Source organism: Deferribacter abyssi, from assembly GCF_049472655.1.
Taxonomy (GTDB): Bacteria; Chrysiogenota; Deferribacteres; order Deferribacterales; family Deferribacteraceae; genus Deferribacter; species Deferribacter abyssi.
Genome location: NZ_JAQNCS010000007.1, coordinates 1 through 109,065, shown reverse-complemented (window position 1 = coordinate 109,065; position 109,065 = coordinate 1). Strand labels below are relative to the sequence as shown.

General features: G+C 31.3%; 97 protein-coding genes, 6 tRNA genes, 2 other RNA genes and 1 pseudogene. 61 read left to right on the top strand and 45 right to left on the bottom strand.

All coding sequences use genetic code 11. The annotated features are described in order from the left end of the window. A partial coding sequence (locus tag OWK30_RS05670) for a patatin-like phospholipase family protein (RefSeq protein WP_423324415.1) occupies positions 1 to 771 on the bottom strand: 771 nt, incomplete at its 3' end. Positions 772 to 861: 90 nt separating this feature from the next. Here OWK30_RS05670 and OWK30_RS05665 point away from each other — a divergent pair. The 7 genes from OWK30_RS05665 to OWK30_RS05635 all read left to right on the top strand — a co-directional run bounded on the left by OWK30_RS05665 (position 862) and on the right by OWK30_RS05635 (position 7,170). Next, on the top strand, positions 862 to 1,530 hold the full coding sequence (locus tag OWK30_RS05665) for a GntR family transcriptional regulator (RefSeq protein ID WP_423324413.1): 669 nt from the start codon (positions 862 to 864) through the stop codon (positions 1,528 to 1,530). Continuing rightward, entirely contained in the window at positions 1,520 to 2,194 is a 675-nt protein-coding gene (locus OWK30_RS05660) for a GntR family transcriptional regulator (RefSeq protein WP_423324411.1), read from the top strand. Before OWK30_RS05665 ends, OWK30_RS05660 begins: the two co-directional genes overlap by 11 nt. A 57-nt stretch (positions 2,195 to 2,251) precedes the next feature. Next, positions 2,252 to 2,497 (top strand): phosphoribosylformylglycinamidine synthase subunit PurS, encoded by a 246-nt coding sequence (purS, locus tag OWK30_RS05655; protein ID WP_423324409.1) that lies wholly within the window; start codon positions 2,252 to 2,254, stop codon positions 2,495 to 2,497. A gap of 1 nt (position 2,498) precedes the next feature. Further along, positions 2,499 to 3,194: a phosphoribosylformylglycinamidine synthase subunit PurQ gene (purQ, locus tag OWK30_RS05650; protein ID WP_423324407.1), complete on the top strand. Its 696-nt coding sequence runs from the start codon at positions 2,499 to 2,501 to the stop codon at positions 3,192 to 3,194. 2 nt (positions 3,195 to 3,196) lie between these two features. Beyond that, on the top strand, positions 3,197 to 5,422 hold the full coding sequence (gene purL, locus OWK30_RS05645; RefSeq protein WP_423324405.1) for a phosphoribosylformylglycinamidine synthase subunit PurL: 2,226 nt from the start codon (positions 3,197 to 3,199) through the stop codon (positions 5,420 to 5,422). Beyond that, entirely contained in the window at positions 5,419 to 6,804 is a 1,386-nt protein-coding gene (purF, locus tag OWK30_RS05640) for an amidophosphoribosyltransferase (RefSeq protein WP_423324419.1), read from the top strand. Before purL ends, purF begins: the two co-directional genes overlap by 4 nt. A gap of 147 nt (positions 6,805 to 6,951) precedes the next feature. After that, positions 6,952 to 7,170, top strand: a complete 219-nt coding sequence (locus tag OWK30_RS05635; protein WP_423324403.1) for a hypothetical protein — start codon at positions 6,952 to 6,954, stop codon at positions 7,168 to 7,170. Positions 7,171 to 7,204: 34 nt separating this feature from the next. Here the strand turns inward: OWK30_RS05635 and OWK30_RS05630 are convergent, their stop codons facing one another. Next, entirely contained in the window at positions 7,205 to 7,405 is a 201-nt protein-coding gene (locus tag OWK30_RS05630; protein WP_149267504.1) for a cold-shock protein, read from the bottom strand. Positions 7,406 to 8,135: 730 nt separating this feature from the next. Between OWK30_RS05630 and OWK30_RS05625 the strand changes: the two genes are divergently transcribed. Genes OWK30_RS05625 through OWK30_RS05610 form a run of 4 tightly spaced genes read left to right on the top strand, consistent with a single transcriptional unit; the run spans position 8,136 to position 12,050 of the window. Further along, positions 8,136 to 9,197 carry an extracellular solute-binding protein gene (locus tag OWK30_RS05625; protein ID WP_423324401.1) on the top strand — a complete coding sequence of 354 codons (1,062 nt, stop codon included), beginning with the start codon at positions 8,136 to 8,138 and terminating at the stop codon, positions 9,195 to 9,197. A 58-nt stretch (positions 9,198 to 9,255) separates the two neighbouring features. Further along, positions 9,256 to 10,338, top strand: coding sequence for an ABC transporter ATP-binding protein (locus OWK30_RS05620; RefSeq protein WP_423324399.1), 1,083 nt, complete (start codon positions 9,256 to 9,258; stop codon positions 10,336 to 10,338). 6 nt (positions 10,339 to 10,344) lie between these two features. Continuing rightward, the gene (locus OWK30_RS05615; protein WP_423324397.1) at positions 10,345 to 11,199 is read left to right on the top strand and encodes an ABC transporter permease; all 855 of its coding nucleotides are present in this window, start codon (positions 10,345 to 10,347) and stop codon (positions 11,197 to 11,199) included. Further along, positions 11,196 to 12,050, top strand: a complete 855-nt coding sequence (locus tag OWK30_RS05610; protein ID WP_423324396.1) for an ABC transporter permease — start codon at positions 11,196 to 11,198, stop codon at positions 12,048 to 12,050. The genes OWK30_RS05615 and OWK30_RS05610 overlap by 4 nt, the downstream gene beginning before the upstream one ends. Positions 12,051 to 12,195: 145 nt before the next feature. On the opposite strand, the gene OWK30_RS05605 is transcribed toward OWK30_RS05610, so the two are convergent. The 3 genes from OWK30_RS05605 to dinB form a co-directional block, all read right to left on the bottom strand. Then, entirely contained in the window at positions 12,196 to 12,933 is a 738-nt protein-coding gene (locus OWK30_RS05605) for a glycerophosphodiester phosphodiesterase (protein ID WP_423324394.1), read from the bottom strand. A 10-nt stretch (positions 12,934 to 12,943) separates the two neighbouring features. After that, positions 12,944 to 14,536 (bottom strand): glycerol-3-phosphate dehydrogenase/oxidase, encoded by a 1,593-nt coding sequence (locus tag OWK30_RS05600; RefSeq protein WP_423324392.1) that lies wholly within the window; start codon positions 14,534 to 14,536, stop codon positions 12,944 to 12,946. 113 nt (positions 14,537 to 14,649) lie between these two features. Continuing rightward, positions 14,650 to 15,852, bottom strand: a complete 1,203-nt coding sequence (dinB, locus tag OWK30_RS05595) for a DNA polymerase IV (protein ID WP_423324390.1) — start codon at positions 15,850 to 15,852, stop codon at positions 14,650 to 14,652. Between the two features lie 74 nt (positions 15,853 to 15,926). Between dinB and lexA the strand changes: the two genes are divergently transcribed. Continuing rightward, a complete protein-coding gene (gene lexA, locus OWK30_RS05590) occupies positions 15,927 to 16,523 on the top strand; it encodes a transcriptional repressor LexA (protein WP_423324388.1) in 597 nt (198 codons plus the stop codon). A 25-nt stretch (positions 16,524 to 16,548) separates the two neighbouring features. Here lexA and cydB read toward each other — a convergent pair whose 3' ends face one another. The 5 genes from cydB to leuB form a co-directional block, all read right to left on the bottom strand. Continuing rightward, complete coding sequence (gene cydB / locus OWK30_RS05585) at positions 16,549 to 17,577, bottom strand: cytochrome d ubiquinol oxidase subunit II (protein WP_423324386.1); 1,029 nt, start codon at positions 17,575 to 17,577, stop codon at positions 16,549 to 16,551. 9 nt (positions 17,578 to 17,586) lie between these two features. Then, complete coding sequence (locus tag OWK30_RS05580; RefSeq protein WP_423324384.1) at positions 17,587 to 18,942, bottom strand: cytochrome ubiquinol oxidase subunit I; 1,356 nt, start codon at positions 18,940 to 18,942, stop codon at positions 17,587 to 17,589. Positions 18,943 to 18,952: 10 nt separating this feature from the next. Continuing rightward, entirely contained in the window at positions 18,953 to 19,384 is a 432-nt protein-coding gene (locus OWK30_RS05575; protein ID WP_423324382.1) for an RrF2 family transcriptional regulator, read from the bottom strand. 204 nt (positions 19,385 to 19,588) lie between these two features. Continuing rightward, entirely contained in the window at positions 19,589 to 19,927 is a 339-nt protein-coding gene (locus OWK30_RS05570) for an ArsR/SmtB family transcription factor (RefSeq protein WP_423324380.1), read from the bottom strand. A gap of 243 nt (positions 19,928 to 20,170) precedes the next feature. After that, positions 20,171 to 21,247, bottom strand: coding sequence for a 3-isopropylmalate dehydrogenase (gene leuB, locus OWK30_RS05565; protein ID WP_423324378.1), 1,077 nt, complete (start codon positions 21,245 to 21,247; stop codon positions 20,171 to 20,173). Between the two features lie 332 nt (positions 21,248 to 21,579). On the opposite strand from leuB, the gene OWK30_RS05560 reads away from it, so the two are divergent. From OWK30_RS05560 to OWK30_RS05550, 3 genes are all read left to right on the top strand, one after another. After that, entirely contained in the window at positions 21,580 to 22,569 is a 990-nt protein-coding gene (locus tag OWK30_RS05560; protein ID WP_423324376.1) for a DctP family TRAP transporter solute-binding subunit, read from the top strand. Between the two features lie 77 nt (positions 22,570 to 22,646). Further along, entirely contained in the window at positions 22,647 to 23,090 is a 444-nt protein-coding gene (locus tag OWK30_RS05555) for a TRAP transporter small permease (RefSeq protein WP_423324374.1), read from the top strand. 1 nt (position 23,091) lies between these two features. Beyond that, positions 23,092 to 24,363, top strand: coding sequence for a TRAP transporter large permease (locus OWK30_RS05550; protein WP_423324372.1), 1,272 nt, complete (start codon positions 23,092 to 23,094; stop codon positions 24,361 to 24,363). A gap of 136 nt (positions 24,364 to 24,499) precedes the next feature. On the opposite strand, the gene OWK30_RS05545 is transcribed toward OWK30_RS05550, so the two are convergent. The 3 genes from OWK30_RS05545 to OWK30_RS05535 are packed head-to-tail and all read right to left on the bottom strand — an operon-like array spanning position 24,500 to position 28,555. Beyond that, on the bottom strand, positions 24,500 to 26,014 hold the full coding sequence (locus tag OWK30_RS05545) for a DUF445 family protein (protein WP_423324370.1): 1,515 nt from the start codon (positions 26,012 to 26,014) through the stop codon (positions 24,500 to 24,502). Further along, entirely contained in the window at positions 25,995 to 26,903 is a 909-nt protein-coding gene (locus OWK30_RS05540) for a Ppx/GppA phosphatase family protein (protein ID WP_423324368.1), read from the bottom strand. Before OWK30_RS05540 ends, OWK30_RS05545 begins: the two co-directional genes overlap by 20 nt. Further along, on the bottom strand, positions 26,900 to 28,555 hold the full coding sequence (locus OWK30_RS05535; RefSeq protein WP_423324366.1) for a Na/Pi cotransporter family protein: 1,656 nt from the start codon (positions 28,553 to 28,555) through the stop codon (positions 26,900 to 26,902). The genes OWK30_RS05540 and OWK30_RS05535 overlap by 4 nt, the downstream gene beginning before the upstream one ends. 142 nt (positions 28,556 to 28,697) lie before the next feature. Here OWK30_RS05535 and OWK30_RS05530 point away from each other — a divergent pair, with 142 nt between their 5' ends. From OWK30_RS05530 to OWK30_RS05480, 11 genes are all read left to right on the top strand, one after another. Next, positions 28,698 to 30,131 carry a thiolase family protein gene (locus OWK30_RS05530; protein ID WP_423324364.1) on the top strand — a complete coding sequence of 478 codons (1,434 nt, stop codon included), beginning with the start codon at positions 28,698 to 28,700 and terminating at the stop codon, positions 30,129 to 30,131. 290 nt (positions 30,132 to 30,421) lie between these two features. Next, positions 30,422 to 30,859, top strand: a complete 438-nt coding sequence (locus OWK30_RS05525; RefSeq protein WP_423324362.1) for an Hsp20/alpha crystallin family protein — start codon at positions 30,422 to 30,424, stop codon at positions 30,857 to 30,859. A 56-nt stretch (positions 30,860 to 30,915) separates the two neighbouring features. Then, positions 30,916 to 32,031: a molecular chaperone DnaJ gene (dnaJ, locus tag OWK30_RS05520; RefSeq protein WP_423324360.1), complete on the top strand. Its 1,116-nt coding sequence runs from the start codon at positions 30,916 to 30,918 to the stop codon at positions 32,029 to 32,031. An 11-nt stretch (positions 32,032 to 32,042) separates the two neighbouring features. Beyond that, on the top strand, positions 32,043 to 32,423 hold the full coding sequence (locus tag OWK30_RS05515; RefSeq protein WP_423324358.1) for a heat shock protein transcriptional repressor HspR: 381 nt from the start codon (positions 32,043 to 32,045) through the stop codon (positions 32,421 to 32,423). A 130-nt stretch (positions 32,424 to 32,553) separates the two neighbouring features. Further along, a complete protein-coding gene (gene clpB, locus OWK30_RS05510; RefSeq protein WP_423324356.1) occupies positions 32,554 to 35,157 on the top strand; it encodes an ATP-dependent chaperone ClpB in 2,604 nt (867 codons plus the stop codon). 135 nt (positions 35,158 to 35,292) lie between these two features. Continuing rightward, positions 35,293 to 36,177 (top strand): sigma-70 family RNA polymerase sigma factor, encoded by an 885-nt coding sequence (locus tag OWK30_RS05505; protein ID WP_423324354.1) that lies wholly within the window; start codon positions 35,293 to 35,295, stop codon positions 36,175 to 36,177. Positions 36,178 to 36,186: 9 nt separating this feature from the next. Then, entirely contained in the window at positions 36,187 to 36,495 is a 309-nt protein-coding gene (locus OWK30_RS05500) for a phasin family protein (protein WP_423324352.1), read from the top strand. Between the two features lie 3 nt (positions 36,496 to 36,498). Next, the gene (locus tag OWK30_RS05495; protein WP_423324417.1) at positions 36,499 to 37,080 is read left to right on the top strand and encodes an NUDIX hydrolase; all 582 of its coding nucleotides are present in this window, start codon (positions 36,499 to 36,501) and stop codon (positions 37,078 to 37,080) included. A gap of 181 nt (positions 37,081 to 37,261) precedes the next feature. Continuing rightward, complete coding sequence (locus tag OWK30_RS05490) at positions 37,262 to 41,950, top strand: NAD-glutamate dehydrogenase domain-containing protein (RefSeq protein ID WP_423324350.1); 4,689 nt, start codon at positions 37,262 to 37,264, stop codon at positions 41,948 to 41,950. 218 nt (positions 41,951 to 42,168) lie between these two features. After that, positions 42,169 to 43,932, top strand: coding sequence for an aldehyde ferredoxin oxidoreductase family protein (locus OWK30_RS05485; protein WP_423324348.1), 1,764 nt, complete (start codon positions 42,169 to 42,171; stop codon positions 43,930 to 43,932). A gap of 181 nt (positions 43,933 to 44,113) precedes the next feature. After that, positions 44,114 to 44,199, top strand: a tRNA-Leu gene (locus tag OWK30_RS05480). 251 nt (positions 44,200 to 44,450) lie between these two features. On the opposite strand, the pseudogene OWK30_RS05475 reads toward OWK30_RS05480, so the two are convergent. The 7 genes and pseudogenes from OWK30_RS05475 to OWK30_RS05445 form a co-directional block, all read right to left on the bottom strand. Continuing rightward, positions 44,451 to 47,642: pseudogene (locus tag OWK30_RS05475) on the bottom strand (type I restriction endonuclease subunit R). After that, entirely contained in the window at positions 47,635 to 48,237 is a 603-nt protein-coding gene (locus tag OWK30_RS05470; protein WP_423324346.1) for a transposase, read from the bottom strand. Before OWK30_RS05470 ends, OWK30_RS05475 begins: the two are co-directional and overlap by 8 nt. 177 nt (positions 48,238 to 48,414) lie before the next feature. After that, positions 48,415 to 49,533 (bottom strand): restriction endonuclease subunit S, encoded by a 1,119-nt coding sequence (locus OWK30_RS05465; protein ID WP_423324344.1) that lies wholly within the window; start codon positions 49,531 to 49,533, stop codon positions 48,415 to 48,417. Further along, positions 49,526 to 51,151: an RNA-binding domain-containing protein gene (locus OWK30_RS05460; protein WP_423324342.1), complete on the bottom strand. Its 1,626-nt coding sequence runs from the start codon at positions 51,149 to 51,151 to the stop codon at positions 49,526 to 49,528. Before OWK30_RS05460 ends, OWK30_RS05465 begins: the two co-directional genes overlap by 8 nt. A 49-nt stretch (positions 51,152 to 51,200) precedes the next feature. Further along, positions 51,201 to 52,304 (bottom strand): PDDEXK nuclease domain-containing protein, encoded by a 1,104-nt coding sequence (locus tag OWK30_RS05455; protein ID WP_423324340.1) that lies wholly within the window; start codon positions 52,302 to 52,304, stop codon positions 51,201 to 51,203. Beyond that, positions 52,304 to 53,302: a virulence RhuM family protein/type II toxin-antitoxin system death-on-curing family toxin gene (locus OWK30_RS05450; protein WP_423324338.1), complete on the bottom strand. Its 999-nt coding sequence runs from the start codon at positions 53,300 to 53,302 to the stop codon at positions 52,304 to 52,306. Before OWK30_RS05450 ends, OWK30_RS05455 begins: the two co-directional genes overlap by 1 nt. After that, complete coding sequence (locus OWK30_RS05445) at positions 53,295 to 54,830, bottom strand: type I restriction-modification system subunit M (protein ID WP_423324336.1); 1,536 nt, start codon at positions 54,828 to 54,830, stop codon at positions 53,295 to 53,297. Before OWK30_RS05445 ends, OWK30_RS05450 begins: the two co-directional genes overlap by 8 nt. A 316-nt stretch (positions 54,831 to 55,146) precedes the next feature. Between OWK30_RS05445 and OWK30_RS05440 the strand changes: the two genes are divergently transcribed. The 6 genes from OWK30_RS05440 to ssrA all read left to right on the top strand — a co-directional run bounded on the left by OWK30_RS05440 (position 55,147) and on the right by ssrA (position 56,384). Next, positions 55,147 to 55,222, top strand: a tRNA-Lys gene (locus OWK30_RS05440). Positions 55,223 to 55,226: 4 nt separating this feature from the next. Continuing rightward, positions 55,227 to 55,301: transfer RNA gene (locus OWK30_RS05435), tRNA-Glu, on the top strand. A gap of 8 nt (positions 55,302 to 55,309) precedes the next feature. After that, positions 55,310 to 55,382 (top strand) — tRNA-Val (locus tag OWK30_RS05430). Between the two features lie 8 nt (positions 55,383 to 55,390). Continuing rightward, positions 55,391 to 55,465 (top strand) — tRNA-Asp (locus tag OWK30_RS05425). 76 nt (positions 55,466 to 55,541) lie between these two features. Next, positions 55,542 to 55,997, top strand: a complete 456-nt coding sequence (smpB, locus tag OWK30_RS05420; protein ID WP_423324334.1) for an SsrA-binding protein SmpB — start codon at positions 55,542 to 55,544, stop codon at positions 55,995 to 55,997. A gap of 40 nt (positions 55,998 to 56,037) precedes the next feature. Continuing rightward, positions 56,038 to 56,384, top strand: a transfer-messenger RNA (tmRNA) gene (gene ssrA, locus OWK30_RS05415). 137 nt (positions 56,385 to 56,521) lie between these two features. Here the strand turns inward: ssrA and OWK30_RS05410 are convergent. The 8 genes from OWK30_RS05410 to OWK30_RS05375 form a co-directional block, all read right to left on the bottom strand. Further along, positions 56,522 to 56,893: a PepSY domain-containing protein gene (locus tag OWK30_RS05410; RefSeq protein WP_423324332.1), complete on the bottom strand. Its 372-nt coding sequence runs from the start codon at positions 56,891 to 56,893 to the stop codon at positions 56,522 to 56,524. A gap of 197 nt (positions 56,894 to 57,090) precedes the next feature. After that, complete coding sequence (locus tag OWK30_RS05405; RefSeq protein WP_423324330.1) at positions 57,091 to 58,638, bottom strand: fatty acid--CoA ligase; 1,548 nt, start codon at positions 58,636 to 58,638, stop codon at positions 57,091 to 57,093. Further along, positions 58,638 to 59,225: a Maf family protein gene (locus OWK30_RS05400; protein ID WP_423324328.1), complete on the bottom strand. Its 588-nt coding sequence runs from the start codon at positions 59,223 to 59,225 to the stop codon at positions 58,638 to 58,640. Before OWK30_RS05400 ends, OWK30_RS05405 begins: the two co-directional genes overlap by 1 nt. Positions 59,226 to 59,233: 8 nt before the next feature. Continuing rightward, positions 59,234 to 59,743, bottom strand: a complete 510-nt coding sequence (locus OWK30_RS05395) for a Gx transporter family protein (protein WP_423324326.1) — start codon at positions 59,741 to 59,743, stop codon at positions 59,234 to 59,236. Further along, positions 59,718 to 60,071: a NusG domain II-containing protein gene (locus tag OWK30_RS05390; RefSeq protein ID WP_423324325.1), complete on the bottom strand. Its 354-nt coding sequence runs from the start codon at positions 60,069 to 60,071 to the stop codon at positions 59,718 to 59,720. The genes OWK30_RS05395 and OWK30_RS05390 overlap by 26 nt, the downstream gene beginning before the upstream one ends. Next, positions 60,061 to 61,017, bottom strand: a complete 957-nt coding sequence (locus OWK30_RS05385; RefSeq protein ID WP_423324323.1) for an FAD:protein FMN transferase — start codon at positions 61,015 to 61,017, stop codon at positions 60,061 to 60,063. Before OWK30_RS05385 ends, OWK30_RS05390 begins: the two co-directional genes overlap by 11 nt. Further along, the gene (gene amrS, locus OWK30_RS05380; protein WP_423324321.1) at positions 60,978 to 61,961 is read right to left on the bottom strand and encodes an AmmeMemoRadiSam system radical SAM enzyme; all 984 of its coding nucleotides are present in this window, start codon (positions 61,959 to 61,961) and stop codon (positions 60,978 to 60,980) included. Before amrS ends, OWK30_RS05385 begins: the two co-directional genes overlap by 40 nt. Further along, positions 61,958 to 62,932 carry a polyprenyl synthetase family protein gene (locus OWK30_RS05375; protein ID WP_423324319.1) on the bottom strand — a complete coding sequence of 325 codons (975 nt, stop codon included), beginning with the start codon at positions 62,930 to 62,932 and terminating at the stop codon, positions 61,958 to 61,960. The genes amrS and OWK30_RS05375 overlap by 4 nt, the downstream gene beginning before the upstream one ends. Positions 62,933 to 63,075: 143 nt before the next feature. On the opposite strand from OWK30_RS05375, the gene OWK30_RS05370 reads away from it, so the two are divergent. The 4 genes from OWK30_RS05370 (at position 63,076) to OWK30_RS05355 (ending at position 65,120) form a co-directional block, all read left to right on the top strand. Continuing rightward, the gene (locus OWK30_RS05370) at positions 63,076 to 63,759 is read left to right on the top strand and encodes a hypothetical protein (protein WP_423324317.1); all 684 of its coding nucleotides are present in this window, start codon (positions 63,076 to 63,078) and stop codon (positions 63,757 to 63,759) included. 14 nt (positions 63,760 to 63,773) lie between these two features. After that, positions 63,774 to 64,160, top strand: coding sequence for a RidA family protein (locus OWK30_RS05365; RefSeq protein WP_423324315.1), 387 nt, complete (start codon positions 63,774 to 63,776; stop codon positions 64,158 to 64,160). After that, positions 64,157 to 65,011: an NAD(P)-dependent oxidoreductase gene (locus tag OWK30_RS05360; protein ID WP_423324313.1), complete on the top strand. Its 855-nt coding sequence runs from the start codon at positions 64,157 to 64,159 to the stop codon at positions 65,009 to 65,011. Before OWK30_RS05365 ends, OWK30_RS05360 begins: the two co-directional genes overlap by 4 nt. A 36-nt stretch (positions 65,012 to 65,047) precedes the next feature. Further along, positions 65,048 to 65,120: transfer RNA gene (locus OWK30_RS05355), tRNA-Gly, on the top strand. Positions 65,121 to 65,425: 305 nt separating this feature from the next. Here the strand turns inward: OWK30_RS05355 and OWK30_RS05350 are convergent. Together OWK30_RS05350 and acnA are read right to left on the bottom strand one after the other, a co-directional pair. Continuing rightward, the gene (locus tag OWK30_RS05350) at positions 65,426 to 65,974 is read right to left on the bottom strand and encodes a hydrolase (protein WP_423324311.1); all 549 of its coding nucleotides are present in this window, start codon (positions 65,972 to 65,974) and stop codon (positions 65,426 to 65,428) included. 12 nt (positions 65,975 to 65,986) lie between these two features. Continuing rightward, positions 65,987 to 68,632 carry an aconitate hydratase AcnA gene (gene acnA, locus OWK30_RS05345; protein WP_423324309.1) on the bottom strand — a complete coding sequence of 882 codons (2,646 nt, stop codon included), beginning with the start codon at positions 68,630 to 68,632 and terminating at the stop codon, positions 65,987 to 65,989. A 247-nt stretch (positions 68,633 to 68,879) separates the two neighbouring features. Between acnA and OWK30_RS05340 the strand changes: the two genes are divergently transcribed. Continuing rightward, a complete protein-coding gene (locus OWK30_RS05340) occupies positions 68,880 to 69,473 on the top strand; it encodes a helix-turn-helix domain-containing protein (protein WP_423324307.1) in 594 nt (197 codons plus the stop codon). 8 nt (positions 69,474 to 69,481) lie between these two features. Here OWK30_RS05340 and OWK30_RS05335 read toward each other — a convergent pair whose 3' ends face one another. Beyond that, positions 69,482 to 70,000 carry a gamma carbonic anhydrase family protein gene (locus OWK30_RS05335; protein WP_423324305.1) on the bottom strand — a complete coding sequence of 173 codons (519 nt, stop codon included), beginning with the start codon at positions 69,998 to 70,000 and terminating at the stop codon, positions 69,482 to 69,484. Continuing rightward, complete coding sequence (locus OWK30_RS05330) at positions 70,001 to 70,948, bottom strand: histidine kinase dimerization/phospho-acceptor domain-containing protein (protein ID WP_423324303.1); 948 nt, start codon at positions 70,946 to 70,948, stop codon at positions 70,001 to 70,003. It abuts the gene before it with no gap. Positions 70,949 to 71,026: 78 nt separating this feature from the next. On the opposite strand from OWK30_RS05330, the gene OWK30_RS05325 reads away from it, so the two are divergent. After that, positions 71,027 to 71,563, top strand: coding sequence for a helix-turn-helix domain-containing protein (locus OWK30_RS05325; RefSeq protein WP_423324301.1), 537 nt, complete (start codon positions 71,027 to 71,029; stop codon positions 71,561 to 71,563). Between the two features lie 83 nt (positions 71,564 to 71,646). Next, complete coding sequence (gene rpsT, locus OWK30_RS05320; RefSeq protein ID WP_423324299.1) at positions 71,647 to 71,922, top strand: 30S ribosomal protein S20; 276 nt, start codon at positions 71,647 to 71,649, stop codon at positions 71,920 to 71,922. A 125-nt stretch (positions 71,923 to 72,047) separates the two neighbouring features. Here rpsT and OWK30_RS05315 read toward each other — a convergent pair whose 3' ends face one another. Continuing rightward, positions 72,048 to 73,472, bottom strand: coding sequence for a phosphomannomutase/phosphoglucomutase (locus OWK30_RS05315; RefSeq protein WP_423324297.1), 1,425 nt, complete (start codon positions 73,470 to 73,472; stop codon positions 72,048 to 72,050). Positions 73,473 to 73,593: 121 nt separating this feature from the next. Between OWK30_RS05315 and OWK30_RS05310 the strand changes: the two genes are divergently transcribed. Together OWK30_RS05310 and OWK30_RS05305 are read left to right on the top strand one after the other, a co-directional pair. After that, entirely contained in the window at positions 73,594 to 74,421 is an 828-nt protein-coding gene (locus OWK30_RS05310) for an ATP-binding protein (RefSeq protein ID WP_423324295.1), read from the top strand. Then, the gene (locus OWK30_RS05305) at positions 74,421 to 75,230 is read left to right on the top strand and encodes an MBL fold metallo-hydrolase (protein WP_423324293.1); all 810 of its coding nucleotides are present in this window, start codon (positions 74,421 to 74,423) and stop codon (positions 75,228 to 75,230) included. Before OWK30_RS05310 ends, OWK30_RS05305 begins: the two co-directional genes overlap by 1 nt. A 234-nt stretch (positions 75,231 to 75,464) precedes the next feature. Here OWK30_RS05305 and OWK30_RS05300 read toward each other — a convergent pair whose 3' ends face one another. After that, on the bottom strand, positions 75,465 to 76,775 hold the full coding sequence (locus tag OWK30_RS05300; protein WP_423324291.1) for a citrate (Si)-synthase: 1,311 nt from the start codon (positions 76,773 to 76,775) through the stop codon (positions 75,465 to 75,467). 244 nt (positions 76,776 to 77,019) lie between these two features. Between OWK30_RS05300 and OWK30_RS05295 the strand changes: the two genes are divergently transcribed. Then, positions 77,020 to 77,862 carry an EamA family transporter gene (locus OWK30_RS05295; protein WP_423324289.1) on the top strand — a complete coding sequence of 281 codons (843 nt, stop codon included), beginning with the start codon at positions 77,020 to 77,022 and terminating at the stop codon, positions 77,860 to 77,862. 198 nt (positions 77,863 to 78,060) lie between these two features. Here OWK30_RS05295 and OWK30_RS05290 read toward each other — a convergent pair whose 3' ends face one another. Continuing rightward, positions 78,061 to 78,417 carry a hypothetical protein gene (locus OWK30_RS05290; RefSeq protein ID WP_423324287.1) on the bottom strand — a complete coding sequence of 119 codons (357 nt, stop codon included), beginning with the start codon at positions 78,415 to 78,417 and terminating at the stop codon, positions 78,061 to 78,063. Positions 78,418 to 78,452: 35 nt separating this feature from the next. On the opposite strand from OWK30_RS05290, the gene OWK30_RS05285 reads away from it, so the two are divergent. Together OWK30_RS05285 and rnpB are read left to right on the top strand one after the other, a co-directional pair. Beyond that, on the top strand, positions 78,453 to 79,127 hold the full coding sequence (locus tag OWK30_RS05285) for an endonuclease III domain-containing protein (protein ID WP_423324285.1): 675 nt from the start codon (positions 78,453 to 78,455) through the stop codon (positions 79,125 to 79,127). Next, positions 79,125 to 79,500, top strand: an RNA gene (gene rnpB / locus OWK30_RS05280) — RNase P RNA component class A. The genes OWK30_RS05285 and rnpB overlap by 3 nt, the downstream gene beginning before the upstream one ends. On the opposite strand, the gene OWK30_RS05275 is transcribed toward rnpB, so the two are convergent. Further along, positions 79,494 to 80,387, bottom strand: a complete 894-nt coding sequence (locus OWK30_RS05275; protein WP_423324283.1) for a lytic murein transglycosylase — start codon at positions 80,385 to 80,387, stop codon at positions 79,494 to 79,496. The two genes, rnpB and OWK30_RS05275, sit on opposite strands and share 7 nt — an antisense overlap. 77 nt (positions 80,388 to 80,464) lie before the next feature. Between OWK30_RS05275 and OWK30_RS05270 the strand changes: the two genes are divergently transcribed. Next, positions 80,465 to 80,593: a hypothetical protein gene (locus OWK30_RS05270; protein ID WP_423324281.1), complete on the top strand. Its 129-nt coding sequence runs from the start codon at positions 80,465 to 80,467 to the stop codon at positions 80,591 to 80,593. A 31-nt stretch (positions 80,594 to 80,624) separates the two neighbouring features. Beyond that, positions 80,625 to 81,113 carry a hypothetical protein gene (locus tag OWK30_RS05265; RefSeq protein WP_423324279.1) on the top strand — a complete coding sequence of 163 codons (489 nt, stop codon included), beginning with the start codon at positions 80,625 to 80,627 and terminating at the stop codon, positions 81,111 to 81,113. 14 nt (positions 81,114 to 81,127) lie between these two features. Here the strand turns inward: OWK30_RS05265 and OWK30_RS05260 are convergent, their stop codons facing one another. Then, a complete protein-coding gene (locus tag OWK30_RS05260; RefSeq protein ID WP_423324277.1) occupies positions 81,128 to 81,472 on the bottom strand; it encodes a cytochrome c3 family protein in 345 nt (114 codons plus the stop codon). Between the two features lie 168 nt (positions 81,473 to 81,640). Between OWK30_RS05260 and priA the strand changes: the two genes are divergently transcribed. Next, positions 81,641 to 83,593 carry a replication restart helicase PriA gene (priA, locus tag OWK30_RS05255; RefSeq protein ID WP_423324275.1) on the top strand — a complete coding sequence of 651 codons (1,953 nt, stop codon included), beginning with the start codon at positions 81,641 to 81,643 and terminating at the stop codon, positions 83,591 to 83,593. Positions 83,594 to 83,636: 43 nt separating this feature from the next. Here the strand turns inward: priA and OWK30_RS05250 are convergent, their stop codons facing one another. Both OWK30_RS05250 and OWK30_RS05245 read right to left on the bottom strand, forming a co-directional pair. Continuing rightward, a complete protein-coding gene (locus OWK30_RS05250) occupies positions 83,637 to 85,205 on the bottom strand; it encodes an acetyl-CoA hydrolase/transferase C-terminal domain-containing protein (RefSeq protein ID WP_423324273.1) in 1,569 nt (522 codons plus the stop codon). Between the two features lie 23 nt (positions 85,206 to 85,228). Next, positions 85,229 to 86,014, bottom strand: coding sequence for a nitrilase-related carbon-nitrogen hydrolase (locus tag OWK30_RS05245; RefSeq protein ID WP_423324271.1), 786 nt, complete (start codon positions 86,012 to 86,014; stop codon positions 85,229 to 85,231). 171 nt (positions 86,015 to 86,185) lie between these two features. On the opposite strand from OWK30_RS05245, the gene OWK30_RS05240 reads away from it, so the two are divergent. Both OWK30_RS05240 and OWK30_RS05235 read left to right on the top strand, forming a co-directional pair. Continuing rightward, positions 86,186 to 86,719, top strand: a complete 534-nt coding sequence (locus OWK30_RS05240; protein WP_423324269.1) for a macro domain-containing protein — start codon at positions 86,186 to 86,188, stop codon at positions 86,717 to 86,719. 2 nt (positions 86,720 to 86,721) lie between these two features. Continuing rightward, positions 86,722 to 87,996, top strand: coding sequence for a sodium:solute symporter family protein (locus OWK30_RS05235; RefSeq protein ID WP_423324267.1), 1,275 nt, complete (start codon positions 86,722 to 86,724; stop codon positions 87,994 to 87,996). A gap of 99 nt (positions 87,997 to 88,095) precedes the next feature. Here the strand turns inward: OWK30_RS05235 and OWK30_RS05230 are convergent, their stop codons facing one another. Then, entirely contained in the window at positions 88,096 to 88,755 is a 660-nt protein-coding gene (locus tag OWK30_RS05230; RefSeq protein ID WP_423324265.1) for a Crp/Fnr family transcriptional regulator, read from the bottom strand. Between the two features lie 123 nt (positions 88,756 to 88,878). Between OWK30_RS05230 and OWK30_RS05225 the strand changes: the two genes are divergently transcribed. From OWK30_RS05225 to cysK, 3 genes are read left to right on the top strand one after another with little or no spacing between them, the layout of a single operon-like run. Next, entirely contained in the window at positions 88,879 to 89,301 is a 423-nt protein-coding gene (locus OWK30_RS05225; RefSeq protein WP_423324263.1) for an RrF2 family transcriptional regulator, read from the top strand. 13 nt (positions 89,302 to 89,314) lie between these two features. After that, a complete protein-coding gene (locus tag OWK30_RS05220) occupies positions 89,315 to 90,601 on the top strand; it encodes an O-acetylhomoserine aminocarboxypropyltransferase/cysteine synthase family protein (protein WP_423324261.1) in 1,287 nt (428 codons plus the stop codon). Between the two features lie 13 nt (positions 90,602 to 90,614). Beyond that, a complete protein-coding gene (gene cysK, locus OWK30_RS05215) occupies positions 90,615 to 91,562 on the top strand; it encodes a cysteine synthase A (RefSeq protein ID WP_423324259.1) in 948 nt (315 codons plus the stop codon). A 112-nt stretch (positions 91,563 to 91,674) separates the two neighbouring features. Here the strand turns inward: cysK and OWK30_RS05210 are convergent, their stop codons facing one another. The 5 genes from OWK30_RS05210 to fusA form a co-directional block, all read right to left on the bottom strand. After that, entirely contained in the window at positions 91,675 to 92,469 is a 795-nt protein-coding gene (locus tag OWK30_RS05210; protein ID WP_423324257.1) for an ABC transporter ATP-binding protein, read from the bottom strand. Next, positions 92,466 to 93,359, bottom strand: a complete 894-nt coding sequence (locus OWK30_RS05205; protein WP_423324255.1) for an ABC transporter permease — start codon at positions 93,357 to 93,359, stop codon at positions 92,466 to 92,468. Before OWK30_RS05205 ends, OWK30_RS05210 begins: the two co-directional genes overlap by 4 nt. Before the next feature lie 3 nt (positions 93,360 to 93,362). Then, complete coding sequence (locus OWK30_RS05200; protein WP_423324253.1) at positions 93,363 to 94,322, bottom strand: ABC transporter substrate-binding protein; 960 nt, start codon at positions 94,320 to 94,322, stop codon at positions 93,363 to 93,365. 238 nt (positions 94,323 to 94,560) lie between these two features. Beyond that, positions 94,561 to 95,415 carry a hypothetical protein gene (locus OWK30_RS05195; protein ID WP_423324252.1) on the bottom strand — a complete coding sequence of 285 codons (855 nt, stop codon included), beginning with the start codon at positions 95,413 to 95,415 and terminating at the stop codon, positions 94,561 to 94,563. Positions 95,416 to 95,422: 7 nt separating this feature from the next. After that, a complete protein-coding gene (fusA, locus tag OWK30_RS05190; protein ID WP_423324250.1) occupies positions 95,423 to 97,507 on the bottom strand; it encodes an elongation factor G in 2,085 nt (694 codons plus the stop codon). Between the two features lie 179 nt (positions 97,508 to 97,686). Between fusA and hflK the strand changes: the two genes are divergently transcribed. The 9 genes from hflK to OWK30_RS05145 all read left to right on the top strand — a co-directional run bounded on the left by hflK (position 97,687) and on the right by OWK30_RS05145 (position 108,852). After that, on the top strand, positions 97,687 to 98,670 hold the full coding sequence (gene hflK / locus OWK30_RS05185) for an FtsH protease activity modulator HflK (RefSeq protein ID WP_423324248.1): 984 nt from the start codon (positions 97,687 to 97,689) through the stop codon (positions 98,668 to 98,670). Next, complete coding sequence (hflC, locus tag OWK30_RS05180) at positions 98,667 to 99,521, top strand: protease modulator HflC (protein ID WP_423324247.1); 855 nt, start codon at positions 98,667 to 98,669, stop codon at positions 99,519 to 99,521. The genes hflK and hflC overlap by 4 nt, the downstream gene beginning before the upstream one ends. A gap of 217 nt (positions 99,522 to 99,738) precedes the next feature. Continuing rightward, entirely contained in the window at positions 99,739 to 101,085 is a 1,347-nt protein-coding gene (trkA, locus tag OWK30_RS05175) for a Trk system potassium transporter TrkA (protein WP_423324245.1), read from the top strand. 1 nt (position 101,086) lies between these two features. Further along, the gene (locus tag OWK30_RS05170) at positions 101,087 to 102,538 is read left to right on the top strand and encodes a TrkH family potassium uptake protein (RefSeq protein ID WP_423324244.1); all 1,452 of its coding nucleotides are present in this window, start codon (positions 101,087 to 101,089) and stop codon (positions 102,536 to 102,538) included. After that, complete coding sequence (gene hypF, locus OWK30_RS05165; protein ID WP_423324243.1) at positions 102,535 to 104,817, top strand: carbamoyltransferase HypF; 2,283 nt, start codon at positions 102,535 to 102,537, stop codon at positions 104,815 to 104,817. The genes OWK30_RS05170 and hypF overlap by 4 nt, the downstream gene beginning before the upstream one ends. Before the next feature lie 52 nt (positions 104,818 to 104,869). Beyond that, on the top strand, positions 104,870 to 105,757 hold the full coding sequence (locus OWK30_RS05160; RefSeq protein ID WP_423324241.1) for an ATP-binding cassette domain-containing protein: 888 nt from the start codon (positions 104,870 to 104,872) through the stop codon (positions 105,755 to 105,757). Position 105,758: 1 nt separating this feature from the next. After that, the gene (locus OWK30_RS05155; RefSeq protein WP_423324240.1) at positions 105,759 to 106,463 is read left to right on the top strand and encodes an ABC transporter permease subunit; all 705 of its coding nucleotides are present in this window, start codon (positions 105,759 to 105,761) and stop codon (positions 106,461 to 106,463) included. 11 nt (positions 106,464 to 106,474) lie between these two features. Further along, positions 106,475 to 108,001 carry a GldG family protein gene (locus tag OWK30_RS05150; RefSeq protein WP_423324238.1) on the top strand — a complete coding sequence of 509 codons (1,527 nt, stop codon included), beginning with the start codon at positions 106,475 to 106,477 and terminating at the stop codon, positions 107,999 to 108,001. Then, the gene (locus OWK30_RS05145; RefSeq protein ID WP_423324237.1) at positions 107,998 to 108,852 is read left to right on the top strand and encodes a DUF4340 domain-containing protein; all 855 of its coding nucleotides are present in this window, start codon (positions 107,998 to 108,000) and stop codon (positions 108,850 to 108,852) included. The genes OWK30_RS05150 and OWK30_RS05145 overlap by 4 nt, the downstream gene beginning before the upstream one ends. Positions 108,853 to 109,065: the final 213 nt, after the last annotated feature.

Below are 109,065 nucleotides of genomic sequence, written 5' to 3'. Positions count from 1 at the left end.
AATAGTTTTAGATGCGAAGTCATAACCAATACTTATAATTTCTTCAGCAAGATGGTAGTCAAACATTCCTATATGATCAAGGGGTGGTGTTAATAAAATATTTGGTTTATATTTTGATAAAATATATTTTGTTTGATTATAATTCATTATAGTAAAAGACCTATAAAGAGTTGAAATTATATTCGGTATTTTATCATATATGGTCTCTTTTATTTTTCCATTTAAATCAACAGCACAGATCTTTTTGAATCCTTTTTTATATAGTACATTTATAGGGAGGGGATTGGAAACACCACCATCTACTAATATTTGTCCATTGATTCTATAAGGTGTAAAAATACCTGGTATAGAAATACTAGCTCTTACAGCTTTAATTAGGCTTCCCTTGTTGAAGACAACTGGTTTGCCTGATTCTAAATCTGTAGCAATTATATAAAGGGGTATATTTGCATCTTCAATATTAATATCTCCTAAGCTTTTCAAAAAGAAATCACAAATTTTGTCTCCATCCATTAGTCCTTTATTCGGAATGATGTTTATATTGAAGAGCGAAAATACTTTTGCTTTGTTTAAAGATAGGACAAATTCTTCGTATACTTTTAATTTATCAAAAGCAAAATATGAACCAATTATTGCGCCAATGCTTGAACCAGCTATTGCTTGAATTTTATAGCCACGTTCTATCAAACGCCTGATAACACCGATGTGAGCTAGACCTTTTGCAGATCCACTACCTAAAGATAAAGCTATACTCTTATTCCTAGTAAACATTGGAAAACTTATATCAGAAAAAATTATATTTGACTAGTTGAAAATTATATATTAAAATAAAATTGCATACTGTATACAATCGGGGTAAAATTGGAAGAGTTGTTGGAAACAAAACCATTAAGAGAAAAAATAGCTGATAAAATCAGGACTGATATTATAAAAGGTGTATATAAAGATGGTGACCGTTTAGTAGAACCAAAGTTAGCTGAAATGCTTGGTATAAGTAGAACACCTATTAGAGAAGCACTAAGACAGCTTGAAAGTGAAGGATTCGTTGAGATTATTCCAAGAAAAGGCGCTATTGTTAAAACAATGACCCTTGAAGATATAGATAATCTATATGTTATTAAAGCCAATCTGGAAGGTTTGGCTGCACGTCAAGCAGTAAAATATATTAAAGATAAAGATATTGATGAGATGTCAAAAATAAATCAAAGATTTTTTTATATTGCAAATAAAAGTAGTGATATTGTTGAAGAATATTTAAAGTACAATATTGATTTTCACAATATATTTATAAAATTATCTCATAATGAAAAACTTGTAGAAATTTTAGAAGGGCTTTCAAAAAACTTCCAAAGGATTAAGGGAATGCTAATTACTAAAACTGATAGAGCACTAAATGCATATGAAGAGCATAATGAAATAATAAAAGCATTTAAGTCTAGGAATGAAGAATTGGTAGAATTAAAAGTTAGATGGCATATTGAAAATAGTTGGAATTTTATTAAAGAAAGGATGACTAACTATGGCCATTAGAGATATTAGTATTGATAATGCTCCTTTGAGTGAGAAAATAGCAGAGACCATAAGAGATTATATATTAAAAGGTGTATTAAAACCAGGTGAGCGATTAACAGAGCCTAAACTTTCTGATATATTAGGTATTAGTAGGACTCCCATAAGGGAGGCTCTTAGAATATTAGAAATGGATGGTTTTGTTACTATAATTCCTCGTAGAGGGGCAGTGGTTACTGATGTTACGAACAAAGATGTAGATGAGATTTTTGTTTTAAAGATAAGATTAGAGTCATTAGCAGCAAAATTAGCTGTAGAGAATATGTTGGATGCTGATATTGATAAATTGAGGGATATTAATGCTAAACTTGAAAGATTCAATGATAATAAAAATGTTGCGGGCTTGATAAAAGCTAATAGTGAATTCCATGATTTTTTTATCAGGAAGTCTGAAAATCAAAGGTTAATAAAGTTTTTAGAAAGTTTGCAATCTCAATTTAAAAGAGCTACTGCTTATTCTTTTACAGAAGCAGGAAGGATTGTTAGTGTAATTGAGGAACATAAAGAAATAGTAGAAGCTTTTAAAAGACGAGATGTTAACCTCGTTGAAAAGCTAGTGGAAAGACACATTCAAAACGGGTGGAAGTTCATAAAATCTAAGGTTGCTAAGAAAAAAACTAGTTGATTTTTTCATAAAAATAATATTTAAATCCATAACTTCTATTTTTTGAGGGGGTGTTTCATGTCTAAAGTTAAAGTCTATGTAAATTTAAAAAGGACAGTTTTAGATCCAGAAGGGCAAACAATTTGTAGTTCTTTACGCAAACTTGGATATAAATTTGTTAAAAATGTAAGAGTGGGTAAAATGTTTGAGATTGAAATAGATGATAATGTCGAAGATGTAAATAAACAGATAGAAGAATTTTGTAAGAAACTTTTAGTGAATCCTATTATTGAGGATTTTTCTTATATAATAGAAGAGGATTGATATGAAAGTTGGAGTTGTTGTTTTTCCAGGTTCTAACTGTGATCACGATTGTTATTATGTATTAAAGCATGTTTGTGATATAGAAACCTATTTTATTTGGCATAAAGATAAAGAAGTTAATGGTTATGATTTAGTTGTATTACCTGGTGGCTTTTCTTATGGTGATTATCTTAGGTGTGGAGCAATTGCAAGTAAATCGCCTATTATGGATACAATAATAAATTTTGCTGAAAAAGGTGGATATGTCATTGGTATATGTAATGGTTTTCAGGTATTAACTGAAAGTGGTCTTTTACCGGGTGCACTATTAAAGAATAAAAGTCTTAAATTCATATGTAAAGATGTTTATTTGAGGGTTGAAAACAGTTTTACACCATTTACGAGTCTCTATTCTATAGGTGAAATTGTAAAAATTCCAATAGCTCATATGGAAGGAAATTATTATATAGACAAAGAAGGATTGATAGAACTGCAAGAAAATTCTCAGATTGTTTTCAGATATTGCGATGAGTTTGGAGAAATTAATGCAAAAAGTAATCCAAATGGTTCTGTTGAAAATATTGCTGGAATAGTCAATAAGAAAGGGAACGTCTTAGGAATGATGCCTCATCCTGAGAGAGTAGCCGAAGATATTTTTAGCAGTAAAGATGGTTTGTATCTTTTTAAAAGTATAATTGATTTTATTAAAGAGGGATAAATATGGGAATTTATGAAACTTTTAACTATCCTGAAGTGAGTATTAATATTGCAAAAGAGATGGGTCTTACTGAAGAGGAGTTTAATAAAGCTATTGAAATACTAGGTAGAATACCAAATTATATAGAACTTGGAATTTTTGCTGCAATGTGGAGTGAACATTGTAGCTATAAAAGTAGTCGCATTCATTTGAAAAGATTTCCAACTGATGCAGAATGGGTAGTTCAGGGGCCAGGTGAAAATGCAGGAATAATTGAAATTGATGGTGATTTATGTGCTTGTTTTAAAGTGGAGAGTCATAATCATCCTTCTTTTATTGAGCCTTATCAGGGTGCTGCTACAGGTGTCGGTGGTATTTTAAGAGATGTTTTTACCATGGGGGCTAGGCCGATTGTCTGTATGGATGGATTGAGATTTGGTGATATAAAAGATGAACAAAGCAGATATATTTTTGAAGGAGTTGTTTCTGGCATTGCTGGATATGGCAACTGTTTTGGAGTTCCTACAGTTGGTGGTGAAACCTTTTTCCATAACTCTTTTAAGTGTAATCCTTTGGTGAATGCATTTGCTCTAGGTATTGTTAAAAAAGATAGAATTTTTAAAGCTAAAGCAGAGGGGATTGGTAATCCTGTGATTTATGTTGGTGCAAAAACTGGTAGAGATGGTATACATGGGGCTACAATGGCCAGTGAAGAGTTTGGTGAAGATTCAGAAAAAAAGAGGCCAAATGTACAGATAGGAGATCCTTTTAAAGAAAAACTACTTCTAGAGGCTTGTCTTGAATTAATGAAAAATGATTTTATTGTTGGGATACAGGATATGGGTGCTGCTGGCCTTACAAGTTCTTCCTTTGAAATGGCATCTAAATCCGGTTCTGGAATTGAGCTTTATCTTGATAAAGTGCCATGTCGTGAAGAAGGGATGACCCCTTATGAAATAATGCTTTCTGAATCACAGGAGAGAATGCTGATTGTTGCTAAAAAAGGGTTTGAGAGTAAGGTGCTAGAAATATTTAACAAATGGGATCTTGATGCTGAAATTATAGGTAGAGTTACTGATGATGGATATGTTAGGTTGTTTTGGAAAAATGAACGGGTTGCAGAACTTCCTGCGAAACCTCTGGGTGATGAAGCACCTGTATATGATAGGCCTTATAAAGAGCCTTTATATTATAGAGAGCTAAAACATGATGATTTTGTTTTTGCTAATTTAGATCTTGATAAAACATTTGAAATGATGGTTTCTAATCCTAACATTGCTTCCAAAAGATGGATTTTTGAACAGTATGATTATATGGTAAGAACTAATACTGTTGTTTTACCTGGATCTGATGCAGCTGTTTTAAGACTAAAGGGATCAAAAAAGGGTATTGTTTTGTCTATGGATTGTAATAGTAGATACTGTTATTTAGATCCTTATAAAGGAGGCCAAATTGCAGTCATTGAAGCTGCTAGAAATGTGGCGATGAGTGGTGGACGTCCTCTTGCAATAACAGATTGCTTAAACTTTGGTAATCCAGAAAAACCTGAAGTAATGTGGCAGTTTGTAAAGGCAATTGAGGGGATGAGTTTTGCTTGTGAAAAACTAAATACTCCAGTTGTGAGTGGAAACGTGAGTTTTTACAATGAAACGGATGGTAAGGGGGTATATCCTACACCTACTGTGGTTATGGTCGGTGTCATTGACGATGTGGAAAAAAGAATTGAATCTCATTTTATTGGAGAAGGAAATTTAATATATTTAATTGGTGAAAACAATGGTGAAATAGGAGGGAGTGAATTTTTGTCATATTGTCTTGAAATGGATGAAGGTATTGTGCCTGAGCCAAAGATTGAGGAAAATATAAAACTTATAAAGTTTATGGTTGATGCTGTTGAAAATGATCTGATACTTAGTGCTCATGATGTTTCATTGGGTGGGCTTGTTATTGCTCTTTTTGAAATGTGTGTAAAAAATAAAATAGGCGCTCAAGTTAATTTTGATTATAAAATAAATGATTTTAGATATCTTTTTAGTGAAACGCAAGGGCTTGCTTTTGTAGAGGTTAATCCAGCTATAGAAGAAAGATTTCTTTTATATGCAAATAAATATGATTTGCGTACTGAAAGAGTTGGAGTTACTGGAGGAAAAGAATTTAAAGTGAAAAAGGGTAGAAGAGTTGTTCTTTTATATAATTTAGAAGATTTAATTTATCAGTATGAAAGGGAAATTGAAAGATGGATGAAATAGTTTTTGATAAATTTCATGAAGAATGTGGAATAGCTGGTGTTTTTGGTGATAAAGATGCTGCTAACTTAGTTTATCTTGCTCTTTATGCTCTTCAGCATAGAGGGCAGGAAGGTGCAGGAATTGCTTGTTCGGATAGAAAGAATTTGAGAGTGGAAAAGGGGCTTGGACTTGTTGCAGATATTTTTAAAAGAAATATTCTTGAGCGTTTAAAGGGTGATATTGCTATAGGACATAACAGATATTCAACGATGGGAGAGAATCATTTAAAAAATACACAGCCGATTGTGGCCGATATTAATCTTGGATCTGTTGCTTTAGTACACAACGGTAATATTGTAAATGCCGACGTTTTAAGAGATGATCTTGTTTCAGATGGTGCGATATTTACTTCAACTTCAGATAGTGAGATAATAATCCATCTTATGGCGAGGTCTAATGAGAAAAATATCATACATGCTATTTCAAAAAGTGTTCAAAAGTTAAAAGGAGCCTTTTCTTTAATTTTTATGACAGAAAATATGATGATTGGGTTAAGAGATCCTTTTGGTTTTCGGCCTTTGATCCTTGGGAGAATTCGTTCAAGTCATGCGTTGGTAAGTGAAACATGTGCCCTTGATTTGATAGATGGAGAATTTATTCGTGAAATAGAACCCGGAGAGATGATTATTATTACAGATGAAGGAATAGTTTCCTACTATCCATTTGAAAGGGTTGAAGCTCATCCATGTATTTTTGAATTTATTTATTTTGCAAGACCTGATAGTAGGATTTTTAATAGAGATGTTTATGAAGTTAGAAAGGCTTTTGGTAGGAAGCTTGCTGAAGAGAGTCCCGTTGATGCTGATATTGTTATTCCTGTGCCTGATTCAGGGATTGTAGCAACTCTTGGATATTCTGAATATAGTAAAATTCCTTATGAAATGGGATTAATAAGAAATCATTATGTAGGAAGAACTTTCATAGAACCATCTCAATCAATTAGACATTTTGGTGTAAAGCTTAAGCTAAATCCAGTAAAAAGCGTAATTGATGGCAAAAGAGTAGTTGTAGTAGATGATTCTATAGTTAGAGGGACTACTAGCAGAAAAATTGTAAAGATGCTGAAAGAAGCTGGAGCAAAGGAAGTGCATTTGAGAATATCCTCACCCCCTACAAAGTTTCCCTGCTTTTATGGAATTGATACTCCTACAAGAAGTGAGCTTATTGCTTCCACTCATACTATAGATGAAATAAGAAAATATATTACAGCAGATAGTTTAGCTTATTTAAGTTTGGAAGGAATGCTTGATTGCGTTGAAAATAACAATTTTTGTCATGCATGTTTTTGCGGGAAATATCCCACTTTACATAAGGATAGAAGTAATTATAATCTGAAAAAGTGAGGTATAACTATGGATGATAAGTTAATAATAAGATTGTTTGGTTCAAGTATGGAGTTTGTTTCTGGATGAAGTCCTTCTTATTTCCCCTCAGGTTGTGGGGTAGTTGATGATCCGTATTTTGAAATAGCAAAGTCTTTAGATGCAAAATTGACAAAGGAATTTGGTGTTGATAATGTAGATTTCAAATATGTTGATATTTCATCTCCTGAAGTTTTAGATTATATTGATGATGTCAACAATATTGTGGAAAACAGATTTCCTCTTCCTTACGTGTCAGTTAATAAAAAACCTGTTGTCTGGGGATTAGATGATCCTCAGGAAATATTTATGAAAATAACAGAGTTTGTTAAAAATTATGTAAAATAAAAAGCCGCTCTTTTGAGCGGCTTTTTATTGAAATTTAAAGGGAAACTACATTTATTGCAGCTAAGCCTTTTGGACTTTTTTCTACTTGGAATTTTACCCTTTCACCTTCAGACAATGACTTGAATCCGTCTTTTTGAATGGAAGTATGATGCACGAATACATCTTGTCCGCCATCTTCGGTTATAAAACCATAACCTTTTGAATCGTTAAACCACTTAACAGTACCTTCTCTCATAACTATACCTCATATTATTTTGTTTTGTTGTTTAATGCAGTGATGTTTAAAGATACAAATCTAATAAACCAAAACTGTAATAGAACAACAATGAATAATATACATTATTTGGGAAGTTACGCAAGCTTTATTTTTTCTGGCGCTACCCCATTTTTTTATTGTTAGTCTAACTTATGTTTATATTTCAAATAGTTATACATTATTGTTTGTAGAAAAACATTTTCTTCATTCTCACAAAACATCCGGTTTTGCTCCGAGGCAAGTTCTTCTAAAATCGCCGTTCATGGCGGTTTTATGGGTACTTGAACCCAGAAAATGTTTTTCCATAAACAATTTCAAGCAAGGTTGTACAAAAAATAAGGGGTGACTCCAATTATTTTTTTTATTATTATATTCGGGAAACCTTTTTGAGTTTGACTATGTATCAAGAAATTGCATTGAGTTGTTATGATGAATATATTATCTCATGGCAATTCATTAAGACAAAAAAAATATGTTAAACGATGGAGAATTTTTTAAAAGTAACTTAATCGTAAATAAGAATTATTCTTTAGTTATATATTTTTATTTTTTAAGTGGATATCTTTAATATATAATCAAAATAAATTATTTTTCTGTAAAAAAAATGTAAAAAGGAACCATATCTTAAAGTAATACTTGACTAAATTGGAATAGAAACGTAGAAAAAATATGGTTATTAAATCTGTTAAAACATCTTAAGGAGGATGTAATGAAAAGACAGTTGTTTTTAACTTTCATATTAGTTGTATTTTTTGTAACAAATGTTTTTGCCGGTGGCACTCTTAGATTGCTTACCTGGAAGGGGTATGCTCCAAAAAAACTTATTGATAAATTTGAAAAAGAAACGGGTATTAGGGTAGAAGTTACATATTCAAATAATGAAGAAATGATTGCAAAACTTAGAGCAACACGTGGTGGAGGGTTTGATCTTGCCCAACCAAGCCAAGATAGAATTTCATCTGTACAAGCCAAATACAAAATTTATAGACCTATGGATTACTCTAAAATTAAAACAGAACTTTTTATTCTTTCTATGTTAGAAGCAGTTAAGAAGAATACATTAGTGAAAGGTAAATCTTATGCTGTACCGTTTTGCTGGGGCACATCGGGATTAATTGTTAATAAGAAGTATGCACCAGATGCTAAAGATTACACAGATCTTTTAAATCCGAAATATAAAGGTAGAATAAGTTATAGATTAAAAAGACCGACATTAATAGGTTTAGCATTTTCACTTGGATATAATCCTTTTGAGCTTTACAGTAACCCTAAAGAATATAAAGCATTGATGGAAAAAATTGGACAAAAATTGATTGATACTAAAGATTTAGTGAAAAATTACTGGACAAATGGTGATTCACTACTTCAACTTCTTAGGTCAGAAGAAGTGTATGTGGCAATGGGATGGGATGGTGGAGGTTGGAAACTCCATAAAGAAAATCCAAATATCGATTTTGTAGCTCCAAAAAGTGGTGCATTGGGCTGGATAGATACTTTTGCGATTCCCGCTAAAGCAAAAAATATTGATGCTGCTTACAAGTGGATTAATTTTATGCTAAAACCTGAAAATGCTGCTTATTTCACTAACACAGAAGGTTATTTTACAGCGTCTAAAGATGCAGAAAAGTTCTTAAAACCAGATGTTAAGGATAATTTAAAAAGATCTTTTTCTAAAAAAGATATTGATAATATAAAATGGTATCCACCTGTACCTGCAAAAATAGAATCAATTGAAGCAAAGATTCTTGACAAAGTAAAATCTGCAAGATAACCAATATGAAAAAAGGGGGAATAACCCCTTTTTCTTATTCTTCATTATGAGGTTTTAAATGTTATTTGATCTTGATGTAAGGAATGTTGTTAAGAAATTTGGAGAATTTGTTGCGGTAAAGGGTGTTAGCTTTAAGGTAGAGCAAGGTAAGTTTTTTTCAATTTTAGGTCCTTCTGGATGTGGTAAAACTACTTTATTAAGAATGATTGCCGGATTTTTAGAGCCTACATCAGGTGAAATTTATATTAGAGGAAGTCTTGTTAATGGTTTATCCCCAAACAAAAGGCCAGTTAATCTTGTTTTTCAAAATCTTGCTTTGTTTCCAATGATGAATGTGGAAGAAAACATTGCCTTTGGTCTAAGGCGAAGAAAAGTTCCTAATGAGGAGATTAAGAGGAGAGTAAAGGATATATTAGAAAGAGTAGGTCTACCGGGCTTTGAAAAAAAATCAATTAGTCAATTATCAGGTGGTCAGAAGCAGAGAATTGCTATTGCTAGATGCTTAGTGTTGGAGCCTTCTGTTTTGCTCCTTGATGAACCGCTGGGTGCTCTTGATTTGAAATTGAGAGAACAGATGAAAGTAGAGCTTAAAAAGTTGCAAACTGAAGTGGGAACAACTTTTGTATATATTACTCATGACCAATCAGAAGCTCTAGTTATGTCAGATTATGTAGCTGTGATGAATGCTGGAAAGTTTGAGCAAGTTGATACTCCGCAAAATCTTTACAAATACCCTCAAACTGCTTTTGTGGCTCAGTTTGTGGGAGATAACAATGGATGGGATGCGGAAGTTGTTTCACAGGATAAAGGGATAGCTTTGATACAAACTGTAGAGGGGTATCAATTTTATGTGAAGACATTAAATCATTTAAGTAAAAAAGAGTGCATTTTTTTTGTAAGACCTGAAGCTTTTATTATTAATCCTGATCAAAAAATAGATAAAATAAATAGATTAAAAGTAAGAGTAAAGACTATTTTATTTGATGGTGCAAACAGTAGGTTATTAACAGTTGTTGAAAAAGTGGATAGAGAAATTATTGTAGCATTACCTCAAAATAAGCAATTTGATTATATTAAACCTGGTGATGTAATTGAGTTAGGATGGTTTTTTGAAAATTGCATAGCTTTTGAGAGAGAGTAACAGCATATGAAACATTCAAAATTGGGATTATACATCTTTTTAATTCCTGTGATTTTGTGGCTTTTTCTTTTAATTGTGATTCCACATATAGATTTGTTTATTATGTCTTTAAGGGCTGAAAATGATTTAGGTGAGCTTGTATGGAGTTTGCAAAATTATAAAAATTTTTTTACTGAGCCAGTTTATTGGGTTACCTTTGTAAGAACTGCTATCTATTCGATATTAGTAACTATAATTACTGCGATAATAGCATTACCAGTTTCGTTTTTTATAACAAAAGTTGTGAATTCGAGGTTTAGTAATTTTTTATCTATTTTACTTCTGATGCCTTTCTGGGTTAGCGAACTTGTTAGGGTTTATGGATGGATGATATTATTAAGAGAAAGTGGTGTGATAAATCATTTTTTGATTAAATTGGGCATTCTGAACAGACCAATTGAGTTTTTGTATAATGATATCTCTATGATTATGGTACTTGTTTATACATCAATGCTTTTTATGGTTGTGCCTCTCATTTCTGTAATGGAAAGTTTAGATGATCATTTAATAGAAGCAGCTTATGATCTTGGAGCATCAACTAAAGATATAGTTTTTAAAATAATAATACCACATGCCAAACCTGGGTTGACATCAGGTTCTATTGTAGTTTTTATGTTAACTCTTGGTAATTATCTTACACCCAATCTTATTGGTGGTAAAAATTCACTTTGGTTTACTGAGCAAATATATACACAATTTATAGCCAGCTTCAATTGGAATCAAGGTGCAGCTTTTGGGTTTTTATTATTAGTATTATCCTCATTGATCATTTGGATAGCTTTGAAAATTACAAGACAAAGTTTAGGTAAGGTGGTTCAATGATACGAACTTTGCCCCGCAGTAAAAAGTATAATATTAGCTTCAAAATTTATATTTTTCTTTTTTATATGTTTCTATTTGCTCCATTGGTAATAACTTGTATTCTGGCTTTTAATAATTCTGATTTTCCAAGTTTACCGTGGAAAGGGGTTACTCTAGATTGGTTTTTTGCTAATAATGAGCATAGAGTGGGGCTTTTTCATGATGTAAATAATCTGCGCAGTATTTGGATTAGTATTAAAACTGCTTTTATTGTATCTATTTTGTCACTTATAGTTGGCACCATGGGTGCGTTTTTGTTTGAACAAGAAGAGTTTAAGTTTAAACAAGCTTTATATTTTTTAACACTTGCACCCCTTGTAATCCCTGGGGTTATTTTGGGTATTTCAATTTTACTTGCTAGTAATTCTGTTGGTGCTTTTCTTGAGGAATATTTAAATATTGATATTCCATTATTTGCACCAGGTTTTTGGTTGGTGGTACTTGGACAATTTTCATTTATTACAACATTTGTAGTATTAGTTGTTTCTGCAAGATTGAAAAAATTTGATAGAACTTTAGAAGAAGCTGCATTAAATCTTGGTGCAAATAGATTTGAAGTTATATGGTATATTACCTTGAAATATCTCAAGCCTGCGTTGCTAGGAGCTGGGTCGGTAGCATTTTTAATGAGTTTTGAAAATTTTAACACTACATTGTTTTTGGTAGGTTCTGAACCAACTTTACCTATTAACCTTTATTTGCAGGTAAGGGATGGAAGTACACCTGTAATAAATGCAATATCATTTTTAATGATTGTGTTTACATCTACACTTGCTTTGATAAATCTATATTTTAGTAATAAAAGTAATTGAGAGTTATTTTAACAGTTTAGTGTTACTTTTCTAAAATGAAAAAAATTAATAAACTAAACGCTTAAAAAACTTACTAAAAGGCAATATACTCTTATTTTTATAGTAAAGAATATTACAATATTAAAAATTTCAGAAAACTGCCTTATCAATTTGCAATATGCTTTATAATCCAATCAGGTCTGTTAGTGGATAGTGAAGTTACTCCAAGATTCATTAGTTGCTTTGCTAAATGTGGATTATCCACTGTCCAGACATTCCAAAGCCATTTATTTTTTTTGATATCTTTTGCCATGCGAATGCAATGGGTTAGGTCTGCAAGGGTGGAAATGCCGTCTAAATTTGCTGCATCAATTTTTTTAAATACATTTTTATACATATTTTTTTCAATGGGTACGTTGTATCCATATTCCACTATCCACAATATCTTATAATCAGGTAATAATGCTTTTAGGTTTTTTATTAAATTATAGTTAAAACTTATAATAATAATTTGATTCTTTCTAAACTCATAACCTTTTATAAATTCGTAAAAAACTTCAGTAATCTCAACTCCAGATTTTATTTCAATATATAAATCTAGATAATCAGGAACTTTGTTTATTACACTTTCAAGTAGTGGGATCTTTTCTCCTTTGAATTTAGGGTCAAACCAACTACCGACATCTATTTTTTTTAAGGTTTCAAATTTACTGTTTTTAACTTTATAATTTCTAGTACCTGTACGACCGGTTGAATCGTCATGAATTATAACAATTTTTTTATCTTTTGTCATGTGAATATCCATTTCAAGTCCATCAACTCCAAAGGTCATAGCTAGATCAAAAGCTGTCATTGTATTTTCTGGAGCATAAAAGGAAGCTCCTCTATGGGCAATGATTTTCATATCTGTTACCTCATATTGCATTGTCTAATATTTTCAATGATTCTTCTCTTATATTGCTTTTTTTAACGTTATCCCAATTTAATTCTTTAGAAAAAACTTCAATAGTTGTATTCAGAGCTTTTTTAGCACTGTTTATGTCAGTTTCTGCAATAGAGGTTCTTCTTACTAGAAAATCAAGAGGTTTTCGTGCATATTCATTTCTGATAGTATAAATGATTTCAGCTAGTATTATGGGCTTGTTTTCCAGTAACTTGTCTCCGAAGTCTTCTGTTTGGGCAATATGTATAATTTCTTCTGCTTTTGTACCATAATTTTTAAGAAGATGATTCAAAACCTCTTTATCAAGATAATTTGATTTTAACAGATTACTTTTATATCTTTCATCAAAACCTTCACTCCCATAGTAAGTGATTTTTTCAGTTATACATTGATTTTTTTCTGATAACATGGACTTAGATATAATATAATTAAGAGTATCTTCTGCCATTTTTCTGAAGGTTGTCCATTTCCCACCAGTAATTGTTACAAGATTTGAATCAGAGATGGTTATGTAGTGATCTCTCACGATTGAGGCTGTATTGTTCATAGTAGAATCTTTTACTAAGGGCCTTAATCCTGACCATACGGATTTTATGTCATTTTTTGTTACTTTTACATCAAAATACCTATTTATATGTCTTATTAAATAATCAATCTCTTTTTCTTTTGCTTTGGGGTACTCGTCCACTTCAGCAGGTTCGTCTGTAGTACCGATTATGCAAGCATCTTCCCATGGAAGTATAAAAAGAACTCTTCCGTCATCAGTTTTTGGTATTAATAAACCTTCATTTTTTGGGGCATAGGATTTGTCTATTGCAATATGTATTCCTGATGAAACTTGCATTATTTCTTCGCATTGTGGATTATCAAGTTTTCTGATTGTGTCGGTGAAAGGACCTGTGGCGTTAATTACTACTTTTGCAAATACTTCTTTGTACACATTTTCTATTTTATCATAATATATTACACCTTTTATTTTACCATTTTTTTTGATAAATTCTTTAACTTCTGCATAATTTAATAATTTTGCACCGTATCTTTCAGCTGTTTTGGCAATAGTAATGTTCATTCGCATATCGTTAAATTGTCCATCATAATATTGGACACATCCTTTTAATCCATCTTTTTTTAAAGATGGAAATTCTCTTATTGCTTTATTTTTGCTGATTATTTTACTTCTTCCAAGAGTTCTTTTGCCAGATAAAAAATCATAAATTGTTAACCCTGTAAATATATAAGGGATTTCATACCACTTGTACAATGGAGTGAGTAATGCAATTTTATGACATAGATGGGGTGCATTTTGAATAAGCAAATATCTTTCTTTTAAGCTACTTTTAACGAGTCTATATTGTTCTTTATCAAGATGTTTTATTGCTGATTCTAAGTATCTTACACCACCATGTAGTAGTTTTGTACTTCTGCTACTTGTGCCAGATGCAAAGTCATTTTTTTCTAAAAGTAGTGTTTTGAACCCCCTGCTTGCAGCATCGAGGGCTATACCACAGCCTGTAGCACCACCTCCAATTATAATTATATCAAATTGATAATCTTCTATTCTCATGACATCTCCTTTTTAAGCCTTTATGCTTTAATTTAAAAAAAATCAAGAATTATTTTATTATACAGTTACACAATATGGATTATATCATTATTATTCAATACTTTATTAACTTTTTACTTTACATTTATGTTTCTTACACCTGTTGGTTTCCATGATGGAGATATAGTAAGAGAACCTGTTCTTTTGCATTTTAATACTGCAGCATAGGATATACTGAAATCTCCATATTTGCTGTTGATTTTATCTATTGCGTTGTAAATTTTTTCTTTTTTATTGCTTTCCATTATGGTAGTTAGGTGGACTGAGTTGTGTACTAAATTTGATATGGATATACCAATAAGTCGTATTCCTATAGATAAATCATATTCTCTTAGTAAAAGTTTTGCTATTTCAAAAATGTGATGAGTAGCACAAGTAAAAAAAGAAAGTGTATGTCTTTTGTTAAAGGTATTCATATGTGTATCTTTCAAGTAAATGGATATAGTTTTGCCTGATACTTGATTTTTTCTTGCTCTTGTAGATACCATTTCACAAAGTTGCAAAAGGTATGGGATAGCTTCTTTTTCAGAATATACATCATGTGGTAAGGTCATACTATGTCCTATAGATTTTATCGGTTCTTCTTCGAAGTTAATATCACTGATATAGTCTCCATGTGCCATAGCAAAAAGCTTATAACCGTTTTTCCCAAATATTTTTATTAAGTTTGTAAGTCCAAACTTTCTTAGATCTTTTGTAGTAAATATTCCCATGTTTGCGAATTTTTTTGAAAGTTTTCTACCTATCCCCCATATGTCGTGGAGTTGAAATTGATCTATGAAGTTTATGGTTTTCTCAGGTGAAATGTAAAGATAACCATCAGGTTTATTAACACTACTTGCCATTTTCGCGATGAGTTTATTTTTTCCTATTCCGATGGAGCATGTGATTCCAAAGTTTTTTCTTATATGACTTTTTATAAAGAATGCTATGTCTTTAAATGGCATATTTATTTGTGAGGCATTTAAGAATGCTTCATCTATCGAGTACATCTCTACATTATGTGTTATTGTGAGGAGAAAAGCATGAATCTGCTTTGAGATATAAATATATTTAGGGTTATTTCCCACAATAAAAGTTATGTGGGGGCACATTTTTTTTGCTTTGTATTTTGTCATACCTGTTTTTACACCGTATTTTCTTGCTTCATATGATGCTGTGGTTACTACTGTACGTTCTTTTGAACCTATTATAGCTATAGGTTTCCCTTTCAATTTTGGATTGGAAGCTTGTTCTACAGAAGCAAAAAAAGCATCCATATCTATGCAGAGTATCATTAAAACCTCTTGATTTCTTTAATTATAATGACATATTATATGCGAACAACTGTTTATATTCAAGAGGGAGTTTTATGCTAACAGATAAACAAGAAAAAATGTTAAAGTTTATCAAGGAATTCAGAGATAAAAATGGTTATATCCCCTCTGTAAGGGAGATATGTAAAGGGCTAAACTTATCATCCACCGCATCTGTAAAAAAAATGTTAGATAGATTAGAAGCTAAAGGTGTCATTAGAAAGAACCCACAGCAGGCAAGAAGTATAGAAATTTTAGACGATTTTTTTGATAATAAGGGACTGCCGGTGTTGGGTAAGGTGGTGGCTGGGTATCCAGTAATATCAGAAGAAAATATTATCGAGTATATAGATATTACAAAATTTAATAATAGAGAAAGATTTTTCTTTTTAAAGGTTTTTGGCGATAGTATGATAGAAAAGAGAATTTTTGAAGATGATTATATTTTAGTAGAGCTAACAAAAGAAATACTCAATGGTGAAATAGGTGTTTTCAGATTAAATGGTGAGGTAACGGTAAAAACTTATATTAATAAGGAAGAATATATTATATTGAGGTCAGAAAATCGATCATATGAAGATATAGTAGTTACAAATAATGACGATTTTGAAATTATTGGTAAAGTGGTTTATGTAATAAGATCACTTATATGAAAAAGAGGGCAATAACGCCCTCTATTTAATAAGCTTCAGTTTCAGGATCATTCAAATCTTCAGGTGTTACAGGATCTTTAAAAATTTTATAGGTCCATATCTGATAAAAAATTACAATTGGTATAAATATAATAACTACAATTGTCATTATTTTTAATGTATAAGTGCTGGATGATGAGTTAAATGCTGTTAGGCTGTATTTTGGATCAATATTAGAAGGGATAAGGTTTGGATATAGACCTATAATACCTGTGAAAATTACTGTGAAGATAGTAATACATGAAGCAAAAAATGCTTTAACTGGCGAATTTTTGATTAGTACAATTGTAGATAATAAGCTTATTACAGCAATTGTAGGAACAATAAACCATACCGGGTTTTTAATGTAATTGTCATAAAGATGGGTTTTGAATGCTGAAAAAACTAAAAATAATGTTGCTACAGCTACAAGTAGAGGCCATATTTTTGCTGCATAACTTTTTGCTCTTTTAGATAAATTTCCAGTAGTTTTAATGGATAGCCATAATGCTCCATGATTCATGAACAATAATAAGAAAAGTATTCCCGTTAAGATTCCGTATGGGTTTAAAAGATAGGTAAGACTTCCATGATATCCTTGTTCATCAATTGGTAAACCTGCAAAGATATTGCCAAAGGCTACTCCAAAAAGAATTGTAGGGATTAAACTTCCTGCAAAAATAGCAATATCCCAACCTTTTTTCCAAGCTGGGTTATCTTTTTTACCTCTAAACTCAAAAGAAACACCTCTAAAAATAAGACCAAACAGAAGCAACAGAAGAGGGGTGTAAAGATAGCTAAACATGTAGGCATAGGTTGTAGGGAATGCAGCAAAAGTTGCCCCACCTGCAGTAATTAGCCAGACTTCGTTTCCATCCCATACCGGACCTAGTGTATTTATAACAATTCTTTTTTCTTCTTCACTTTTTGCAACAAATGGATGTAGTATACCAGCACCGAGATCAAATCCATCTAGCATAAAATATACAGCCCATAAAAGTCCCCAAAGTGCAAACCATATTATTTGATATATCATGGTTCCCTCCTACGCAGATACTGTTGATGCCTGAATTACTTCTTGTTTTTTCACAGGGGATTCAGGTCCTTTTTTTGCATATTTTGAGAGTAAATAAATATCTATCACACCGAGTAATCCGTAAAATAAAGTAAAGCCGATAAGAGAAAACCACACTTGTTCTATTGCAACTGACTTAGAAACACCATCAGAAGTCCTCATGAGTCCGTAAACAATCCAAGGCTGTCTACCTACTTCGGCCACAGTCCAACCAAGAAAGTTAGCTATATACGGGATAGGTATCATATAAAGCATTGTTTTTAAAAACCATTTTTTATCTAATAATACATCTTTTTTGCTATAATAATAAGCCAAAGATGCTAGAATCATAAAAAGCATACCTAGGCCAACCATTAATCTAAAACTTAAGAAAACAGGCATAACAGGTGGTCTTTCATCTTTAGGAAAAGCCTTTAAGCCTTTTACTTCAGCATTTAAATCATGATAAGCTAAGAAACTGAGTAATTTTGGTATTGGTAAAATTTCAATAAGGTTTTCTTCTTTTGCTTCATTTGGGATAGCAAAAAGATAAATTGGTGCTCCTTTTTGAGTTTCCCATAGAGATTCCATTGCTGCCAATTTTGTGGGTTGAACTTTTGCTACTTCAAAGGCATGCCAGTCACCTACAAAAAATTCAGCAAAACTTACAATAAGTGCAAAAATAGCTGCAATTTTGAAAGATTTTTTGAAAAATTCAACGTGTGATTTTTTTATTAAATGATATGCGGATACTCCCATTACAAAAAATGATCCTACAATATAAGCTGCTAATATTTGATGTAAAAATTTTAAAATGGCGTAACTTGAGAAAATTACTGCTGCAAAGTCAACCATTTCTGCCCTTCCGTTTCGTAGAACATATCCTACAGGATTTTGCATCCATGCATTTGCTACCAAGATCCATAATGCAGACAGGTTTGAACCAATGGCCACCATCCAGATCGCAAAAGCATGAGCTTTCTTAGATAGTTTTTTCCATCCGAAAATCCATATTCCTAAAAAAGTAGATTCAAGAAAGAACGCCACTGTTGCTTCGATAGCAAGAGGTGCTCCAAAAATATCCCCTACATATTTTGAGTATTCTGCCCAGTTCATACCGAATTGAAATTCCATAGTGATACCAGTTACAACTCCTAATGCAAAATTGATTAAAAAAAGTTTTCCCCAGAATTTTGTCATTCTTAAATACATTTCATTATTAGTTTTGACATACATGGTTTCCATAATCGCAACTAATATAGAAAGCCCTAGAGTTAGAGGAACAAAAATAAAGTGAAACATTGCAGTCAAGGCAAACTGGAGCCTTGATAGTGCTACTACGTCCATTTTTTACCTCCTATGTTTGGTTAATTTTATCTAAATCTTCATCATTGAAGATAAATTGTTCTATTTTTGCGCTTTTTAGTTTTGTAACAATGGAGTTTTGGAGGCCAGCAAAGAATGTGGTGATATTACAAATAGGATTTAATTCGCATTGTTCAGGTTTATTAACACAGATATTTATAGATGTTTTAAAGCCTAAACATAAACAGATATCGTATAAACTGAGTTTAGAAATATCTTTATTTATTAATATACCGCCATTTTTACCCGTAGTAGTTTTTATAATGCCACATTTATTTAATTTATGAATAATTTTTACGACAAAAGGTCGTTTTAAATGGAGCTTTTTACAAATTTCTGCTATCTTTGTTTTCTCTTGTTTCCCAGCAAGATAAGCTAAAATTCTGATTGCATAATCAACTTCTCTTGTGATGTATTCGCTCATATTGTTTACCTCTTAAGTAAACAATACTTATGGGAAAATTATTTGTCAAGATTAAAATTAAAATTATTTTAAAAACAATTAAGAATTTAATTTATGTTAATTAATTGCACTAATAACAAAATTAAGGAGCATAATATGTATGGTATAATACCTGATTTTTAAAGTTAAATTGTTTGATTGGAATTATGAATTCAAAGCAATTTTTTAAGTTTTAGATGATAGATTATTTCTTGAAATTTTAAGTGCTTTTTCCCTATCTTTGAGAAAAGTAGGATCGTTTTTCAGTGTATCTTTTATTTTATTTACTAGATCTTGTACAAAGTGGTCCTCAGAGAGTCTATAAATTATCCATCTCCCTTCTTTTTCATCTTTGATTAGCCCTGCGTATTTTAAGTTTTTTAAATGTGATGATATGGTGGAGAGGGCAATGTGTAAGACTTCATTGATTTCACATACACACATAGGACGTTCAGATAATAACAGAACAATTCTTAATCTATTTTTTTCACCTAGTGATTTAAAAATTTCTGAAATTTTTTCCATGGATGGAATATATAGAAAAATACGATTGTTGACAAGTGGAAAATATTGTTGTAGTTCCCTATCATAACATGTTGATGTCTCATAAATTTTTTTATGAAGTGTATTATGAGTTTATTAGCAAGTATTTTTTTATAGTGATTTAATAAAACTGATATAATACTGGTTATTTAGTTAGAATAATTATAACAAATAATTGTTTTTGGTTTATCTGTAAGTGAGTTAAAAGGGGATATTCCCCTTTTTTTAAAGATTTTCCACAATTAGGTCACCCATTTCTTCTGTATTAACGAGAATTTCACCTTTTTTACCAGTATATATGTCTTTAGTTCTGTATCCTTTACTTAAAACTTCTTCGATAGCTTTTTCAATTTTAGTAGCAGCTTCATCATGTTTTAAGGAGTATCTAAGCATATATGCTGCAGATAGAATTTGAGCAATTGGGTTAGCTATGTTTTGACCTGCAATATCAGGGGCTGTACCACCTATTGGTTCATAAAGGCCAAATCCAGATTCATTTATTGATGCTGAAGCTAGCATGCCAAGAGAACCAGAAAGCATTGCTGCTTCATCACTTAAAATATCGCCAAACATGTTGCCAGTTAAAATGACATCAAACTGGTTTGGGTTTCTTACTAATTGCATAGCAGCATTATCTACGTACATGTGGCTAAGCTCTATATCAGGATATTCTTCTTTATGCAATTTAGTTACTGTTTCACGCCATAAAATACTACTCATTAAAACATTTGCTTTGTCAACAGAAGTAACGCGTTTGTTTCTTATTCTTGCTGTTTCAAAAGCAAGATGAGCTATTCTTTCTATTTCTGACACAGAATATTTCATTGTATCTATGGCAAAAGTGTTATCTTCACTTATATATTTTGGCTGACCAAAATATATTCCGCTAGTAAGTTCTCTGAAAATAACAATATCTATACCATCTTCAATAAGATGGTCTTTTAAACTGCATGAATCTTTTAATGGTTTAAAAACTTTTACTGGTCTAATATTTGCAAAGAGATTGAAGTGTTTTCTTAAAGGAAGTAAAGCTCCTCTTTCTGGTTGTTTATCAGGAGGTAAATTTTCCCATTTTGGTCCACCTACTGAGCCGAAAAGAATAGCATCTGAGTTTTCACATATTTTTAGCGTATGCTCTGGTAAAGGAGTATCATATTTATCTATTGCTATACCACCAACATCAGAAAACTTATATTGTAAACTAATGTTATGTTTTTCTGATATTTTGTCTAATACTTTTATTGCCTGTTTCATTACCTCAGGACCTATTCCGTCTCCAGGTAAAACAGCAATCTTATACATTTAGCACCTCTTAAGAATTTTTATGGTTTTTTACTGCAAATTTTAAGTAAAGTCAAACCAAAAAATGTTTAGTGTGGGAAAATTTTTTATTTATTGCAAAAATGCAAAAATAATCAATAAATGCTTATTTGTTGATATGTAAGGAATAATGTGAGTAAAGATTAAAATATGAAAAGTTTTGTAAAGATATTGTTTGCAAAAATGCAAAACCAGGGTGATGGATATATCAAATAATGTTATAAAATCACTATTTTTTAGAAAGTAGTGTTTGGCATGTTTTTTGTTTTGGAATTGTTTGTGTTTTTAATACAATAAAAAATTGGAGGTTTTGTATGAGGTATTTAAAAAACATTTTTTTTGTTTTAGTAATGGTTAGTTTGCTTGTTGTTCCAGCAATGGCAAAGCCAATTAAGATTAGGTTTAGCCATGTAGTTTCTCCTGAGACACCAAAAGGAAAAGCAGCTAATTATCTGAAGGAGATTTTGGAAGAAAGAACAGGTGGGAAAATTAAAGTTGAAGTTTATCCAAACAGCTCACTTTACAATGATAAAGAAGCTATTAAAGCTTTGAAAATGGATGTTATTCAGCTTGCTTGTCCAAGTTTTTCTAAATTTACTGCTTATGTAAAACAGTTGCAAATATTCGATTTGCCATTTCTTTTTAAGTCTGTGGATAGCCTTCATAAATTTCAAGATAGTGAATATGGTAAAAAAATGCTTAAGCTTGTGGAAAAGAGAGGTCTTGTAGGTCTTGCTTATTGGGATAATGGTTTTAAAGTTTTATCAAATAACGTGCGTCCAATTGTTAAACCTGAGGATGCTAAAGGTATTAAATTTAGAATAATGTCTTCAAAAGTTTTGGAAGAACAGTTTAAAGCACTTAATGCTATTCCTGTAACAATGTCTTTCAGTGAGGTTTATACTGCATTACAACAAGGAGTTGTAGATGGAGCAGAGAATCCATGGTCAAATTATTATACAAAGAAATTTTATGAGGTTCAAAAATATACCACTGTTAGTTATCATGGATATTTAGGCTATATGCTTGTAACTAACAAAAAAATCGTTATGAAACTTAAAAAGGCTGGTCTTTATGATACCTTTTTGAAAGCTGTTAAGGATGCAACAGAGTATGAAAGAAAGCTTGCTAAGGAGATGGATGATTACTATTACAAAAAAGTTAAGGAAAGTGGTAAAACTCAAGTTATTGAATTAACAGATGCTCAAAAAGAACCTTTTAGAAAGCTGTTTAAAGAGAAAGTATACCCTAAGTTTTATAAAATAATAGGTAAAGATATGATTGAAGCTGCTGCGAGCTTTTAATAAGCGAGTAGTTATGCTGGAAATTAAAGGGAAGCATATGCTTCCCTTTTTTTACAACTAAAGACAAGAGGGATAATATGGTAAGAAAAATAATTGTAACTGTTTCATCTGTGGCTTATTTAATAAGCGTTATGTTGATTGTTACTAATATAATATTACGCTATTTTAATTACAGCTTAAATTTTGCTCATGAGCTTTCTTTGTACCTATTTATTTTTGCTACTTTTATTACTTCATCTGTTCTTTTCTATGAACATAGGCACATAAGTTTGAATATTTTTGAAAAGATCAAAAATAAAAGGGTTCAACGTTTTTTTCAATCAACTTCTGCTATTTTTTCAATTAGCTATATGATTATATTGCTTATCTCTTCAATTTACCTAATTCACGAAACATATATAATGGAAGAAGTTAGTATAGATATGAATATCCCCTATTATATTTTATACTTGATAGTTCCTGTTTCTGCTGTTGTGACGGTTGTTTTTATAATCAAAAGTTTGTTTAAAAGAGGGAATTGATATGGAAAATACATTACTTTTTATCTTATTATTTTTATTATTATTTTTAAATGTTCCTGTTGCCGTTAGTCTTGGATTAAGTGTTTTTACTATTATTTTTTTCTTTGCAGATTTGGATATTGCATATTTTTCTCAGCAGATTTTTAACGGTATTAATCATTTTACATTAGCAGCAATTCCTCTTTTTGTTTTAACAGGTAATGTTCTTTCTAAAGGTGGCGCAGCTGATAGAATAATTAGATTTGCTAAGGCAGTGGTAGGGCATTTTCCTGGTGGCTTACCGATGAGTGCTATTTTTGCCTGCACAATTTTTGCTGCAGTTTCAGGGTCATCACCAGCAACTGTTGCTGCGATAGGTTCTATTATGTTTGGTGCTATTCAAGAGGCAGGATATTCTCCAAAGTTTTCTGTTGGTTCAATTGTCTCAGCAGGTTCGTTAGGGATTTTAATTCCTCCATCAATTGTTTTGATCGTTTACGGTGTAACTGCTGAACAGTCAATAGGTGATCTTTTCTTAGCAGGGTTTATTCCTGGAGCAATTCTTGGTACAATGTTGATGCTTGTTACTTATATTATGGCAAGAAGAGAGGGGTTTAAAAGGGTAAAAAGAGCTTCTTTTTCAGAGGTGGCAACATCTTTTAAAAATGCATTTCCTGGATTATTTACTATTGTAATTATAATAGGTGGTATTTACGGTGGTATTTTTACTCCTACTGAGGCTGCTGCTGTATCAGCTGTATATGCTTTTTTTGTTTCAGTTTTTGTTTATAGGGATATTGAGTTAAAAGATATTATAAATGTTACATCCGAAAGCGTTATTACATCTACTATGATTTTGTTCATAATTGCCAATGCGATGTTATTTGCCAATTTTATTACGATTATGCAGATTCCTCAGTCTTTGGCTCAATGGATTGTTGATATGAACTTTAGCAAAGTTGTGTTTTTAATATTTATAAATATTTTACTACTTATTGGTGGTAATTTTATGGAGCCATCAGGGCTTATTATGATAATAGTTCCACTAATATTACCTGCTGCAATGAAGCTTGGTATTGATCCGATACAACTCGGTATTATTGTTACAGTAAATATGGAGATTGGAATGCTAACTCCGCCTGTTGGGTTAAATTTATTTGTAGCTAGCAGTATTTCCGGAATGAATATTTTTGAAGTGTTTAAACATTCTTTGCCATATTTTATAGTATTAATTATTTTTCTCTTAATGGTAACATATATCCCTCAGATTTCACTTATTATATTAGGTAGATAGTTTTAAATATCTTTATGTGTTTTAAGTAATCTCAGGGGTGAATACCCCTGAGATTTATTTTTTGGTAGTTTTAGTTTTTTAATAATAACTGGTTATTAGTGGTAGTTAAGTGAGAGTTTTTTAAAGTAAGCAATTTTTAATGGTAACTTAGTAAAAATATTATAGATTGAATAAAACCAAAAATAAAGCCTAATATAAAGCCTAATATGTTTATCCATTTGAATTGATCTTTCATAAATGAGAAAATTAGGGTTTCTAGTTTAGAAAGATCTAAAGAGTTAATTTTTTCTTCAACAAGTTTATCTATATTTAATGAATAGACGATTTTGTTGATGTTAGATTTCAAAATGTTGTTTATACTGTTTATTATTGTAGATTTTACATTTTCAAAGGTGGTCTCAGGTATTTTATCATATAGATTATTAATTTTTATAACTTGTAAAGTTTCTTGAAAGCCTTTTATGATATAATGTATTAAATTTTCAATTGAATATGATGGCTTTTTTAATATGTTTGATAAATTTTCTATTTTAAATCCTAATGTATCAAGAACTCCTTTAAGGGTGTATTCTGAAGTCTGCTCAAAAAATTTCTCTACTTTTTCAATTGTTTTATTTTTTAAATTATTAGAGAAAAAACTTTCTTTAAACCAATCGACAAACTTTGTGTAAAAAGCATATAAGTTTTCTATACCTATTTTTTCGGCGTGTTTGTAAATAGGTGTTGTTAAAAACTTTTCTATTTTTTCTTCTATTGTATTGTCAATTTTTTCTCTTATTTCTTGATCGTTTTTTATTGAATTGATTATTTTTGGTATTTCATTTGAAACAAGTTCGTAAATAGTATCTTCATTAAGAAAAATATTCAATACACCTAATTTTAATTGATCAAAAAAACCCTCTCCAAAATACTGATTTTTTAAATCTATAATCCTTTTAGTTATATTTTTTCTAATTTTTTCATCTTTTAATAGCTTGTCAATAAAGTTGATAAATTTATCTGAAAACTCTTTACCTTTTTCTATTATAAAATGTTTCTGCTCTGTGGTTAGTAAGCTTGATAAACTTTTGCCGGAGAGTATAAAATTATTGATAATGGATATTATTTCATTGGCAAGATAATCTTTTATTTTCTTGTTTTCAAACAAACTGTTAATTATATTTAACAATAATGGTCTTAAAGCTTCTATATCTTTGATTTTTTTATTTGAGAGGTTTTCTATTATGCTGTTAGTAAGGTTATTTAACAAGTTGTTTGTGATTTCATTTGTATTTTCGGAATAAAAAATATTTCTTAAAAGTTTTTCAATGTCAAGACCGAAATGGTTTATGATATCTGCTAAAGTACCAAAATCTTTTTTCAAAAAACATTTGATTTCATTGTTTACAGTATGTTCCAAAACATATTGGAATCTTTCAGATTCGATGGCTTTAAGTAGTTCATTTTCTGTAATTAATTCTTCACCAACAAGCTTGCCTATTTCGTGAGCCAACTTTTTTCTGTTTTTAGGTATAACACCTTGCCAACCAAATGAATACCACTTTTTTTCATAAGGTCTAAATAGCATTTTTATTGCTAGATAGTTTGTAAAATAACCGACAAAGCCAGTAAGTAGTGGAGTAGTAACTAAATTAATCAGTTGTTGCTGCATGTATTACTATACCTTCCCTCAAACCAAAATCACTTACTATTAGCTTTTGACAGTTAGTGAGTTCCATGATTTTTAAGATTATTAGAGTTCCTGGAATAATAAGATCTTCTCTCCCTTTTTCAAGCCCATCGACTTCTCTTCTTTTTTTAGATGTTAGTTCCCTTAATTTTTCAAAAATATTAAGAATTTTTTCTCTACTTAACTCATATCCATGAACTTTTCTGTAATCATAATCTTTAAGTTCTAAATCAATTGCTGCTAGTGTGGTCGGAGTGCCTGCGGTTGCAATAAGGGTATCAACTTCTTTTATGTAAGGTATTTCGCTTAACTTTTCTTCAATAATAGCGTTTGTTTTTTGTATGACTTCATCTGTTATAAGATCAATAAAATTTATTTCATCAGCAAGCTTTACAACACCTAACTTAATGCTTTTGTAATTAATTTGGTTGTTATAGTTGAGAATAAACTCTGTTGAACCTCCTCCAATATCAAAAATCAACAAATTTTTATCCTTTATATCTAAGGATGATGTAACGCCTAAATAAGTAAGTTTTGCTTCTTTGTTTCCATCTATTATGTTGATATTTAAGCCTATTTCATTACATAAGTTTATAAAATTTATACTGTTTTTTGCTTCTCTTACAGCGCTTGTTGCTACTGCTAAGTATTTATTTATATAAAAAAGGTCTATTATTTCTTTGTAATTTTTCAATGCTAAAACCGTTTCTAATACGGCTTGTTCATCAAGTTTGTTTGTATGAATAATACCTTTACCAAGTCTTGTTATTTTTCTATCTTGGTAAATTATTCTATCAATTTTGTTATTTTTAATGTCGGCAATAATAAGTCTGACAGTATTGGTGCCAATATCAATCCCTGCTGCTCTCATTTGATAATCCCCATTATAACTTGTGCAATATTAAAAGCATGATCACCTGCTTTTTCTAAATTGTTTAAAATATCTACGTACATAATTCCTGCTTTGACACTACATGCCCCTTTGTTTAATCTTTGCATATGGTTATTTTTAAATTCTTTTCGAAGTTGGTCTATAAGATTTTCATCTTCAGTGTCGATATTTTTGGGAAGATCACCACTATTGTATTCATCAAAGACGTAAGAGCAGAATCTAATAACTACATCAAATAGTTGATTAGCTTCACTAATTGCCTGTTTAGAAAATGTTATATTCTGCTCGATACATCTTTCCATAAATTTGCCTATATTTTCAGCATGATCTGCGATTTTTTCTATATCGTGTAAAACATGTAGAATATTGTTTATGACCTGTGAATTGGTTTCACTAATTGGTTTTTGGAATAATTTTACAAGGAATTGTGAAATATCTCTTTCTAATAAATCAACTTTTTCTTCCTTCTTGTAAATTTCGTTAATTATTTTTAAATCTCGTTTATTAAACGCTTCTTTTGAAAGTTTTAACATTTCAAGAGCGAGATGGCTCATTCTTTCAGTTTCTTTTCGAGCTTGAGCGACTGCTATTGGAGGTGTTTCTACTAATCTGTCGTCGATGTAGACTAATTTATATGTTTCTTCAGTATCGTCAGTTTTAATTAAACTATCACATATTTTTGCTAGAATATGAAGAAATGGTAGGAATAATAATGTATTAATAATATTGAACATTGTATGGATGTTAGCCATATGTCTTGCAATATATGGTTTAGAACCATCTGTTGCAATAAAGTCAGGGTTACCTGGAGTAATAACATCAATAAAGTGTATAAAGTACTTTAAAAAGATTAACATGTATAAAACACCAAAAACATTAAAAAGTAAGTGGCCCAATGCTGCTTTTTTAGCTGTGGAGTTTGTTCCGATAGCCGCAATATTTGCAGTAATTGTGGTACCTATGTTTTCACCGAGAATTAATGATGTAGCACCATAAAAATCAATTAATCCTGTGGTAGCAAGAGCAATAGTTATACCTATTGTAGCTGAGCTGCTTTGGACGATCATAGTGAGAAGAGCTCCTGCCATTACGCCTAGTATAGGTGTTTTAGAAAAAACAATAAAGGCATTTTTAAATTGATCTAGTTCTCGCAATGGAACAAAAGCATGTTTCATTGTGTCTAATCCTAAAAACAAAAGTCCAAAACCTATTAGAACTTCACCTAAGTATTGGGTTTTCTTTTTTTTCGAAAAAAGTCGCATAAAGGCGCCAATACCTATAGCAGGTAATGCGGATTTGCTTATTTTAAAAGCGATTAATTGAGCGGTCACAGTTGTACCAATATTCGCACCAAGGACAATGCTAAGAGCTTGCATTAAATTCATCAAGCCTGCATTTACGAATCCAACTACCATTACCGTAGTTGCGGAGCTACTTTGAATAATAGCTGTGACAGTGAGTCCCACAAGTGTACCAACTATTCTGTTTGAGGTAAGTTTTTCCAGAATTTTTCTTAAACTGTTACCAGCTGTTTTTTGGAGACCTTCTGACATCATTTTCATACCATATAAGAACATCCCCAGACCACCAACTAAACCAGATATTAATAAACTAATGTTAAGCTGATGCATATAAACCCTTTAAATGTAATTTAATCAATATATATACCTGAAAATTTATAAGTTAAAATTTATAAATACTCAATAACTAATGTAGAAAATTTTAATAATTTGTTGTATAAATGTGTTAGAGTTTTAGTGGGGGAGCAATAAGATGTCAGTCTATATCTACAAAGCGGCATTAAGTCATTTTGGTAAATCTAAAAAAAATATTATTAATCTTATAAAAGAAGCTGTCTTTAATTTAAATGTAGATATAACAGATGTGGATGCTCTTTTTATCGGTCTTATGAATCCAGAGGAGTTTATAGGAGTTGGAAATATAGCTTCTTATATATCAGATAAGCTAGGACTTTATAAAATACCGGCTGTGAGAATTGAGACGGCATCTTCCACTGGAGCTGCAGTTTTATATTATGCGTATTCAGCAATTAAGTCAGGTATTTATAAAAATGTACTTGTTATTGCTGGTGAAAAAATGACAGGTATGGTAACATCTAAGGTTACTAAAATACTATCCGAAGTAATTCATCCTCTTGAAAGGAAAACAGGAGCTTCTATGCCTGCTCTTGCGGCTCTTGTGACAAACAGGTTTGCTTATGAAAATAAGTTGAAAAAGGAAGATTTAAAAAGGTTGCTTTTTGCTGTTGCTGAAAAAAATCATTACTATGGTAAATTTAATGTTTACGCCCATTTTAAAAAAGAAGTTGATTTTGAGACATATATTAATAGCAAAATGATTTCTTTACCTTTGTGTTTATATGACTGTGCGCCGATAAGTGATGGAGCTGCTGTTATTTATCTTTCTAGCGAAAAGGGTGATGTGGAAGTGATGGGTGTTGGTCAGGGGACAGATAGACAAGCGATTAGTGAGAGGGGGGTGGTTACATCATTTGAATCTACTAAAATTGCTGCAAATCAGGCTTTTAGAATGTCCAATATATCTCCTAAAGACATTGAATTTGCAGAGATTCATGATGCTTTTACTCCATTTGAAATTATTGGGCTCATCGACATTGGATTGATTTCTGAGAAAAAAGTTTTGGCATTTTATAATGAAAAACAGGGTTACCATAATGGGTCGTTACCAGTGAATATTTCCGGCGGGTTGAAATCGAGGGGACACCCTGTGGGTGCCTCTGGATTAGCACAAGTTGTAGAAGTTTATAGAATTATGATGGGGTGTTATTCTGATGAAATAACTCCTTCAAGGTGTGATATTGCATTGACTCAGAGTATAGGTGGAATTGCCACTAATAACTTTGTAATAATTTTAAAAAGAAGAAGCAGAACTGTAAAGTCTCAACATAATTTATCAAAAATTAATGGAGTTAAAAGAGAAAAATTGAGTAAAATTCCAAAAGTTTATTCATTGACGAGATTATATGTGACTCCAGATGGTGTTAAACCGCCGTTAGACCTTATTATGGTAAAGAGAAAACAGAAAAAGTTTTTAGCAAGATATGTGGATAAAAAAACACCTAAGATTGGGATGAGTCTTGATGTATTTAAAGGTAATGATGGAATTCTTTATGCAAAGGCAAAACAGAAAAGTTTTAATTTGCTTAAAAAATTAAGAAAAAAGTAGTTAAATTTCCATTTAAAGACTGTCTATTATCTTATAATCAAAAAACTGTTCATTTGAGATATTTGTTAAAAATGAGGTAAAAGAGGTAATCTACCCAATTCTACTTAACACAATTATGTGACAAAAATAGAAAAACTATTTTTAGTAAATTTGGTTTTCGAAAAAAATTAAGCGCTAATTTGCAACATATAAATATGGTTAATAAAACATGAGTTAAATTTAATAAAAGTACTTGACATAAATCGACTCAAATATATTTTAATAATCGACTAAAACAGAAGGAGGTTAAAATGGCGGTAGTTAAATGGGATCCTTTAAAAGATTTAATGACTATTCAGGAAAGAATTAATAGGTTATTTGATGATACCTTATCCTCTAAAGAAAGTGGAATTCAAAACGACTGGATACCTCCAGTGGATGTATTGGAGACAGATAAGGAAGTTTTGTTGATAGTAGAAGTACCAGGTTTAAAAGAAGCGGATATAGATATTCAAATATCTGACAATATTCTTACCATTAGAGGTGAAAGGAAATTACCTGATGTTAACAAAGAAAGTTATTACAGGCTTGAAAGACCATATGGTAAATTTTCAAGGTCTTTTCAGTTACCAGAAAATATTGATGTAAATAAGGTTAAAGCCAATTTAAAGGATGGTATATTAAAAATTATACTTGAAAAGATTGAAAAATCAAAACCAAAAGTGATTGAGGTGATTAAAGAGGATTAATAGGGAGCAGGATTGTGCTCCCTATTAATTAAAATATCTAGATATGAGGGAATGATATGGCTGAAACATACTATGACATATTGGGTGTAAGTAAAAATGCAACTCAGGAAGAAATTAAAAAAGCATATAGAAAACTAGCCAGGAAATACCATCCTGATTTAAATCCTGGGAATAAAGAGGCTGAAGAAAAATTTAAAAAAATATCGGAAGCTTATGCTGTATTATCAGATCCTGAAAAAAGAAAACAGTATGATACTCTAGGTCATGATGCTTTTACTTCAAGTGGACAAGGATATGATTTTTCAAATATGAATTTTGAAAATTTTAGAGCAACTTTTGAAGATTTTGATATTTTTAAAGATATATTTGAGGATATTTTTGGTGTGGGTTCAAATAGAAGTAAAGAGAAAGCTAGTTCTTCTTATGCTCAAAAAGGAGAGGATTTGTATTACACAATTCAAATTCCTTTTAGAGATGTAATTTTTGGTAATAAAATAGAGCTATCTGTTAACAGATTAAAAAATTGTGATGTATGTAAAGGGAAAGGTGGAGAGAGGTCTGTTTGTGGAGTATGTGGTGGTAAAGGAGCTGTAAGGCAAGGGTCTGGATTCTTCTCAATTTCTACAACGTGCCCTCAGTGTAAAGGTGAAGGGGAGATTGTTTATAAACCTTGTGAAAAATGTGGTGGTAAAGGTAGGTTTTATGTAAATGAGCGTATTAAGGTTAAAATTCCTGCAGGTGTAGATAATAATTCAAAAATTAGAGTTCCTGGAAAAGGTAATGATGGTATAAATGGTGGTCCTAGTGGAGATCTCTATATTGTTACTAAGATTATTCCGCATGAGGTGTATAAACGTGAAGGGGATAATTTATATGTAAACGTTGATATTGACATGTATGAAGCTGCTTTGGGTGAGAAAATTACAGTGCCAACACCATATGGTGCTGTTAACATAAATATACCGGCAGGTACACAACCTGGACAAAAATTTAGAATTAGAGGAAAAGGAGTACCCCACTTGAAGGGCGGAGGAAATGGTGATCTTTATATTGTAGTAAATGTTAAGATTCCTGCTGTGGCAATAGAATCTGATAGGAATCTTTTAAAAGAAATGAAGAAAAGATATCATATCACTGACAGAGAAAAGTTAATTGCAAAGGGTAGGTTATAAAGGGGTGTTTTATGAGAAAGAAACCTTTGTATGTTATTAGTATTGTGTCGGAAATGTTAAATATTCACCCTCAAACTTTAAGGCAATATGAAAGGTTAGGTTTTATTAAACCAACAAGGACCGAAGGTAATACAAGGCTTTACTCAGATGAAGATATTGAAAGATTAAAATTCATAATAACCTTGACTAAAGATTTGGGAGTTAATTTGGCAGGGGTTGAAGTGATTTTGAATATGCGAAAACAGATAGAAGAACTGCAGTCTCAGATGAATTTTCTGCTTAATTTTATAAAAAACAAACTGGGTGAGGAGTTTGAAAAGAGTATGAAAGAAGGTGCAATTGTTCCTTCTAACCAAACGAGTATTATAAAGGTAAAAATAGAAAAAGATTAAAGGAACTGTCTCAATTTATGAGTTTTTACTGTACTGACATGAAAAAGTGTCTTTATGATTTGTTACAGTTATTTGTAAATTAGTAAAAGAAAAAAGTAAATTTAAAAAAATATATAAATTGGAGGTAGCTATGATAAATTGGAACAAACTTACAATAAAAGCAAGTGATGCGATACAAAATGCAATAAAACTTGTAGAAGACAAACAACAGCAGCAATTGTTACCAGACCATATTTTGTATGCACTGATTACTCAGGAAGATGGATTAGTAGTGCCTTTGTTACAAAAGATTGGTGTAAATGTTGCATTATTAAAAGAAGAAATTGGAAGAGCAATTGACGGATTGCCAAAAGTTAGCGGTTCTGAACAAGTCTACATGTCGTCAGATGCGAAAAAAGCTATAGATTTCGCATTTGAAGTGATAAAGGAATTTAAAGATGAGTATGTTTCAACAGAGCACTTACTTTTGGGTGTAATAGAAAATGCTGGTTATGGTCTCAGGCAGATAATAGCAAAACATGGCTTAGATAGAAAAGTTGTGGAAAAAGCGATAAAGGAAATTCGAGGTTCCACTAGAGTTACTGATCAGAATCCAGAAGAAAAGATGAACGTTTTGGAAAAATATACAATAGATCTTACGGAGGCAGCTCTAAATGGAAAATTGGATCCTGTAATTGGTAGAGATGAAGAGATAAGAAGAGTTATTCATGTTCTTTCAAGAAGGACCAAAAATAATCCAGTGTTGATAGGTGAGCCTGGAGTTGGTAAAACTGCTATTGTGGAAGGTTTGGCACAGCGAATTGCTAACGGTGATGTACCTGATTCTTTAAAAAACAAAAAAGTTCTTGCCCTTGATATGGGGGCATTAATTGCAGGGACAAAATTTCGTGGAGAGTTTGAAGAAAGATTGAAGGCTATCCTGAAAGAGATCAGGGAAAGTGAAGGTGAAATAATTCTTTTTATTGATGAGCTTCATACTTTGGTAGGTGCTGGAGCAGCTGAAGGAGCTATGGATGCGGCGAACATTTTAAAACCAGCACTTGCAAGGGGAGAATTGCACTGCATAGGTGCTACAACTTTAGATGAATATAAAAAGTATATTGAAAAGGATGCTGCTCTTGAAAGAAGGTTTCAGCCTGTGTTTGTAGATGAGCCTTCAGTTGAAGATACAATTTCAATATTACGAGGATTGAAAGAAAGATATGAAGTTCATCATGGCGTTAAGATTAAAGATTCGGCTATTGTAGCAGCTGCATATCTTGCAAATAAATATATCAGTGATAGACAAATGCCTGATAAAGCGATTGATCTTATTGATGAAGCTGCAGCAAAATTGAGGATGGAAATAGATAGTCTACCTAGTGAGTTGGATGAGCTTGAGAGAAAATTGAGACAACTAGAAATAGAAAAACAAGCATTAAAGCGAGAAAAAGATGAAGCGAGTAAAACAAGACTTCAGAAGCTTGAAGAGGAAATTAGTAATTTACGCGAAAAAATAAATGAGTTGAAGACACATTGGCAAAATGAGAAAAATTTGATTATGGAATCAAGAAAAATTAAAGAAGAAATTGAGCAAGCAAAAATTGAAATGCAGAGAGCAGAAAGAGAAGGTAATTTAGAACTTGCATCTCAAATAAAATATGGGAAGTTAATTGAATTACAACAAAAGCTTGAAGATATAAATAATAAACTGAAAGAAGTTCAAAAGAATAAGAAGATGTTGAAGGAAGAAGTGGATGAAGAAGATATTGCTGCTATTGTTTCGAAATGGACAGGTATTCCTGTGAATAAACTCTTAGAAGAAGAAGCTGATAAGTTGATCAAAATGGAAGACTATCTTCATAAGCGTGTAATTGGTCAGGATAAAGCAATTAAAGCTGTTAGTGAGGCTATCAGAAGAAGTCGTGCAGGTCTTAATGATCCAAATAGGCCTATTGGATCATTTATTTTCTTAGGACCTACAGGTGTTGGTAAAACTGAACTTGCTAAAGCTTTAGCTGAATTTCTTTTTGATTCGGAAGACGCAATGATAAGGATCGATATGAGTGAATATATGGAAAAACATGCTGTTGCTAAATTGATAGGTGCCCCTCCTGGATATGTGGGATATGAAGAGGGTGGTCAGCTTACCGAAAGAGTAAGAAGGAGACCTTATAGTGTGATATTGCTTGATGAAATTGAGAAAGCTCACCCAGATGTGTTTAATTTGTTACTTCAAATTTTAGATGATGGTCGGTTAACAGATTCTAAAGGGAGAACTGTTAATTTTAGGAATACAGTAATTATTATGACTTCTAATATTGGTAGCAGCTTAATACAGGAAGAGTTCCAAAAAAGTAGTAATTGGGAAGAAAATTACGAAAAAATCCAATCTCTTGTGTTTCAACAGTTGAATAATTATTTCAAACCGGAATTTCTCAATAGAGTGGATGATATAATAGTATTTCATCCATTGGGTGATAAGCATTTAAGAGAGGTTGCTAGACTGTTGTTGAATAATTTTGCAAAGAGATTGGAGGAAAATAATATCGATGTTGAGTTTGATGAGACCGCAGTAGATATGGTGGTTAAGGCTGGGTATGATCCAAAATTTGGTGCAAGACCAATGAAAAGAGCTATCCAGAGATTGATAGAAAATAAGATAGCTGAAGAAATAATTAAAGGTAATATAAAATCAGGCGATAAAGTGAAGGTTAGGTTTCAAAATGAGGAATTGGTGATTGAGAAAAATTAAAAAAGGGGAGGGAGTTGCCTCCTCTTTTTTTTATTTTAATTTCTTATTATGCAAGAAGTGAAATTTATGTTATAATAAATGAACAATAGCAAGTAATAAATATCATATTAATCAAAGTATAGTGTGGAAGGGGTTATGGATAAAACTGATATAGAAAGAAAAGAGGAATTTTTAGAAATACCTTTGATTGATGATATTTCTGAAGATGGACTAAAAAATTATCTTAATAGGATTTCTCAGTTTCAACCTTTAAGCAAAGAAGAAGAATATGAACTTGGTAAGAGAATTCAACAAGGGGATATGAAAGCTCTTGAGAAACTTGTACTATCAAATCTCAAATTTGTAGTGTCCATTGCAAACAGGTATAAGAATACAGGTTTGCCTCTTGCTGATATAATAAATCAGGGTAATCTTGGGTTACTTGAGGCAGCAAAACGTTTTGATCCAGAACGTGGAGTGAAATTTATTTCGTATGCGGTTTGGTGGATAAGGCAGGCTATTATTCAGGCTTTGGCTGAACAATCAGGAACTGTAAAACTCCCTTTAAAACAGGCAAGTATACTTTATAAAATTAATGAGGCTATAGAAATCTTAAGTAAAGAGTTAGGACGAGAACCGACACCTGAAGAAATCGCCTTATACTTGAATATGGATGAAAAGGATGTAGAAAATGTTTTGAGAGTTTCAAGAAACTATCTTTCTCTTGAGGCTCCCATAAAGGATGGCGAAGATAAGTCTTTTATAGATTTGCTAGAATCTGGCAGGAAGAGTGTTGAAGAAGAGATTTTCTTAAATACATTGAAGAGTAATATCGAAGAAATAGTTACAGAATTAAATGAAAGGGAAGCCCAAATCATTAAATGGAGATTTGGACTTGATGGAGAGACTCCAAAAACTCTTGAAGAGATAGGTGAAGTTTTGAATATCAGTAGGGAGAGGGTTCGCCAGATAGAGGCTAGAGCATTAAGTAAGTTGCGTAAAAAAGCTTTAAAAAGAAAGTTAAACGATTTCTTGAATTAGGAGGGAGTAATGAATGAGTTGGCAAAAAAATTGATTTTTGCTGGTTTAGGTCTTGCAACTCTTACAGAAGAGAAGGTAAAAGAATTTTATGATTCTCTTGTAAAGAAGGGAGAAGGTTCTGCTAAGGATTATAAACTTTTGCAAGAAATTATAGATGGACTTGAAAATAACACTAAAGAACTTGAAGACGTTATGGAAAGAATGATAAAAACTGTATTAAATAAAATGAATTTGGCAAGTAAAGATGACTTGAAAAAATTGGAAGCAAAATTAGCAGAGTTAGAAGCTAAGATAGAGTTTTTACAAAAGGAGAAATAAAATCTGACAGGTACAGAGCTTGATTGCATTTCATATGTCTTAAGGAATTATAAAAGAGAGAAAAAAAAGTATATAGGTAAGAATGCGGCTGTTCTTGTTCCTCTAATATATGACGATAATATCTTAAAAATTATTTTCACAAAAAGGGATAAACAGCTAAATAATCATAGTGGTGAAGTATCTTTCCCTGGTGGTAGCTGTGAAAATTCTGATGAAACACTAAGAATTACTGCATTACGAGAAACCTCTGAGGAAATAGGCTTGTCTTCTGATCACATTAAGATCCTTGGAAAACTTGATGATGAATATTCTATAACAGGATATAAAGTAACACCTTACGTAGGGTTTATTGTAAAAAACTTAAGAGATGTCTCTTTTAATTGTGATGATATAGAAGTGGAACGGGTTTTTACAGTTTCTGTTAGGTATTTATTAGATGAATCAGTGTCTTGGGCAGAAACATGGGTTAGAGAGGGAGAAAAGAGAACAGTATATTTTTATAAATTTGAAGATTTAGTTATTTGGGGATTAACAGGAAGAATTCTTTTTAAGTTTTTAGGTATTATCAAAAAATGTTTAGTATGATTAAATGTAAGAATATTTATAACTATTGTGTAATAAAAAAAACTAAAATAGTGAGTAAAAATTATAATTTACAAATTTATTAGTATAAAAAATAATTTTTTAATTATTTGTGAAAATGCTTGTGTTATTAGAAAAGTTGTAATATTTATAAATAGATAAAATAAACCTTTAGGAGTGGACCATGCTCAATATATCATGTTTAACAGGCAAAGAAATCTTAAAAGATTTTAAACAAGAGGAAAATTTTAAAAAGTTTTTAACTCTGATTACAAAGGAATATGGTGAAGATAGCCCAAAATTTAGCTTTGCGAAGCTAATTTTTTCTCACTTGCCACAAAATTTAATTGAAATATTGAGTGATAATGACTTGTTAAACTTTTTAAACTACCTTTATGATGTATTAAATAACAGAAGAAGAAAAAAATACTACATGGATAAAATACATGTTTTAGAGTCAAAGTTTTTTATAGGTAATTTTTCTATAATTTCTGTTGTTACAGATGATAGACCATTTATAGTTGATAGTATTAGAGAATATTTTTATGAAATAAAGTATAATCAACAGTTTTTATTGCACCCCATTTTCAATGTTAAAAGAGATAAAAGAGGAAATATTGTTGAAATAGGTGATCCAGATCTTGGTTTTAATAATGAATCTTTTGTAATTATTTTTTTGGAAGAGATTGATGAAGAAAAACTCAATGATATTTCTCTTGAAATAGAACAAATTTATGATGAAATTGTATTAGCTGTAGATGACTATCCAAAAATGAGGAATGTTTTATCCAATTTATCTGAAGATTATAGAAATAAGAATCCTGATGTGGCAGATTTTATAGATTGGCTTATTGATGGTGCTTTTATATTGCAAGGAATTAGGATTTTAGATATTACCGATCTTCAAAAAGGAGATTTTAAGATTGATCAACTGGGGGTATACAAGCTTAATAGGACTACAAATATAATTCCAAAACTTGTGGATGCTATTAGGGAAAAAAGATTAAAATTTATTGAAGGGTATCCTGTAATTATAGATAAAGCACTATATAAATCAAAAATTAAAAAGAGAAAAAATTATGATCGTATAATGTTTGTGGAATATGATAACGGAAAGTGTAGAGCAGTTACAATTTTGGGGGTTTTTGGAAAACTCGGTATTGCCACTCCTCCTCATAAAATTTCTCTTTTAAGAAAGAAAATAGATAATCTTTTTTGTTACTTTAAATTTGTTAAAGGTTCTCATGATTTTAAGTGGGTACAAGATACATTAACTAATTTTCCAAAAACAGAGATCTTTAATTTGGATAAAGATTCTTTAGTTGAGGTTATAAGACTGCTATTAACAATTCAGGGAAAAAATCAAATTAGGATTTATACAAAACGTTTTCTGCCTAGTAAACATCTTTATGTTCTTATTGTGTTTCCTTCTGATCGTTATTCTACTGAAGTAGTTTACAGTATAAGTAAAAGGATATCTGAATTTTATGGTGGAAAAACTTTAGATATTTCTGTGAGACATGATGAGCATGGTTATGTGTTTTTACACCTTCATATATTAGCAAGAGAGATAGAGGTAATTGAACAAAAAGATGAGACAGGTCTTAAGGATATTGTAATAAACGAAATTAAGGACTGGAATGATTTGCTTCATGATATGTTATCATATAAATATACAGGACGTATTGCCGATGAACTATATAATGTTTTTACTAGTAATCTGACTGAAAGTTATAAGTCTAAAACTCCACCAGCAGAGGCAGCAGTTGATATAAAAATTTTATATGATTTAAAAGATATTCAAGCAAGACTTTCTGCATACAACAATAAACTGTATCTAAAAATTTATTCTAGAACAAGAATACTACTTACTGAAATTATGCCTGTGGTTGATAATATGGGATTGAAGGTTATTGAGGATGAAATCTATGAGGTAAAAAAAGGGAAAGATTTATTGTATTTAAGCAGTATTTTGTTGGACGATGTTGGTGATAAAGAAAAGTTTGTGGATACTTTTGGTAAAATATTGCCAGAAATGGTAGTAGCCGTTGTTAAAGAAAGATGTGAAAATGATAAGTTGAACAGTTTATTATTAAAAGAACAACTTAATTACAGAGAAGTAGAAATCTTAAGAACATTAAGAAATTATATAGTGCAAGTAGACACTGGGCTAGGTAGATCAACTATAAATCTGGCGTTGCTTAAGTATCCTGATATTACAAAGAAAATAGTGAAACTGTTTGAAGAAAAATTTGATATTTCAAAAGAAGTTAAGAGTTACGAAGGGATAAAAAGAGATGTTTGGGAAAATCTTGATAAGGTTCAAACGTTAGTAGAGGACTCTGTATTTAGAAAAATTTTAAAACTTATTGATGCAATAGTGAGAACAAATTTTTATAAAGTGCCAGAAAGAGACTATATCTCAATAAAGATTGCAAGCAGAAAATTAGATTTTATTCCTGATCCAAAACCTATGTACGAGATATATGTCCATAGTCCTCAGATGGAAGGGGTTCATTTGAGAGGTGGAAAAGTTGCTAGGGGAGGATTGAGATTTAGTGATAGACCTGATGATTTTAGGACAGAAATACTTGGTCTTATGAAAACGCAGATGGTCAAAAATGCAGTGATTGTTCCAGTGGGTTCTAAAGGTGGTTTTATTGTAAAAAAACGTTTCTCAGATAAACACAAAGATTTACAACATGTTGTTAATCAATACAAAACGTTTATCAAAGGACTTCTTGATATCACTGATAATTATCATGGTAGAAAGGTTGTCCATCCTGACAATGTTGTGGTTTACGATGAAAAAGATCCATATCTTGTAGTAGCTGCAGATAAAGGGACTGCTACATTTAGTGATATTGCAAATGAGATCTCTATGGAGTATGGCTTTTGGTTAGGTGATGCTTTTGCCTCTGGAGGCAAAACAGGTTATGATCACAAAAAAATTGGTATTACGGCAAAAGGTGCATGGGAATGTGTTAAAAGACATTTTAGAGAGCTTGGAAAAGATATTCAAAAAGAGGAGTTTACCGCAGTTGGTATTGGAGATATGTCAGGTGATGTTTTTGGAAACGGTATGCTTTTATCCAAAAAGACAAGATTATTGGCAGCGTTTAACCATATACATATTTTTGTAGATCCAAATCCAGATGCAGATATAAGCTATCTTGAGAGGATGAGGCTATTTAAACTACCACGATCTACATGGAAAGATTATAACGATAAGATAATTTCAGAAGGTGGTGGTATTTTTGATAGATCTGCAAAAAGTATCAAATTAACGAAGCAGATGAAAGAACTTTTTAAAACAACAAAAGATGAGGTATCTGGTGAAGAGTTAATTAGGATGATATTACAGTTAGATGCTGAACTTTTATGGAATGGTGGAATAGGTACATATGTGAAAGATTCATCAGAAGCAAATGCTGATGTAGGTGATCATGCTAATGATAATGTGAGAATAAATGCAGAAGATTTAAAGGTTAAGGTGGTTGGTGAAGGTGGTAACCTTGGTTTAACTCAAAAAGCGCGTATAAAATATGCTATTTTGGGTGGCAAGATAAACACTGATGCGTTGGATAATTCTGGTGGTGTGGATATTTCTGACCATGAAGTTAATCTTAAGATTATACTTGATCAGTTTATCAAGAAAAAACTAGTAAAAGATGTAAAAGAGAGAAATAAACTTATTTTAGATTTGACTAAAGAGGTTGAAAAACTTGTTTTAAAAGATAATTATATGCAATCTCTTGCTGTCAGTTGTGATTTGATTAGATCTAAGACAAATCAGATTCTTTTTGAAGAAACAGCTAGATTTCTAAAAGAGGTGGGGTTACTTGACTTTAAACTTGAAAATATAAGCTTTATAAAAGAAAAAAGGAATGTAACGAGGCCAGAACTTGCTGTTCTTCTTTCCTATGTAAAAATCTTCTTATATAACGAAATTGAGAAAAGTATTGATATGAAAGATCCTTTAGTTAGAAAGAATTATATGAGTTATTACCCAGATTATATGAAGAAGAGATTTGGGGAGCATCTGTTTGAACACAAACTGGCTAAAGAAATTGCAGCTACAGTTATTGTTAATAAAGTGGTAAACCAAACTGGTATAACATTTTTTATAGAGTTATTTAAAAATACAAATCAGGATTTTTCAACTTTGATCAGTAATTATATGTATATAGAAGAATTGTTGGATATAAATAATCTTAGAGAAAGGATTTTTACTTTAGATAATAAAGCCTCTGCTGAATCTCAATATAAAGCATTAATTGAATTAGAAAAGACATTAAAGGTAGGAGTACAATGGCTCATTAATAAAGATAATTTTAATACTCTCATTAATAATAAAGAACTATTCCTGAAGATAATGGAACGAATACCGATAAAGGTTACAGGTAAAGTAAGAGATTTAATAAAACAGTATGGAGAGTTTTTAAAAGATGGAGGAGTTCCTGGTAGTTTAGCAAAGCAGATAGCTGGAATAAAATATTCTAAGCCTGCTTTCGATATTTTTGAACTGGTTGTGAGTAAGGGATATGATATAGATGTTGCAATTAACAGTTACTTTAAAGTTGGTGAAACATTTAAATTTTTAGAAATGAAAAATGCTATTAAAGAGATTATTATTACAAGTGAATGGGACAGAATCAATAGAGAAAATCTACTTAAACGTTTAAAATTACTTCAAAAGTTACTTACTGAAAAAAGTTGTATGGATAAATCTTATATTAAGACATTGTACGCAAAAGAAGAAACATTTTTTGAAAATTATAATAGTTTTCTAGATGATATTATGGAAAATAAAGTTACAACCCTTGTGCCATTTAATGTTATATTGGAAATGTTTTATAATTTAATACATTAATAATAAAGGGGCGATAGCCCCTTTATTTATTGTTTTGTTAATTAATGGTAAATATAGATTTATCTCAATGAGATAACATAAGTACGTTTTATTTATCATTGTTTTTTATACTCATGTTATTAAGTTTATTCTGATATATATGATCTTATTAAAGATCTTTAAAATGATCTGTTGAAATCAGATATAAAATGATGTTATAATTTACTGGGAGGTGTGAGATGTTACCATTTTATAAAAAGTATCTTTATATAAATTTGAATTCAAAAAGTTATGAAATTAAGGATTTGCCTGATAGTGTGTTGGATATTTATGGTGGTGGTAAAGGGATAGGAACATATCTTTTATATAAATTGAATCCAGAAGGTGTGGATCCTTTTTCTGAGGATAATCACCTGATAATTAATGTTGGACCGGCAGCTGATCAGAAAGTTTGGGGGAGCTATCGTTTTGGTGTTTATACTAAAAGTCCTCTTACCAACTGTTATGTAGACAGTACAGCAGGTGGTAAACTTGCTAAACCTATTTCTAGAACAGGTTACGACGCCATAGTAATAAAAGGAATAAGTGATAAACCTATTTTTCTTGAGATTTCTGATAAGGAAGTGAAATTTCATGATGCTACTGATTTGTGGGGAAAGGATACCTATTTTACGGAAGATGAACTGAAAAGAAGGGTAAATGTTAAAGGGGCTGGTGCAATTGTAATTGGACCAGCTGGAGAAAATCTTGTTAAGTTTGCTTTAGTGGAGAATGATTATTGGAGAAGTATTGGTAGAGGAGGTATTGGAGCTGTTTTTGGTAGCAAAAAAATAAAAGGGATTGTTTTTTATGGAAATATTAAAAGAGATGTAGGATTTCCTGATGAATTGGAAAAATTTTTTAAATTTATTGGTGAAAAAGGGAAAAAAGACCCTATTTCACTGAAATACAAAGAGTTTGGTACTGCTATGGGAGTATCCTTATTAAATGAAGTAGGAGCGTTTCCTACAAAATATTGGCATAAAGGAAAATTAGATGGTTTTGAAAATATTACAATTGAAAAACAGAAAGAGATTTGTGATGTGGTGCCAAAAGCTTGCCCAGCATGTTTTATTTCTTGTGGTAATCTAACCAAAACTAAAGCTGATAGTAAATATCCTGGTATTGTCTTAGAAGGTCCAGAATATGAGACTCTTTATGCATTTGGAGGTCTTTGTTGTATTAGAGATATAGAGGATATTATTTATATTAACGATAAATGTGATAGGTTGGGTGTTGACACAATTACAGCAGGAAACATTGTTGCTTTTGCTATGGAGCTATCATCCATTGGTAAGATAAAGGAGAAATATGAATATGGAAATGTAAACCATGTTATAGAGCTAATTGAAAAGATTGTTTACAGAGATGGTATTGGAGAGATATTAAGTCATGGAATAGAATATACCGCAAAATATTTTGGTGCAGAAAATCTTGCTATTCATAACAAAGGACTTGAACCAGCGGGATATGATCCTAGGGCTTTAAAGGGGACAGCCCTTGGTTATGCTATATCTTGCAGAGGTGCATGTCATTTAAGAAGCGGATTTTATAAAGCAGAATTGAGTGGCGTAATAGATCCGGATGTAATTGAGGGTAAAGCCGAATTGCTTATTGACTGGGAGGATAGGTTTTGTATTTTTGATACGTTTATTTTATGCAGATTTTTCAGAGATACTTATTTTTGGGATGAAACTCTGAAGCTTTGGCAGATGTTATATGGAGATGATAGTGTTACGGTAGAAGAGTTAAAACAGCGTGCAAATAAAATTATTTCATTAGCGAAAAAGTTCAATATAAGGGAAAATCCTAATAAAATTTCTGTTCTAGATAAATTGCCTAATAGACTTTTTGAAGAACCTTTGGAAAGTGGAAAAGTTTTAAAAAAAGATGAATTCAATAAATTGTTACAAGATTATTATGCTTTGAGAGGATGGGATAAGGAAGGTATCCCAAAGGATTGAAGCAAGTTAAGTATTTTAGTTGCCACTTTTCTGTGGCAACATTTTAGAACCATTAAATTAAAAAGCTTCATTCTTTAAATGATCATAACAAAAAATATAGGGATTTTAGGTTTTTTTGCACTTGACAAAATAGTGCAAAAAGCTTAAACGACTTCCTATGTTACTTCAATAGATTTATTTTGCCCAAGTGGTGGAATTGGTAGACACGCAGGATTCAGGATCCTGTGGGAGTAATATCCCGTGGGGGTTCGAGTCCCCCCTTGGGCATTTTTGTTATCAATAAGTTACAAGTTTCCATAATTTGCGACTTTGAGTTTAGTGTCACAGATAGTGTTACAGTAGATTTATGCATTACAAATAATTTGATATTAGTGCTTAATATTTATTATCCAAGTTTGACAGAATCTAAGGATTTTCAGGAAAACAAACAATACTACCAAATTTGAGTAAAAGTATTTTTAGTGATAATTGACACGTTTGAAAACTTGTATCAATTGTAGCGAAATTTATAAACACCTTCATGCTACTATTTCATTGGCGATTAATTCTGCTTGTTTTAGCACCGTCTCAGTCGCAAGCGCCTGCATATCCGGGGGATAACCGTATTTCCGAAGGGTTCTTTTTACAATTACCCTTAATCTTGCCCTTGCACTTTCTCTTATTGTCCAGTCAATTGATGTATTTTTCTTTACCCTATCATAAAGAACAACTGCCAGCTCTCTTAACTTATCTTTCCCCATAAGCTCTCTTGCACTTTCATTATCTGCAACCGCACAGTAAAAGGCATATTCATATTCAGAAAGGCCCATCTCTTCAGGCTCTTTATCGCTTGCTTTAATTTCTTTTGCAAGGGATATTAGTTCTTCAATAACCTGAGTAGCTGTTAAGATTTTATTGTTATACTTTCTAATCAATTCTTCTAAGGTTTCAATCAATGATTTGCTTTTTACAAAATTTTTTCTAATTCTACTTTTTATCTCTCCATTAATTAATGTTTTCAAAACCTCAATGGCAATATTCTGATGTTTCATTCCTTTAATTTCTTCAAGAAACTCATCAGATAAAATTGAGATATCAGGTTTTTTAATGCCTGCGGCATCAAAAACATCAACCACACCACTTGAAACAATTGCCTTATCTATAACCTGCTTTATTGCTGTTTCTATTTCATTTATAGATTTTCCTTTCCCAGTGCTATCAAATTTTATAAGCCTTGACTTTAATGCCTGAAAAAAAGCAACTTACTCTTTTATTTTAAGCGCTTCAGGATGAGGGATTGCAATGGCAAATGCCTTTGAAAGAGCAGTTACAGCGTCTATAAATCTCTTTTTGCCATTTTCGAGACCAAGAATAAAATCCTCAGCTTCAAGGATAATTGAGAGTTTTTCTTGTGTATCAGCTGAAAAATACCTTTTATAGTCAAATCCAAAAAACATATCTCTAACAACTTCCAACTTTTCAAGCATTATCTTTACAGCTTCTTCCTGCAATTTTGCAGGGTCTCCTTTGCCGCCGCTATCAGCGTAAAACTTTAACGCCTCCTTTAAATCTGCTGCAATTCCAAGATAATCAACAATAAGGCCACCTGTCTTATCCTTATAAACTCTGTTTACCCTTGCAATTGCCTGCATTAAGGTATGTCCTTTCATTGGTTTATCAATATACATAGTGTGAAGGCATGGCACATCAAAGCCGGTAAGCCACATATCAACAACTATTACTAATTTTAATTCATCCTCAGGGTCTTTAAATCTATCGGCAAGTGTTCTTCTCTGCTCCTTTGTTAGATAGAATTTTGCAATTTCAGGCTCATCTGAAGATGATACAGTCATTACAAGTTTTATTTTCCCCTTTTTTAGCTCATCACTGTGCCAATCAGGCCGGAGTTTTATTATTTCATTATATAACTTAACCGCAATTCTCCTTGTCATTGCCACAATCATTCCCTTGCCATCCATAACTTCAAGTCTCTGCTCAAAATGATTTACAATATCTTTTGCAATCTGCTCTACTCTTTCTTTGCTTCCAACAATAGCCTCTAATTTTGCCCATTTTGTCTTTGCTTTTTCAGTTTCAGAAAGACCTTGTTCATTTAGTTCTTCTTCAAATTCCTCAATTAGCTTTTTACCTTCCTCATCAATATCTACACTTACAAGCCTGCTTTCATAATAAATAGGAACAGTTACCCCATCCTCAACTGCATGAGAAATATCGTAAATATCAATGTAATTCCCAAAAACAGCTGGAGTACTTCTATCTGTTTTCTCAATTGGAGTTCCTGTAAATGCAATGTAGGTTGCATTTGGCAAAGCGTCCCTTAAATATTTTGCAAATCCGTAAGAGATTTCTCCGGAGTATTTATCAATCTTTGCCTTAAATCCATATTGAGTTCTGTGGGCTTCATCAACAATAACAATAATATTGTCTCTTTCAGAGAGTGTTTCATATATATTTCCCTCATCAGGCCAAAATTTATGAATGGTTGTAAAAACCACACCACCGGAGGCAACTTTTAAAAGTGTCTTTAAATGCTCTCTGCTTTCAGCCTGCACTGGCTCCTGTCTTAAAAGCTGTTTGGATGCAGCAAAGGTATCAAAAAGCTGGTCATCAAGATCATTTCTGTCTGTAATTACCACAATCGTTGGGTTATTTAGAATCTGAATAATCTTTCCTGAATAAAAGACCATTGATAAAGACTTGCCTGACCCCTGCGTGTGCCAGATTACACCTGCTTTTTTATCTCCCTCAGGTTGCGTTTTCACGTCAGGTAGGCCATAAGAGGCAGGGGATTCCCTTAAGACACCATCCTGTTTATTTTGTCCAATAGCCCTGATTGTAGATTCAATCGCTTTATTTACAGCGTAATATTGATGATATGCAGCTATCTTTTTTGTTATCTGAATAACAGTCTGACCCTTTTCATCCTCTTTTTTTGATTTATCAAAAACAATGAAAAATCTAATGTAATCAAGAAGGGTATTTTTATTTAAAAGTCCCCTTATTAAAATTTCCAATTGCGATTGTAGGGGCAATTCATGAATTGCCCCTACAGAATCAATGGATTTCCACGCCATAAACCTGTCAAATCCGGCAGATAGGCTTCCCTCTTTTGCTTCAAGCCCATCGGAAATAATCAAAATCTCATTATAATTAAATAGAGAAGGGATTGTTCTTTTATATGTCTGAATCTGATTATATGCTGATTTTATCGTTGCGTTTTCATCTGCTGGATTTTTAAGCTCCATTACAACAAGGGGTAGGCCATTTATAAAAAGAACAACATCAGGCCGTTTATTCACATTGTTTTCAATTACAGTAAACTGATTTACAACTAAAAAATCGTTGTTTTCAGGGGTTTTAAAATCAACAAGCCAGACAAAATCCCCTTTTTCTTCACCATTTTTTTGATAACTTACCTTTACTCCTTCTGTAAGCATGCGGTGAAAGGCTTCATTATTGGAAATCAGTTCAGGAAAGTTAAGATTTTTTACCTGCTTTATCGCATCATCTATTGCATATTCAGGGATATGAGGATTTATAACTCTTAATGCCTTTTTTAACCTGCTTTCTAAAATAACATCTTCAAAAGATTTTCTTTCAGGATTTATTCCGTCTGGCGCGATATCTGGACCAAAGGCATAATCATAGCCTTGAGATTGAAGAAGTTCTATGGCAAATTGTTCAATGGAATTTTCGTTAAGATTAGGCATAATATTTGTCATCCTCCCATTTTAAAGGATTATTTATTATGTATTCTGCGATTTTCGAATATGATTGTTCGTTTCGGATAACATGTTCGTAATGATTTCGTTGCCATAATTTTTTGTCAAATGGTGGCAATAGACCCTGTTTCACCATTTTTATGTATTCAATTGTATAATATCGTTTAAATGTTTGTATAATTTTTGGCAACGAAACATTATTTTCCCTCGTAGGGGCGGATTCCATATCCGCCCGTTTATTGTTTGCGGATTCCATATCCACCTGTGCGTTGTTTTTTCGGGCAGAAATGGATTCTGCCCCTACAACGTGGATTTGGGGGGTTATTTCTATTATTGCATGAAAATGATTCGGCATAATAATGTATTCATGTAATTTTGTATGGGCAAATATTTTTGGTATTTCTAACCATATTTTTTTTACCATTTTTCCTGCCTTGTTCAAAATCATTTCACCTTTTTTTATTTCACCAAATAATTTTATTTTGTTCTGTGTGCAAACGGTTACAAAATAAAATCCCGGTTGTGAATAATCGTAATGTTTTAATCGTATATTTTTTCGTTTTGGGTGTTTCCTGTTTCCCATTTTATCCCTACGTATTCACCCGTAATATATTTTTCCATATTTTGTATTTGTAGGGGCGAATCTGTGTGTTCGCCCACGTATTATTTTTTCGGGCAGAAATAGATTCTGCCCCTACATTGTGTTTGATCGTGTATTTTTGCGAGCAGACACGCAGGTCTGCCCCTATATTTAATGGAATCATATTTTCACCCTCACTTCTCCGCTCATCAGTTTTGGCAGGAGAGTATCCCGCAGTTTTTCCAATGTGCGGATTTGTTGCTGGTTAATTAGTATTTTGTCAAATAATGGTTCAACTAGATTATGAAATATTTTCAAAATATTTTCTTCAGGCAAAGGAATTGTTATTTTAGAAAAATCCCCAGTATTCAAATTTAAAGTTGTAGTTCCACCACTTGCCATTGCAACAAGTAAACTCTTCAAATATTTCATAAATAAAAATATATAATAACGATAATAATCTTTTTTGGGCACAATTGAGTTTATTTGTTGGTTTGTCTGACTTTCTTTAGTTGTCATAGAAACTAACCCTACAGTTGCAATACAACTTACACAAATAGACTTAGCAGGCAGTGTTTTGTTATTTTGTGACTTTTTCCCTTCTTCTGTTAAACTATCAGAAGTTTCAAAAATAAAAGTATTTCCGTGCATATCTGGGATTTTTATAAAAGGAATATTTCCACCAAAATACTCTTTCTTTTTTTTAGATGGGGTTTTTCCACAAACTATTTTTCCCAAAAAAGATAACGGCTTTTCCTCCCAATCCTCCTTTGCCTCTTCAATAAACCACTGGCGGAATAAGGTTTCTGCCATTTTTTCAAGGGTTTTGTTCTGGCGGTGGAGAAGGTCTATTTTATCGTCTAACGACGAAAGCACCGATGCAATGGCTTTTTGCTCTGGGAGTGGGGGGAGGGGGATTTCTTGTGCATAAGCAGTATTTCTATTCAATCCTGGAACCGCACTATCTTCATTTAGTTCATCTAATTTTAAACTAAAAAGAAGATAATAAATAAAATCAAAATCATATTCATCATCGTTAGGTAAAACATAATAACATGTATCAATTGCAAAAAAAGGTACTTTAGATTTATATACTTTACCAATAGTTCCTTTTCTACCAATTATTATTCCTTTTGAGTTTGCTAAGGCTTTATTATGCCAACCTGTTATACCAGCAGAACTATATACAGGAATATCTCCACTAACCCTTTTTCTTTCAGGTAAAGATTTTCCATAATTAAAAACTATCACCTCCCCCAACTTCACTCTTTTCCACCCTTCAGGCACTTTTTCACTCATTGCCTTTCTCCTGTTCATTATCTTCTAAAAACTTTTTTCCTTTTTCAGTGATTACATATTTTCCTGTTTTAGGTGCACCAACAAATTTAATCAATCCTAATTTTTTGAGAAATGCAATGTCTCTTTCAGCAGTTGCCTTGGACACTTTAAAAATCTTTTCTATATCAGCTCTTTTTATAGCATGATTGTTTTTTAAAAATACTATTTCTTCTATCAATCTTTCTTTTACTCCCTCATTTACTCCATCACTTACTCCCTCATGATGGAGTAAATCTTCAAATCTTGACTTTAGCTTAGTCCCAACTTGGTCCCAACTTAATTCTAACTCAGCACTATCTTGAGGGGTAGCCTCATTTACTCCCTCACTTTCTCTTTTAAACTCCGGATGTATAAAAAATGTTGTTTTGAAATAACTTCTCTCTTCATCTGTTTCAAAAACAGGTTTTGGGGATTTATTCTTTTCAAGTTCTTTTAGTATAGTTGGAATGCCTGTTTGCCTTCCTTCTGTAAGATGAAGCTCTTTCAGAAATTCACCAATTCTTCTGTTTCTGTATTTTCTCACATCAAATTGATATTTTTTTAACTTCTCTCTGTTTAGCGGTGGCAATGGTCCTGGAAAACTGATTATATTTATATGCTCCGGATATATCCTTATTTCTATTGGTGAATCATTGTCATAACCTCTATGATACACAGCATTACAAACTGCCTCTTCAAGAGCTTGATAAGGATAATTAAAAAATCTGTCAGCTTCTGCTTTTCCTTCTCTTTTTATAACTTTTTCTTTAACAATCTGACTTTTTAAAAAATTTAAAACATTTAATGTTTGCTCCATAAGATTTCCATCAAAGATTTTTTCTTCAAACTCTATTCCATCTTTATCTTTGAAAATAACAACCTCTATTTGAGCTGAAGGGAAGATTCTTTGTGGATTTTTTCCAAAAAATAACAAACCAACATTTTTGGGAAGCAGATTTTCATCGCTTCCCTCTGCAATGTTCATCTTTCTTGATATTTCTTCAATTGTTAAGTTAGGTATCTGGTTTTCAAGCTCGCTCTTTACTTTGTTTAAAAAAGTTTTTATTGCTCCAAGGTCAAACTCTTTTAATGAATATCTATAATTTACCCTATCATCAAAGGGAATTTGATTGGACATTGCAATGAGTTCTTTTTCTTCATCAATCGTAGGTTTAACAGTTGAAGAAAAACGCCTGATATAATAGAAATATCTCGGATTTTTAGTGAAATTTTCCGGGCACTTGTAAGGTCTTACACTTCCTCCCGGGCACCATAAAATCAAAATATTCTTACCCATAAAGTTAACAGGTTCAACTATTGGAAAATAATTGGGAATAATTTTTCTACAAATTTTGTTTAAATCTTTTTGAATTTTTTCTATTTCTTCTACTTTAAGCCCCTCTGGGGGTAATTTGGGTTTACCATTTTCTTCTTTAATTCCAATGATTACATATCCACCACCCCAATTATTAAAGTCATTGGCAAAAGCAGTAATTGTTTTTATGGTGCGTTCAGGATTCCAGCCTTTGCGAAATTCAATTCTTTCCCATTCAACAGTGTTTCCATTGATTAATTCTTCAATATTTATTGGTAAAGCCATGTAATACCTCTTTTTTCAATTTAATCTTTTCTATTCTTTCGGCACTTTATCACTCATCGCTTTTCTCCTCTTTAACTTCATTTAAACTTGCTTCAATGTCTTTAATATCAGGTAAAGAAGATTTTAACTCCTCTGGCAATTCTCTTGTAATTTTATATTCACTGACACCAATAGGTTTTGAAATATCACGCAGAGAATATTCTACAATTGTTTTATCCTTTTCCTTACAAATCAAAATACCTATTGTTGGATTGTCTTTTTCTGTTTTAAATAATGAATCAACTGCTGAAATGTAAAAATTTAGTTTACCTGCATATTCAGGTTTAAATCTCCCGGTTTTTAATTCCACAACAATATAACAATGCAATTTTACATGGTAAAAAAGCAAATCTATGTAAAATTCTTCTTCTCCAACTTCAATTTTATATTGCCTTCCTAAAAAGGAAAAACCTGCTCCAAGTTCAAGGAGAAATTTTGTTAAATTCGTTAGTAAGTCATTTTCAAGTTCTTTTTCTGTGTAGTTTTCTCTTACTGCAAGGAAATCAAAACAGTATGGATCTTTTAACATCTCTTTTGCCAGATCTGATTGCGGTTTAGGTAATGTTTTATCAAAGTTTGTTATGGATTTTCCTGCTCGCTCGTATAGTCCACTTTCTATTTGATGGGTTAAAACTGACCTTGACCAGCTGTTTTCTATTGTTTTTTGAACATAAAACAATGCTTCTTCCGAATTTTTGCATTTTGTAATTATTACAAGATTATGCCCCCATGGTATTTGAGTAATTAGTGCAACAGCTTGTTGCACTTTTTTATCTCTAAATTGGGCAACAGCCTGCTGCCCAATTTCCTCAATGTTGCTCCAAAATAAGTACCATTGCCGAATATATTTCAAATTTCTTAAAGAAAATCCTTTTACCTCTGGGAATTCATTCATTAAATCTTTGCTTAATCTTTCAAGAAATTTATCTCCCCATTTTACCTCTTTCTGTTTGTCTGCAATCTCTTTTCCAAGCTCCCAGTAAAAATTTAGTAATTCACTATTTACTTTAACAGCTGCTTTTAATTGAACCTGTCTGAATTTTTCTTTTAAACTCTTTATCCATTCATTGTATTTTTTATCATTTTTCCATCCCGTTGAAATTTTATCATTCATTATCCTTCTTCCCTTTCAAATGAAATGAAATTCATTATTAAATTTACCAATTGCTCTTTTTGAGCAGGTGGACTTGCAGCTACAAGATAACACAGAGCCGTTAAAGTATTACTGTTAAATTTTTCAAATAATTCTTCTTTTGACATATTTTCATATAAAAACATTAAAAAGAGCAATGCACCAATTCGCTTGTTTCCATCAACAAAAGGATGATTTTTAATTATCAGATATAATAAATTGGCAGCCTTTTCTTCAAAGGTAGGATATAGCTCTTGTCCATCAAAGGTTTGATAAATTATATTCAATGCACTTTCAAAAAGCCCTCTGTCTCTTTCCTGACCAAAGACATCAGATGCTTCTCCTTTTTTTAAAAGATATTCTTTTAGTTCATTTATGGCGCTTTTTGCTTCTTCATAGTTTATTTTCTTCCTTTCCTTGTTGGTTTTCTCCGGTTTTATTTTCCCTGTGTCGTATTCTTCGATCCATTTCCACACAAGAGCGTATTTTTCAATAATTTCAAGCAGTCCTTTTACTTCTGAAGAAGAAAGAGAAGCTGTTCTAATATTTCCTTTTATGAATTTTACCGTTTTCTCAATTTCTTTAATGCGTTGTTCAGTGAGTTTTTTTTCATTAAGAGCGTATCCTTTTATGAGATAGTTTTTTAAAACCTGTGTTGCCCAGATTCTAAATTGAGTTGCTTTTTTGGAGTTCACTCGATAGCCAACGGCAATTATTACATCAAGGTTGTAATAGGTTATTCTTCTTTTAACTTTTCTTTTTCCTTCTAATTGAACTGTTTCCATTTTGGAAACAGTTGACTTCTCCTGTAGTTCACCTGATGAAAATATATTTTTTATATGTTTTGATATTGCTGCTTTTTTAACATCAAACAAGAAAGCAATCTGATTAAGGTTTAGCCAGATTGTCTCTTCTTTCAGTTGCACCTCGATTTTCTTGTCTTTATCCTGATAAATAATTAGTTCTTGACTGTTATTCATTTTCCTCTCTCAACTCTATTTTCTCTAAATTCTTAAGAATCAGTTTATTCAGCCTCTCTTCTTCTTTTAACTGCTCCATAAATTCCGCTTTTAGCTTTGTAAATCTTTCTTCAAAATCAAAGTCATCATTCTCTTCGGGGAGGCCAACATACCGACCGGGAGTTAAAACATAGTCAAGGTCTCTTACTTCTTCAAATTTTGCTGATTTGCAAAAGCCTTTTATATCTTCGTAATCTTCATCTTCTCTTTGCCATTTGTGGTAAGTATCAGCAATCTTTTTTATATCCTCTTCAGTTAAAACCCTTGTTCTTCTGTTTATGAGTTTTCCCATATCTCTGGCATCTATAAAAAGAATTTCCCGTTTGCGGGTAGTCTTGTTTTTACGGATAAACCATAAAGAGGCAGGTATTTGAGTATTCAGGAAAAGTTTTGGTGGCAGATTAACAATACAGTCAATAATATCGTCTTCTATCATGTTTTTTCTGATTTCATACTCAGCAGTTTGCTTCGTTGTAAGCGCACCTTTTGCAAGGACAAAGCCTGCTTTTCCATGTGGTGCAAGGTGAAAAATAAAGTGCTGTATCCAGGCATAATTGGCATTTCCAACCGGGGGTATGCCATATTTCCATCTAACATCTTTGCGCAATAAATCACCGCTCCAATCACTGTCGTTAAACGGTGGATTGGCAATAACAAAATCAGCTTTTAAATCTTTATGAGCATCGTTTAAAAATGAGCCTTCAGAATTCCACTTAACCTGCGAAGAGTCTATTCCTCTTATTGAAAGATTCATTTTACAAAGTCGCCATGTTGTGTAGTTGCTCTCTTGACCGTAAATTGAAATATCATTGATTCTTCCCTGATGCTCCTTTACAAACTTTTCAGACTGCACAAACATCCCACCTGAACCACAGCACGGGTCAAATACCCTCCCTTTGTTTGGCTCAAGCATTTCAACAAGAAGCTCAACAACACTTCTTGGAGTATAGAACTGACCTCCTTTTTTGCCTTCAGCAAGTGCAAACTGGCCTAAAAAGTATTCAAAAACATGGCCTAAAATATCAGCACTTCTCTCTTTTGCTTTGTCAAAAGCAATATTGCTAAAAAGATCAATTAGGCCACCAAGATTTATAGGGTCAATATTTGCTTTTGCATAACCTTTTGGTAAAACTCCTTTTAATGAAGGATTTTCTTTTTCAATTAGTTCCATTGCATCGTCAATGATTTTCCCAATTTCAGGATTTTTAGCATTTGCTTTTAAAAATTCCCATCTTGCTTTCTGTGGCACAAAAAACACATTTTCAGCTCTATATTCATCAACATCTTCAGGGTCAGCTCCTGCATACTCTCCTTCGCCTTTTTTAAGTTTTTCATATAAATTTTCAAAGGCATCTGAAATATATCTCAAGAAAATAAGACCTAAAACAATATGTTTATACTCTGCAGCATCAATGTTTTTTCTTAATTTGTCTGCTGCTTTCCAGAGTTGCTGCTCAAAAGATTCTGTATTATTCTTCTTTTTTGCCATAACTAAACCTCCCTAACCAATTTTTATTTTACCATAAATTCAATATAATTCATCATTTATTAAGATAAAATTAAAATTATTACGACAATTATAACGTAAGTTATATCTTAGTGAAGTAAACGTAGAGTTGGTCACAAATATTCTTAGAAGGGCATTAACACTTTATAATATGCAATGAAATCTCAATATTTCTAGGACTTATAATTAAACGTAAAAAAAAATTAAAAATTTATAAAAAACTAGTTGACTTTATTTGTTTGTTTTGTTATATGTTCAATCCCGTCAGGCGATGAAGCCAGACAGGAAAAAAGAGAGTGAGCCGTTAGCTCAGTAGGTAGAGCAACTGCCTTTTAAGCAGTGGGTCGCAGGTTCGAAGCCTGCACGGCTCACCATTATGTCCCCATCGTCTAGCCTGGCCTAGGACACCGGCCTTTCGAGCCGGTAACGGGGGTTCAAATCCCCCTGGGGACGTAATTGATGGGCGGTTAGCTCAGCTGGGAGAGCACCGGCCTTACAAGCCGGGGGTCGTAGGTTCAATCCCTGCACCGCCCATTTTTTATGGGGGCGTAGTTCAGTTTGGTTAGAACGCCGGCCTGTCGAGCCGGAGGTCGCGAGTTCGAGTCTCGTCGTCCCCGTATGAAAAGCCATCTCGGTAGGAACGAGGTGGCTTTTTTTATTTACAAATTATGTCCTTAAAGGTATATTTGTTTTATGAAAGTATTGACTACGAATAAAAAAGCATTTCATGATTATGAGATTATTGAAAAATATGAAGCTGGTATTGTTTTGAAGGGTACTGAAGTAAAGTCTGCTAAGAATGGCCGTATAAATTTGCGAGATTCTTTTATTAGAATAAAAGACGGTGAAGCTTTTTTACTAAATTGTCATATATCTCCATATGAACAGGGTAATATAATGAATCATGACCCAAAAAGGACTAGAAAACTTCTTTTGCATAAAAGAGAAATTGAACGTTTAGCTGGTAAAGTGCAAGAAAAAGGACTAACACTTGTTCCTCTCAAAGTGTATTTGAAAAACAATTTGGTAAAAATAGAAATAGCACTTGCTAAAGGTAAAAAACTTTATGATAAACGTGAAACAATTAAGAAAAAGGATTTGGAAAGAGAAATATCTCGAACTCTGAAAAATAAGTATAGAGTGAAATAGCTTGAAAAGAGTTAAATAAGATATAATTTTTATATATTAAGGGGGCGAAAGGTTTCGACGGGGAAAATGTAGGTTTAAGGCGCATGCCGAGGTCTGGCACCTCGTAAAACAGCCAGACAAAAATAGTTGCAAACGACGAACTTGCACTCGCTGCTTAATTAATGCAGTGACGTCCACACAGGGCTTGCCTGCGGTTCTGTGATGGGCGCCAACTTAGCAGGCTGGTCCAAGGCGACGCCTCTAAGCTTTGGACGAGAATTTAGAGGCTTGCTGCTGATTGGGCCTGCCTGTGGGCACATCAGCAGGACTTCAAAACACAGGCTAAGCATGTAGTGCCTTAAGCCGAAGTTTCCTCGGACGCGGGTTCGATTCCCGCCGCCTCCACCAAAATAAACTTTTAAAATCCGTATTAATTAAAAGATTTTAAAATTTAATTTCTGATGATTGACCATTAGTGGCAACTTAAGATATAAAGGTTTTACATAAATATTAAACAATGAGATGCCGCTTTTCAGCGGCAATTGTTAATTGTTGTAGATAGGGAAAGGCCCTCTAACTGAACCCCAAGGATTAACACGAAATTTAAATGTGTTTCCTACAGTATCTGTAACATTAATTTCATAAATTGTACCTCTAGGTACTCTGAATTTTTCTACTCCTTTTATTGTATATCCTTTGAAGTTAGCTTTAAGTATTTTTTCAACAGCATTTTTTGCATATTCTTCTGTTAATTGGTTTGTTGGACCATGAAAATTAACACCATAACTGTAACCTACACAATATCCTGGTCCATAACCTTGGCTTAAACCAAAACCTCTACCAAATCTAGACCCTTTGGCAAACACTAAAGTTGTACCAAAAACTAAGATTGTTGTTAAGATTATTAATTTTTTCATGATTGCACCTCCTTATATGTCTTTAATCTACGTTTTAATATAGAGCATAGTGTGTGCCAAGAAGGGTAAATTGATAAGTTGTTGATAATCTAGGTATATTTGATTTCGCAATGTTAATGAAATTGTGTAAAATTTACACAATTGTGTAGATTTTACACCGATGAAGACTGTGATTATTATTAATTTAAGTTTTTTAATTATTTATTTTTAAAATCTTTTAAAACAAGTTCTTTTAATTTTCTTTTTAACACTTTGCCTGTGGCTGTCATGGGTAATTCTTTAGCAAAAATTATTTTTCTTGGTAATTTATAGTTTGCAAGGTGTTCTTTAAGATAATTTTTTATATCTTTTTCTTTTAATTCTACTCCATCTGCTGGCATTATATAAGCAATAGGAACTTCTCCGCTTGCTTCATCTGGTATTCCTATTACTGCAGCTGCCTCAATTCCTGGGTATTGGTAGAGAAGCTCTTCTATTTCCCTCGGATATACATTAATTCCTTTTACAATTATTAAATCTTTTTTTCTATCGACAATATAAATAAAACCATCTTCATCCAATTTTGCCATATCTCCAGTGAATAACCAACCATTTCTTATTGCTTGAGCAGTTGCTTCTGGTAAATTCCAATATCCCTTCATAATATTTGGACCTTTTACAATCAATTCACCAATCTCACCTATAGGCAATTCTTCTTCTTCATCATTAACCACTTTTACCTCAACATCTGGTAAAGGAAGTCCTACAGAATAGGGTTTTTGCCATTCAATTCTGTTGGCAGAAACTACTGGAGATGCTTCAGAAAGTCCATATCCTTCAAGGATAGGTTTTCTAAATTTCTCTTTAAAAGTGTTTAAAATTTCTTCAGGCAAAGGTGCTCCACCACTTACATGTATCCTTACAGGATACAGAAATTTAATAAACCAATTTGGCAATTTAGCTTTTGAAAGCGCTGAGTAAACTTGTGGTACACCTAAGAAAAAAGTAGGTCTTTTAAAAAGAAGAATATTTTTAAATTTTTTACTTCTTAATTCCATAACAGAACGCAAAATAATAATTGAGCAACCAACAAAAGTAGGAAGTAGTACACAAGTTGTAAATGCATATGAATGAAACATTGGAAGAAAGAGTAGAAATCTGTCTCTAACATTTATTTTATAAGCTTGAGTTGTGCTATAACAATTGGAAAGAAGATTTTTATGGGATAACATTGCACCTTTTGGGTTACCAGTGGTTCCTGATGTGTATATTAGGACTGCTAAGTCCTCAGAATCAAAATCACAAGGCAGATTTTCATCGGATTCGTTGGTTATAAGTTCATTTAGGTTTACAGAATCAGGAGAAGAAAAATCGTAGGTTAATATATTTTCTAAAGATGTTGTATTGCTTTTTAAATATGGAAAAAGGTCTTTATAGTTTTCGGAAGTAATTAAAAATTTTACATTACAATCATTAAGGATATATGTAATTTCTTCTTCTTTTAAGAAATTATTTATAGGAACAGCAATTGCACCACATTTTGTGATTCCAAAAAATGAAAATATAAATTCGGGAGAGTTATCAAGAAGAATAGCTACTCTTTCACCTTTTTTCAAACCAAGACGAAGTAAAGCGTGAGCACATTTATTTGTAAGTTTATTTACTTGGTTATATGTATATTTTTGATTTTCAAAGAATAGATATTTTTTGTTTTTAAATTTTTTAGCATTTTTTGTTAGCATATCAGCAAGATTTTTAAATTCCACTATAACCCCCTATAAGGACTAATTCCTATTTCTTTAAAAACGTCAAAGAGTTTTGCGACTGGTAAACCTACTACATTTTCATAGCTACCTACAATTTTTTCAACTAGAAGACATCCCATACTTTGGATCCCATAAGCTCCTGCTTTATCAAAAGGTTCATCATTTTCTACATACCATTTTATTAAGTCGTCATTTAATTTTTTAAAATAAACATCAGTGATGTCATGAAACTGTTTTATGAACTTTACATTTTTATTAATTACCGCTACTCCAGTGATGACTTGATGTTTTTTGCCGCTTAGAAATTTTAACATTTCTATAGCGTTTTCTTTTGTTAGAGGTTTACCAAGTACCTTACCTTCACATACTACAACAGTATCTGCTCCGATTATAAATGCTTCATCGTAAATTCTGGCTACATCATACGCTTTCATAGTAGCAAGTCTTACAACTTCTTCCACGATATTTTTGTTATGGTTTAATTGTTCATCTATAGTGGAAGTAACGTACTGAAAGTTTATCCCAAGTTTTGATAATAATGCTCTTCGTCTGGGAGAACCACTAGCTAATATTACTTTTTGATACATTATATGCCTCAATAGTTATTTAAAATTTTTAAAATTTTATATGTTATAATTCCCGTCAACATACCCATAATGACAGATAACAATGAAAAATAAGGGAAAATCTTAAAAATTGCAAGATTTTTTATAAAAAGCTGTTTTGCTACAAAAAATTGGGTTAGAATGTGAAAAAATGCCCCTAAAGCTCCAGTGGATAGAGGAGAAGAATAGTTTTTGGTTAAAAAAAAGTAAGTATACATGATTAAAAATGAGGCAAACGAGGCTGGCATGCCAAGTGCAATTTTAACAATGACATTTCCTGTGAAAAAAGGGACAATTAATGATTTTAATGTAACTATTGCAAGGGAGTAGCTGAAACCTAATGTGTAAATAGATAACATTATACCTATATTACTTATACCGAGTTTTATTCCTGGAAACGGCAAAGGTATAAAATTTTCAAGATAACCAAGGATTACTGTTATAGCTGAAAAAATGGATAAAAGGGCTATCTTTTTATTTTGAGATAGCATCGTATTCATTTTCTTTACACTCAATTATTAATGCTACTTTATTAGGAATACAAACGGTAGCATCATTACAGTTGGATATCCAGCCTGTTTTAACACATGTTTGTAAGGGACAGTCAGATTTTAAAATGCGAGCTTTTTCTTTACTAATTTCAATTATGATGTTTTTATTAAAACTGTGTTTTAAGTTAATAGTTTTGTTTTTAAAAGGAAGTTTAATTTTTTTATCATTAACTAGCAGATATAGTTGTTTATTTCCAGTATTTTTTTTAAATAGTGGGTAGATGGATATGATTATAAGTAATATGATTACAATAAAATCAAGTGTCTTAATTTTCATAAGTTTCCCAAGAACATAGTTTAATAATTTTGTTATCAAGGGTGTAAACAAGGGTAGGGGTATTAAATCTTGAGCACAGGTTTTCTATTTCTTTCAAAGATAGCAAGAAAAAAAGAGTACTTAGTCCATCTGCCAATTCTGTAGTATTTGCTATGACAGATATACTTTTATAATTGTTGGCACTTTTACCTGTAGTGGCATCGAATATATGAATAATTTTTTTCCCATCTTTAGTAATGAAAAAGCGTTCGTAATTTCCACTGGTAACAACAGCCTTATTTGAAACATTTACAATACTTAAAAAACTATTTTCTGTATCAGGATGTTTTATTGCTATACGCCATTTATTACCATTCTTTAGGCCGAGTGCAAAAAGATCTCCGCCAGCGTCCACGATGGCACTTTCAATACCGTTTTTTTTCAATAATTCGATTGCTTCATCTACTATATACCCTTTTGCATAGGCTCCCATATCGATTTTAAGGTTAGTTAATTTAATTATATGATTTCTATTAAGTTGTATATTTTTTAAACCAATCATTTTCATGGCATTGTCTATGTTTTTATTTGAAGGTATTTTAAAAGGTCCTTCTGGAAAACCGTACAGAGATGTAAGAGTATATATACTAATATCAAACTTATGTTTTGAAATATTGTAAAAGAATTGAGCTTTTTTCAATAGATTGTAAATTTCATCATCAATTACTATTTTAGTGTAAATAGGAGATGAGTTGAATTTATTATAGAAGCTGTTAATTTTATCTTCTTTCTTTTTTATGAATTTGTATGTTATGTTAAAAAAATTATTTTTTGATTTAGGTAGTGTAATATTTAAGATTGTTCCAAGCACATAAAAACTGTTGGTTTCATAATTACTTTGGTTTGAACAAGAGATTATCAATAAAGTTATAAAACAAAGTAAAGCTTTTCTGAACACTCTGGACATATTGGCTCATTTATATGACATTTTGTTTGATAATAATTACGTTCAATCAAAAGTTGATTACATTTTGGACAGAAGGTATCCGTTGTATTTTGTATTTGAGCATTTCCTATATAGACATATTTTAAATGCTTTTTTGCAATTTTATAAAAATTTCTTAATGTTTCAAGCGGTGTAGATGGTTCTTTGAATTTGTAATTTGGAAAATATTTCGAGATATGCAATGGTATATTATCGCTTATATCTGCAATCCACCTACACATCTCATCAAAACTATCAATGTCATCATTTTTGTTTGTTATTATAAGATTTGTTAGCTCTATATGGGTTCCTTTTTTGAATAGCAGTTCAATAGTATTTAGTGTAGTGGTTAAATCACCATTAATCCATTTATAAAAATGGTTTGTAAATCCTTTAATGTCAATGTTAGCTGCATCAATATATGGAGCTAATTCCATCAAAGGTTCATAATTTATTTGTCCATTTGTGACAAAAACATTTTTCAATCCTGCGTTATTAAAAACTTTTGCACAATCAAGGATAAATTCATAGCAGATAAAAGGCTCATTGTAGGTATATGCGATGCCTATAGAATTATGCATGATAGCAAATTTTTTCAAAAGATCAGGATTTATTATTTTCCTATTTGTTATGGTTGTTGCTATTTGCCAATTTTGACAAAATGGACATTTAAGGTTACATCCATTCGTACCTATTGATAAAATGCTTGATGAAGGGTAGAAATGGTATAAAGGTTTTTTTTCTATAGGATCAATAGCTATTGAGCTCACTTCATTATATGAAGTTTGATAAAGAATACCTTTTTCGTTTTTTCTTATAAGACATAATCCTGTTTTGCCATCTTTTATTATACAATTATGGGGACAGAGTGTACATTGTACTTTGTTTTCAGGTAATTTTTCATAAAATTTTGCTTCTACGATCATCGATCTCTTTTGATAACGTATTCACTTAAAAAAAGAAGAGCGTCTTTATACTTAGAATCTGGAAATATATCTAATTTAGTTTTAGCATCATTAATGAAACTATCCACATAATTTTCTGCTTTTTGTTTGATTTTGTATTTATTAAGAAGATCAATTATATAACTTAGATTTTTGTCAGAGTTGTTTTCGTCAAGAATTATTTCGTGGAGCATCTTTTTTTCTTCATCTGTGGCTATGTCTCTTAAAAGTAACAAAGGAAGGGTCATTTTACCTTCTCTTAAATCAGTACCTGGTTTTTTGCCAGTTTTTTCTTCTTCGCCAAGATAATCCAAAATATCATCACTCATTTGGAATGCAATACCTACGAGCCTACCAAATTCTTTTAAGTTTTTTCTTTCTTTAAAAGATGTTTTTGCAAGTACTGCTCCTATTTCACAACAGCTTGAGAAAAGAACTGCTGTTTTGCAGTATATGATTTTTAAATAATCTTCCATAGTTAAATCGAAGTTTGCCGTTTTAACTAATTGAAACACTTCACCTTCACTCATTGTTTTGGCAGCAGTGGCAAGGATCATCTGTACATCACTGTCGCCATCTTTAACAAGATTGACGAAAGCTCTTGAGTAAAGAAAATCCCCGCATAATACTGTTATATCATTTCCAAAAACGTTATTGGCAGATTTTTTACCTCTTCTGTATTTTGCCCCATCAATAACGTCATCATGAAGTAAAGTAGCAGTATGGATATACTCAACAACTCCACTTAAAGTAGTAGCACGTTTTCCTTCATAGCCTGCTAATTTGGAAGAGAGAATTAAAAATATTGGACGAAGTCTTTTACCCCCACTTCTAAAAACGTAGGATGCTACTTCATTGACCATTTGCACTTCAGAATCGAGGTTCTTAAGCAATTCTTCTTCTACTTCTTTTATATCATCTTTGACAAGTTCCATGACTTCATTTAATGTCATTTTAACCCTCTTCATCAAACTCTTAGTTTCTCGTAAATACGAGCATAATTATCTTATTGAAATGTTTGTTTAAATTATATATCTTAAAAAAACGTAACAGTAAATTAAAATTTAATTATCAAAAATTTTAAAAGGTGATAATTATGAATTTTACACAAATAGAAGGGGATTATCTTACTTTTTTAAAGCTTTTTGATGGGTTAGATATTGAAACTGGGTATGGTTTAAATGCATGTGATATATCATTCAATGACTATATAACTGCAAGACACTTAGCTGATAAAAAAAATTTTAAAAGGGTTTATGTCGTTAGTAAAGAGAGAATGCAAAATTATAAAAATACTATTCCTCTGAGATATGAGGTAAATCTTGCTTATACACTCTCTAAAGTAAAAGTAGATTTTATATTATCTGTATGTGGCACATTTAATTTTCAGCCATTGTACGATGTTATTTATGCTATTAATTTGAGCTTAAATGTTGGTGGGAAATTTTTATTGGTTGTGTATCCTCAGGTATATGGTAGAAATGGTAAGAATGTTCTTGAAGTTTTAAGTGCTGGGAGTGAAATACCTGTTTATGAAAAATTAAAGAGATGGTATTCTTCTCTAAAAAATGGTCTAAGCAACATTTTTATTAATTTGAAGGAAGATGAAATTATTCAAGATATCAGTATGGATGAACTTAAAAAATTTTTTGCATTGAACAATTTTAAACCTTATTTGTTTAAAACTGATAATGAATATACAAAGTTTTTCAAATTTCTTGATAGAGTTGATTCGGAATTTTATTTTATCTGGAAAGTGATTACAGGTATGAAAATTTAGTATTGGAGGTTATCATGGAATATATTAATACCTCAAGAGCACCAAAAGCTATTGGACCTTATTCTCAGGCTGTTAAAATTGGAAATATGCTTTTTGTCTCAGGGCAGATACCGATAGATCCTTCAACCAATGAAATTTTAAATTCAGATATTGAATCTGAAGTAAGTTTGGTTTTGAATAATCTTGTAAAAATTGTTGAAGATGCAGGTTTTTCTTTGTATGACATCGCAAAAGTAACAATTTATCTAAAAAATATGAACGATTTTGCTAAAATAAATGAAGTTTATGCAAAAGTTTTTGATAGTCACAGACCTGCAAGAGCGGTGATTGAAGTCTCAAGATTACCAAAAGATGTAAATGTTGAAATAGATGCTATATGTATAAAGGGGGGTAGGGAATGATAAAGATTGGTTTTGTTGGTTTTGGTAAGCTTGGGGCTGCGATGGTGGAAAATCTATTAAGCCACAAAGTGGAAATAGTGGGGTGGAACAGAACAAAGGAGAAAATGGAAAAATATGATATTATAAAAAAGGATTTGCCTTATCAGATATGGGATGAGGGCATAGATATAGTTGTTTTAAATCTTTACGATAGTGAAAGTGTAAAAGAGGTACTGTTTAGTGAAAAAGGACTTTTTTCTAAAAGTATTGAAGGTAAAATTGTGATTGACACAACTACTAATCATTTTAAAGATGTAGAAGAGATTGCTGATAAAGTAGAATCTAGTAGAAATTTTTATGTGGAAACTCCCATAATTGGTAGTGTTGTTCCAGCAAAGAGTGGTTCGCTTACAGTTCTAGCTGGGTGTAAAAAAGTGATTTTTGATAAGGTGGAGCATATTTTGTCCCTTTTTGGAAACAAAGTATTTCATTTTGAACAAGTTGGCGTGGCTACAAGATTTAAACTTGTAAATAATATGGTGCTTGGGAATTTTATGGCAGTGTTGAAAGAGGCTATACGTGTATGTGAATTTATGGGTATGGATAGGAAACTTGCTATCGAATTGTTAGAGAATGGAGCAGGTGATAGCCTTGTTTTAAGAGGTAAAAAATTGAAGATTCTTGAAAAAGATTATGATCCTCATTTTGATGTGGATACATTAATAAAAGATCTTGAGTGTTATTATGACCTTGCAAGAGATGTAGGTTTTCCTTCAATTATGTCATCAATGGTTAAAGAGTTGTATAGGGCGCTTAGTATAACTGGTAAGGGTGATAAAGATTTTTCTGCTATTGTGGATGAATTATATTGACAATGTACTAATAATTTTATAAATAATTAATCTGATGCGGGCGTAGCTCACCTGGTAGAGCGCAAGCTTCCCAAGCTTGAGGTAGCGGGTTCGAGCCCCGTCGCCCGCTTTATGATTTCCAATAGTTATTAAGAAGTTATGAAATCTCGGTGTTGTAGTCTAGATAGTTTTCTGATAATATTCATTTTTCACATAAAATAGTAGTTTGCTATAAACTTTGAGAGTATTGTACAGTAATATATCTAAAACATGTAATTTGCTGATGTTTAATGAATTGTTTTCTCTTTTATACTCCTTACAATATCGAAAAGAGAAGCTGTCATTGTTAGCGAAACAATCTTTGTGTTAACAAAGCGTTAGTACAGATTTATCTTGATATAAAGCAATGAAAAAGTCAGGTGAAACCTGACTTTTTCATTTTATTAATTTTTGAATTTCTTTAAATTCTTTTGCATCAGAACGTTCTAGTAGCTGAAATAATACAGTTTCAACTATGGTTATTTTGGCGCCAGCATCTCTCATATATTGTAAACCAAATTTCCAGTTGTCTTTAAATCGTGAACATACCGCGTCAGCTACTGTAAAGACGTTGTATTGATTTTCGATGAGATCAATAGCAGTTTGTAAAACGCAAATATGAGCTTCCATTCCCGTAAGAATGACACTTTTTTTCCCGGTAGCTTTTAATTTTGTTAAAAATGTTTGTTCTTTACAACATGAAAATGTAAGTTTTTCGATATGACAGTCAGTTAAGTGCTGCTTTAGTTCGCTTATAGTTTCACCCAACCCTTTAGTATATTGTTGGGTGTAAATAACAGGAATGTTCAATATTTTGGATGCTTCAAGAAGAATTTTTACATTTTTTTTGATTTTTTCATAAACTTTTTCTGGCATCGCTTTAACAAGTTTTTCTTGAATATCCACAATGACTAAAACTGCATCATCTCTTTTTAAAGTGTACATATGTCCTCCTTTTTAATTTATAAATTTTCTTAAAACATATGGAAGAATTCCACCATGTTTGAAATAGGTAACTTCTGTTTCAGTATCGAGTCGTACTACACATTCAAACTCAATTCTATTGTAATCAGGTTTTTCTGCAGTTATCCATACTTTTTTTTGTGGATAAAGGTTTTTGATTCCAGTAATATTTATTATTTCATTTCCTTTAATTCCTAGTTTTTCATAACTATCACCTGGTAAAAATTGTATAGGTAGAACACCCATGCCTATTAAGTTACTTCTATGTATTCTTTCAAAAGATTCTGCTATTACAGCCTTTATACCAAGTAATTTTGTGCCTTTTGCTGCCCAGTCTCTAGATGACCCCGTTCCGTACTCTTTGCCTGCAAATATTACTAAAGGTATATTTTCCTCCATATATTTCATAGCTGCATCATATATAAACATTTCTTTATTTTCTGGAAACTTTATTGTAAAACTACCTTCCTTTGGAGAAACGATCTTATTTTTGATTCTAACATTTCCAAAGGTGCCTCTCATCATAATTTCGTGATTGCCTCTTCTGGAACCATAGGTATTAAATTCATTAGTAGAGACCCCCATTTCTTTTAAGTATTTACCTGCAGGGTAATCTATTTTTATTGTACCTGCAGGAGATATGTGATCTGTGGTAACTGAATCACCTAGTAATAAAAGTATTCTTGCATTTTTAATATCATTAGGTTCTTTAACTGTTAGTTTGAAGTCATTAAAAAATGGTGGTTTTTTTATGTATGTAGAGTTTTCATTCCAATGAAAAGTTGGAGAAAATTTGACTTGTAAATTTTGCCAATTATGATCGCCATGAAATATTTTTTCATATTCTTTTTTATATTCGTTTGAAGTAATTACTTTAGAAATTAATTTTTCGATTTCTTTGTTGGATGGCCAAATATCCTGTAGAAATATGGGTCTATTGTTTGGGTCGTATCCTAAGGGTTCTTTGTCAAAATCGATATCGATTCTTCCTGCAATTGCGTAAGCTACAACTAAGATAGGAGAAGCTAAAAAGTTTGCTCTAACTTTATTATGGATTCTTGCTTCAAAATTTCTGTTACCTGATAAGACGGATACTACAGATAACTCCCCTTTATCAATAGCTTCTTCTACTTCTTTTATTAATGGCCCACTATTACCGATACAGGTTGTACAGCCATAAGCAGTTATATGAAACTTGAGTGCTTCTAAGTATGGTAAAAGTTCCGATTTCTTGAGATATTTTGATACTACCTTTGAACCAGGAGCTAAAGATGTTTTAACGTAAGGTTTAACTTGAAGTCCATATTCTACAGCTTTTTTAGCAAGCAGTGCTGCTCCAAGCATTACACTTGGATTTGATGTATTGGTGCATGAGGTAATCGCTGCAATAACAACAGTGCCGTCTTTAATAGTGAATTTTTCATCGCTTATGGTAATTTCAACTTTTTTCTTATTATTGTTTAATATTTGTTTAAATTTATCTTTTATGCCAGATAAAAATATTTTATCATGAGGTTTTGATGGTCCTGCAATGGATGGTTTTACTTTGGATAAGTCAAATTCTAAAACATTAGAGTAGATTATATTGTTCCAATTGTCTGCAAATAGTAAATTTTGTTTTGTATAGTTTATCAAGATTTTTGCTTCATTTTCTCTGTTTGTTAAGATAAGATATTCTGCAGTTTTTTCATCCATAGGGAAGTATGAAATTGTGGAGCCGCTTTCTGGACTCATGTTAGAGATAGTTGCTCTATCAGGGACTGAAAGTTCTTTTATACCATCACCAAAAAACTCTACAAATTTTTCGACTACACCATATTTTCTTAAAAACTTAGTTATATTTAGTGCTAAGTCTGTGGAGGTTACCCCTGGATTAAGTTTTCCAGTAAGGTTTATTCCGATTACCTGTGGTATACTCATATAGTAAGGTTGGCCAAGTATAACTGCTTCAGCTTCAATCCCTCCTACTCCCCAGGATAAAACGCCAATACCGTTTACCATAGGTGTGTGGGAGTCAGTACCTACTACAGTATCGGGAAAAGTAAAAAGCTTACCATCTGATTTGGATAATTTAATAGGTTTAGATAAAAACTCTAGATTAACCTGGTGGCATATTCCATTATTTGGAGGGATGACATTGAAATTATCAAAGCTGAGTTGTCCCCATTTTAAAACTTGGTATCTTTCACTATTTCTTTCGTATTCTTTTTCTATGTTTAATCTCAAAGAATCTTTTGTCCCAAAAAAATCAACTTGAATTGAATAATCTATGATTAGATCAACGCGAATGTTAGGATTAATATTTTCAGGATTTTTACCCAATTTTTTTGCGGTATCTCTCATAGCTGCAATATCGACCACAACTGGGATTCCTGTGAAATCTTGCATTAAAACCCTTGATGGGAAATAAGGGATTTCTATCTTTTCTTTACAAAGGGGATCATAATTTAGTAGATAATCAATATGGGTATTGTTAGCAATATTTTCATCAAAATTTCTTAATAAATTTTCTAAAAGAATTCGTATTGTGAAAGGTAATTTTTCTACTTTTGCATTAACATTTAATTTTTTTAAATCTATAAATAAAGCTTTATGGTTAAGGAAAACTGTTTCACTTATCAGGTTTTGTTTTTTGTACATAATTGATCATCTTCCAAAACTTTTTACTTTATTATAACATTATGATGTTCAAATATCAATTGACTCCTTAATTAATAACACACTATTTTTAGGATGCTATTAAAAACATTATAGTATTAAGAAACTGCACTGAATATTTGTAAATAATTTTTTAGTAGTTGACTTTTTGGAATCAAGATTTTTTATTGACAAGCTTAATTAAATTAAGTAAAACTAAACAAAATAAAATAGGTTTTAACGGTGTGTCATGGAAGAGTTTGATATTAATATTGGTGAAAGAATTAGAAAATTAAGAACAGAACGCGGTATGACATTACAAGATGTAGCAAATTTTACAGGTTTTTCAAAAGCTCTTATATCACAAATTGAAAATAATGTAGTTACTCCTCCCATTTCTACATTAGCAAAAATTGCAAAAGTATTAAATGTAAAAATGACATATTTTTTTGATGAGGAAATAAATTATAAAGATTACTACATTGTTAAAAAGAAAGAGCGCAAGTTTGTATTTAGAGAAGGAGCTAAACATGGATATCTCTATGAGGAGCTTGCTCATATTAAAAATAATGATATTTTCGAAACATTTGTGGTTACTATAAAGCCGGGAGATTCTCATAAGAAGCTTTTTAGTCATGAAGGTTATGAGTTTATGTTTATTTTAGATGGTAAGATAAAGTTGTATCTTAATAATGATATTATTGAGCTTGAAGAAGGGGATTCCATTGCTTTTAGCTCTAAAATACCACATTATGCAGAAAGTATAAATAAAGGCTCATCAAAGATTTTGAGTGTTAGGATGAAAAAACTAGATGTGCAGAAAATGCGGAATTTACAGAGGTAGTTACAAGTTTATAAATTAGTCAAATAAATATCTTTATATTTTTTATATCTTAATGCATAGTTGGCGATACCTTTGATTTCTTCTTCAGAGAGTTCTTTTACAACTTTTCCCGGAGATCCCTTAATTAAAACATTTGGAGGAAAATTTTTGTTGGGTGGTATAAGAGTTCCTGCAGCTACGATAGTGTTTTCACTTATAATGCTGTTATCCATTATGATTGCGCCAATTCCTATTAGACAGTTGTTTTTAATGGTACAACCGTGCAATGTGACATTGTGACCAACAGTTACATAATCACCAAGAATAGTAGGAAATTTGTTCAGTGTGACATGAATAACAGAGTTGTCCTGAATATTTGAACATTTACCTATCTTTATGTAGTTTACATCTGCTCTAATTGTCACATGAAACCATATACTTGATTCATCTCCAATATTTACATCACCAATAACTGTAGCATTATGAGCAATAAAAACGTTTTTACCAAGAACAGGTTTTAATTTAAGTCTTTTTTTAATTTTTTCCATTTAACACCTTTCAAGTTTTAAAATATATTTATTACCAAATTGAGTATTCTCAAGTATTAAATCTATATTATTTTTTACTGCTAATTGCTTTGATAAAAAAAGCTTGTATTCAGGTTCATTAGTATTTATATCACATGGTTTTATTGTAAAATAATTTTTAACCTTATCAAGATTAAATGGTTTTCCTGTATCAGATAATTCTATAATCAGAAAATCTGAGTTACTCTCAATCTTAAGTTCAATAACTCCTTTTTCTGTACTTATAACAGAAGCTAAAGCAGTATTTAACAAAATGTTATTAACAATTTTTTCATCATAAAAGACTTTTGGAAAGGTATCTGGTAAATTATAATTAAAAACTATTTTCATATTATTTTTTATTAATCCTTTTATTGTGGATATTAGCGACTCTACGATATACTTACATGAACCACATTTTTTTTCGCTTTCAATATCTCCATTTGATTGTTTTGTCATATCGATTATGTTTGACAACATAAGATTTAGACGTTTTGCAGATTCATCTATTAGTTTTAAGGAGTTTATAATATCTTCCTTTGTAAGACTTTCGTAATCATTTATTAGTAAAGTAGTAAAACCAATAATTGAGTTTAATGGAGTTTTTAACTCGTGATTCATATTTATAAGGATATTATTATGATAATTTGTGAGATTTTCATATTCTTTTTTTGATTTTAATAGTTGCAAATTTAAAGCTTGTAGTTCTTCGTTAGACGTTTTTAATTCATTGGTGGTTTTATTTAAATCTTTGATTTTGTTTTTAAGCTCCTGTTCTGTTTTTTTTATCTTTTTGGTTATAAAAAATGTCATTATAAATAAATAAGATGTTATAATTATATCTGGAATAAAATTAATATTTTTTAATTTTAAAATAAAATAAACAAAAATAACAAAAATTGTTGATATAATGCTTAAAATAGGAATCATTTTATTTAACTAACCTCTTGACTTTTTATTATAAATTTAATATATAATTGAAAAAATAAGAAAAGGCAAGGTGATAAAATGAGTTACGGTGCAAAATTAAGAGAAATAAGAAAGAGATTGGGTATGACTTTGGAAGATGTATCTCAAAAGACCGGGTTTACAAAAAGCTTTATAAGTCAGATTGAAAATGGTAAAAACTCACCATCTATTGCTTCATTGAAAAAAATATGCTTTGCTTTAGGTATTACAATAAGTGAATTGTTTGAAGATGAGAGAAATGTTGTTTATAAATTTAGTTACGATGATTATAAAGTTTTACATAATAAAAATATAGATATTTATTTCCTTGCAAATAAGTTAGTTAATAGAAAGTTGGAACCTTTAATTTTAGAAATAGGTCCAAACTCAGAGACAGGTTCAAACTTTTACAATCATGTGGGAGAAGAATTTGGGTATGTCTTAGAGGGTGAGGTTACTGTTGTTATTGGTAATACTGAATATGTTTTGCATGAAGGTGAATCGATTTACTTTAGTTCAAATTTACCTCATAAGATTAAAAATAAAACAAATAAACACGCCAAAGCTTTTTGGGTAGGTACTCCACCTTCTTTTTAAATTGCTATATAAACTGCTTGACTAAGGGGTTATTTTTTGTTATTAGTCTCACTTGCTTGTTTAGAAAAAAGATGAGGTGAAGGATGGCACATACATTATCAGCAAAGAAAAGAATTAGGCAGAATGAAAAAAGAAGGCTAAGAAACAAATCTTACAAATCTATGATGAAGACTTTTACTAAAAAATTTCTTGCAGCTGTAGAAGCAGGGGATTATGAAGAGGCTGAAAAGCGTTTTAATGAAGTGGTAAAAGTTATTTATAAAGTAAAATCAAAGGGTGTTATTCATAAAAATCAAGCGGCAAGAAGAGTTTCTAGACTTGCAAAAAGGTTGCAATCTCTAAAAGATAGTGTAGCCTAACTTGTAGTTAGAGAGACACTAACTATTTCATAGTCAGTCAAAAGTGGTAAAATAGATTGTGATTATTTATAGTTTTTTGGAGATTAAAGTTGAAACAAGTAAAAAGCGGCATTTAGCCGCTTTTTTTATATAAGTTTGTTTAGCTCTGATTCTATTATTTTCTTATATTCTAACATTTTTTCTTTGGTAGTTGCTTCGAACCTCATCACTAATACGGGTTGTGTGTTGCTGGCTCTTAAAAGCCCCCATCCTTCATCAAATATTACTCTTATTCCATCAATATCAATAATTTTCTTGATATTATATTTCCCTTCATTTTCGTATTTTTTAAACAGCTCTGTAAGTTTGTTTACTATTTCAAATTTTTTTTCTTCAGGACAATCAAATCTTATTTCAGGAGTATTATATACTTTTGGTATATCTTTTAACAAATCTGAGCAGACTTTTATTTTGTTGTCTAACAATCTGTTAACGTATGCTTCTAGAAATCGTAAGGAAGCATAAATAGCATCGTCATATCCGAAATATTTATCGTTAAAGAAGATATGACCACTCATTTCGCCAGCCAATTCAGCGTTGGTTTCTTTTAATTTATTTTTGATTAAAGAATGCCCTGTTTTCCACATAATTGGTTCAATACCTATTTTTTCAAGATAATCAAATAATACTTGAGAAGCTTTTACATCTGCAATAACTTTTGGTTTTGTGTAGTGTTTTTTTAATTCGTTTGCATATACAATCAAAAGCATATCACCCCATATTATATTCCCCTGTTCATCTACTACACCAATTCTGTCTGCATCACCATCATATCCAACTCCAAAATCAGCTTTTTCTTTTTTTACTATGTTAATAAGATCAACAAGATTTTTTTCTACTGTTGGGTCTGGATGATGGTTCGGAAATGTTCCATCCTCTTCACAGTAAAGCTCTACAGTATCTACACCTAAATCTTTAAATATTTTAGGAGCAACTTTAGAGGCTACACCGTTTCCTGAGTCTATAACAACTTTTATTTTCTTTTGAAGCTTTGTGATTTTTTCTTTTAATTTTGAAAAATGGTTTTTTATCCACTCAATATAAGCGGAAACAATATCATATGAAGAAAGGTTCCCTTTGTTTGTAGATGTTCTATATCCGAATTTAATTATATCTTCGTAAATAGATATTATTTGTTCAGAATGATAAGTTTCTTTACCTACACCAAATTTCATTCCATTATATTCTGGTGGATTATGACTTCCAGTAATCATAATAAATCCATCTGTATTCAAATGAAATGCACTAAAGTAGGTAACTGGGGTTGGACATTTTCCAAGATCAATAACGTCTATGCCTGCGTCAAGCAATCCTTCTTTTGCTCCTTCAAAAAGATCGTCAGATGATAGTCTGACATCTCTTCCTATAGAAACAGTTGGGTTTTCTTTATTGACTTTGTCTATTAACTGATATGCGAAAGCGTTAGTAATTTGCTTGATTATTTCTTTGTTGAAGTTGTTTGGATAAATACCTCTGATATCGTATTGACGAAAGATTTTTTTATCAATCATTTTCACCTCCTTAATCAATTACATTATATAACTTATTAAAAATACAAATATTTATCAAGTAAAATTAAGTTTGTAATGGTGTAATGTTTACAAAAAATATATTTTTTGATATACTAATTTTATGAAAAAAATAGCAGTATTTTTAAATAAATTTGAAGACTGTAAAAAAATTGTTAAAAAATTCTGTGAAGATGAATTTTTTGAGTTTGTTGATATTGATAATATCGATAAACTTAGTAATGTTGATCATAGCTGGGTAATGATTTTGATTGATGAATATGATGAAAACTTAGCTCATTTAAAAGTTAAGGTACCATTAGTTTTGGTTGGTGATACACCAAAATCTGTTAATACAATTTACTGTTATCATTTATCACAAAACTTTAATAATATATGTTTACGAGGATTAGTAGATACAATTTATCATGGTGGATTTTTGGATACATTAAACAATTCTTTTAGACCAACATATATTAAAAAAGAGTGTGTTATACATAATGATATTTTTAATATAGATAAGATTGTATATAACTTGACTAGGGAGTTAGTGTTTTTTTTTAAAATATCAGATATTCAGAAGTTAAGAATAGGTGTTTCAGAAATGCTTACAAATGCTATTGAACATGGGAATCTTGAGATAAGTGGGGATAAGAAATTTATAGAAACTGAGAATGGTACTTATTTAGAATTTCTGAAACAAAGATTAATAGATGGAAAGTATAAGGATAGATTTGTTAATTTGATATTAGAAGTAAACACTGAGGTTTTCAAAGTTGAAATAGAAGATATGGGAAAAGGTTTTGATACAAAATCCGTTGTAAATAAATTTGATGATGAAAACTTGTTAAAATTACATGGACGAGGGATATTAATTACAAAGATGTATTTTGATGAAGTTGTATATAACGAGAAAGGGAATAAAGTAACACTCATTAAAAGGATAAAATAATGATTACAATACTTGGAAGTAGAGGTACAATTCCTGTATCGGGGTATGAGTATGTAAAATATGGTGGTTGTACACCATCTTTATTAGCAAGGATGGATGATGTTGCTATTATTTTTGATGCTGGTACAGGTATTTACAAAATTAATACTATAAGAAGTTTTAAAAAAATCCATATTTTTTTGTCTCATCTTCATTGGGATCATATTATGGGACTACCCATATTTTCTTATTTTTATAGAGAGAATATAGATATTTTTATATACGTTGATGATAAAAATGATCTGGATACATCTAATTTTATAAGATATTTATTTAAGGAGCCTTTTTTTCCTGTATCTCATGAAAAATTGAGTTGTAATTTATCGATAATAAAAATTGATTATGATAGTAAGTATTTATTTGGAGACTATGAAATTATTCCTTTTCCAGGTTGTCATCCAAATGGAGCAAGTATGTTTTTGATATATAATTCAAAGATCAAGTGTCTTTATGCTACAGATTTTGAGCATGGTTCTGATAAGGATGATATTTTAGTTGAAGCTGCGAAAGGTGTAGACTATTTAATTTACGATACTACTTATACTCCAGATGATTTTTTAGGAGTGAGGGATGGTATAAATAAAAAAGGATGGGGACATTCCACATTTGAATATGGGGTTAAGTTTGCAAAGAAAAGTAAATCTAAGAACCTGATATTATTTCATCATAATCCAGATTATGTAGACTGTTTTATTGATGAAATAGTAATAATGGCTAAAAAACAATTTTCACAAACAATAGCTTCTTATGATGGCATGGTGCTTCAATAATTTTCTTTTTGGTGTTACCCCTTTTTTTTTTGTTGCTAGTCTGATTTATGGTTATATTTCAAATAGTTATACGGTATTGTTTGTGGAAAAACAATTTCAAGCAAGTTAGTACATAAAATGGGGTGACTTCGTTTATTTATAAGCTACTGATATCAATAAATTAATTGAGATTATTTTTTGCATTAATAAATCTTTTAGAAAAGTAGATGCCCTAAAGGGCACCTACTAAAATTATTAATTTTTAATTCCTGCAATTTCTTCGAGCATATCAGTTGTAACAGATTTTGGTCTTTCGATTGGATAGCCAAGAGCTCTATCCCATGTGATGTTAGCAAGTACGCCAAGAGCTCTACCAATACCGAACAATACCGTATAAAAATCATACTCTCTAACACCATAGTACCATTGAATAACTCCAGAGTGAGCATCAACATTTGGCCATGGGTTTTTAGCTTTACCGTGCTTTTCAAGAACACCAGGTACTACTTCATAAAGCATGCTAACGATTTGGAATAACTCATCATCTGGTAAATGTTTGAGTGCAAATTCTCTCTGAGCTGTATATCTAGGGTCTGTTTTTCTAAGAACAGCATGACCGTAGCCAGGAATAACCTGACCACTATTGAGAGTATCCCAACAGAATTTTTCTAGATCTTCTTTGGTAGGCATCTTATCACCATATCTTGCACGAAGATCTTGTATCCACTTGAGAACTTCTTGGTTAGCAAGACCGTGTAATGGACCAGCAAGACCATTTAGCCCTGCAGATAGAGAATAATAAGCATCAGATAAAGCTGATGCAACAAGGTGTGTTGTATGAGCTGAAACATTACCACTTTCATGGTCAGAGTGTAGGATGAAATACATTCTCATAACATCATCATATGGTTTGTCTATTCCCATCATATGAGCGAAATCACCACCAAAATCCAGTTCTGGATTTGATGGAATTGGTGTGTCACCTTTGTACTTCATTCTGTAGATGTAAGCACCGATTTCTGGTAATTTTGCAAGAAGGTCCATTACATCTTCGTACATATATTCCCAATAATTAAATTTATTCATTTTACCTTCAGCATAAGCTTTTGCAAACTTTGACTCTCTTTGTAGAGAAAGAATAGCAGCAGAGAACATTGTCATTGGATGAGTGTCTCTAGGCATAGTCCTAAGAAGATCAAATACATATTGAGGGACCTGTTTTCTTGCTTTAAACTCATCAATTACTTCTTGAACTTCTTCTTCTGTTGGAATTTCACCAGTTAAGAGGAGATAAAAATGACCTTCAACATAAGGCATTTCACAACCTGCTGGTTTTGGAAGTTTTTCCATTACTTCAGGAATAGTATATCCGCGAAATCTAATTCCTTCATATGGATCAAGATAAGAGATATCAGTAACAAGACATTTGATTCCTCTCATTCCACCAATAACTTGAGAAATAGTAACATCACATACTTTTGTGTCACCAAATTCTTTTACAAGTCTAGTAGTTCTAGGTCTGTGCTCTTCAATCTTCTTGGCTAGTTTTTCTTTAAGTTTACTCATAAGTACCTCCTCAGGTTTAATCATCGTTTATTATAAAACGCTTTTTATTTTTACCACTCTTTATAGATAATGTCAATATAAAAATTGTATACAATATGCAATACATGATGAAATGGTCAAAACAAAACAACTGATATATCAATAGGATATAGTTTATGTATAGATAATATCTATAGCTGTTATTTTATTATCTAACTTTAAAATAATATTTGACTATTGGCAAAGTATTAAATATTACAAGCTAATGCTTGGTTATAATTTAATTATAATAAGTGCACTTTTCCATTCATTATGGAATATTTTACTTAAAAAGTCTAATAATAAATTTTTTTTTAATTTTTATATGCACTTAGCAAATTTATTTATTTTTTCATTTGCTTATTTTATTTTTTTTAGACGTTATTTATATATAGATAAACTTACGATATTCAAGGCATTTGTTGCATCAACATTTTTTACATTTTATCACCTTTTTTTATCTTCGGCGTACAGTTATGGTGATATAAGTAAATTATACCCTATAACTGCTATTTCTCCTTTATTTGTAACATTGTGGGCTGTTTTATTTTTGAAAGAGAAAATTAATATTGTTTCTTTTATCGGAATTATTTTTATAGTTTTCGGGGTTGCTGTAATTGGTAATGTCAAAAATATTAGAATATCAAAGGATAAAGGAGTATTTTATGCTATTTTAGCAGCTTTTGCTTATTCTTTAGGAGCAATTGTTGATAAACTAGGTGTAGGTAGTGGGAATTTTGTTTTATATGTTTATTCTCTTACATTTTTTATGACACTATACATGTTTATCTTTAATTATAGAGTTGTAAAAGGAAAATTTGTGGGTTATTTCAGAATCAATGTTCGGAAAATTTTTCTAGGGGGAGGGGTACTTTTTTTCTCATTTCTAACTTATAGATATGGGTTAAAAATGGTAAATGTTTCCTATGCTATAGTCCTTAGACAGGTCAATATAATTTTTGGTGTGTTTTTAGGATGTGTACTTTTTAGAGAAAAAATCACCATAAACAATATAATTGGTACTATATTTATAATCGTTGGAGTATCTATTTTAAGATATTATGTATGATTGGCATAGATATTGCTTATGAAAAAACACAGGTAGTGGAACAACCACGCCAACAATGGAATTAATTTTGCCGGTGGGAGGCCGGCCTCCTTAATTTTGCGATAATTAAGAAATTGATTGTACAATATCTTAATCTTTGAAATAATAAAACGGAGAATTTTTATTATTGTTAAAATAGTAACAGTTCCTAAGCTTTCTTTAATCATTGTAAAATTCGTTTAAGAAAGAATGATCTGTTAGCCCTAATATTTCTCTGTGTTTTTTTAGTTCGTCTAAATATTTATGGAATATGCTATTAAGGTTTATTATTTTTTTGTTGCATATAGAAATTTGTTTATCTAATCTTGGTATTAAAGCTTTGAGGATTTTTTTCTTTTTATATTTTGCTGTTTGTAGTTTTAATTCAGTTTTTTTTCTGATATTTTTTAACCTAATTAATTTATGCTTTTCAGCTAATAACATTTTATGTGCTATTTCAACTTTTTTTGAATAATTAAGATATGTTTCTAGCTTTAATCCATTGATTTCGTGTTTAAGCTGTGATAAATCAAGCATAAATTTAGTTTATCAAAAGAAGGAATAAAGTTCAAGTGAAGTTAGATAGACTATATGAAATATTATTTCATAATTATGGTGATTTAAAGTGGTGGCCTGCTGAAACTCCTTTTGAGGTGGCAGTAGGTGCTATATTAACACAAAATACGAATTGGAATAATGTAGAAAAAGCAATAGAGAATTTAAAAAAAACTGATTTGTTAACTCCTTATGGGATTTATAGAAGTGATGAAAATATGCTAAAAAAATTGATAAGATCAGCAGGCTTTTACAATCAAAAGTGTGAAAGACTAAAAATTTTAAGTGAGTATATAATTAAAGACCTCAAAGGTAATATTGTTAATCTAAAAAAATATGATTTAAAACAAGCTAGAGAAAGATTACTTGCTTTAAAAGGAATAGGCAAAGAAACTGCAGATTCTATTTTACTTTATGCCCTTGATTTTAAAGTGTTTGTTGTGGACACATATACATTAAATTTTTTTGAAAGGTTAAAAATTGGGAAATTTTCAAGCTATGATGAATGTCAAAATTATGTTCATGAATGTTTTAGTGGCGATATAAAAGCTTATAAAAATTTTCATGCTTTAATTGTTGAACATTGTAAGAACTTTTGCAAAAAACATCCAAAATGCATAGATTGCTTTTTGAATTCAAAATTTTGTTTTTGGGTTGAGAAATTTAATGTTAATGTTAAATTTAATAGGTGAGATGGCTGGGTGGTCGCTCCACTTATGTAGTGGAGAGGAAAGTCCGGACACCACAGGGCAGGGTAGTCGGTAACGCCGACCTGTCGTGAGGCAGGGAAAGTGCCACAGAAAAAAGACCGCCAGTACCTAACAATATGTTTGGGTATCTGGTAAGGGTGAAAAGGTGGGGTAAGAGCCCACCGCTCCAACTGGTGACAGATGGAGGCATGGCAAACCCTACCCGGTGCAAGGCTAAATAGGTGAGCGTTTGAGGGTGGCCCGCCTGATGCTCACGGGTAAGCCGCTAGAGCCTATTGGTAACAATAGGCCCAGATAAATGACCACCATCCGCTTTTTGCGGATACAGAATCCGGCTTACAGGCCATCTCACCTTAATTTTTTAGAAAGAATGAGTACTGCTAGAACATAGTTATTACTAGGGTTATATTTTCGTAAAACATAAAAATTATTGAATGTAGCCCAATAGCTGCTGTCTACCTTGATGATTTTAACTTTATAATTTGATTTTACTTTTAACGGAAAGCGGACTCCCTTTTGTTTTAATATTTTGATAGTTATCCATTTATTAAGTATCGATTTATTGACATTTTTAACTTTAATCGCTGTTGGTTTTTTATAATTCCATCCAAACCTATGTAAATAATTGGCTACACTAGCTATAGCATCAGGTATTTCGTTTATAATATCAATTTTATTGTTTTTGTTAAAATCAATTCCGTATTTTATAATATTTGATGGCATAAATTGAGGAATTCCTATGGCGCCAGCATAAGAAGATAATATTGATTCAACACGTAACTTATTTTTAAAACAGAAATTTAAAAAACTACCCAGTTCATAAGTGAAATAAGGTGCTCTTTTTTTGTATTTTAAGGAAAGAGTGTATAATACATTGAGAGCTTTATGATTGAAAGTATGCTTTCCATAGAAGGATTCTATACCAATTATTGCTGATATAATACTTTTTTCAACCTTGAAGTTTTTTTCACTTTTTATTAACCAATAACGGTGTTTTTTTAGAAACTTTTTGCCTTCAATTATTCTTTTTTTTGTTACAAGTAGGTTTTTATATTTATTAAATGGTAGCTTTTCTTTTGGTTTATTTATGAGTAATAAACTTTTGTTATCTAGACTTGCTTTTTTAAGACTATTTATTATATAATTCTCTGGTATGTCGAATTTGTTTTTGATGTTGATAACAATATTATCAGCCATAAGGTTAGTTGAGCAGAATAGAAAAATAATAAACATATAAAACATAATGCATATGATAAACTAATTAGAAATTTATGCAATGAAATCTTATGGTATTTGATCGTTATTTATAGTCTTTTTAAATGTATGATTTAAAAGGATGTAATGCTGGTATGTTTGTGAGAAAGATTTTTTTCATCAAAGTTGTTAAAGAAAGGTCTACTAAGATAATGGATAACTGCATTGATGCTGTAAAACATAAGATTATATAAAGTTTAATGAAGCTAATTAATAAGGAGTATTATGAAAAAGGTAGAGATAGTTGATGAGTTAGAAGAGTTATCAGTGAAAATTGAGAAAAAGTACTATAGAGGCGGTAGTTTTAGCCCTTTTAGGTATTATAAGTATAAAGATGGTAGAAATGTTCCTGTTTATTTTATAGGTACTCCAGGGTTAGCTGTTGCTTTTAGTGCTACGCTAGTTACTGCTTTACTTTTTGTTTTGATAACATTACCTTTTAGTTTATATTACTGGATACCTTTTGTTATTTTTGTTGCTTTTATAATGCGTCTTTCAGTGAAAATTGATAAAGCAAGACAGATAAGAGGTTTTTGTGCAAATATTGTTTTGAGAGCTTTAAAATATATTAAAGCATATAACGAGAAAGGTGATAAGGAATATTTAGATTCAGCTTTAAGTCTTTTGAAAGAGGCAAATAAGTATGTAGATGATAAAAATATAGAAATCCAACTATCGCATATTTATAAAGTGGTGAAAAATACAGAAAAGTAAGAGGCTTAAGCCTCTTACTTGTGACATTTATTACAAGATTTTCCTTTAGGAACTTTTTTCGCTTTATGGCATGGCCAGCAGAATTCTTTGTGAACTTTGTTAGCAGTGCCTTTTACAACACCAGCAGCAAGTTTTTTTCCTGTTTTTGCACTTTTTAAATCTTTTCCACCATCTGCAGTAAGGTGACATTCTGTACATTCATTTTTTGATTGATGGAGCCAGTGAGGGAATTTAACTGCTTTTTTTGTGGTTTTTGGAACATTGAAAGATTTTGATAAGTCAATAACTTCTGGACCTTGTCCAGCAATAACTACAACAGCAAACATGAGAATAGCTAATACTACAAATCCTTTTTTCATATAAAAACACCTCCATGAAGTTTTAAAGAATTTTAGCTTATTTTATTGTTAATGTCAATGTGTTATGAGATTTTGTAGTCTACACGTTTTTTTTTATGAAAGGGTGACTTTAGTGTTTTCAATGTTGATTTTGTTTTGAGGATAATCTAAGATTTTTATGAGGTTATTATGAGTATGGGTGAGGAATATTATAAAGTATTACTACCTGTTCCTAAAAACGGAATTTTGACGTATAAAAGTAAAATATCTATTCCTAAAGGTGTAAGGGTTAAGATTAGTTTACGTAATAGAGTGGAATATGGAATTGTTTTGGAGAAGGATATCCCAAGTGAAAATATTAAGTATAAAGATATATTAGAAATTTTAGATAGTGATTTTAAAGTACACAATAATTTTATTAAGCTAGTATTTTCTATTGCGAAATATTATTGTAATGATGTAGGTGTTGTTTTAAATAGTTTAATTTCTAAGAAAATTTTTTTTTCTAATATAGTTATCAATGATAAGAAAAAGCCTATTAATAAAAAAACTTTTGTTCTAAATAAAAAGCAGCAGAGAATTTACAATGATATAGTTGGTAAAACAGACAAGTTTGATGTTCATTATATTCACGGTGTAACTGGAAGTGGAAAAACAGAAATTTATATCAAGTTGATCGAAAAGACAATATCTGAAGGGAGACAGGCTCTATATCTATTACCGGAAATAGCTCTTACGTCCCAACTTACAAAACGTATTAGCGAAAGGCTTGGTTTTAAGGTTGATGTTTATCATAGTAAATTAGCTAATAAAAAGAGACAAGAAGTTTTTTGGAGATTTGCTTTAGGTTTTTCAAATGTTCTCATTGGTACTAGAAGTGCTCTTTTTGTTCCAGCGGGTAATATAGGGCTTATTATTGTGGATGAAGAACACGAAAATACTTTAAAACAAGATGAGTCTCCGTATATACATTTAAGAGATATGGCTATACTTTATGCAAAATATTTGAACGTTCCTATAATTTTGGGTTCTGCAACTCCTTCTGTTGAATCCTTTTATAATTGCAGAACTGGTAAATATAATTATTTCTATCTTGGAGAAAGATATAATAATAGCTTTGAGCCTTCAATTGAGATTGTAAAATTGAATAAGGATGAGATGATTGGAAATGTTCTCTCTTTGAGACTTTGTGATGAGATTGGAGAACGGCTTAAGAAAAATGAGCAAATTATACTTTTTTTAAATAAAAAGGGTTATGCTCATAATATGGTTTGTGATTATTGTGGTGCGAATGTTATGTGTCCTAATTGCACTGTTGGTCTTACATTTTATCAAAGACAAGGAAAGTTTGTCTGTCATTATTGTGGAGAATTTTTTAAGAAATATATTTGTCCTTTTTGTGGTTCAGATTCTTTATATGAATACAGTTATGGTATTGAGCATGTTCAGAAAGTAGTAGAAGAGCTTTTTAATGTTCCAGTTTTAAAACTTGATACCAGTGAAATCACGTCGCATACTGCTCTTGAGAGAAAGTTGAAATTATTTGAAAACAAAAATTATCAAATTTTACTTGGTACACAGATTATTGCCAAGGGATTCAATTTTCAGGATGTTACGTTGGTGGGAATTGTGGATGTTGATAGATTGTTGGCTATGCCTGATTTTAGGAGTTTTGAGCGATGTTACCAGCTAGTGCATCAGGTTGGGGGAAGGGCTGGTAGGTTTGAAAAGCCAGGAAAAATTCTGATACAAACTTTCGATAATGAGAACCCTTTTTTTAAGTTTCTAACAAATCATGATACCTTTTATAATTATGAGTTATCAAAAAGAGAAATGTATGGATATCCTCCTTTTAGGAAATTATGTAGAATTTTATTTGAGCATTCCAATGAAGAAAGGTGTGAAATAACAGCATTTGAAGTGGTTAACACAATAAATAAAGAGTTTAATTTACAGGTGCTAGGACCTGCAAAAGCACCAATTTTTAAAATAAGAAATAAATTCAGATATCAATGTCTTATTAAGTCGAACACCTTAAAAGAACTACATAATGTATGTAAAGTAGCCTTAGAAAAATTCCAATCTTTAAAAAAAGGAAATATTTTGATGAAAATAGATATTGATCCTTACAATTTTATGTAAGTAAGAGTCTGACACTTTTGTGCCAGACTCTTAAGTTATAATTTTATTTAACTTCCCAAAATCTCATAGTTCCGTTTTGCTGAAGGCTGATATGCATTTTAAAGCATTCGTCTAATAAATGTGGTTCGTGAACAAAACCTGTTTGTTTTTCTGCTCTTTCAAGATAATCGAGAAGGTAATCTTTATAAGCAGGATGAGCACATTTGTTAATAATTTCACGTGCTCTATCTTTTGGTGCAAGTCCTCTTAGGTCTGCGAGCCCTTGTTCTGTAACCAAAACATCAATATCATGCTCAGTATGGTCAATGTGTGATGCTTTTGGCACTACTGTTGAGATTCCGAACTCATCAGTTTTGGTAGCACGACATGAAGGTGCGTGCATAATTGATAAATAAGAGTTCCTTTCAAAATCGCCGGAGCCACCCAATCCATTAATCATTCTAACACCTGCAACACATTCTGAGTTTGCATGGGCATAAATATCAAACTCAACAGGTGTATTCATACCAATACAACCTAATCTTCTTATAAGCTCAGGGTTGTTTGAGATTTGCTGAGGTCTTAATACTATTTTGGATTTATATTCTTCAAACTTATTGAAGAATCTTTTGAATCCATCATTTGATAAAGATAATGATGTGGCAGATGCAAAACTAAGTTTTCCTGTATCAAAAAGATCTAACATTGTATCTTGGAGAACTTCAGTCCATACCATAAGATTTTCAAAATCACCATCCACAAAACCACCTACAATAGCATTAGCAATATTACCAACACCTGATTGTAGTGGAAGGAGATTTTTTGGAAGTCTTCCCATTTTAACTTCATGTTTGAAAAACTCCATTATGTGGCCTGCAATTGTTTTAGAAAGCTCATCCGGTGGTGTAAGTGCACGACCGTTATCAGGCATTTTTGATTCGACAATTGCTACAATTTTGTCATGATCACATGGAACATAAGTGTAACCAATTCTATCGTTAACTTTTGTTATAAGGTAAGGTTTTCTGTATGGCGGTAAATCTGTGGAAAGGATATCATGCATCCCTTCAAAACTAGGAACACCTGTGTTGATTTCTACGATTATTTTATCTGCGATATCAATTATTTCTGGTGCTGAACCAACAGATCCAGCAAGTACAATTCCACCGTCCTCTGTTATTGCAGATGCCTCAATTAACGCGAAGTCAAGTTTTCCACCTTTGTCTTTTGTATAAAAGCCATACTTCAAGTCTTGAGCAAACATTGAGAGGTGTTTTGATCCAAAACGGATTTTTCCAGTGTTAATTGCTTTTTGAATATTTTTACCAGTTTGATAAGGCCATCTTCTGTCAATCATGTCTAATTGAGCCCATCTGTCTTCAGTTTCTATTCCAACAGATGCGCCAATAAAAAGGTTAAATTTCCATTTTCCTTGAAGTCCATTTTGCTCTACATAATCGGCGAGAGCAATTGGCACCACTTTAGGATAGCCAACTGGAGTGAAACCTGACCATCCAAGATCAAGTACTTGTTCTCCTGCACCTGCTTCTTTGAAAAACTTAATAGTATCCTCTGGTTTCATAACTCTTGAAAGAAGACTTTTTTTGCGTATACGTTTTTCTAGTTCAGACATACCGTTCCTCCTTTTACCCTTTTCTAGGGTTTTTTGTTTATTTCAAAAGCTTTCATTGCATCTTTTAAGCTTGGGATAGTATCTCTAACTTTCTTTATTTTTGATAAATCTATTACGACAGTTGTACTTAATGACTTATCATCTGCAGTAAAAATCTCATTACCCCATGGATCTACAATTAGGGAGTATCCACAGGTAATTTCTTTTTTCTTTGTATTGATTCTACTTGCATTACACCCAATTACAAATGCTTGGTTTTCAATTGCTCTTGCCTTGATTAGAGTGAGCCAGTGATTTTTTTTATCTGCCGGCCATATCGCAGGTATGAAAAAAAGCTCTGCTCCTTTGTATGTTGATAATCTAAAAAGCTCAGGGAATCTAATTTCATAGCAGGTATGAAGTCCTACCTTTATTCCTTTATTTTCAAATAAAGTTATACTATCACCTTTTTGAAAATAATTATCCTCTCTTAATGGTGAGAAAAGGAAATTTTTTCTATATTTAGTAACTATTTTAGAACTATTAAATACAAAAATTGTATTATACACTTTGGGATTAGCAGGTTCGGGTAAAGATGAAATAATCATTGTATCATCATGAAGAAGGTTTTGTAACTCATTTATGATGCTATAAGTGTATTCTGAAAATTTAAGAATATTTTCATAATCAAAACCTGTTAACCACATTTCAGGTAAAATTATAAAGTCTGGAGATTCTTTTAGTAAAGATGATATTTCATTGAAAAATAAAGCTTTATTATGATCAATATCTCCAAGTTTTACATAATTTTGAATTAAACCTATTTTCATAAGCATCCCTAATTGTATACAAAATTAGAACAATATTTCTAAAAAGTCAAGCATTAAAATCAATTAGAAGTGCATAAAATTTTCTATTTATTAAACTAATAGTTTGTGTTAATAATATTTATAAGTTAGTGTGTTGTATTATTTGTTAAATTTATGAGTGGGGGTGTTTGGATGGAAAGAAAATTGAATGAAGTTTTATTGATAATAAAACAGGGTGATATTACGAAAGAGAAGGTTGATGCGATTGTAAATGCAGCAAACACTGCACTAAAGATGGGTGGAGGAGTTGCAGGAGCAATTAGAAAAGCAGGAGGAGAAGAAATACAAGTAGAGTGTGATAATATAGGTTATTGCCCTCTTGGTGATGCAGTTGTTACTAGCGGCGGTAAGTTGTATGCAAGATATGTTGTTCATACGGTGGGGCCTAGGTATGGAATTGATATTGAACCGGAGAAAAATCTTTATAATGCAGTATATAATTCTTTGAAAAAGGGGGATGGAAAGGGAGTTTCATCAATTGCGTTGCCTGCAATATCAACGGGAATATTCGGTTATCCTCTAGATGAAGCAGCTGAAATCATTTTGAAAGCTATTAAAGATTTTTGTGAAAAAGATGCTAAAAATATAAGACTTATTGTTCTATGTCTTTTTTCAGATAGGGATTTAAATGTGTTTAAAGCAAAATGTAAGGAAATTTGTTGGTAATGATGCTTTATAAAATTTTATTTGTAGTTACACTTATAATAATTTCCTTTTATTCAGTTAAATATTCTAAAAAGGTTAAATCAAAAAATGATTTTTCACTTGGTGGACGCTCATTTGGTAGTATTGATGTTTCGGCGTTAATAATAGGAACTCTTGTGGGAGGAGCTTCCACTGTAGGTACTGTACAAATGGCTTTTGTTTATGGAGTTCCGGCATGTTTGTTTACGTTAGGTAGTGGGATTGCATGTTTGTTATTAGGGTTGTTTTTTTCAAAGCCTCTTAGAGAAAGTGATGTCGTTACTGTTTCTGAATATATTGGAAGGTATTTTGGTAGTGATTTAAGAAAATATACAAGTTTTTTGAGTTCTTTTGGTATGTTTATACATATAGTTGCTCAATTTCTTGCTGCTGGGGCAATAGTTTCGGCGGTTTTTGGTTTTTCATTTAGGTTAAGTTTGTTTATTACTTTTGTATTATTAATAATAATGATAGTGAGTGGTGGGATTGTAAGTTCTGCTGCTATTGGAAGGTTTAAAATAATTATACTGTATTCGATGATGGTTCTTTCGTTTTTAATTGTTTTGTTTAAAAGTAATTTTTTTAAATCAGTTCTTGATGGGTTGCCATCGGGAAGGCATTGGTTTTGGTTTCAAGATTATGGATATAAGAGAGGTGTGGTGGATTTATTATCTATGATTATTGGTGTGATATCAACACAAACATACCTTCAAGCAATTTTTTCGGCAAGAAGTGTAAAAGAAGCACGAAGAGGTGCTTTTATTAGTGCAATTTTAATTCCTCCTATAGGACTTATTGGTGTTGCTATAGGATTGTATCTTAGAGTTTATCACCCTGAGGTGGGTAGTTTAAGTGCTAAAGCTCTACCTTATTTTGTAGAAGTTTATTTTCCGAATTTTATTGCAGCGGTGTTAAATGCTTCACTGCTTATTATAGTTTTAGGTACAGCTGCTGGTTTAACGCTTGGTGTTTCAACGAATATGTTTAATGATTTGGTAAAGAAGATGGATTCTCTTGTTGGTATGAGGTTGGCTACACTTTTTGTTATTGGTTGTGCTTTTATGATTGTATTGTTTGGAGCTGGTTCCAAAATATTGGATTGGAGTTTTTTGTCCATGGGGTTTAGAGGGTTTACGGTTTTTTTACCTTTAGTGTATATTCTTTTTATTAGAAAAAAAGTTGAGAATAGGTGGATAAAATTTATTAAAATTATGGTTTATGTACTCCCTGTGATTTATGTGATTTTTAAAATTTTGTAATATTTTTGTTAGTAGATAAATTATATAGTTAGCGAATAACATAATTGAATAATTGGTTTGAATAAGTTTTTGATAACTGATTTTTTAGTTTTATTATAACTATTCTTCTTGTAGCTCTTTTAATATTTTAATTTTTTTACCATCAATGAGTATGATTTGTTCATCTTGAAGTTTCTTTAATAATCTTGAAAAAGTTTCTGCTCTAATGCCCAGCATAAGTGCTATGTCACCTTTTGGAGCAGGAAGTATAATGGTATCGGTTTTTTTGTGTTTGCTTAAAGTGTAAATGTAATTTAAAAACCGTTTTTTGACATCTTCAAGCGTAAAATTTTCAATTTTGTTTAGAAGTTCTTTTATTCTTTTTGCTAAAGCACCAATCAGTTTCATCGAAAAGTCAGGGTTTTCTTTTAGTTGATTGAATAATTTTTCTGCATTTATAGCAAGTACCGTGGAATCTTCTAGTGCTTCAGCTGTTACAGGATATGTTTTTTTTAAATATAAAAGAATTTCAGCGAAAATGTCACCAGGTTTGACAAAATGAATTATGATTGTTTTACCTTCTTTGTTGGTTTTATAAAGTTTAATAGCTCCAGAAACTAAAAAAAATACATTTGAACCTTTTTCATCCTCCATGAAGAGTATTTCTTTTTTTGAGATATTTTTAATAGATGAAATTTGAGAGAGTTTTTCTATTATCTCATCGTCTGTTGAGGAGAGAAAGATGTTTTTAAAAAAGCGCAATGCATCTTTTTTGTTCATAATACATAAATAATGAAATAATTATGGTAATGCAAGATAAAATAAAAATCATATAAATCATGATTTTTATGTTGACAAAATATTTTTTTCGGTTATGTTTTATCTAAAACAGAGAGGTTTTGTATGAATGTAACGTCAAAAACTATATATGCCATTGTTGCTTTAGTGGAGTTGGCAAAACAGGAAAATGAATGTTTGAAAGGATCGGTTATTGCAAAAAAATATGGAATTCCCCGAAGATTTTTAGAACTAACTCTTTCAGAGTTGAAAATTCATGGGCTGGTAGACTCTAAAAAAGGTGCTAACGGAGGCTTTTTTCTAATTAAGCGACCTGAGGATATTTCTTTGTATGATATCATAAATATAACAGAAAGAGAGTTGAATATTTTTGATTGTAAAAAATTCATAGATAAACATGGATGTGATATGTTGGGAATATTTGATGAGCTAAATGAGGAGATTATTTTGGTATTAAAAAATGTTACGTTAAAAGATATTTTGAAAAAGGCAGAAAGATTTTATGGAAGTTTAAGCTTCATAATATAATAAGGAGGAAAATATGAAAAGAGTTGAAAGTTTGCTATTACATCATGGTTATGAGCCTGATAATACTGGAGCAAGGGCCGTTCCTATTTATCAGACAACATCTTATGTTTTCAAAAACACTGAACATGCTGCTAATCTTTTTGCGCTAAAGGAGTTTGGTAATATTTACACAAGGCTTATGAATCCTACTCAGGATGTTCTTGAACAGCGTCTTGCTGCATTACATAATGGTACTGCTGCTCTTGTAGTATCTTCTGGTCAGGCTGCCATAAGTTACTCAATATTGAATATCACAGGATTGGGTGATAATATTATATCTGGTTCATACTTGTACGGTGGAACATTTAATCTTTTTAATTATACCCTGAAGAAGTTAGGTAGGGAAGTGAAATTTGTAGATTCTTCATCTCCTGAGAATTTTAAAAGAGCAGCTGATGAAAATACAAAGGCATTTTACCTTGAAAGTATTGGGAATCCAAAAAACAATGTGAACGATTTTGAGAAAATAGCAGAATATGCTCATGAATTAGGTGTGCCGCTAATTGTAGATAATACGGTAGCTCCTTATATTTTTAATCCTTTTGAATATGGTGCAGATATTGTTGTTTACTCTCTTACAAAGTTTATGACTGGCAATGGTACTAGTATTGGTGGTGCTATTGTAGAAAAAGGAGATTTTAACTGGGCAAATGGTAAATTTCCTGAGTTTACAAACCCAGATGAGTCTTACCATGGGTTGGTTTATTGGGATGTTTTTGGAAATCATGATCAAGCTGTAGCTAAAGGTATTTCGTTTGTTATTAAAATACGATTACAATTATTAAGAGATATGGGTGCTTGTATAAGTCCATTTAACGCTTTTATGATAATTGAAGGGTTGGAAACTTTGCCTTTAAGAATGAAAAAACATTGTGAAAATGCACTTGAAGTTGCAAGATTTCTTGAGAGACACCCTAAAGTTAGTTGGGTAAACTATCCGGGGCTAGAAAGTCATGAAGATCATGCAAATGCAAAGAGATACTTAAAAGGTAATTATGGTGCTATCATAGGTTTTGGTGTTAAAGGTGGGTATGAAGCAGGAATTAAATTTATTAATTCAGTAAAAATGATATCACACCTTGCAAATATTGGAGATGCAAGATCACTTGTGATACATCCTGCTAGTACCACGCATCAGCAGCTAACTCCAGAACAAAGATTAGCAACAGGTGTAACAGATGACTTTATTAGATTATCTGTGGGAATAGAAAATGTGGAAGATATTATAGAGGACTTAGATCGAGCATTATCAGAAATATGAAAGGAGTGGAATTATGAAATATTTTGATAGATATTTTTTAACTGTGGGTAATACTCCTCTTGTTGAATTAAAAGAGGTGAATAAGAGTTTAGAAGGTAGATTGTTCGCAAAGGTAGAGAGTAGAAATCCAGCTTTTTCTGTGAAAGATAGAATCGGATATTCAATGATAATAGATGCTATTCAAAAAGGAAGATTGAAAGAGGGGATGGCAATTATTGAGCCAACAAGTGGAAATACAGGGATTGCTCTTGCTATGGTAGGAGCATCTCTTGGATTTAACGTAAAGCTTGCAATGCCAGAATCCATGAGCGTGGAAAGAAGGGCTATAATGAAAATGTATGGAGCTGAGCTTATTTTAACTCCAGCAGAAAAAGGTATGAAAGGAGCTATTGAAAAAGTAGATGAGTTTGTAAAAAATGAACCTGATAAATATTTTACTCCATCGCAATTTGAAAATCCAGCAAATCCTAAAATTCACGAGGCAACTACTGGACCTGAAATATTTTATGCTCTAAGTGGAAATGTAGACATTTTTATAGCAGGTGTTGGGACTGGAGGAACAATTTCTGGAGTTTCAAGATTTTTAAAAAGAGTTTCTTTTAAACCAGTAAAAAGTGTGGCTGTAGAGCCTGCCAAAAGTCCAGCTATTAAAAGTTTTTTAGAAAAACGTGATTTTACACCTGCTCCTCATAAAATTCAGGGTATTGGTGCTGGATTTGTTCCAAAAAACTTAGATTTGAGTGTGGTGGATGAGGTAGTTTCAATAGAAGATGAAGAGGCAATTGAGTTTGCAAGAAAATTGTTTAAGGATGAAGGGATAATGGCAGGTATTTCTTCTGGAGCAAATTTCGCGGCAGCTTTCAAATTGGCAAGTTTAAAAGAAAATAAAGGGAAGAATATAGTCTTTATAGTGGCTGATACAGGCGAAAGATATTTGAGCACAGATTTATTTAGCATCTAAAATATATTGAATTAGTTGCCACTAAAAAAGTGGCAACTCCTTACTTTTTTTGTTGTATAAGGGGATTAGTTATATAATAAATTAAGAGTGGGAGGGAGGACTGATTAATAAGTTATATTAATAACATTTTATCATCAGAGATTTCTTCACCTCTAACTTTACTAAACATATCAATAAGGTCTTTTACATCTAGTTTTTTACGTTCTTCACCTGAAATATCTAGTATTATTTCACCTTTATCCATCATTATAGTCCTATTTCCAAGTTTCAAAGCTTGCCTCATGTTATGAGTAACCATCATTGCAGTTAAATTGTATTCTTTTATAAAAAATTCGGTTAGTTCAATGATTTTAGTAGCTGTTTTTGGATCTAATGCAGCTGTGTGTTCATCTAGCAAAAGTATTTTTGGTTTTACAAGGGTAGCCATAAGTAGGGTAAGAGATTGTCTTTGTCCACCAGAAAGTAAACCCACACGATCTTTCAGCCTGTTTTCAAGACCTAGTCCCAAAATTTTTAATTTTTCTTTAAAAAAATCTCTATCTTTATTCTTTACCCCTTTTGAAAACCAACGTTTTTGTCCTCTTTTTTTGGCAATAGCCAAATTTTCTTCGATTGTGAGAGAAGCCGCTGTCCCACTTAAAGGATCTTGAAAGACTTTACCTATATAATAAGCTCTTTTATAATCGCTTATCTTAGTAACATCTTCCCCTTCAACTATAATAGAACCTCTGTCTGGGAAAAGGTAGCCTGCAATAATATTTAAAAGTGTAGATTTGCCAGCACCATTGCTTCCAATAACTGTAACAAAATCACCTTTATTTATTTTTAAAGAAATATTTTTAATTGCAACGTTTTCGTTAACTGTTCCTTTATGGAAAATTTTTGTAACATTTTTTAATTCAATCATATTTTGATACCTATCTTTTTTCTTATTCCAGGAAAGACCAGTGCTATTGTTACTAAAACTGCAGTAATAAGATTAAGGTCGGAAGGACTCATTTGAAAAGACCCGATTCTAAAACTCAAGGCAATTGCTATAGCAAATCTGTAAAGAAGTGATCCTAAAATGACAGCAAAAACTGCTCTAAAGACAGTACGTCCTTCAATTAACGCTTCACCTAATATAACGGAAGCAAGTCCCGCAACTATAGTACCAATTCCCATATTTACATCTGCAGAACCTTGACTTTGTGCTACAAGAGCACCAGATAAAGCTACTAGGGCATTGGAGGTTGCAACACCAAAAAGAATCATTCTGTCAGTATTAGCTCCTTGTGCTTTTACCATTTTGGGATTATCTCCGGTGGCTCTCATTGCAAGTCCCATATCGGTGTGTAAAAACCATATAAGTACTACTGTAATTATAGTAAGAATAACTGAGAAAATGATGGGTGTTAAAATATATTTTTCTAATCCCAAAATGTTTTCAAAAGGAGTAAAAATGGTATCATATCCCAGAAGAGCTATTGTTGGCTGACCCATAATTCTCAAGTTTATGGAGTATAAAGCAATCATTGTTAAAATACCAGCTAAAAGGTGTAAAATTTTTAATTTTGTGTTTAATAAAGCTGTAATTGAACCTGCAACTGCTCCTGCAAAGGTAGCTACAATTACGGAAATATAAGGGTTTACGCCTTTCACAATCAAAGTGGCTGAAACAGCAGCTCCCAAGGGGAAAGTTCCATCTACTGAGAGGTCAGGAAAATCAAGGACTCTGAAAGTAAGATATACCCCCAATGCCATTATTGCAAAAACAACTCCTTGTTCAACAGCACCTAAAAATGCATAAAAACTCATTTTTTATTTTATAACCTTTGTAGCTTTTTCTATCATTTTTTTAGGTACATTAACACCCATTTTCTTTGCTGCTTTTAAATTAATGAAAAGTTCTAAGTCTTTCAAAGTTTCTACAGGTGTTGTTGCAGGGTTTGCGCCATGTATAATTTTATATACGATTTCGCCAGTTTGAAGACCAAGTTTATAATAATTTATCCCTAAAGAAGCTAATGCTCCTCTTTCTACAGAGTCAGTGTCACCTGTTATGACAGGAATTTTATTATCGTAAGCTACTTGAAGTACAGCTTCAAGAGCGGATACAACTGTGTTGTCAGTGGGGATGTATATACCATCTACTCTACCAACAAGGGATTTAGCTGCCATTAAAACGCCACTACTGTTTGTGACAGTGGCTTCTACCACATTCCAGCCGTATTTCTTAGAGTATTTTTTTGTAAGTTTTACAAGTGTCCTACTGTTTGCTTCTCCTGCGTTGTAGATTACTCCAATATTTTTTACTTTAATATTCAGTTCGTTAAAAAGGTTTAATTGTTCTTTTACTGGACTCATGTCTGTAGTTCCGGTTACGTTGGTACCAGGTCTTTCTAATGATTTTACAAGTTTTGCACCAACAGGATCAGTTATAGCTGAAATTATAATCGGAATTTTTTTTGTCGCATTTGCTACAGCGAGAGCAGTGGGAGTTGCAATTGCGATGATGATATCTTTTTTATCTCCAACAAATTTTTTTGCAATTTGGTTAGCTGTCGCAATATTACCCTGGGCAATTTGAATATCGTATTCTATATTTTTCCCTTCAATATATCCAAGTTCTTTTAGTTTATCAATTATTCCTTTTCTACATGCATCAAGTGCAGGATGCTCAACAATCTGAGTAATACCTACTTTAATCATTTTTGCATAAACAAAATTTGGTAAGACTAATAACATACCTAACAATATAATACTTAAATACTTTTTCATTATCATCCTCCGTAGCAGTTTTACTGGCGTTAACAATAAGTGATATTTAAAAAAAATTCAAGGGGTAAGGTTAAAAAATATTGAAAGTATATTCTGCTATAAAAAATTAATATTATAATAAGGACAGATGGGTTAAAATAATCTTTTATTTATCGATGAGCTATGAATAATGTGTAGTAGTACATATTCTGTGGTTATATAATTGTTTTAATTGTTTATTGCTAAGTTTAAGTAAATTTTACTTGGTAAATGGTATTTTAGTGATCTTAATGTTTTTTAGTTTTGTTATTTTTTTGAGATTATCAATTGTTTTCTTATCTTTTATCGGGAATATGCCTAAATCAAATAAATAAAAGATAATTTTATCCTTTTTAATAACAGCTTTTTTTAACTTGTTATTTTTTGCAAATTGAATTGCTTCATATTTATTTTCAAAGTATTTTAGATATTTTACTGGCTTGCCTGCAATATATTGGGTCGAACCAGGTGAAACAACATATACCCTCCAAATACTTTTTATAACTTTGTATTTTTTTAACTGTTTAAACTTTAGGTTGTATTTTTTGGCTAACGATTTAAGTTTATTGAAATTAGCAGAATCTACTTTATAAAAGGTCAGTTTGTAATAATAAGTTATTTTTTTAGGTTTTTCTTTTTTAAGTATAATTTTGGATGATTTAGTGGAGTTATAGTTATTTGTTATGTGTTTAGTTGTTTTTTTTCTTGTAAGATTAATATCTTCTTTTGGTGTAATACTATAATTTGTTTTATCTAAAATTTTTATTTCAGCAATTTTTATATATTTTCCTTTTTGTGGTTTTGCAGTTTTCTTGTTTTGTTTTGGTTGAACTTGCATTTTGATTGATGTTGAGTTTTTCTTAGCTGTTTTTTTAGAGCTATAAAAAACTTTATAAGTGAAATATCCTGCAAATAAAAGTAATATAAATACTAATAAATAAGAAAGGGTCAGAAGATAATTTCTGACCCTTTTAGGTACTTCCTTTGAAGATGTTTTTTCAATTTCTTCGTGCTCAATTTGATAAATCTCGGAAAAAGATTTATCAAAATATTTGAGCAGATTTATTTTTGTCATATACAGCTTAATCTTTATCTTTGTCTGCTTTAGCCTGTACTATGATTTTTTCAGCTATATGAGTTGGTACTTCTTCGTAATGGCTAAATTCCATAGTGAACATACCTCTACCACCAGTCATGCTTCTTAGGTCTGGAGCATATTTTAGAATTTCTGCCATAGGAACCTGTGCTCTGATGTGCTGTCCTGTTATTTGTGGTTCTACATTGATTATTCGCCCTCTTCTTGCATTTAAATCACCTAAAACAGTTCCGACAGTATCTTCTGGTACGAAAATATCTATATTCATAATTGGTTCTAATAAAACAGGTTTAGCTTCTAATGCCACTTTTTTGAATGCCATGGATGCTGCAATTTTAAAAGCCAGTTCTGATGAATCAACAGAATGGTATGATCCATCATATAAAATTGCTTTAAAATCTACCATTGGATAACCTGCTAGGATTCCTTCTTGAGCTGCTTCACGGATGCCTTTTTCTACAGCAGGGATATATTGTTTTGGTACTACACCACCTACTATTCTATCTTCAAATTCAAATCCTGCACCTCTATCTAATGGCTGCAATTCTATCCATACATCACCGTATTGCCCTCTACCGCCAGTTTGTTTTTTATATTTTCCTTGTCCTTTTGCACTAAACTTTATAGTTTCTTTATATGGGACTTTTGGTGTTTTTAATTCAACATCTACTTTAAATTTTTCTTTAAGTTTTTCAACAACGACTTCAATGTGCATTTGTCCCATACCACTCAATAATAATTCATTTGTTTGTTCATCTCTTCCAACTCTTATACCAATGTCTTCTTCCATTAACCTATGAAGACCAGTACTTACTTTATCTTCGTCATCTTTCGATTTTGGTTGTAGAGAAAAAGAGATAACAGGCTCAGGTACTTCTACAGCTTTAAATTTAATCGAGCATTTTTTACCACAAAGTGTATCGAATGTTGTAGTGTATTTAAGTTTATTAATCATTGCAATTTGACCGGCAATTAGCTTGTTGGTTTTAATAAAATTTTTTCCCTGAAGTAAATAAAGCTGGTTAACTTTTTCGTACTCTTCTTTGTTTGGGTTGTATACTTCAGAATCATTTGTAAGTTCTCCAGAGTAAACTCTAAAAATAGTTAATTTTCCAGCGAATGGATCGATAAATGTTTTAAATACAAAAGCCATAAAGTTTTCATCTTCTGGTCTTACAGGTACTTCTTCACCTGTTTTTTCGTCAATAGCGATTTTATATTCTCTTTCTAATGGTGAAGGAAGGTAATCAATGATAGCTTCTAGTAAAAATTTACTGCCAATGTTTTTTACAGCTGAGCCGCATAAAACAGGAATGAATCTTTTAGATATTGTTCCTTCTCTTAGACCTTTTTTGATTTCTTCTTCTGTTAATTCTTCGCCTTCAAGGTATTTTTCTATTAATTCATCATCAGTTTCACTAACAGCTTCAACGAGTTTTATTCTGTAATTTTCTACTTCATCCATCATTTCAGTTGGAATCTCAGCTTCTTTAAAATCAGCAGTAGGTTCATCTGGATAAATGTAAGCTTTCATTTTAACTAAGTCGACAATACCTTTAAATGAGCTTTCTTTACCAATTGGCAAAAATATTGGAAGAGGGATTACCCCAAAAGACTGTTCAATATCACCTAAAGCTCTATAAAAGTCAGCTCTTTCTTTATCCATTTTATTTACAAAAATGATTTTTGCTAAGTCAAATTCTTCTGAGAATTTCCATACTCTCTCTGTTTCTGCTTTAACACCTGTAATTGCACTTGCGATTACAACAGCACCACCAACAGCAGAAAGTGCTACTTTAGTTTCGTGAAGAAAGTTAGCATAGCCAGGTGTATCTAAGATATTTAATAGATGTTTTTTCCATTCAATAGTTGCAACTTTAGTGTTGATTGATATTTTCTTTTCTATTTCTACGGGATCAAAATCCATGATGGTAGTGCCATTATCTACGCTACCGATTCTGTTGGTAGCTTTTGCATTGAAAAGAATTGTTTCAATAAGACTGGTTTTGCCGGCACCACCATGAGAAATAAATGCTACATTTCTTATGTTTTTGGGACTGCTAACATTCATAGGCATCCTCCAGATGATTATAGGTTTTTATGACTAACAATGTAATAATACTTAAGAAATAAACCTCAAACATATATAAGTTTAACAGATAAATAAAAAAGTTTCAATTAACAATTGTAATAAAATGGAATGTGGTTATACTAAGTATATTCGTTGTTAAATAAATGGAGGATTGATTTATGACACAGAACAATAATCCCTGGGGGGATGAAAAGTTAAGCTTAAAATTACCCAACTTTAAATTTAAAGGGGTATTTCTAATTGCTATTGTAGCAGTGATTTTAATGCTTTGGCTGTTATCAGGTATTTACATAGTTAAACCAAACGAGCAAGCAGTAGTTAAAAGATTTGGTCAAATAGTTAAAATTGTTGGTCCAGGTCCACATTATCATTTTCCTTATCCAATAGAGACAGTAGATAAAGCAGAAGTTACAAAGGTTCATAGAATTGAGATTGGGTTTAGGACAATAAAAAGCGGTACGTATAAAACGGTCAAAGAAGAGTCCTTAATGTTGACCGGAGATGAAAATATTGTAAATATTGATTTTATTGTTCAATATAAAATTTATGATATAGCAAAGTATCTTTATAATGTTATTGATGTTCCAAAAACTATTAAAGATGCTGCAGAATCAACAATTAGGGAAGTAGCAGGTAAGGAAAAAATTGATGAAATTCTAACTGTTGGGAAAAATAGGATTCAAATTGAAACTCAAAAAATTTTACAGAGGCTTTTAGATGATTATGGGGTAGGGGTAAAGATTGTTGCAGTTCAATTACAGGATGTTGAACCTCCGAGTCAAGTAATTAAATATTTTAAAGATGTTGCAAGTGCTAGAGAAGATAAAAATAGATATATAAATGAGGCTGAGGCTTATGCTAATGAAATTATACCTAAAGCAAGGGCTAAGGCTGCTTCAATGATTTTAAGAGCTGAAGCTTATCAAAAAGAAAGAATTGAAATGGCAAAAGGGGATGCATACAGGTTTCTTGAAACATTAAAAAGTTACAAATTAGCACCCGAAATTACTAGAAAAAGATTATATTTAGATACAATTAATAAGATTTTCTCTAAAGGAGATAAATATATATTTGATTCACAAATTAAGAATTTCTCACCATTTATTGGTTTTGAGAAGTTTAAAGAGGGGGGCAATAAATGAAAAAGGCTATTTTTCTGTTAATCGCATTAATAATGCTACTTGTTGGGTATAAAAGCTTTTTTTTCGTGGTGGATATTACAGAATATGCTATAGTGACTGAACTTGGGAAACCAAAGAAAACAGTGAAAGAGCCAGGACTTTATTTTAGAATACCTTTTGTTCAGCAGATTATTTTCTTTAGTAAGAAACTGTTAGAGTATGATGCTCCACCTTCTGAGATTCTGACAAAAGATAAAAAAACACTTGTTGTAGATAATTATTGCAGATGGAAAATAGTGGAGCCTCTTAAATTTTATTTATCATTTAGAGATGTGCGAAGCGCATTAGCAAGAATTGATGATATTATTTATTCAGAAATGAGAATTGAGCTTGGTAAACATAATCTTATTGATGTGGTATCAGATAATAGAAATGAAATTATGAGGAATGTAACAAAAGCATCAAGAATTAAAGCTAAGGATTTTGGGATTGAGATTATTGATATACGAATTAAAAGAGCTGATTTGCCACCTGAAAATGAAAAGGCTGTTTATGCTAGAATGAAAGCTGAGCGAGCCAGAATTGCTAAGCAATATAGGTCAGAAGGTCGTGAAGAGGCTCAGAAAATAAGAGCAAAAACTGAAAAAGAAAGAACTATTATTTTGGCTGAGGCTTACAGGAAAGTTCAGAGGATTAAAGGTGATACTGATGCAAAAGTTATAAAAATTTATGCTGAAGCTTATAACTTAGATCCAGATTTTTATGATTTTTTAAAGAAGCTTGAAGTCTATGAACAAACTTTTGATAATAAAACTAAGCTGTTTATATCCACAGATAGTTATTTTTTCAAACTTTTGAAAAAAGGTCCATAATAAGAATGTGTTAACTATAACATTATATGAGGGGGATCATCCCCCTCCTCTCTATATTCAATAAAGCATACAATAGATATCTCTTCTAATTTTGTGTAATAATTAATTGAATTTTTACAGTAACTATATTACTCATTGTTGCATAAATTTAACGGTGACTAATCACAATGGTGTAAAAAAGTTTGATTTTTTATTTCATTTTATTATAGTTGTCAGCATGAAAAATGTTATAATTGTTGGTGCTGGTGATGTTGGATACAATCTTGCCAGCCATTTGATATCAGAAAAAAAGAATGTAGTGTTGATTGATAAAAATGCTGAGAAGGTGAAATATACTTCAACTCGTTTAGATTGCATTATAATTAGAGGTGCTGGAAACAGTATCGATGTTTTACAAGATGCAGGGATAGAAAATTGCGATATTTTTATTTCTGCAACTGATTCAGATGAAGTAAATATTATTTCGTGTTTTATTGTAGCAAATGAATTTAATGTGCCACTTAAAATAGCTCGGGTAAGAAATTTGGATTATTCCGTCAAAAATTTCTTTAGCAGATCTGGTAGTGGTATTGATTTTTTAGTAAATCCTGAGATTGAAGCCAGTAAAAACATTGTTAATAGCATTGTTCATGGAGCTGTTAGCGATGTTTTTACATTTGAAGGGACAACAATACAACTTAGGGATGTTTATGTTGATGATGATTCTGATTTGATTGGAATGTCTTTGATAGAATTGAGAAAGAAATATAAATTTAATTTTATTGTGGCTGGTATCTTACGTGAGGAAGATATTTTGATTCCTTATGGTGAAACAAAAATTAAAAAAGGTGATAATTTGTATATTGTTGGCGATGACAGAAATCTCGAGTTGTTTTTTAAAAAACTTGGGATTAAAAGAAAGCGGATTAAAGATATAGTTATTGTTGGAGGAGGAAGAATAGGAGAGCTTGTTGCAAAGGATTTATTGGAATTAGGTAAAAATATAATGATCTTAGATAGGGATTATGATAGATGTAAGGAACTGAGTGAAAAATATGAGAATTTAATTGTTATAAATGCTGATATTACTGATAAGAATGTTTATGAAGAAGAAAATATTGGTAATTATGATTTGCTTATCTCAGCTACAGGTAGTGAAGAACTAAATATTTTAACATCAATATATGCCAAGAAAATTGGAGTAAAAAGGTCTATTGCTATTGTCAATAAATCTAATTATCTTTCACTTGCATCTGGTATGGGAATTGATGCAACTATAAGTACAAAAATTAGTTCAGTAAATGCAATATTAAAATTTATTAGAAAAGGCAGAGTTAAGTCAATTTATTCAATTTTTGATGGAAAAGCTGAGGCTATGGAGGTTACTGTAAGAAATGAAAGTTTGTTATCAAACAAGTTATTAAAAGATATTGAATTGCCAAAAGGAGCACTTATTGTGGCTGTAAATAGAGGAGATAGAAATTTTATACCTGATGGTAATTCTAAAATTTTGGCTGGCGATAATGTAATTATTTTTGCATTAAAGAATGTTGTAGATAAAATAGAAGAGCTAATATCTAGCTGATATGCATTTAAAAACAGTTATAAATATTATTTCTATCTTATTAATAGTTATTTCTCTTTTTATGTTATTTCCTGCAATGTGGGCGTTGTATTTTAAAGAGTATGATTGTTTCTATGCTTTTAATATAACTATAATAATAACTATTCTTATATCTTTAATTGTTTTTTTTATTACAAAAACAGATATAAAAAAGTCTCTATCAACTAGAGATGGTTTTCTTTTGGTTTCAGTGAGTTGGTTTCTTGTGTCTATAACAGGAGCGATACCTTTTTATATTTCTGGTGCAATCCCTTCCTTTACTGATGCTTTTTTTGAAACCATGTCTGGTTTTACCACTACAGGAGCATCTATTCTTACAGATATCGAAGGATTACCAAAATCAATGCTTTTTTGGAGATCTTTGACACACTGGCTCGGTGGTATGGGTATTGTAGTATTAACTGTGGCTGTTCTTCCTCTTTTGGGTATCGGTGGTTTACAACTTATTAAAGCAGAGGCACCTGGACCTACTGTAGATAAAATAACACCTAGAATTGGTGAGACGGCAAAGTTGTTGTGGTTTATCTATGTTGGTTTTTCTGTATTAGAGACAATTTTACTTCTTTTGGGTGGAATGGATTTCTTTGATGCACTTACTCATACTTTTGGAACAATGGCTACAGGGGGGTTTTCTACCAAAAATACAAGTGTTGCATATTTTAACTCAGCTTACATAGATTATGTTATAACGATATTTATGGTCCTTGCTGGAATCAACTTTACTCTTCATTATAAATTAATCACTGGAAATTTTAAAAATGTATTTAGAGATAGTGAATTGAAAGTTTATTTGTTTATTTTTATTACAGCAACTATTCTATTAACATACGATTTAACAAAAAATCATTTTAGTGATATTTGGAGTGGGTTAAGATATGGCTCTTTTCAAGCGGCTACTATCTTAACTACAACTGGATATGCAACTTATGATTATGAAAAATGGCCAGCTATGTCTCGCACAGTTCTTTTCTTATTGATGTTTCTGGGTGGGTGTTCAGGATCTACTGGAGGTGGAATTAAAATAATTAGAATTTATACTTTATTGAAACAGGCAATAATTGAAATGAAATATCTTATTCGACCAAAAGGGATTTTTACATTAAGACTTAGCGGTAACGTGGTAAAAAAAGATATTGTGTATGCAATTTCAGGTTTTTTCTTTCTTTATATTGCCATTGTGCTTACAGTAGCTCTTATTATATCTTTAGAAGATATAGACATTCTTACTTCTTTGTCATCTGCTCTTGCTACAGTGGGGAATATTGGTCCAGGGTTTGGGAAAATTGGTCCCACTGAAAATTATTCATTTTTTTCTGATTTTTCAAAATGGGTTTTAAGTTTTGCTATGATGATAGGAAGGCTTGAGATTTATACTGTTCTTGTTATTTTTACCCCACATTTTTGGAAAAAATGAAAACATATTATATAAATATTCAAGGTATTGTTCAGGGGGTTGGATTTAGACCTTTTATATACCGGCTTGCAAATGAGCTTGGGATTTCAGGTTGTGTGAAAAATTCCTCTAAAGGCGTAGAAATAGAGGCAAATGTTGATAGGGATGAGTTGCTGTGGCTTTTTATAAATAAGATAAGAAGAGAAGCGCCTCTTTTATCCCATATTGTGGATATAACCTATGAAGAAATTGAAGAAAAGCATTTTCATGATTTTAAAATTTTGCATTCTGAAAAAATAAATGATATTACTTTTGTGTCTCCAGATGCAGCAATTTGTGATGATTGTAAAAAAGAGCTGTTTGATACAAATGATAGGAGATTTTATTATCCTTTTATAAACTGTACTAACTGTGGTCCAAGATATTCCATAATTGAGAAAATTCCTTATGACAGGGCAAATACAACTATGAAAGTTTTTGAAATGTGTGATGACTGTAAAAAGGAATATTGTCAGCCTGATAATAGAAGGTTTCATGCTCAACCAAACTGTTGTTTGTTTTGTGGTCCTGATGTTTATATGGATAACTTTAAGGGAGTTGATGCTATGAAAGAAGCGTCAAAGAGGATAGATGATGGGAAGCTTTTGGCTGTAAAAGGATTGGGAGGGTATCATCTGATTTGTGATGCAACAAATAATGATGCTGTACTTTATTTAAGAAAGTGTAAAAAAAGGAATGAAAAACCGTTTGCTGTGATGATAAAAGATGTGGACACATTAAAAAAATACAATCTGAATTGTGAATGTGTGTATAATAGATTTTTGAATTCTCCAGAAGCTCCTATAATATTAATAAATTGGAAGGATCATCCATTATCAAAATATATTAATCCTATAAATGATAAAATAGGTATTATGTTAGCATATACACCCTTACATCAATTGATTTTACATTTTACAAAGACTGATTTTATTGTGGCTACCAGTGGGAATCAAAAGGATGAGCCAATAGTTATTGATGAAGTAGATGCTGAAAAAACACTAATTTTTGTGAATGGTGGATTTTTACATCATAATAGACCTATATATAATAGGGTAGATGATTCTGTTGTAGCTATTGTTGAAAACGATATATATGTTTTAAGAAGAGGGCGAGGTTTCGCACCGTATCCAATTATGTTGAAAAACAACTTTGACAAAGATGTTCTTGGATTAGGTGCATACATGAAAAACAGCATTAGTTTAGGTAAGAAAAATTATATTTTCCCATCCCAATATATTGGAGATCTTGATAATATTAAATGTTGTGAATTCTTTAAAGATGTTGTGTGTAAATTACAAAATCTTTTTGATGCTGATGTAAAAGTGGTAATAAGGGATCTTCATCCTAATTATTATTCCTCTATCTACGCTGAAGAACTTAATTTAGAAGTTTTAAAATTACAACATCATGTTGCACATTTTTTTTCATGTATGGCTGAAAATGGGATTGAGGATAGCTGTATTGGGGTCTCATTTGATGGACTTGGGCTTGGATGCGATAAAAAAGTTTGGGGTTCTGAATTTTTTATTTTTACAAATAGTAAGATTGAAAGGGTTTTTCACTTGAAATATGCGAAGCAGATAGGGGATGTTACTTCTAAAAAACCGTTTTTAATGATGCTTTCATATTTAATTCAGTACGGTTTATTGGAAGAAACAAACGATTTGCTCATAAAAAAATGGGGCATGACAAAAAGTGAATTGGATTTCTTTATCAAAGCTATAGAAAATGGAATTAACACAATTGAAACTTCGAGTATGGGGCGATTATTTGAAGGTGTAGGATCTATTTTAACAGGACGTATTGAAAATGAATTTGAAGGGCATACTGCTATCTTACTTGAGTCGCTTGCTGAAAAAAGGTTAGATGAGACAAATAGTTATCAGTTTTGTTTTAATAAAGGTAAAGAAATAGATTTTGGTGGTATAATATCTGGAATTTGCAAGGATTTATTGATTGGTCTTGAAAAAGAAGTAATTGCTATGAAGTTTCACAATAGTATAGCAGAATTAGTAAAAGAAGGATGTGAAAAAATTAGAGAGAGTTTTGGGGTTAATAAAGTGGTTCTTACAGGTGGTGTTTTTCAGAACTTATTATTGCTTTCTAAGGTTATGTATTTATTAAAAAATAAAGGTTTTAATGTATATGTTCATAGGAAAGTTCCTCCAAATGATGGTGGTATTTCGCTTGGACAAGTTTATTATTATAATTTAAAAACAAATTTAGATTTACCTGATACTTTCGAGAAATTTTGGTGAACTTTTTTTTTGTGAAATTATCTTTTTTCTCTGGGAAATGGAGGGATGAAATATGATAGAAGTTGTAAAGCTTGAAAAGTGTTATGGTGAAGTAAAAGCTTTAAAAGGTGTAAATTTCACTGTTGAAAAAGGTGAAATAGTAGGTTTTCTTGGACCAAATGGCGCTGGTAAAACTACTACAATGCAGATAATTACTGGATTTTTAAGCCCTACCTCTGGTGAAGTAAGAGTAGGTGGTGAAAAAGTTTCAATAGGATGTATGGGTATAAAAAGAAAAATAGGATATTTGCCTGAAAATAATCCAATTTATAATGATTTGTCAGTTTACGATTATTTGAAATTTTTTGCAAGTTTAAAGAGGGTTGAGAATAGTAAAGAAGAAATTAAGAAAGTTATAAGTCTTACAAAGCTTGGAGATGTTTTAGGTAGAAAGATTGATACTTTGTCAAAAGGGTATAAACAGAGGGTAGGGCTTGCTCAGGCGATATTAGGAGATCCAGATATTTTAATTCTTGATGAGCCTACCACTGGACTTGATCCAAACCAAATTGTTGAAATTAGAAATTTGATAAAAGAACTTGGTAGAGAAAAAACTGTAATTTTATCCACACATATTATGCAAGAAGTGGAGCAAACCTGTGAAAGAGTAATAATTATCAATAAAGGTGAAATAGTAGCTGATGATAAAATTGAAAACTTGCAAGGAAAGAATAGAAAGGTTGTTTTAGAAGTTGACAAGGATTTGAATGAGAAGTTTTTTGAAAGGTTTGGAGTTGTAAATGCAGTAAGTTCTAATAGGTTTGAAATAAAAACAGATGATGATATTAGAAAAGAACTTTCAAGATATTGTTTTGATAATGGAATTCTTATTTTAGAACTTAAAGTTGAATATGATGATCTGGAAACAACTTTTAGAAAGCTTACAATGGTGGAGGAGTAAAATGGCAATAAGAGCCATAACTGTAAAAGATTTGAAACAAATTTTTTTTCATCCAACTGCCTATGTTCTCGGTTTTTTCTTTTTAATTATTACAGGATGGTTTTTTTCAAGTACTCTTTTTCTAATTGGGCAAGCTGAGTTAAGAGATTTTGTAGGTGTTGTACCTTTTCTATTAATGTTTTTTATACCTGCAATTACAATGAGAAGTATTGCAGAAGAGAAAAAGCAGGGCACCATTGAGCTTATTCTTACAAATCCGGTTAAAGATTCACAGTTTATATTTGGTAAATTTTCTTCATCTTTAATAACAGTGTTATTTTTTATTGGAATGACACTTTTTTATCCTGTAATTTTGATACTAATTGGTAATCCTGATATAGGACAGATGATAGCAACATATATTGGTATTATTCTGTTATCATCTTTTTATGTATCCATTGGTATTTTTGCTTCTGCAATAACTTATAATCAAATAGTAGCGTTTATAGTATCGTTTTCTTTAATTTTTTGTTTTTATCTACTTCAAAGAATTGCAATCTTTTTACCACCTTTTTATCAAAATATTGCATTATATTTATCTTCAGCGACACATTTTAAAAAGTTTACAATGGGTGTTATTACATTGCAAGATGTCATATATTATTTGAGTGGGATAGCTTTTTTTCTTCATATTGCAAATGATGTTATAGAGTCAAGGCTCGATTAGAGAGGTGAAAAATGAGTATTAGAAGATGGATTAATCTTGTTTCTGTGGTTATTATTGTAATTTTTTTAAATTTGATTGCTGTGAGATATTATTACAAGATAGATTTGACAGAGAATAAGATTTATACTGTTTCTGAAGCCACTAAGAAAACTTTATTTAGATTAAAAAATCCTCTAAATGTGAAAGTTATTGTAAGTGATGATATTCCTTCCCCTTATAATACATCTGTGAGGTTTTTTCTGGATGTATTAAATGAATATAAATCGGTAGCATCTGATAAAGTGAAAATTGATATTATACAAGATGTTCCACAAATAGTAGAAAAGGCTGCAAACCTTTATGGTATACCACCTGTTCAGGTAAATGCCATTGAAAGTGATAGTCTTCAGATAAAGAAAATTTATATGGGAGCAGTTCTTATTTATGAAGATAAGACTGAAACGATACCTGTAATTGCAAATGTTAGGGTACCTGAATATGAACTTACCTCATTGATTAAAAGAATGAGTAGTGAAAATGAAAAGTATGTTGCAATTATTGATGCTGGTAAGAGTGCAAATCCGTATTCGAATATGAGAACAGTTTTTAAAGCTTTAAGTAAAAACTATAAAGTAGAAAGTGTTAAAATAGAGAAAGGTAAATTGATTGATAAAAAGTATGATGTGGCAATACTCGTTTCTCCTATTGAAGAGTTAAAACCTGAGGAGGTGTATCCGATAGAGGAATTTCTTTTTTCAGGTAAAAGTGTAATTTTAGCTGTAGATAAAGTGGATGGATCAGTTCAATCCGGTTATGCTTTTAAAAAGGAAACTGGATTTGAGAAGTTCTTTAATAAAAATGGAATTAAGTTGACCAATAATTTGGTTTTTGATGCAAACGCTACATTAATAAATGTTTCTCGTAATGCTGGAGGTTTTATTGTTACAACTGCTGTTAAGTATCCTTTTTTCCCTGAAATTATTAATTTTAATAGAGAATTGTTGGTTACAAAGGGTGTATCTACTGTAAATATGATATTTCCTACTGAGATAAAAATAGATAAGAAAAATCAAATGAAAGTTACTCCAATAATGTTTTCATCAGATAAAACAGGACTCGAAAAAGAGCCATACAATGTTGCTCTTGATAGACAGTATAGTTTGAATGATTTTCAATATTCAAAAATTCCTCTTGCTTTTATTCTAGAGGGTAAGTTTGTTAGTGAGTTTGAAAAACCGTTGAATGAGTACAAAGATAATTTCAGAAATAAAGGGGTAGGCAAGCTGATTCTCGTTAGTGATGGAGAAATGTTTAAAGATGATTATGTGGTATCTGGGGATAATTTAAAACTTATACAAAATGTAGTGGATTTTTTACTCTCTGATCCAGAACTTCTTGAGTTGAGAGGTAAAGTTGTAAAATTTCATCCAATAATGATAAATAGTCCGTCGAATGCTTTGTTGATAAAATATTTAATACTTTTTGCCCCTCCAATTTTTATCATTGTTATTGGTTTTGTTGTAATGAAAATTTTTGGAAAAAGGAGGGTTAGACTGTGAGAAAAAAAGATATATTATTACCGTTATTGGCACTAATTTTGGTTGTTTTCTATTTTTCAACTGATAAGAGGAAGGAAGTTAAAACAGAGTATTTAATTGATAAAAAAATAAATATTGAAAAGATTCATTATAAGAGTGATGATTTGGATATTGTACTTAAAAAGGAAAATCAAAAATGGTTTTTAGAAAGACCTGAAGAATGGCCTGTTAACTCAAATTTTATTAACAATTTGGTTGAAAAGCTTGAGAAAACTGAAGTGGTTACCACAATAGAAAAGGGAGAAAAGAACCAATATGGTTTTGAGAAAGGTGAATATTTAGAGCTTGTTGGTAAAAAGAAAAAATATAGAATAGTTTTAGGGAAGAAAGATAAATCTTATAGGTTGCAATATGTAAAGTTTGATGATGGGGAAAAAATATACCTTGTAGATGCATCTTTCACAAATTATTTGCCACTTACGATAAACCAGATAAAAGATAAGACTATTTATTCTTTTAATGATGAATTGCTTTCTTACGAATTAAAGCTTGATCGTGAGAGATTAATAATTGACAAAGATGGAGATTTTTTTGTTTTAAATGGAAAGAGAGTGGCGAAAGGAAAAGTTGGTGAATTAAAAAAGTTAATTTCTAAGTTGCAAGCAAACACATTCGCTGATGATAATAAACTTCCAGATAGTGCTAAGAAAATTGGTTATCTAAGAATAAAAACAACAAATAAAGAATTTTCTTTTGACATTTATAAAGATAAAGAAGGTGACTTTTATATACCATTTAAGAGTCAGACTTTTGAAATATACAGCTTTAATTTTGATGATATTATAAGCAAAATTAAAAAGCTTGTTGAGTAACTTTTTAAATAAAATTTTTGTGTAAGGACAACACTTGTAGTTGTCCTTACATGTTATTAGTTAAAAAATTTTAATAGTTTTTAAACTTTTTTTCTGGCAGAAATAATGACCTTTTTTTGATATCACTGAATCAATATAATATTATAAATCTAATTTTTCAGCTTTTAGATTTAGTGGTCATTTAGCATAATTGTCTGTTGTACTATAAGGTTA

Excerpts from the sequence above, each read along its gene's own strand:
- OWK30_RS05660 (WP_423324411.1), top strand. The coding sequence starts at position 1,520 with ATGGCCATTAGAGATATTAGTATTGATAATGCTCCTTTGAGTGAGAAA.
- purS (WP_423324409.1), top strand. The coding sequence starts at position 2,252 with ATGTCTAAAGTTAAAGTCTATGTAAATTTAAAAAGGACAGTTTTAGAT.
- purQ (WP_423324407.1), top strand. The coding sequence starts at position 2,499 with ATGAAAGTTGGAGTTGTTGTTTTTCCAGGTTCTAACTGTGATCACGAT.
- purL (WP_423324405.1), top strand. The coding sequence starts at position 3,197 with ATGGGAATTTATGAAACTTTTAACTATCCTGAAGTGAGTATTAATATT.
- OWK30_RS05630 (WP_149267504.1), bottom strand. The coding sequence starts at position 7,405 with ATGAGAGAAGGTACTGTTAAGTGGTTTAACGATTCAAAAGGTTATGGT.
- OWK30_RS05625 (WP_423324401.1), top strand. The coding sequence starts at position 8,136 with ATGAAAAGACAGTTGTTTTTAACTTTCATATTAGTTGTATTTTTTGTA.
- OWK30_RS05620 (WP_423324399.1), top strand. The coding sequence starts at position 9,256 with ATGTTATTTGATCTTGATGTAAGGAATGTTGTTAAGAAATTTGGAGAA.
- OWK30_RS05615 (WP_423324397.1), top strand. The coding sequence starts at position 10,345 with ATGAAACATTCAAAATTGGGATTATACATCTTTTTAATTCCTGTGATT.
- OWK30_RS05610 (WP_423324396.1), top strand. The coding sequence starts at position 11,196 with ATGATACGAACTTTGCCCCGCAGTAAAAAGTATAATATTAGCTTCAAA.
- OWK30_RS05605 (WP_423324394.1), bottom strand. The coding sequence starts at position 12,933 with ATGAAAATCATTGCCCATAGAGGAGCTTCCTTTTATGCTCCAGAAAAT.
- OWK30_RS05600 (WP_423324392.1), bottom strand. The coding sequence starts at position 14,536 with ATGAGAATAGAAGATTATCAATTTGATATAATTATAATTGGAGGTGGT.
- dinB (WP_423324390.1), bottom strand. The coding sequence starts at position 15,852 with ATGATACTCTGCATAGATATGGATGCTTTTTTTGCTTCTGTAGAACAA.
- lexA (WP_423324388.1), top strand. The coding sequence starts at position 15,927 with ATGCTAACAGATAAACAAGAAAAAATGTTAAAGTTTATCAAGGAATTC.
- cydB (WP_423324386.1), bottom strand. The coding sequence starts at position 17,577 with ATGATATATCAAATAATATGGTTTGCACTTTGGGGACTTTTATGGGCT.
- OWK30_RS05580 (WP_423324384.1), bottom strand. The coding sequence starts at position 18,942 with ATGGACGTAGTAGCACTATCAAGGCTCCAGTTTGCCTTGACTGCAATG.
- OWK30_RS05575 (WP_423324382.1), bottom strand. The coding sequence starts at position 19,384 with ATGAGCGAATACATCACAAGAGAAGTTGATTATGCAATCAGAATTTTA.
- OWK30_RS05570 (WP_423324380.1), bottom strand. The coding sequence starts at position 19,927 with ATGGAAAAAATTTCAGAAATTTTTAAATCACTAGGTGAAAAAAATAGA.
- leuB (WP_423324378.1), bottom strand. The coding sequence starts at position 21,247 with ATGTATAAGATTGCTGTTTTACCTGGAGACGGAATAGGTCCTGAGGTA.
- OWK30_RS05560 (WP_423324376.1), top strand. The coding sequence starts at position 21,580 with ATGAGGTATTTAAAAAACATTTTTTTTGTTTTAGTAATGGTTAGTTTG.
- OWK30_RS05555 (WP_423324374.1), top strand. The coding sequence starts at position 22,647 with ATGGTAAGAAAAATAATTGTAACTGTTTCATCTGTGGCTTATTTAATA.
- OWK30_RS05550 (WP_423324372.1), top strand. The coding sequence starts at position 23,092 with ATGGAAAATACATTACTTTTTATCTTATTATTTTTATTATTATTTTTA.
- OWK30_RS05545 (WP_423324370.1), bottom strand. The coding sequence starts at position 26,014 with ATGCAGCAACAACTGATTAATTTAGTTACTACTCCACTACTTACTGGC.
- OWK30_RS05540 (WP_423324368.1), bottom strand. The coding sequence starts at position 26,903 with ATGAGAGCAGCAGGGATTGATATTGGCACCAATACTGTCAGACTTATT.
- OWK30_RS05535 (WP_423324366.1), bottom strand. The coding sequence starts at position 28,555 with ATGCATCAGCTTAACATTAGTTTATTAATATCTGGTTTAGTTGGTGGT.
- OWK30_RS05530 (WP_423324364.1), top strand. The coding sequence starts at position 28,698 with ATGTCAGTCTATATCTACAAAGCGGCATTAAGTCATTTTGGTAAATCT.
- OWK30_RS05525 (WP_423324362.1), top strand. The coding sequence starts at position 30,422 with ATGGCGGTAGTTAAATGGGATCCTTTAAAAGATTTAATGACTATTCAG.
- dnaJ (WP_423324360.1), top strand. The coding sequence starts at position 30,916 with ATGGCTGAAACATACTATGACATATTGGGTGTAAGTAAAAATGCAACT.
- OWK30_RS05515 (WP_423324358.1), top strand. The coding sequence starts at position 32,043 with ATGAGAAAGAAACCTTTGTATGTTATTAGTATTGTGTCGGAAATGTTA.
- clpB (WP_423324356.1), top strand. The coding sequence starts at position 32,554 with ATGATAAATTGGAACAAACTTACAATAAAAGCAAGTGATGCGATACAA.
- OWK30_RS05505 (WP_423324354.1), top strand. The coding sequence starts at position 35,293 with ATGGATAAAACTGATATAGAAAGAAAAGAGGAATTTTTAGAAATACCT.
- OWK30_RS05500 (WP_423324352.1), top strand. The coding sequence starts at position 36,187 with ATGAATGAGTTGGCAAAAAAATTGATTTTTGCTGGTTTAGGTCTTGCA.
- OWK30_RS05490 (WP_423324350.1), top strand. The coding sequence starts at position 37,262 with ATGCTCAATATATCATGTTTAACAGGCAAAGAAATCTTAAAAGATTTT.
- OWK30_RS05485 (WP_423324348.1), top strand. The coding sequence starts at position 42,169 with ATGTTACCATTTTATAAAAAGTATCTTTATATAAATTTGAATTCAAAA.
- OWK30_RS05470 (WP_423324346.1), bottom strand. The coding sequence starts at position 48,237 with ATGGGAAACAGGAAACACCCAAAACGAAAAAATATACGATTAAAACAT.
- OWK30_RS05465 (WP_423324344.1), bottom strand. The coding sequence starts at position 49,533 with ATGAGTGAAAAAGTGCCTGAAGGGTGGAAAAGAGTGAAGTTGGGGGAG.
- OWK30_RS05460 (WP_423324342.1), bottom strand. The coding sequence starts at position 51,151 with ATGGCTTTACCAATAAATATTGAAGAATTAATCAATGGAAACACTGTT.
- OWK30_RS05455 (WP_423324340.1), bottom strand. The coding sequence starts at position 52,304 with ATGAATGATAAAATTTCAACGGGATGGAAAAATGATAAAAAATACAAT.
- OWK30_RS05450 (WP_423324338.1), bottom strand. The coding sequence starts at position 53,302 with ATGAATAACAGTCAAGAACTAATTATTTATCAGGATAAAGACAAGAAA.
- OWK30_RS05445 (WP_423324336.1), bottom strand. The coding sequence starts at position 54,830 with ATGGCAAAAAAGAAGAATAATACAGAATCTTTTGAGCAGCAACTCTGG.
- smpB (WP_423324334.1), top strand. The coding sequence starts at position 55,542 with ATGAAAGTATTGACTACGAATAAAAAAGCATTTCATGATTATGAGATT.
- OWK30_RS05410 (WP_423324332.1), bottom strand. The coding sequence starts at position 56,893 with ATGAAAAAATTAATAATCTTAACAACAATCTTAGTTTTTGGTACAACT.
- OWK30_RS05400 (WP_423324328.1), bottom strand. The coding sequence starts at position 59,225 with ATGTATCAAAAAGTAATATTAGCTAGTGGTTCTCCCAGACGAAGAGCA.
- OWK30_RS05395 (WP_423324326.1), bottom strand. The coding sequence starts at position 59,743 with ATGAATACGATGCTATCTCAAAATAAAAAGATAGCCCTTTTATCCATT.
- OWK30_RS05390 (WP_423324325.1), bottom strand. The coding sequence starts at position 60,071 with ATGAAAATTAAGACACTTGATTTTATTGTAATCATATTACTTATAATC.
- OWK30_RS05385 (WP_423324323.1), bottom strand. The coding sequence starts at position 61,017 with ATGTCCAGAGTGTTCAGAAAAGCTTTACTTTGTTTTATAACTTTATTG.
- amrS (WP_423324321.1), bottom strand. The coding sequence starts at position 61,961 with ATGATCGTAGAAGCAAAATTTTATGAAAAATTACCTGAAAACAAAGTA.
- OWK30_RS05375 (WP_423324319.1), bottom strand. The coding sequence starts at position 62,932 with ATGACATTAAATGAAGTCATGGAACTTGTCAAAGATGATATAAAAGAA.
- OWK30_RS05370 (WP_423324317.1), top strand. The coding sequence starts at position 63,076 with ATGAATTTTACACAAATAGAAGGGGATTATCTTACTTTTTTAAAGCTT.
- OWK30_RS05365 (WP_423324315.1), top strand. The coding sequence starts at position 63,774 with ATGGAATATATTAATACCTCAAGAGCACCAAAAGCTATTGGACCTTAT.
- OWK30_RS05360 (WP_423324313.1), top strand. The coding sequence starts at position 64,157 with ATGATAAAGATTGGTTTTGTTGGTTTTGGTAAGCTTGGGGCTGCGATG.
- OWK30_RS05350 (WP_423324311.1), bottom strand. The coding sequence starts at position 65,974 with ATGTACACTTTAAAAAGAGATGATGCAGTTTTAGTCATTGTGGATATT.
- acnA (WP_423324309.1), bottom strand. The coding sequence starts at position 68,632 with ATGTACAAAAAACAAAACCTGATAAGTGAAACAGTTTTCCTTAACCAT.
- OWK30_RS05340 (WP_423324307.1), top strand. The coding sequence starts at position 68,880 with ATGGAAGAGTTTGATATTAATATTGGTGAAAGAATTAGAAAATTAAGA.
- OWK30_RS05335 (WP_423324305.1), bottom strand. The coding sequence starts at position 70,000 with ATGGAAAAAATTAAAAAAAGACTTAAATTAAAACCTGTTCTTGGTAAA.
- OWK30_RS05330 (WP_423324303.1), bottom strand. The coding sequence starts at position 70,948 with ATGATTCCTATTTTAAGCATTATATCAACAATTTTTGTTATTTTTGTT.
- OWK30_RS05325 (WP_423324301.1), top strand. The coding sequence starts at position 71,027 with ATGAGTTACGGTGCAAAATTAAGAGAAATAAGAAAGAGATTGGGTATG.
- rpsT (WP_423324299.1), top strand. The coding sequence starts at position 71,647 with ATGGCACATACATTATCAGCAAAGAAAAGAATTAGGCAGAATGAAAAA.
- OWK30_RS05315 (WP_423324297.1), bottom strand. The coding sequence starts at position 73,472 with ATGATTGATAAAAAAATCTTTCGTCAATACGATATCAGAGGTATTTAT.
- OWK30_RS05310 (WP_423324295.1), top strand. The coding sequence starts at position 73,594 with ATGAAAAAAATAGCAGTATTTTTAAATAAATTTGAAGACTGTAAAAAA.
- OWK30_RS05305 (WP_423324293.1), top strand. The coding sequence starts at position 74,421 with ATGATTACAATACTTGGAAGTAGAGGTACAATTCCTGTATCGGGGTAT.
- OWK30_RS05300 (WP_423324291.1), bottom strand. The coding sequence starts at position 76,775 with ATGAGTAAACTTAAAGAAAAACTAGCCAAGAAGATTGAAGAGCACAGA.
- OWK30_RS05295 (WP_423324289.1), top strand. The coding sequence starts at position 77,020 with ATGCTTGGTTATAATTTAATTATAATAAGTGCACTTTTCCATTCATTA.
- OWK30_RS05290 (WP_423324287.1), bottom strand. The coding sequence starts at position 78,417 with ATGCTTGATTTATCACAGCTTAAACACGAAATCAATGGATTAAAGCTA.
- OWK30_RS05275 (WP_423324283.1), bottom strand. The coding sequence starts at position 80,387 with ATGTTTTATATGTTTATTATTTTTCTATTCTGCTCAACTAACCTTATG.
- OWK30_RS05270 (WP_423324281.1), top strand. The coding sequence starts at position 80,465 with ATGTATGATTTAAAAGGATGTAATGCTGGTATGTTTGTGAGAAAGATT.
- OWK30_RS05265 (WP_423324279.1), top strand. The coding sequence starts at position 80,625 with ATGAAAAAGGTAGAGATAGTTGATGAGTTAGAAGAGTTATCAGTGAAA.
- OWK30_RS05260 (WP_423324277.1), bottom strand. The coding sequence starts at position 81,472 with ATGAAAAAAGGATTTGTAGTATTAGCTATTCTCATGTTTGCTGTTGTA.
- priA (WP_423324275.1), top strand. The coding sequence starts at position 81,641 with ATGAGTATGGGTGAGGAATATTATAAAGTATTACTACCTGTTCCTAAA.
- OWK30_RS05250 (WP_423324273.1), bottom strand. The coding sequence starts at position 85,205 with ATGTCTGAACTAGAAAAACGTATACGCAAAAAAAGTCTTCTTTCAAGA.
- OWK30_RS05245 (WP_423324271.1), bottom strand. The coding sequence starts at position 86,014 with ATGAAAATAGGTTTAATTCAAAATTATGTAAAACTTGGAGATATTGAT.
- OWK30_RS05240 (WP_423324269.1), top strand. The coding sequence starts at position 86,186 with ATGGAAAGAAAATTGAATGAAGTTTTATTGATAATAAAACAGGGTGAT.
- OWK30_RS05235 (WP_423324267.1), top strand. The coding sequence starts at position 86,722 with ATGCTTTATAAAATTTTATTTGTAGTTACACTTATAATAATTTCCTTT.
- OWK30_RS05230 (WP_423324265.1), bottom strand. The coding sequence starts at position 88,755 with ATGAACAAAAAAGATGCATTGCGCTTTTTTAAAAACATCTTTCTCTCC.
- OWK30_RS05225 (WP_423324263.1), top strand. The coding sequence starts at position 88,879 with ATGAATGTAACGTCAAAAACTATATATGCCATTGTTGCTTTAGTGGAG.
- OWK30_RS05220 (WP_423324261.1), top strand. The coding sequence starts at position 89,315 with ATGAAAAGAGTTGAAAGTTTGCTATTACATCATGGTTATGAGCCTGAT.
- cysK (WP_423324259.1), top strand. The coding sequence starts at position 90,615 with ATGAAATATTTTGATAGATATTTTTTAACTGTGGGTAATACTCCTCTT.
- OWK30_RS05210 (WP_423324257.1), bottom strand. The coding sequence starts at position 92,469 with ATGATTGAATTAAAAAATGTTACAAAAATTTTCCATAAAGGAACAGTT.
- OWK30_RS05205 (WP_423324255.1), bottom strand. The coding sequence starts at position 93,359 with ATGAGTTTTTATGCATTTTTAGGTGCTGTTGAACAAGGAGTTGTTTTT.
- OWK30_RS05200 (WP_423324253.1), bottom strand. The coding sequence starts at position 94,322 with ATGAAAAAGTATTTAAGTATTATATTGTTAGGTATGTTATTAGTCTTA.
- OWK30_RS05195 (WP_423324252.1), bottom strand. The coding sequence starts at position 95,415 with ATGACAAAAATAAATCTGCTCAAATATTTTGATAAATCTTTTTCCGAG.
- fusA (WP_423324250.1), bottom strand. The coding sequence starts at position 97,507 with ATGAATGTTAGCAGTCCCAAAAACATAAGAAATGTAGCATTTATTTCT.
- hflK (WP_423324248.1), top strand. The coding sequence starts at position 97,687 with ATGACACAGAACAATAATCCCTGGGGGGATGAAAAGTTAAGCTTAAAA.
- hflC (WP_423324247.1), top strand. The coding sequence starts at position 98,667 with ATGAAAAAGGCTATTTTTCTGTTAATCGCATTAATAATGCTACTTGTT.
- trkA (WP_423324245.1), top strand. The coding sequence starts at position 99,739 with ATGAAAAATGTTATAATTGTTGGTGCTGGTGATGTTGGATACAATCTT.
- OWK30_RS05170 (WP_423324244.1), top strand. The coding sequence starts at position 101,087 with ATGCATTTAAAAACAGTTATAAATATTATTTCTATCTTATTAATAGTT.
- hypF (WP_423324243.1), top strand. The coding sequence starts at position 102,535 with ATGAAAACATATTATATAAATATTCAAGGTATTGTTCAGGGGGTTGGA.
- OWK30_RS05160 (WP_423324241.1), top strand. The coding sequence starts at position 104,870 with ATGATAGAAGTTGTAAAGCTTGAAAAGTGTTATGGTGAAGTAAAAGCT.
- OWK30_RS05155 (WP_423324240.1), top strand. The coding sequence starts at position 105,759 with ATGGCAATAAGAGCCATAACTGTAAAAGATTTGAAACAAATTTTTTTT.
- OWK30_RS05150 (WP_423324238.1), top strand. The coding sequence starts at position 106,475 with ATGAGTATTAGAAGATGGATTAATCTTGTTTCTGTGGTTATTATTGTA.